Consider the following 111,907-nt stretch of genomic DNA (forward strand, 5'->3'; position numbering starts at 1 on the left):
CGCGCCAGTGACCGTAGTTGCGTCGCCAATGTCTCCGGTGTTTGACCTGCTCGACGGCGCTTTGTTGTACCTGTTCGGGTTTCGGCAGGGAAAGAGGCGCGGCGTTCAAAGGGAGGGCAAAAGCCATACCCAAAACCGCGGCCAGCAGGCTAGACAAGAGCTTGTTCATGGCTCTCTCCTTCGCTAGAGCCCTACGTTGCGCCACGGAAGCTGAACCGCCGATGAACGCGGCCGTGAACCAAAAAGCCCGCCAGGGCGAACCGTTGCGGGCGTGGGCGGCTGCCCGGAAATTATTCCTTGCGGCGGCCGAGCCGCCACAGATCGATGCGGAGCAGTACGTCGTGCCAGATGCGACGCGAGAGCGCCTTTATCAGCCTCTTATCCATTCCCCTCTTTAGTGCAGCGTCCGTCGGGCGGCTCGATCTTCCTCGCCGTCCAGATTTGGACTCTCACCTGAAGCGGATGCGACAGGCTACGGGCGGGAGCGGGTGGCGGAAGGAAAAGCGGCCCGACCGAAAAGGGGCTTATCGGTCGGGCCTCCGAGGTGAACCTTCGGGAGGAAGGTTGAGCCAATGTTAGGAGTTCTTCTGTGGGGAGTCTGTGGGGTATGTCACATACCGGCCAGATGCTATTGGCGACGCGTACCATTCAGGTGCCCGGCAAAGCTGTTGATGACCACGGCCGGGTCTGTTCCTGTTCCACCATGCAATACGATCAGAAGCGCGCTAGCACCGCGATCGGTTCGCGATGGGCAAGTTGGCGTGCATGAGCCGCGCTTAGTATCAACCTTGAGGTCGTGTTCTGGCATCTGGTGTCTGTGGTATAAGTTTTCTCGGGTATCTTGGGATTGCAAGGTCATCTCAAAGAATACTAGGCCGCGACCTTCATACCCGCCCGCCACACCAGAAATGTGTGCAGGCTCACACCGAGCAGAGTGAATCGCTGATCTACAAGAAGAACAGCGACGACCTAAAGATTGCGGCGTATTTGCATTGACAGCGCTTGAAAATGACACAGCTCGGGGCTGTGGCGTGGGCGGGTGTCTGCTGTTGCCAACATGAAGCCGGCCTCAATTTCCCATTGTCACGCAAAGGGGATTCACGATGAAAGATTCATACGACTGGCATGAGCACGTCCAGGAACATCCCGCCCAATCCGCAATGATCACACTCGCGATCTACGTCGTGCTGCTCGCAGTGGGGGGAGCACTCCCGGCCATTTTATCGCTTTCGTAAGGGCAAAGTTATTCGAGGCGCGGCTTGCCCGCCAGCCGGCCGCTTTGATCCCCGGATGCAGCTCAGCTCTTGGGGTCTGCATCCAAGGCCTTGTCGCCAGTGACTGCCTCAACAGCCGTGGCGATTGCCGCATTCAATTGTGTCAGCGCGCGGGACTGAAGGCCCGACCGATCACGCCCCTTTTCGGTCGGGCCTCTTTTTCTAGTTTTGGTTCCCTGCCGTGCATTATCAACGCCGCCTTTGCCCCGGCTAATCTTCGGCATCGCAAGTTGCCGATAAAGCCCGGTCGGTATCCCCACCCCCGCCCAACCCGGCCGGGCCTTTTCTTAGAAGCACCGCAAGAAGCCCGCCGCGAGTGGGACCAGCAGCGGGCTTCTGGTTCTAAGGGTGAGTGCGTATAGGAGAGAAGCACCCTTGGAAGCTGGAAAACGGCGAACCAAGTGCCCGGTTCCAAGTTTAAATGGACTGCGAGGACGTTGCCCCCGGAAGCCCTGCTGATCAATTGGTCCTACCGCCTGACTGCACCATGTCCAGGAACTGCTGCAGGCTTCCGTGCAACACAGCCTGCCGCCAGCCGGCGAGTAGATCGGAAGGCTCGGAATGCTTCGAATTCGCCGAAAGACGGCGGCGCTTATCGCCGGTACCGCAATTTGTGCGCTGCTGGGCTGCCAATCGACATCCAGGTCTTACAGGCAGAAGTTCCCTCACGCGCAACCCGGTATAGCTTACAGGCGCTCGCGACCGCAAATCGGCCCGGTTTGGGCTTGATGCTTGCGCCGTCCGGTGCCACATCAAGAGCGCTGGCGCAAACACCGATGCCTGCCTACCAATTCCGGACTGCAACTCATGGTCACCTATCTCGACGCCGCAACGGCGCCCACCCGAAACACCGGCCAGATCAGGCTCTACGGCGAGGAAGCCTTCGCCGGCATGCGCAAGGCCTGCGACCTGACCGCGCGCTGCCTCGACGAACTGGCAGGCATTGTGGCGCCCGGCGTAACCACCGAAGCGATCGACCGGTTTGTTTTCGAATTTGGCATGGATCAAGGAGCCTTGCCCGCGACCTTGAACTATCGCGGCTACACCAAATCCTCGTGCACCTCGATCAATCATGTCGTCTGCCACGGCATTCCGGACGCCAAGCCGCTCAAGGACGGCGACATCGTCAACATCGATGTGACCTACATTCTCGACGGCTGGCACGGCGATTCGAGCCGCATGTATCCGGTCGGCACCATCAAGCGCGCCGCCGAGCGGCTGCTGGAGGTCACGCATGAATGCCTGATGCGCGGTATAGCGGCGATCCGCCCCGGCGCGCGCACCGGCGCGATCGGCGCGGCCATCCAGAGTTACGCCGAAGGCGAGCGCTGTTCGGTCGTGCGCGATTTCTGCGGCCATGGCGTCGGCCAGCTTTTTCACGACGCGCCGAACATTCTGCACTACGGCAGTTCGAACGAAGGCGTCGAGATGCGCCCCGGCATGATCTTTACGGTCGAGCCGATGATCAATCTCGGCCGCCCGCACGTCAAAGTCCTGTCCGACGGCTGGACGGCGGTGACGCGCGACCGTTCGCTCTCGGCGCAGTACGAGCACACGATCGGCGTCACGGAGAGCGGCTGCGAGATCTTCACGTTGTCTCCAAAGGGGCTCGACCGCCCCGGACTGGCCTGAAGCCGCACTCATTCCGACGGAAATGGGCTCGAAAAGTCTGCAACTTTTCGGGATCATGCTCTAGTATCGCGTCAGGCGGCTTCGGCCGTCGGTGCGGGGGCGCGGCATATGGGGACAGATCACGAAGACGAACGCGGCTTCTTCCTGGCCGAACAGGCGTCTCCGCCTCTGCGCAAGGCAGCCGCGGCAGAGGAGAAGCCGCATCATCTCGGGCATCGCCAGCGCCTTCGCGAACGGTTTCGCACCGCCGGTGCTGCCGCGCTCTCCGACTATGAAATTCTCGAACTGCTCCTGTTCCGTTCCATTCCGCGCGCCGACACCAAGACCCGCGCCAAAATGCTCCTGAAGCGCTTCGGCTCGCTGGCGGAAGTGCTCGGCGCGCCGGAACGGCTGTTGCGCGAGGTCGACGACATTGGCGAGAGCGCGGCGCTCGATCTGAAGATCGTGGCGGCCGCTGCACTGCGCATGGCGCGCGGGGAAATCGCCGGACGCGAGGTGCTGTCGTCGTGGAACCAGGTGATCGACTATTGCCGCGCGGCGATGGCGTTCGAGGAGCGCGAGCAGTTCCGTATCCTGTTCCTCGACAAGAAGAACGCGCTGATCGCCGATGAATTGCAGCAGACCGGCACGGTCGATCATACGCCCGTCTACCCCCGCGAGGTGGTGCGGCGCGCGCTCGAACTGTCGGCCACCGCGATCATCCTGGTGCACAACCACCCGTCGGGAGATCCGACGCCCTCGCGCGCGGACATCGATATGACGAAAACCATCATCGAAACCGCACGACCGCTCGGCATCGCCGTGCACGACCACATCATCATCGGCAAGAAAGGCCATGCCAGCATGAAGGGCCTGCTGCTGATCTAGCCCTGCCCTGGCTCTCCCGGCGCGTTGCCCGACGAAACAGCGATGGTTATGGCGATCAGGCTGAGCATGGCGAGCGCGGCGCGCGCCACATGCGAATATTCCCAGACGTCGCGCAGGCTCTCCCAGTCGCCGGCTTCGGTCTTCGGGGCAAAGGCCGAAAAGAAGGACGAACCCAGTCCCGAAAGCTCCACGTCCCTTAGCCAGAAATTGTTCACGGGATGGGTGAAGACCCAGTAGATGGCATGAACCGCCACCAATAGCAGGAACGCCGAAAGCGTCCACAGGAAACGCGTGCCGCCGAACGGTGTGAGGTACAAGAGCAGGGCGAGCACAAGAATGCCGAGGATCTCGGCGATGCCACCAATCGTGAACCCCGGATAATAGATCGTCTGGACCGCGAAATACTGCTCCTTATCGAGCCGCAATTTGCCTGGGAGTTCGAGCGCGTGCGCAAGTGTCAGCGCCATCGCGATAGCGACCAGAACGACGGCAAGGACTTCCACGAACCGGACCATATGACCGCACCTCAAGCCTTTCAGCTAACGCGGCATCTTCTCAGGTCAACGTCGCAGCCTCGAAAACCGCAACCGTGAGCAAGCTGGCCGGGATTTGAAGTGATCGGCCACGCGATCGTCAGGACACAGGCAGTTCGACGCCGCAGGCGCCGGCAAGCCCGGCTACCGCCTCGTGGATGCCCGAAAGGTTGAAAATCGCCTCGCCCCGCCCTGCCAGGAAGCCGAAACGCCAGGAAAGCCGGAGCCGCTTCGACTGGAGCAGGCGCGCGACGCCACTGCTCCCGTCCTTGAAGAAGCCGCGATCCTGGAAACCCAACGTCCACTGCTCGGTTCTTTCGCCGCCATTGTCGAGGCGAACCGAGACGCTGATCGTGCCGCTGGCCGACACCGGATCCTTGAGCTGGAGCGATTGGCTCCAGTGCGGGTTCCCGCCGCGGCGGCAGGAGATGGTCAAGGCCGGGTGATAGTCGATGACGCGCGAGGAACCGACGCTCAGCGTATTGAGCGAGAAGATCGACGCCGTGACCTGCCCGTCCGGTCCGCTGCCCAGCCGCCACGTATAGCGCCCCTGCCCGCTGGATTGGGCCGCGCCAAGAAGCAAGATAGCTGCCGCAAGGACGGCGTGTGTGAGGATTACGAAGGCGCGTGTCGTCATGTGCTGTCCCGGGCCGCATGCGCCCGACGATATCGCATGGCGCGCCGCCTTTGTCACCGAGGCAGGCCGGCAAAGCAAAAGGCCGCTGTTTCCAGCGGCCTCTGCATCGTCCGGTCTTAGCGTCGAGTTATTCGGCGTCGGCGTCCTTGGCTGCAGCCTTCTTTTTCGGCGCAGCCTTTTTCTTTGGCTCTTCGGCCGAGGCGGCATCTGCCTTCTTCGCCGTCTTCTTTGCGGCCTTCGCGGGCTTTTCGGCGCCTTCGGCCTCCTCGTCTTCGGCCGTCAGCTCTTCCTTGCTCACCTTCTTGTCGGTGACGGAGACCTGCGTCAGCAGGTGGTCGACGACCTTCTCCTCGAACAGCGGCGCGCGCAGTGTGGTCAGCGCATTCTGGTTGTTGCGGTAGAAGTCGAAGACTTCCTGCTGCTGGTCGGCGGGGTAACGGCGCACGAACTCGAACAGCGCGCGCTGCAATTCCTCGTCCGAAACCTGCACGCCGGCCTTCTCGCCGATCTCGGCAAGCACGAGACCAAGGCGCACGCGGCGTTCGGCAAGGCGCTGATACTCGGCTCGCGCCTCCTCCTCGGTCGTCTCTTCGTCGGCGAATGTGCGGCCGGCAGCTTCGAGGTCGCGGTTCACCTGGTTCCAGATGTTGGTGAACTCGGCCTCGACCAGCTTGGACGGGGCCTCGAACGTGTAGGATGCGTCGAGCTGGTCGAGCAGCTGGCGCTTGACCTTCTGGCGCGTCATCTGGCCGAACTGGCTTTCGATCTGGCCGCGAACGATCTCGCGCAGGCGCTCAAGCGATTCCAGGCCGAGGTTCTTGGCAGTCTCGTCCGAGATCTCTAGCTTGCCCGGCTTCGACACTTCCTTGACGGTGACGTCGAAGGTCGCTTCCTTGCCGGCCAGATTGGCGGCGTTGTAGTTTTCGGGGAAAGTCACGGTGACGAGCTTCTCGTCGCCGGCCTTGGCGCCGATCAGCTGGTCTTCGAAGCCCGGGATGAACTCTTTCGAGCCGAGCACTAGCGGCTGGTCAGTGCCGGAACCGCCCGCAAAGGCCTCACCGCCGATCTTGCCGACATAGTCGATGGTGACGCGGTCGCCTTCTTCGGCCTTGCCCTTCTTCGGCTCATAGGAGCGCGAGGATTCCGCGATGCGGTTGACCTGCTCGTCCACTTCCGTTTCCGCCACATCCACCACCGGCCGTGTGACCGAAATCTTGGAAAAATCCTGGATCTCGATGGCCGGAATGACCTCATAGGCGAGCTGGAACTCGAAATCGGCGCCGCCTGCCAGGATTTTTTCGGCTTCCTTCTCGTCCTCGGTCATGGTGACCTCGGGCTGCATGGCGGCCTTCTCGCCGCGCTCGGCGATGATGGTGCGGGTGGAATTCGAGAGGATCTCGTTCACCACCTCGGCCATGAAGGACTTGCCGTAGACCTTGCGCAGATGCTGCAGCGGCACCTTGCCGGGGCGGAAGCCGTTGATGCGGACCTTGTTCTTGGCGTCGGAAAGCCGCGCAACCAGCTTGGCTTCCATGTCTCCGGCAGGCACGGTCACCTTGATTTCGCGCTTCAGACCGGAGTTCAGTGTTTCGGTAACCTGCATCATCAAACCTTTGTTTTCACGAATGCCGCAGCGCAAACGACGCCATGCCGTTCAGCCTGCCGGAAAGTCTCGTGCCGGGGTGGCTTTTGGTGCGGGGCAGAGAGGCCGGGCGCCGATGCTTTCCAACGGCGAACGAGACGCTCCGATTACGCTCCAAGAATGCGAGTAAGTCTTTGTTTTTCCTGCTTCTTACTACATTCGTCCGAAGCGGACAGTCATATCCCGTCACATTTGACACGCCTTTTGTCACAGGAGGCGTTGTTTTTCAACTCTCTTCGCAATTCCGGACATAGTTGTCATTTCAGCCTCGACATTGACAGAATAATGTCCACATGAGATTTGCCAGGTATGCGGGTGTGGCGGAATTGGTAGACGCACTTGGTTTAGGTCCAAGCGCCTAGGCGTGGGGGTTCGAGTCCCTCCACCCGCACCAGCTCCTCTCTTGCCCGGCCGAGCGGGCCACATCGGCCTGCCGCTCGCGCGAAACCCAAATGGCCGTATCCGTGCCTGGTCGGTCGCGGCTGGAGGCTCCGAAAGCGGATGAGACCAAGACTTTCGATTTTCGCCTGCGCGGCGCTGAGCCTTCTCTGCCTCACGCCGGCTCACGCCCAGGGTTTTGAGGATCTGAACCGTCCGCTGCCCGACGTCTTCCGCCCTGGCATCACCGGCTGCGGGCGCGATCGGCCTTGCGATTGGCAGGAGCCGGAGATGGGGTGGCAGGAGCCCAGATACGAGGTCAACAAATACCGCCAGCCCCGCATCGAGTACGACGTCACGGTTCCGACCATGCGTCCCGCCGAGCAATCTCTTGGACGAGGCCGGCTCGCCACCCGCCAGGGGATTATCCAGGCTCACCGCATCTGGTGCACGGATCGCTACCGCTCCTATAGCCGCCGCGATGATACGTTTCAGCCCCATTACGGAGCACGCAGGCAATGCATCTCGCCCTACGTCCGCCTGGATTGAAACCTGGAAAATTGCCGATCAGTAGAGCGGCTCGCGGAAAAGCATCGTGTCGCCGTCCATCAGCGCCTTGATCTGCATCGAGCCGTCCTCGGCGACTGCGGCCACGATGTTGAAACTGCGCACGCGCATGTCGCGCTCGATCGCCAGCCCCTCGCCTTCCGGGAGATAAAAACGTTCGATCCCGTATTCGACATTCAGCGTATCGATCTGGCCAAGGCTGCCGCCGTCGTCGACCATGCCGCGAATGTCGATCTCGCCATCTCCAGGCGGCGTGGGCGGAGGCTCGTAGAGCGAGGCCGAGACCATCTTCCAGATTCCGTCGCCCTCCTTCCTTACGCGTACGAAAACTGGACCCGCTTCGGTCCATTGCGCGCCGGAAGGCACATTGCCGATCATCGACACCGGAACGTTCGAAAACTCGTAGCCGAGCCGGACATAGTCGCCGCGCAGCAGATCGCGCGGGTCGACCGGCTCGACTTTCAAAAGCACCTCCCGTCCGTCGCGTAGGACGGCCGCGCGTCCGGCGATGATAAAGGACAGGAAGCCGATCTGGACGAGCGCCAGAACGATTGCGGAAATCAGCAGGCGGTTCTTATTCATCACGCGGCGCCCTCCTGCGGCCCTGCCGCATCGTTCATCCGCCTTTCCACCCTGATTATGACGAGGGCGACCAGGCCGAGCGCGAGGCCCGAAGCCAGGAACACTCCGGCCGTTCCAAGCATAGTGCCGACGGTCACGACATAGACGTAGGCCAGTTGGCAAGTGAAGCCGAGATAGGCGATCCATCGCAGGCCACGGCTTTCGCGGCCGCCAAGCACGACTGCGGCGGCGATACCGGCGAAGCCCACCAATGCGGCGGCGACAAGAGCCGCGCTCTCGTCGACCAGGTCGAACTGGAGGATGGTCATGCCCGTCAGAAAGCCGAGCAGCGCATGGACAGGCGTGTTTCCGTCGATCCTGGCGATCCTCTCGACGGCGTCGGGCACATGGACGGCCGCGGCAAACAGCCCTGCCGAAACGAGCGCCAGCACGGCCGGAATGACCAGCATGTCGTGATGCACGGCCGAAAGCGCCGCGTAGAAGATCAGCGAGAGCAGCAACAGGTTTCGCGATGCGCGGCTTTCCGTCCAATAGGATAAGAGCCAAAGCCCGATCGCGACCAGGACAAAGGAATGTGGGACATGGGTCTCGCTCCAGACCGCAACGCCCTCCAGGAACAGCCAGGAAGATGCGAGGCCGACGGCGGCGACAGTGAGCGGGCCTGAGCGCAGGGCGGCAGCAGCCAACGCCGTGCCGGCACACCAGGTCAGGACGGCGTCCGCCTCGTCGCCGGACAAATGATACATCTGCCCGATCAGCGCGATCGAACCGCCGAATGCCGCCGCCCCGACCAGCCAGGCGCCTTCGGCCACGGCGCTATTGCCGCGCGACTTCAACAGCGCACCGCCGACATAGGCCGCGAAGATGATGGCAAACAGCACGCCAACGCGCAGCAGGCGGGGAAAAGCGTCCCAATTGGCGGCTATCAGAAGCAGGATGGCTGCTCCGAACAGCAGCGCGGCCATCACGGCGAGAACCGAGCCGAAGCTCAGCGATTTGCGTTCGTTGGCTTCGGTATCGCGTCTCAGCGCGTCGCCGGTCGCCGTGTCGATGAGACCAAGTTCGGTCCAGCGAAGAATGTCCTGCCGCACACGCGACGCATAACTCGCCATCCGTTTCCCCTTACCCAAGCGTCAACTTTACAACTTTAGTCCAAGCCGCTGACGCTACGGCATTTTTGCGACTCAACCCGATTTGGGCCCAACCGCTAAAACCGATTAATGTTGCATTGCACAATTTGCATTGCTGCCATGCACCAACAGCACTTTTAATCCGAACCCGGCGCGCCTATTTAGGCTTCGTACCAAGAGACAGAAGAAAACGAACCAAAGACGAAAACGAGAAGTACCATGAACCTGATCCGCAACTATCGCAACTGGCGCCGCTACCGGGAAACCGTTTCCGAGCTGAGCCGCCTTTCGAACCGCGAACTCTCAGACCTCGGCATTGGCCGCGGCGACATTCCCTTCGTCGCCCGCAAGTCGGTCTGACATATCGGCCCCTTGAGGGCCGGCCCGTAAATGCGAAAAGAGAAACCAAAATGAACCTGATCCGCAACTACCGCAACTGGCGCCGCTACCGGGAAACCGTTTCCGAGCTGAGCCGCCTGTCGAACCGCGAACTCGTCGACCTGGGCATCAACCGCGGCGACATCCATCGCGTCGCCAGGAAGTCGATCTAAGGAATTTCGCCAGGGTCGACCTCCTCCCCGACCCTGACGGATACGGCCAGCTTTCACCTCCTCCCGATTGCTGGCCACCAAAACGACACCCGCCGCACCTCCTCCCGCGGCGGGTGTTGTCTCCCCGAAGGGCCTCGCTTCCCTCAAAGAGCGACAGAATTTCGTCAGAACCTACCTCCTCCCGGGAACTGACGAATACGGCCAGCTTTCACCTCCTCCCGATTGCTGGCCACCAAAACGACACCCGCCGCACCTCCTCCCGCGGCGGGTGTTGTCGTTTTGGCATCTCGATATGGCATTGTCGGATAATCAAGCGCTCAGCGCACGCCCATGACGCCGCGCTTCAGCCATTCCGACAACGGCCGGATATCCGGCGGATCACCCGCCGGCTCGTACCAACTGTCGATGGCCCATTTCTTCCCCGATTTGTCCCGCAATACCGCTGTCGCATGCGGGTAGCGCCCGTCGATCAGGAAGCCGCGTGTGACGTTCCGATCCACTGTGTGATGCCTCAGAAGCCTGCGTCTTTCAAGATAGAGCAGAAGCGAGCGGGTGTTGGTCGACTCGTCGACGCAGTCCATCTGGCCGCGCCTGTGATATTGGCCGGCGTTCGACTTCGGCTCGTCACGTACGCCGATCACTCCTGTGGCGCGATCCTCGTAGTACCGAACCGCTCTTGATACGGCGGCACGTTCCGCCTTCGCAGAGGTGGCCCCAGCCGCCATGATCGCTAAAAGGCGCCTGGCGTCGGCGGCCCCAAGATTCAGCTCCGATTTGAAATGGCAGCCGAAGCCGTGACAGACATTGATGCGCGCTACGGCGGCGGTGCTCCTGACCGCGTATTCGCTGGGTGTCGAAATACATCCGACAGCGAGAGAGACGAATGCAAGGATTGCGGCGCTTGCGCTGATGCGGACTGCCATGGCCCAATGATTAGCCGCGGCATGTCCGCTCAACAATGGCGAAAAGCTCGCCGATGCGGACCGTGATTGATCACGCCAAACACGTGCCGGACCAACAACCCTTCCCCCGTGGACAAACCCGCCGACCATGGCGGAAATAACGCTGTCATTTCAATGGCCGGCAAGAAAAATGCGCTAAATTTATGCCTCACAGTCATCACCTCCCGCATAATCATCGGCAGTTTCTCCCACGGGAACGCCGGTCGCGACGGTGATTTGTGGGGAGGAACCGGCGCCTCCGTCGCATGGCTAACGTGGCCATGTGCCCGGGCAGGTTCCGTCCAAGGGTTCCCGCCGGGACACTACGGTCCCGGAGTGCTGGACGAGCACGCAGGGCGGCCCGGGACCAGGTGGCCGCAGTCGGCTTCTGCCGCCGCCACCGTGAAGCCCAATGCCGATGAGGCGACGGGCTTCGGTCCCGGCAAACCGAACAGCGGAACGGGCGGAAACGACAAAGCGCCGGCGGGGCGTGGAGACCGCGCCACGTTACTTTTACTTTAGGAGGCACGGCCTCGCGCCCCGCTTCCCGACTCCTGAGCCTGTCGAAGGGCTCTCTCAATGGGCCAGGGCCGAAAGGCAGCGTGGCACCGGCGAAGCGCGCCTCTCAGCCCAATTGCATTCGGCAGCCTTCCAGCCTATCTCCCCAGCATGACGACAAAACCCATTCACATCATCGGCGGCGGGCTCGCCGGCTCGGAAGCTGCCTGGCAGGCGGCAAAGGCCGGCGTGCCGGTCATCCTGCACGAGATGCGCCCGGTGCGCGGAACCGAGGCGCACAAGACCGACAGCCTCGCCGAGCTGGTCTGCTCCAATTCCTTCCGTTCCGACGACGCCACGGCGAACGCCGTCGGCCTTCTGCATGCCGAGATGCGGCTTGCCGGTTCGCTGATCATGCGCGCGGCCGACGCCCATCAGGTGCCGGCCGGCGGCGCGCTTGCCGTCGACCGCGACGGTTTCTCGGCCGCCGTCACAGCCGAGCTTGAAGCCCATCCGCTGATCACGATCGCGCGCGAGGAAGTCACTGGCCTGCCCCCGCAGGATTGGGCGCAGGCGATCATCGCCACCGGCCCGCTGACAGCGCCTTCGCTGGCGCAGGCGATCGCCGAGACGACCGGCGCCGACGCGCTGGCCTTCTTCGACGCCATCGCGCCGATCGTCCATTTCGACACGATCGACATGGATGTCTGCTGGTTCCAGTCGCGCTACGACAAGGTCGGACCCGGCGGCACCGGCAAGGACTACATCAACTGCCCGATGGACAAGCCGCAGTACGAAGCGTTCATCCAGGCGCTTCTCGATGGCGGCAAGACTGATTTCAAGGAATGGGAAGGCACGCCCTATTTCGACGGCTGCCTGCCGATCGAAGTGATGGCCGAGCGCGGCGCGGAAACGGCACGGCACGGGCCGATGAAGCCGATGGGCCTGACCAATGCGCATAATCCCGCCGTCAAGGCCTACGCTGTCGTGCAGCTGCGCCAGGACAATTCGCTAGGCACGCTCTACAACATGGTCGGTTTCCAGACCAAGCTGAAGCATGCCGAGCAGGTCCGCATCTTTCGCATGATACCGGGACTGGAGAACGCCGAATTCGCACGCCTCGGCGGCCTGCACCGCAACACCTACATCAACTCGCCGGTGCTGCTCGACGCCACGCTCCAGCTCAAGGGGCGCGAGGGCCTGCGCTTCGCAGGACAGATCACCGGTTGCGAAGGCTATGTCGAGATCTGCGGCAGTCGGCCTGCTCGCCGGGCGCTTCGCCGCCGCCGAACTGGCCGGCCGGTCGCCTTCCATACCGCCGGTCACCACTGCATTCGGCGCGCTGCTCAACCACATCACCGGCGGGCACATCGTTTCCGACGACGAACCGGGAAAACGCTCCTTCCAGCCGATGAACGTCAATTTCGGCCTGTTCCCGCCGGTCGAGGCGCAAAAGTCCGAAGGCAAGCGCCTGCGCGGTAAGGAAAAGATCGTCGCCAAGCGCCACGCACTGACCTCGCGAGCGCTGGCCGACTGCCGCGAATGGCTTGGGCTGGAGCAGAGCGCACAGGCGGCAGAGTAATTACTCCGCCGGCTGCACTTTCGCGTTTGTCGCAACATCGCCCGGCAATCCCGGCTTGCCCGCTTCGCCCGGATTCCTGCGGACATAATCCGCCTTGAGGCTTTCGGAGGTCTCGCGCGAGCCGTCATGGCTCCAGCCGGGCGGCGCGAACAGATAGCCGAGCCGCTGCTGAAACGTCAGGCCGGGCGAGAACGCATCCCGGAACATGCCGATCCATTCGTGGAAAGCCACCTTCAGCGGATTGAAGGTACCGAGATTCTTGACGATGCCGTAGCGCGGTCTGTCCTCCTCCAGTTCCTCGACGAAGGTGCCGAACATGCGGTCCCAGATGATCAGCGTGCCGGCGTAGTTGGCGTCGAGATAGCGCGGATTGGTGGCGTGGTGGACGCGGTGGTGAGACGGCGTGTTGAAGATGAACTCGAACCAGCCCCACATCTTGCCGATCGTCTCGGTGTGGATCCAGAACTGCCAGACCAGATTGAAACCGAAGACGAAGGCGATGACTGCCGGATGGAAGCCGAGCAGGACCAGAGGCGCCTGCAGCACGAACATCCCGGTGAAGAGACCGGTCCAGCTCTGACGCAGCGCCGTCGACAGATTGTAGTGCTGGCTGGAATGATGGTTGACGTGCTCGGCCCAGACCCAGCGGACGCGATGCGCGATGCGGTGGTAGAAATAATAGCGCAGATCGTCGAGTAGGAAGGCGGCTACAAACACCCAGACCGACAGGCCGAGATCGAAAAAGCGGAGTTGCCAGACCCAGACCAGCGCGGTGTAGGACACCACGCCGAGCAGCAGCCCGGCCACGACATTGCCGGTTCCCATCATCAGGCTGGTCAGCGTGTCGCGGGTTTCGAACGCGCCCTTGGCGCGGCCGGTGCGCACCAGCCACAGTTCGATCAGGATGGCGGCGACGAAGAACGGGATCGCGAGTTCGGTGACTTTGGGAAAATCGTTGGCGTCCATGGCTCAAGCCTTGCCGGTTGCGAAATTCAGGGACGGATCGAGTGCTTCGGCGATCTCTTGCGCGGCTGATAGGTCCGCGAAGACAAATTCGCCGCCCGGCCAGGTTAAGTCTCGGAAGCGTATCGAGACTGTGTTGCCGGCCAGCGTCAGGCTTTTGATGTCCCGTGCGCAGGCGATCCGCGTCAGGAACTTGTCGCCGATCACACCAACTATGCCGGTGCCGGCTCCGTAAAGCGAGATGAACGCCGCCTTCCCGTCGGATGTCAGCCGCACCGCCTCGGCCTTCTCTGCCGGAAAGTCGAGCAGGAAGCGCTGCAGCGCCTCGCCTTCACTGGAAATGCCGGCTTGCCTGCTGCCGCCGGTAAAATGCACGGCCGCCACCGCCAAGGCGATCCCGACGGCGACGATCGCGACGAGTACTGGCAGGCTCATCGGCCGCATTCTCCTCCCGCCCGGAATACCTTTCGGTAACCGAGCAAGCAAGGCGTAGCACGATTGACGTTTACGTCAAGGAGGAGCGCGCCGGCCATCCCCGCGAAGCACGGCGAAGCAGCAGCCATTGCCTGCGCCATGCGGGTAGTTCGGCGATCTGGCGAAGCGGATCGAAGCCCGGCCGGCTGAGCCGCTTCAGATATGTGCCGGTCAGCGCCAGCGGAAGAAAGGCCGGCCGCAATACCTGCGGCAGTTTGGATGCTTCCTGCTTGAAGGCGTCGAGATGCTCGTTTGCAAGTGCGATCATTGCCGCCACTGCCCGCGGCGCGCCAGGACCGCCATCGCCGGCGACGAATTCCTCCGGTGACGAGCCCACGGCTGCAAGAATGTCGCGCGGTACGTAGCACTGGCCGCGTGCGCGGTGGACCGGCAGCATAAGGAGGAGCCCGGCAATCGCCTGCGCGCACCCTGCCCTGCCCGCCAGTTGTGCGCATTCCGGCGCGGCACTGGGGTCGAGGATCATGGCCGAAAACTGAATGATCGCGCCTGCCGTCTCGCCGCAATAGCCCTCCAGATCGGTGCGCGACGGCATTGGGTCGTCGTAGAGATCGAAAATCCGCGCATCGAGATAATTTTCGAAGGCGGCCAAGGGCAGCGCATGCTTCACGATTGTCTCAACCACCGCGTCAGCGAGCGGATGTCCCGTCGCCGGGTTGCCGGCGGTGATCACATCGCGCCACCATTGCAGCCTTATCTCGCCCGGCAGCGCTTCATGGATCCGGTCGCGTATTCCAGCGATCTCGGCGTTGAAGGCGTAAAGCGAAAACAACGCGTCGCGTTTGTCGGCCGGCGCGTAAAGCGCGGAAAGGTAGCGGTCGCGGTCAGCCGCACGTACCGCCTGCATAACGATCTCGGCATTGCCGGTCATTTCAGTCGACGGCGATCAGGGCGGCCGCGACGGCGCGATCTTCGGCCAGAAGCACGTTGTAGGTTCTGACCGCCGCCCCTGTGGACATCGCGTCCGCCGAGATATGCTTATCCTTGAGAACGTCCCTGAGCGGCGCCGGCAGGCGCCTGATATCCTTGCCGGTGCCGACCAGCAATATCTCAACCGCCTCTGCCTCGGCGAGCAGCCGGGCGAAGTCTGCGGGCTTCAAATCCAGCGGATCAGCCGGCTCCCACGCATAGACGCCCGACGGCAGGCACAGGATCGAGCCGCGATGCGACATGTCGGCAAAGCGGAAGCCGCCGTTTCCATATGCCTCCACCGGCGCGCGCCCTGGAAAATGCGCCTCGCGAACGACGATGCCCGCAGCCATGGCGGATCAGGGTTTGGACGGCTGCGCCGTCGTCGGGACCGGGGTCTTGCTTTCCGCTTCCGCCGCGCCGGGGCGCAGCTTGAACAGGATCAGCAGCGGACCGGCCACGAATACCGACGAATAGGTGCCGAACAGGATGCCGAAGATCATGGCGAAGGTAAACGATGCGATGACCTCGCCGCCGAACATGTAGAGTGCAAACAGCGCCAGCAGCGTCGTCAGACCGGTCAGCACGGTTCGCGAGAGCGTCTGGTTCATCGAAAGGTCGAGCAACTCCGGGATCGGCATCTTTTTGTATTTGCGTAAATTTTCGCGGACACGGTCATAGACGACGACAGTGTCGTTGATCGAGTAGCCGACGATCGTGAGGATTGCCGCGATACTTGTCAGGTTGAACTCTATCCCCGCCACGACATATAGCCCGACCATGGCAATGACGTCGTGCAGGGTCGATATCACGGCGCCGAGACCGAACTGCCACTCGAAGCGTATCCAGATATAAACCAGCATGGCGACAAGCGAGGCAATCACGCCCATCGTGCCGGCCCAGGCGAGTTCGCTCGAAACCGTCGGTCCGACCACTTCGACGCGACGGATATCGTAGTCGTCTTGAAGCGCCAGTCGCGCCTTCTCGACCGCGGACTGTTCGGCATTATCGCCGCCTCCCTGCGATTCGATCTTGATAAGCAATTCACGCTGCGAACCGAATTCCTGGACCTGGACGTCGCCAAGATTGAGTTCACCGAGTCGCGCACGCACGTCGCCCGCATCGGCGGCCGGCGCCTTTGCCTGCACCTCGATCAGCGAGCCGCCGAGGAAATCAACGCCGTAGTTCATGTCCTTGGTCATGAACAGAACCGCCGTGCCTATCGACAGGATGGCCGACAGCGTGAACGCGTATTTGCGCATCGACATGAACGGAATGCTGGTGTTGTCCGGCACCAGCTTGACGAAGCCTTCGGGAATCTGCGTCGGCCGCGCGCGGCGGAGCCAGATCGCGATCATCCAGCGCGTGAAAGTGAAGGCGGTGAACACGGTGGTGACGATGCCGATGGCGAGCGTCACGGCAAAACCGCGGACCGGACCGGAGCCGAGATAGAACAGTATGACGGCGGCGATGAACGTGGTGACGTTGGCGTCGACCACGGTGGCGAGAGCGCGCGAGAAGCCCGCGTCGAGCGACTGCACAAGCGACCTTCCCGATCGCCTCTCTTCTTTGACGCGTTCATAGATGATGACGTTCGAATCGACCGCCATGCCCATGGTCAGGATGATGCCGGCAATGCCCGGCATGGTCAGCGTCGCTCCGAGCACGGACAGGATGGCGATAATCATCGCAACGTTGGCGATGAGAGCCAGGTTGGCAATTATACCGAGGCTGCCATAAGCGACGACCATAAAAATCAGCACGAGAGCGCCGCCGATCATGGCGGCAATCTCGCCGGCGGCGATCGAATCGGCGCCGAGGCTCGGGCCGACTGTGCGTTCCTCGACAATGGTAAGATCGGCAGGAAGCGCGCCGGCGCGCAGCAGCACGGCAAGGTCGTTGGCGCTTTCGACAGTGAAGCTGCCGGAAATCTGGCCGGTTCCGCCGAGGATGGGTTCGCGGATCTGCGGCGCGGAGATGACCTGATTGTCGAGAATGATGGCGAAGAGCTTGCCGACATTCTGCTGCGTTGCCTGGCCGAAGCGCGAGGCGCCCTTGGCGTCGAAGCGGAAGGAAACCACGGCTTCGCTGGTCTGCTGGTCGAACGTCGCCTGCGCGTCGACCAGGTTCTCGCCCGAAACGATGACGCGGTTTTCGATAAGATACGGAACCGGCGGATCGTCCTGCGAGTAAAGCACCGATGAGCCGGCCGGCGGCCGCCCCTCGATCGCTTCCTGCACAGGCATGGTCTGGTCGACCATCTGGAAGGTCAGCTTGGCGGTCTGGCCGAGGATATCCTTGAGCCGTTGCGGATCCTGCAGGCCCGGAACCTGCACAAGTATGCGGTCCACGCCCTGGCGCTGGATGATGGGCTCGGTGGTGCCGAGTTCGTTGACGCGGCGGCCGACTACCTCGATCGACTGGGTGACCGCCGTTCCCACGCGGTAATCGATGCCTTCATCCGTCAGTGTGTAGCGCAGCAGGCCGGGTTCCGGCTCTTCGAGCGCCATCTCGGTGATCGAGCCGGTGCCGAACAGATTGGCGGTGACGGGCTGGACCAGTGCATTCAGCGCTTCCTTTGCTTTGTCGACCTCGTTGGCCTCGCGGATGCGAACCTGGATCGTCCTGCCGGAACCGGAAAGCCCTGTATAGCCGATCTTGGCGTCGCGCAGCATGGTGCGGATATCGTCGCGCGCCGACTGCAGGCGTTCGTCGATCAGATCCTGCCGGTCGATGGCGAGCAGGATGTGCGAGCCGCCCTGCAGGTCGAGGCCGAGCGTCATCGAGCGCTTGGGCATCCAGTCGGGAAGCGCATCGAGGGTCGATTGCGAGAACAGGTTCGGCGCAGCGAAGATCAGTCCAAGGAGGACGACCGCCCAGATCGATACCGTCTTCCAGCGCGAAAAATAGAGCATTGTGCCTCGTCAGTTCAGGCGTTCAGTCACGCATTGTTTCCGCTTTTAATGCGGTTATTTCTTGGCGTTCTGATTGGCCACAGGCTCGCCCTTGACACGCACATCGGAGATGGTCGCCCGCAGTGCGGTGACCTTCATGCCGCCGAGATCGACCTCGAGTTCGTTGTCGTCGATCACCTTGGTGACCTTGCCAACAAGGCCGCCGCCGGTGACGACGGTGTCGCCGCGCCGGATCGCCGCCAGCATCTCGCCACGCTTCTTCAACTGCTGCCGCTGCGGCCGGATGATCAGGAAGTACATGATCACAAAGATCAGCACGAACGGCAGGATGCTGATGAAAACATCGGGGGTTGCGCCGACGCCCTGGGCGTATGCCGGTGTCACGAACATGAAAACTCCTGAAATATGAAAGGCCGCAAACGGTCCCGCCAAGTTGGCCGGAATATAGTCGCTGGAGCCCGCTTTGCAACCGCGCATGCGGCCCCATACGCGGCTTTTCCGGCAGGATTCAGCGTGTTAGAGCGTTCCCTCCATGATTAGCCGGATCGCGGATCGCCAAATGGACCAGAAGTCGCTCGAAACATTGGCTGCCAAGCTCGACCTCCTGATCGAGGCGGTCGGACGTCTAGCGCCCGCCGACGTCACGCCGACCGACCTCGCTACGGCCGACTGCTTCGTCTGGGCCGCCGAGCCCGGCCTGCTTGAGCCCGTACATCGGGTGAATCGCGTTGACATCGGCCTGATCCGGGGCGTCGACCGCGTCCGCGACATACTTCTGGACAATACCGAGCGCTTCGCCGCCGGCTTTCCCGCCAACAACGTGCTTTTGTGGGGCGCGCGCGGCATGGGAAAATCCTCGCTGGTCAAATCTGTGCATGAGGCAATCAACGCGGGGCGCAAGGACGCTGATCCGCTGAAGCTGATCGAAATCCACCGCGAGGACATAGACACGCTGCCGAAGCTGATGGCGATCCTGAAGACCTCGCCGTTCCGCTTCATCCTGTTCTGCGACGACCTGTCGTTCGACCATGACGACACGTCGTACAAGTCGCTGAAAGCCGCGCTCGAGGGCGGCGTCGAAGGGCGTCCGGCCAATGTCATCTTCTATGCAACGTCGAACCGGCGTCATCTTCTTCCGCGCGACATGATCGACAATGAGCGCTCGACCGCAATCAACCCTTCCGAGGCGGTCGAGGAGAAGGTCTCGCTGTCCGATCGGTTCGGCCTGTGGCTCGGCTTCCACAAGTGCTCGCAGGACGACTATCTCGACATGATCGACGGCTATGTCCGCTATCATAGCCTGGAGATCGATCCCGCCCAGTTGCGCGCCGAGGCGCTGGAATGGGCGACAACCCGCGGCAGCCGCTCGGGCCGCGTCGCCTGGCAGTTCACGCAGGATCTGGCTGGCAGGCTCGGCAAGCCGCTGCGGGATTGATAGCCGCCGTTTGCTCCGCGACTTGGACGTTCAGCACCAAAAGCAAGACCCGCCCTTTCGGGCGGGTCGAATTTCGGACGTTGTGAACGGCGTCGATCTATTCCAGGAAAGTCGACGGATCGACGGGTGCGGAGTTCTTGCGCACTTCGAAGTGCAGCTTCGGCGCATCCGTCGTGCCGCTCATGCCTGAGCGGGCGATTTCTTCGCCGCGTTTGACCTTTTGGCCGCGCGCAACTTTCAGCTCGCTGGCATGGCCATAGACAGTCACCAGCCCATCCTCATGGCGGACCAGAACGGTGTTGCCGAACTCCTTGAGGCCGTCGCCGGCATAGATGACGACGCCGTTTTCGGCAGCCTTGACGGGTGTGCCTTCCGGCACCTGGATATCGATGCCGTCATTGGCCTTGCCCGCGCCCTTGCCATAGGCCGAGATGACGCGGCCGCGCACCGGCCAGCGCATGCGTCCGATGCCGGTCGCGTCGGGCGCTTCCTGGTCGGCCTGCTCGATCAGCTTCTCGGTCTTCTTGGGCGGCGTGTAGGCCGCCGGCTGGACTTGCGCCACTTCCTTGACCGGGCCAGTTGTTCCCGTCGTCGCCTTGTCGACCGCGGCAGGTGCAGCGCTCGCAACGGTTCCACCGGTCGGGACAGTCAGCGTCTGGCCGATGCGGATCATGCCATCCTGCAGCCCGTTGGCGGATTTGAGCGCTGCCACGCCGACGCCGGTCTTCTTAGCGATGCGCGAGAGCGTGTCGCCGGCAGCGACCGTATAGGTGCCGGGAGCGCTGGAAGCCTTTGCCTTGTCGCCGGTCGAGGCAGCAACCAGTGAGGGCGTTTCGCCTTCCTTGACCTTCGGGATGTTCGGCAGCACGGCGAGCTTGTCTTGCGGCGCGCCAGTCGGCGTAGGCACCTTGTTGGCGGGGATGTCGTATTTCGTGCCGGTCGAGGATTTGGCGTCGGCGACGTTCGGATTGTTGTCTGGAGCGGAGACAGGAGCCTTGCTCGAATAGACGTAGGTCGGGATGACCACCTTCTGGCCGGCCTGCAGCCCGCTCTGTTCGTTCAGGCCGTTGACCTTCATGATCACATTGGCCGGGACGCCGAAGCGGCGCGACAGGTTGAATACCGTCTCGCCTTCCTTGGCAGTCACCTGCGTGCCGCCGGCGCGCGACCAGCCCTCCGGCTCGCCTTCGAGGCTGGCCATGACCGAATTGTTTATCGCGGGTTTGGCGACAGTTCCGGTCGGCGTCTGGTCGAGCGGCGCCGGGGCGGGTGCGGCCGCAGTACGGACTGGCCTTGCCGACGGGGCCGGAGCGGGAGCGGGAGCGGCTGCCACGGCGGCGGGAAGCGGTTGCGATGAGACAGGCGTCAGGCTGCCGCGCGTAACCGAGCCGGGCTGGACTGGCGCTGCGGTCGGGGCCACCGCCACATCGGCATCCCCGGGGAACGGCTGGCTTTCTCGATTGATGATCTGGCGCTGGTTGGAGGTCGAGGCGGTGAAGATATCGTCGATGCCGCCACCGCCGAAGCGCGAGACCTGCTGGCTGCACCCCGCCGCCATGCCCGCCACCAGAAGGATGGCCGCACTGCGCGCCAGAGTGCGCTTGCTCGAACCGAAAACACTGAACCGCATCGCAATAAACCCGCACTCGAACACCGACATGCATGATTAAAGCGCGTTAATGTTACTGGTCGGTTAAGCTTGAATAAAATCCGTACGAATTGTCGGGAAACCGAAATCTGGCCCGGAGCGGCCCTCAAATGACCTTGGCGACGCCATGGCCTATCGGCTGCAGCCTGACCGTGCCGATGTCCTCGCGCTCGAAGCGGCTGCCGATCTTGGTGAGCCTGGCCAGCACCTGCTCGCCTTCTTCCGGGCCGATCGGCGCGATCATGATACCGCCGCTGGACAGTTGGTCGACGAAGGCGCGGGGCAGGCTGTCGAACGCCGCCCAGACGACGATGCGGTCGAAAGGCCCCTCGCCCGGCAGCCCGTTTGAGCCGTCGGCCTGGCGCGCGAGCGCGTTGGAAATGCCGAGCGCCTCGAAGCGCTGGCGCGCCTGTTCGGTCAGCGTCTTGTAGCGGTCGAGGGTGACGACCCGGCCGGCGAGTCTCGCCATGACCGCCGCCGTATAGCCTGAGCCGGTGCCGACTTCCAGGATACGGTTGCCCGGTTCGATCGCCAGAGCGGCGATCACCGCCGCCTGCAGATCGGTTCCCTCGATCGCCTCGCCGCACTCGATCGGCAGCATGCGGTCCGACCAGGCGACGTCGTGCCATTGGTTGGCGAGGAAGCCGCGCCGCGGCGTCGCCTCGAAGGCGGCGATCATGTCCTTGGGAACGATGCCGCGCCCGCGCAGCCGGAGGAGGAAGGCGGCAAAACCTTCGCGCTCGTCGACCACCTCGTTCATGCAAGCGCCTTCGCAAGCTGGTCGCGGACCTCGTGCGCCGTCAGGTCGAGCTTGAGCGGCGTGACCGAGACGCATCTGTTGAGGACCGCGTGAAGGTCCTCGCCCTCGTTCAGCTCGGGCGCTTCGCGACCGAAGCGCAGCCAGTAATAGGGCATGCCGCGGCCGTCGGCGCGCTGGTCGATCCACAGGGTGTGGACCAGCTTGCCCTGGCTGGTGACGCGCGTCGCCTCGACCTCGTCGGGCTGGCAGTTCGGGAAATTGACATTGAGGAAGGTGCCGGCAGGCAGGTCGACTGCGAGCAGTTTTTTGAAAAGCGCGGGCGCAAGGGTTTCCGCCGTCTCCCACGGCACTTCCCGCCCTTCGTCCAGAACCTTGTAGGCCTGGCTGACGGCGATCGAGCGGATGCCGAGCAGCGTGCCTTCCATGGCGCCGGCCACGGTGCCGGAATAGGTCACGTCGTCGGCGAGGTTCGAGCCCGAATTGACGCCGGACAGGATGAGATCCGGCGGCTCCGGCATGATCTTGCGCACCGCCATGATGACGCAGTCGGTCGGCGTGCCGCGCACCGCAAAATGCTTCTCGCCGACCTTGCGCATCCGGAGCGGCTCCGACAGCGACAGCGAATGCGCGAAGCCCGACTGGTCCGTCTCCGGCGCGACCACCCAGACATCGTCGGAAATCGTCCTGGCGATCCGCTCCAGGACCGCGAGGCCTTCGGCGTGGATGCCGTCATCGTTGGTCAGGAGAATGCGCATCGTTTCAGGGCCGTCCGATCTTTTCGAGCCCGCCCATGTAGGGCTTGAGCACTTCAGGAATCGTTACGCTGCCGTCCTCGTTCTGGTAATTTTCCATGACGGCGATCAGAGCGCGGCCGACGGCCACGCCCGAGCCGTTCAGCGTGTGGACGAAGCGGGTCTGCTTCTCGCCGGCCGCCTTGTAGCGGGCGTCCATGCGGCGGGCCTGGAAATCGCCGCAGACCGAGCAGGACGAGATCTCGCGATAGGCGTTCTGGCCCGGCAGCCACACTTCGATATCGTAGGTCTTGCGCGCGCCAAAACCCATGTCGCCGGTGCAGAGCGTCATGGTGCGGAACGGCAGTTCGAGGCGCCTCAGCACTTCTTCCGCGCACTGCGTCATGCGCTCGTGCTCGGCGATCGCGGATTCGGCGTCGGTGATCGAAACCAGCTCGACCTTGTAGAACTGATGCTGGCGCAGCATGCCGCGGGTGTCGCGGCCGGCAGAGCCGGCTTCCGAGCGGAAGCAGGGTGTGAGAGCCGTCATGCGCAGCGGCAGTTTTTCGCGCGGCGTGATTTCTTCGCGGATGAGGTTCGTCAAAGGAACCTCGGCGGTGGGGATGAGGTAAAGTCTTTCGACCCTAACCTTGTTGGCTTCCTCAACGAAGTACTCGTTGCGCCTGTCCTGAAACGCCTGCCCTACAAATCCTTCGTTGCGTGCTCGTTCTTCGGCTCGCTCAAGCCCAATTCGAACCTGTTCCTTCAACGGATTGCTCTTGTCCGTTGCAAACAGATCCTCCTCAAACTTCGGCAACTGGCCCGTTCCATACATCGTTGCCGAATTGACCATCAGCGGCGGTTGCACTTCCTGATAGCCGTGCTCGGTCGTGTGCAGGTCGAGCATGAACTGGCCGAGCGCGCGTTCGAGCCGCGCAAGCTGGCCCTTCAGCACCGTGAACCGGCTGCCGGAAAGTTTCGCCGCGCGCTCGAAATCCATCAGGCCGAGCGCCTCGCCGAGTTCGAAGTGCTCCTTCGGCTTGTTGCCCATTCGCGGTTGGCGGGCGGAGATCAGTTCCGCGCCCCATGTGCGCTTCTCGACATTGGCGTGCTCGTCGGCGCCGACCGGCACGTCATCCAGCGGCATGTTCGGGATCACCGCCAGCGCGTCGTTCAACGCCTTGTCGAGCTCGCGCTCGCGCGCCTCGCCGTTCTGGATGAAGCTCTTGATCTCGGCGACCTCGGCCTTGAGCTGCTCGGCAAGCGCGGAATCGCCGGCGCGCATGGCATTGCCGATCTCACGCGAGGCGGCGTTGCGGCGCTCCTGCTTGACCTGCAGCTCGCCGAGATGGGCGCGGCGCGCCTCGTCCCTGAGGATCAGGTCATCGACGGTCGCCTGCGCGTCTTCTGCGGACCACGAGCGCTTCATCAGCGCTTCGGTCAGGGTTTTCGGGTTCTCGCGAATCCATTTGATATCGAGCATGAGTCACCATTCGAAACGGCGGCGGATAGCCGGTGCAGGGGGTAAACCGCATCCTTCGCTGATGCAAGACGGGCGCGGCGGGCGGGGCGAATTTTGGGTGGCGCGGGGCGCATCCCTCCCTCTTATCGGTGCGTAGCGCCGGGGTGGGGGTCGGTGCGGCAGTGCGAGACGTTTTCTCCCCTTCTCCCCTTGTGGGAGAAGGTGGCCGAGCGGAGCGAGGTCGGATGAGGGGTGTTGGACGGAGCGCCACGTTGAGGATTGTCCACGCTTCGACATTTGTAAGAACCTTGTTCTCCGCCTCATTCCATCCAGCACCCCTCATCCGTCCTGGCGCTTCGCGCCAATCCACCTTCTCCCACAAGGGGAGAAGGAAGAGGCGCGCTTCATCATCGCCACGCCCGCTTTCGCGTCTGGCCATTGCGAGCCCTTTGACCCTTCGATGAACTCAGGGCTTCAGGAGTCGGGAAGCGGGGCGCATGGCCTTGCCTGCCGAAACTGAAATACGTGGCGCAGCTTCCGCGCCCCGCCGGTGTCTGTCGCCCCGGTCGACCGGTCACGCGCCCCGCTCCATGTTCTTTCCATGGACAATGACGCGCGGATGATCCGCCTTCCGTTCACGAAGCATTGACGCTTCGCTCGGAATGCCGGCCCGTTGGACGCCCTCAGGCCCGTGGGAACCGAATCCACGGGGAGAGGTCACCGCCGCCCTACCGATCCCCGGTCCGGAACCGGTTCCCGCAAGGGCGATGCCGAGGATTATGAGGGAGCGACGATGCTGTGGGACAAAAGATTCTTTTGCCAAACCGCCAAGCGCTTGAAATCAAACAGAAGAACTTTCGACGGCGGCAAAAATCGGCAAGGATGGGATCGGTTTGTCCACGGGGGAGGCGCTGGCTGGCGGTTCTGGACGGTGGCGAGCGTTTCGCGTGGAGGCCGTCGTCTAATCGCTCGGTAAAATGCAAGCCCTTTTTGGATGTCGAGGCCGTCGTTTGCCGGGAGCAGTGTCGTCTTCGCGGTCGACATGCAAGTCGCCGCATGATGGGGCTTCGCGGGTGAACCTTCCATTGTGTGAAGCGCACGCCACGGGCACAGTGGCTCGAAGGTGCAACGGCCTCGGCGGAATGGTTCGTCCACGTCCCGGCAGGGACGCCTCGGCGCGCCTTAGGGCAGGCGCATGTGAGCTTGCTGTGTCAGGCTATGACGCTGCTTGTCCGGTTGAACAGCTCACCCGATTTCAGCATCGCATGCATAATGACGGCCAGCTTGCGCGCCACGGCAACAGCGGAACGCTTGAAGCCGATCCTCTCCCTCAGCTTCAGTCCCCATGTACGTAGATCGCTATCAGCGTAGGTGCGCGTCAGGATCACGGTCGCTGCTTCATAGAGCAGCCCGCGTAGATGGGGGTCGCCACGTCGGGAGATGTGGCCGTCATAGTCGACTTCGCCGGATTGGTAGCGGCGGGTCGTCAGACCTAACCAAGCACCGACCGAGCGCGACTTCTTGAAGTTTGCGGGATCCTCGATGGCGGTTGTGAACGAGGTTGCGGTGACCGCGCCAACCCCTGGGATCGACATCAGCAACTGGCATCCCTCGCTCTGCCGTGCGCTGGCGACAAGCTGCCGCCCAAGCTCGGCGGCACGGATGCGCACGCTGCGCCAAGCCTCAAGAACCGGCAGTATGATACGCGCCAGCTCTTCCTGACCGGCAAGCAGGCGTTGGACATTGTCTTCGAACTTGCCGCCTTTGCTCGGGGGAACGATCAGCCCAAATGTCTTCATAAGCCCGCGGATCTGATTGGAGAGCTCGGTCGTGATCCTGACCAGTCTGGTCCGCGCGGCCACCAGCGTGCGGACCAGCATGCTGTCATAACCCTTCACCCGGACCTCGCGGTAGAAGCCGACCTCGGCCAGGTGCGCCAAGCCATCGGCGTCGTTGGCGTCCGTTTTGTTCGGCGCCATGTCGAGCGCGGCTTTGGCATGCCGAGCGTCGATGCAGATCGCCGGAAGCCCTTCTGCGCTCAAAGCGTGATAGAACCACACTGACAAAGGACCGGTTTCGAACACCACCCGTTTTGCCGTCGGCGCTCGTTTGCGGAGCATTTCCGCGAGCAGGGTCGGATCAGACGGGCATTTGCCGCGCCAGATCCTCTTGCCGTCACGCCGCACAGAAATCGCCGTCTCTTTCAACGACACGTCGAGACCGATATATTCGCTCATGGTTGTTCTCCGTTCGATGTTTGGGCCCGGCGTCCAGTCGTGAGCCCGTACTTCCATCCTATCGGGGAACAACCACCTGCTCTTCAAATAGCGTGACCACTTCTGGCCATCGGGCGACTCGCTCCCGCGATTACCCCATGTGTGAAGATAGGTCGCCTCCACCGCCTTCGGCGGTCCCCTCGGGGGATCGACGGCACCGCTGTGGGTGCCGAAGCGCGGAGGTGGCGAGTAGAAGCTTCAGACGGCGCTTCGATGCGCCGCTTGCCGGTTTGCGATCGCGGGTCCATTGTTGGAGAGCCTGGGGCTTTCGATATCATCGCCGCCGGGTGATCCTGCGGGGGTCGTCATCGATGAACTGCACCGGTTGCGGTTTTGAAGTCGAGAGCGGTTTCGCCTTCTGCCCCAAATGCGGCGTCAGGCAATCGAAACCCTGCCCCGGATGTGGTTATCTGTGTCCCGCCGATTTCGCCTTTTGCCCAAAATGCGGCGCCCGCGCCGACTTGGCATTGGCTTCAAACGCGAAGCCGGATCCCGGACCGCGCGGCTTGAACGGCCGCGCGCACACGCCGGCGCCGGCCACCGCTCGCGAGGTTGCGCGTGCTAGCCCCTCCTACGCGCTGCCCGCCGCGGATGCCGACCGCCGCACGGTCACGGTGCTGTTTGCCGATCTCAGCGGATTTACCGCGCTTTCCGAACAGATCGATCCGGAACTCCTGCGGACCCTGCAGAACGAATTGTTCGAGGAACTTACGGAGGCCGTGCAGAATTTCGGCGGCTTCGTCGACAAGTTCATCGGCGACGCCCTTCTCGCCCTCTTCGGCGCGCCGGTCGCGCATGAAGACGATCCGGAGCGTGCGCTTCGCGCGGCGCTCGACATGGCGCGGCGGGCGGCCGGCATGGAGGAACGGTGGCGGGCGCGGTCTGGCCTGCCGCCGATGCTGCATATCGGGATCAATACCGGGCCGGTGGTTACAGGCGGATTCGGCGCCGGCAACGCCAAATCCTATTCGGTGACGGGCGACACGGTGAACACCGCACAACGCCTGCAATCGATGGCCTCACCCGGCGAAGTGCTGGTTGGTCCGCTGACCCAGCGCCTCACGCGGCATGCATTCTCCTTCGAATCGCTTGGCGAGACCGCCCTGCGGGGGAAAACCGGCAGCACGGCGGTATACCGGCTGCAGGGGCTGAGCGAGAACCCTCGCCCGGCGCGCGGGCTGGAGGCCCTGGGCCTCAGCGCCTCCATGATCGGGCGCGATGCGGAGCTCGAACGGATGCTCGCCAACCTGGATCTGGCGTGCCGCGGTCTACCCCAGTTGGTGCGGCTGGTCGGAGAGGCCGGCATCGGCAAATCGCGCCTCGTGAACGAGTTCACGGCCCGCATCCGCGATGACGACCGCTTTGCCGGCGTTACCGTGCGGCAGACCACCTGCTCCCCGCTCGGAGAACAGTCCTACGGCACGCTTGCAGCCGTGGTGCGGAGTGCCGCCGGCATGGGACAAGGCGACCCGCTCGACGAAACGCGGACAAAGCTCGTCGCGCTCCTGGGCGAACTTGGCCTGAACGAGGAAGATACGGGCCGCCTGACGCCGCTGCTGTTCCATGTCATCGGCCTCGGCGACCCGGACGGCGCGCTGCGGCATGTGCAGCCGGAACAGCTGCGCAGGCAGATATTCTTCGCGATCCGCACGATTTTCGAAAGGCGGCTGGCGCTCGGCCCGCTCCTGATCATCGTCGAGGATCTGCATTGGGCGGATGCGGTGTCGCTGGAAGCGCTTCGGTTCCTGATGGACCGGCTGGAGCGGCGGCCGCTCATGCTTCTATTCACACACCGCCCCACGCTCGAGACGGAACAGATGGAATCGAGCCGGATCAGCCAGACCACGCTGCGCCTGGCTCCGCTCGACGACATGGATGGGCAGAAGCTTCTCGCTTCCCTGTTCGGCGAGGGCTGGAGCGGAATATCGGACAAGCTCGGCAGCCTCATTCTAGAGCGTGCGGGCGGAAACCCTCTGTTCGTCGAGGAAATCGTGCGCGGCTTCATAGAAAGCGGGGTTCTGGTGCGCGACGGACCTCGTTGGCAGGTCGCCGCGAACGAAGCGGCGGCCGAAATTCCGGCGAGCATCCAAGCGATGCTGCTTACCCGGATGGACAGGCTGCAGCCCGAGGTGCGCAGGCTGGCCCAGGAGGCGGCGGTGCTCGGGCCGCGCTTCGACGCGGCCCTGCTCGGCGCGGTTTCAGCCGGCGACCCGAACAAGATCGATGCCGGACTCGATCTCCTTTGCGACGCCGAGATCATCGAGGAGATCGCGGGCGCGAACTCGATCGCGTCGCAATCCTACCGCTTCACGCAAACGCTGCTCCACGATGTGATCTACCAGAATCTGCTCCTGCAGCGGCGCACCGAAATGCACGGGCGGGTCGGGGAAGCCCTGGAGAGATCAGACGGAACCGAACCCGAACGGCTCGAAGACCTGCTGCTGCTCGGCCACCATTTCAGCCTGAGCGCGAACAGGCCAAAGGGCGCGCGCTACCTGCGCGCGGCAGGCGACAGGGCGCGCGCGATCTATGCAAACGACGACGCGATGCGCCTCTACCAGCAGGCGCTGACCGCCCTTTCCGAAGAACGGGATCACAGCGAAACCAAGCTCTCGCTGTGCGAACGCATCGCCGATCTTTGCGGCTCGGCCGGCCGGCGCGACGAGGCCAACGGGCACTACCGCACAGTGCTGGCAGCGCACCAGACCGCTGTCGACCGCAGCGGCGCTGCGCGGATATTGCGCAAGCTCGGCCGACTGCTCTGGGACGCAGGCAAGCGGAGCCAGGCGGAGGCGCACTACGCCGAGGCGGGTCTACTGCTGGAGGGAACGGACGCGCGGATCGAGCAGGCGCTTCTTCTCCAGGAGCGCGGCCGCCTGGCGTTTCGCACCGGCGAGCACGCCGCGGCGGTGAAATGGGCGGAAGATGCGCTGGAAAGCGCGCGTATGCTGCCGTCGGGCGCCGATCCGGAGACGCGGCTGGAGGCGGCGCGCGCCACGGCCGAGGCGCTCAACACCAAGGGAGTAGCGTTGGCGCGGCTGGAACGCAGCCGCGAAGCGGTCCGGGAGGTCGAACGAAGCGTGGCTGTGGCGGAAGAGGCCGGCCTTCTCAGCGCCGCCTGCCGTGGCTACGCCAATCTGGGCGTGCTCTATACGGTGATCGATCCGGCGCGGGCCATTGAGGTTTGCCAGCGCGGTCTGGAGGTGGCTCGCCGCATCGGCGACCTCGGCTTCCAGGCCCGCCTTCTGGCCAACCTTGCGGTCGCCAGCTGCACCTTCACCGACCGCTGCGGCGACGAAGGCGTTCCGGCTGCCGAAAAGGCGATCGAACTCGACCGCGCGCTCGACCAGCGCGAGCACCTGCCCGTTCCCCTGATCGTGCTCGGGCAGATACATCAATGTCATGCACAACCCGAACTTGCCGCCCGCTGTTATAACGAGGCACTCGAGGTGGCGCGGGAAACAGGCGAGCCGCAGATGCTGTTTCCGTGCTATGATGGCCTTGCCACGCTGAGCCTCGACATTGGCGACATGGCCGAGGCCGAGCGGTATTTTTCCCTGGCGCAGGACGTATGCGCCCAGCACGGGCTCGATCCCGAAGGGCTGGTCGTGCTGCCGTTTCTTGACTAGCCGGGTGGAGGAGACTGGACATGTCCGAACATCATTCCGAAGGTCCGCTGCAGCCGGGCGACCGCGCACCAAACATCGTGCTCGAAGCGATCACGCGGGAGGGCCAAATAGCAATCGATGACTATCGCGGGCAAAAGCCGCTTTTGATCGGCCTGTTCCGCGGCCTGCATTGCCCGTTCTGCCGGCGGCACATCGCAGCCCAGGCGCAACTCGACAGGGAGTTGCGCGAAAAGGGCGTCGAATCGCTTGCCGTCGTCAACACGCCGATCGAGCGGGCTCGCCTCTATTTCCGCTATCGGCCGATGCCTGACCTGCTGGCGGCATCCGATCCCGAGCGGACTTCGCACCGCGCCTTCGGCCTGCCCAACCTCGAATTCACCGAGAATGAGACCGAATGGCCGTACAAGATGAGCGCAGCCGATGCGATGACGATGCGGATGAACATGCCAGGCGAACTGCCTGAGCCGATGGACCCCATGACCGCGTCGGATATCCTCAACAAGAAGGACGGCTACGAGATCACCGAGGACGACGAGCGGATGATCGCCACAGGACAGGGCCAGCTGTTCGGTCAGTTCCTGCTCGATCGCAACGGCGTCGTGCGCTGGAGTTTCACCGAGGTTCCGGAAGGCGGCCGCCGCATGTTCGGCGCGCCGAGCCGCGAGGAATTGATGTCGGCGGCATCGCAGGTCGTTTGATCCAATAGAGGCTGCGCCGGGCGGGCCTCAAACCAACCGCGACTGCTCTACGGCGGCGTTGATGAAGCTGGCGAAGAGCGGGTGCGGCTCCATCGGGCGGCTCTTCAGTTCGGGGTGATACTGGACGCCGATAAACCAGGGATGGTCGGGATATTCGACGGTTTCCGGCAGCACGCCGTCTGGCGACATGCCGGCAAAGACCAGCCCGCATCCCTCCAGCCGCTCCTTGTAGTCGATATTGACCTCGTAGCGGTGGCGGTGGCGTTCGGAGATCACCGTATCGCCATAGATCTCGGCGATTTTTGATCCCTTGCCGAGATGCGCCTCATAGGCGCCGAGCCGCATCGTGCCGCCGAGATCGCCGGTTTCGCGGCGCTTTTCCAGCATGTTGCCCTTCAGCCATTCGGTCATCAGGCCGACGACAGGTTCTTCCGTCGGACCGAATTCGGTCGAGGAAGCGTTTTCGACACCGGCAAGCGAGCGGGCAGCCTCTATGCAGGCCATCTGCATGCCGAAACAGATGCCGAAATACGGCACCTTGCGCTCACGGGCGAATTTGGCCGCCAGTATCTTGCCCTCGGAGCCGCGTTCGCCAAAGCCGCCGGGAACCAGGATGCCGTGGACCTTTTCGAGCCAGGGCGACGGATCCTCCTTCTCGAATATCTCCGATTCGATCCAGTCAAGCTTTACCCGCACGCGGTTGGCCATGCCGCCATGCGACAGCGCCTCGATCAGCGATTTGTAGGCATCCTTGAGGCCGGTATATTTGCCGACGACGGCGATCGTCACCTCGCCTTCCGGATTGTGAATGCGGCTCGAGACCTCCTGCCACCGCTCCATGCGCGGTTTTGGCGCCGGGTCGATGCCGAAGGCGGCAAGCACTTCCGAATCGAGCCCTTCCCTGTGATAGGCCATAGGCACATCGTAGATGTGGCCGACGTCGAGCGCCTGGATCACGGCAGATTCGCGGACATTGCAGAACAGCGAAAGCTTTCTGCGCTCCTCCTTGGGAATGGCGCGGTCTGCCCGCACCAGCAGGATATCGGGCGCGATGCCGATGGAGCGCAACTCCTTGACCGAATGCTGCGTCGGCTTCGTCTTCAGCTCGCCGGCGGTCGGGATGTAGGGCATCAGCGTCAGGTGGACGTAGACGGCGTTGTTGCGCGGCAGGTCGTTGCCGAGCTGGCGGATGGCTTCGAGGAACGGCATCGCCTCGATATCGCCGACGGTGCCGCCGATCTCGCAGAGAACGAAGTCGTAGTCGTCGTTTCCGTCGAGGATGAAATTCTTGATCTCGTCGGTGACGTGCGGAATGACCTGCACCGTCGCGCCGAGATAGTCGCCGCGCCGCTCGCGCTCGATGATGTTCTTGTAGATGCGGCCGGTGGTGATGTTGTCGCTCTGGTTGGCCGAGCGGTTGGTGAAGCGCTCGTAATGGCCGAGATCGAGGTCGGTCTCCGCGCCGTCGTCGGTCACGAAGACCTCGCCGTGCTGGTAAGGCGACATGGTTCCGGGGTCGACGTTCAGGTAGGGATCGAGCTTGCGGATCCGCACGCGGTAGCCGCGCGCCTGCAGCAGCGCGCCGAGGGCGGCTGCCGCAATGCCTTTGCCAAGGGAGGAGACCACGCCGCCGGTGATGAATACATATCGCGCCATGGGAGTTATCGCTTAACGCTCCGGGATTGATTCCGCCAGAGGAAAAACCGCCAGAAGCGGTTTTTCCTGCAGGCGCTGGATGGGATTTGTCCGCGCAAACAAAAAGGCCGGCGTGCGCGCCGGCCTTTTGCTGACGCGAAAGTCGCGGCTACATGACGACGACTTGGGTGCCTACCTTCACGCGGCCGTAGAGGTCCATGACGTGGTCGTTGACCATGCGGAAGCAGCCGTTGGACGAGTTGGTGCCGATCGTTTGCGGCTGGTTGGTGCCGTGGATGCGGATGTGCGTGTCCTTCTTGCCCTGGTAGAGGTAGATGGCGCGCGCGCCGAGCGGATTTTCGGGGCCGCCGGGCATGCCGTCCTTGTACTGGCCGTATTTCCTGGGCTCACGCTTCTGCATGTCGATGGTCGGGATCCAGCGCGGCCATTCCTGCTTGTCGCCGACCTTGGCCGTGCCCTTGAATTCGAGGCCTTCCCGGCCGACCGCGATGGCGTAGCGGCGGGCGCTGGAGGATGATTCGACGAGGTAGAGATAGCGGGAGGACGTGTCGATGACGATGGTGCCGCGGCTGTAACCCGAGAAGGCGACCGACTGCGGCTCGAAATCCGACTTGACCCTGAATTTCCTGTTGGCCTGCTTCTGTTCGAGCACGGCGTCGAGCGCACGGGTCTGCGGAAGCATGCGGCTCTGCGGCGCTCCGCCAAACAGCGCCTGGAAGAAGCCGGGCTGCGGCTGGGCGACCGCCTCGCTGCGCAATTCGCCATTGTTGCCTGTTCGCGCGACCTCATGCGAGGTCAACTGGGCGAGTTCGGCCTGCCTGACTTTTTCGGCGGCCTGCGCCTTCGCCAGCTTGCGCTGGGCGGCGGCATCGGCCTTGGCGCGGGCGGCGAGCTGTTTCGCCTCGACGGCCTTCAGCTTGGCGACCTTCTTCTCTTCGGCGGCCTTGGCTTTCGCGGCGGTCCTGGCCTTTTCCTCGGCCTTCGCGGCTGCCGCGAGCTTGGCCTCTTCATTGGCCTTCGCCTTGGCCAGCGCCTTCTGCCTGGCCTTTTCCTTGGCGGTCAGTTTTTTCTTGGGGGCCTGTTCCGCAGCCTTGGCCTCGGCTTCGGCCGCCTTGGCCGCCTTGGAGGAGAACAGATAGGTCTTGGCCGGCGCTTCCGAGAAGGCAGGCGCGGACATGCCGATAGCGGCGCAGAGGCCCAGGAAGATAAGGCTGCGAATATGCATGGATGCGATCCTGAAAGAGTAGACGCGGTCTATGCCGGCGCAAGACTATGCGCCCGGAGCGCCAACACTCCCGCTTCGCGATCTATAAACGATTAAAGCACGCCGGCTCAAGGTCTTGGACCGCGCCAAAGCCTTCGGAACGCGCTTTGCAGCGCCATTTGCCGCGACTGTGCCTATTCGATCACAGTGCGGCGCAGCATGGAGCGATTACTGGTTGGGAACTTGCGGCGCGGCGGGAGCAGCCGGCGGCGTGGCCGCATCATTGCCGGTCGGCGGCGTCGGCGCACCGTTGCCGGTCGAGGGAGCGGCAGGCGCGGTATCGGAGCCGCCGAGCTGGTCGAGCACGCCAGCACCGCCGTCCTGGCCGGTTGCAGGAACGCGGTCGAGAATGTCGATCGGCCGTTCGCCATAGCGGGCGATGATCGAAAGCGTCAGCGACGTGGCGAAGAAGGCGACCGCCAGAATCGCTGTAGCGCGGGTCAGCGCGTTGGCGGCGCCGCGTGCCGTCATGAAGCCGGAGCCGCCGCCGATGCCGAGACCGCCGCCCTCGGAGCGCTGCAAAAGCACGACTCCAACGAGGGCAAGCACGATCATCAGATGAACGACGATGACTACGGTTTCCATATACTTCACCTGGCAGGGGTTGATTGGCGAGGCCGAGCCCCGCGATAGGAGGCGGCTCATTACAATGGTTTCGTGGCATTTCCAAGCCCGCCCCGAATATGGGGAACGACAGCACCTTTGCAATGTGACGACATCAATGTGCGAACATCAGCAACATTCCCAGGTTGCCCCGCGTTGCCGGGCTTCCTGGATCGGAGGGCACGGGATGGAGCCATAAGAGCAATATACGCAGCAGTCGCCGTCTTTCGGGCGCAGCAGCGCGCCGCAGCCTTTGCAGTCATAGAAGAACTGGCAGGCGTCGGTTGGCATCGTTTCGGTTTCCCGATGCCCGCAGCCCGGGCAGGTGATGATGCTCAGCAGGTTTCGGTCATTCATTAGCCAGACCTTCGGTCGGGTGCGATGGAAAGCCCGCTGCGGCTGTCGCGGCGGTGATGAGGGTCAGGTCCGTTTCCGTGTCATCAAAGGTCACGGCGGCCGTCTTGCTCTCCAAGGATACCTCGGCACGGATCACACCCGGCACACCGGCGAGCGACTGCTTCACGATGTAAGGACAGGCCGCGCAGGTCATGTTCTCGACCGCGAGCGTAGCGGTCTTTTCGCCAGCAATGACCGGAAAGGTGGCCAGCAGCAGGGCTGCCAACGCGAGAGAAGATGTCTTCATTTTCATCTCCGGTTCAGATTTCGAGCAGGATCGGCGCGACGAACGGAAACGCTAGTGCGGCGGCGATGATGAACGTCGCGGCCCACAGCCCGAGCTTGACCGACCGCTTCGGCAGAGGACGGGCGCAGGCATCGCCTTTCGCGCAAGCCGCCGTTGGCCTGCGATAGACGAGCCAATAGCCATAGCCGATAAAGCCGAGGGCCAACGCGACGAAAATGGGCTGATAGGGCGCCAGCGCCGTCAGATTGCCGACCCATGCGCCGCCGGCACCGAGACTGAACAGCACGAGCGGCAGGATGCAGCATGAGGTGGCCGCAAGTGCTCCCAGCAGTCCTCCGGCCACCGCCAGCCTCTGCCGGGCCGCTTGGCTGCCTGTGTCCGCCTGCAGGATTTCGTTTCGGCTGTTCGTCACGTTGTGACCTTCCGCGCCTGTGCAATTGCCAGTGTGAGACCTGTAGCAGCTACAGGTTCAAGTCGGTTTCGATCACACTTGCGCGATCCGGCGCCGCTCCGATTTCTCCTCGCGTGGGGCAGTCGCTTCGGCGAGAACGGGCGCGAAAAGCGCCCTACCGACCTGAAGAGCCTCTTCAACGGACAGACGCCGCCCGCTCCGACCGCCTGATGCCCGAAGCCATCCGTTCAGATGCCCGTCCGAGCAGAAGAACGCAATTCTCGTGCAGCAGGAACTGGCGGCGCTGCCATCGTATGACGTGTCGTACCAGACGACCGTCTCAGGCGGAGAGATCGTGCTCACGGCTCGTCCCAAATCGGCCGTGGCGATCCGGATCGGGCCGGCGCAAACGCGGCAGCGGGATTCAACGACAGCATCCCGCTGGTGCATCGCTCCAGCCCCGAGTGCATCGATGGCGCAAAGCGCGTTCAGCCTGCGAGCGCCGAGGTTGACGATGTGGCCCGTCGTTCGGTCGGTGAACGGATAGGCAGTGACAATGCGGCCGTCGCCCTCGAAGAGGCCCACGAGGTCGTGATGCTGCAGGGTCTTGAGGATGTGCCCGACGCTCTCCTCCCCGAGGCGCGCGTCGGCCGCGATTTCGGCGGTTCGCGGAGCGCGCCCGAGGTCCGCGAAAAGCACGAGGGCGCGCCGCCAGACGAGGTCTTCCGCAGGGTTCAGAGCCACAAGCCAACAATCGATCAGGCCCGAGCGCGACGACGAGCGTGCGCGAAGAGCTTCGCCTGCGGCAGGCAATGTAACGACCGACCAGTCCGGCCTCCGGACGCCCGGCCTGATCTCCACGTCCGCGGGTTCTGCATTGGCAACTTCGTTCATCGGAAAAGCTCCCTTGACCAGCTGCAGGAGTTTCTAGAGTCTGTAGTCACTACAGGTGCAAGGAGATTTTTGTTGGCCGCTTATCACGAATTTGGCATCGGTGACTTGTCTCAGCGCACGGGAGTCAACATCGAGACGGTGCGCTATTACGAGAAGATCGGGCTTCTGCCGCAGCCACCCCGCACCGAGGGCGGGCACCGGATTTATTCACATCCCCACCTGAAGCGGCTTGTCTTCATCCGCCGCAGTCGGGAACTGGGCTTTACCCTTGATGAGATCCGCAACCTGCTAGGCATGGTCGAGGGCGGGTACACCTGCGGCCAGATCCAGGAAGCCGCCCTGGCCCATCTGAAGACCATCCGGCGCAAGATCGCCGATCTGCGGCGCATGGAGCGGACGCTGGCCGACACAGCGGCACATTGCGAAGGCGGAACAGCGCCTGATTGCCCGATTGTCGACGTTCTCAGTCAGGCGTGATTTCGCGAGTACTCGGCGCGATGTTCAGATCGACAGGTAAGCCTCGGCGATGCCGAGGAAATCGGCCGCCTTGAGACTGGCGCCGCCGACCAGCGCACCATCGACATTGGCGACGGAGAGGAGTTCGACAGCGTTAGAGGGCTTGACCGAGCCGCCGTAGAGGATGCGCATTTTCCTCGCGGATTCGGCTTCGAGCTTGCCGGCAAGCTCGGCGCGGATGTGAGCATGCGCCTTGGCGACATCGAGCGCGGTGGGCGTCAAGCCGGTGCCGATCGCCCAGACCGGCTCATAGGCGACGATCGTGTTGGCCGGCGTGGCCGCTGTGGGGATGGAGCCGGCAATCTGGCGCGACAGCACGGAGAGGGTCTCGCCGTCGTCGCGCTGGTCGCGGGTTTCGCCGATGCAGATGATGGCGACGAGCCCGGCGCGCCATGCGGCCTCGGCCTTGGCATGGACGGCGGCGTCGTCCTCATGATGGTCGGCGCGGCGCTCCGAATGGCCGACAATGACATGGGTGGCGCCGGCATCCTTCAGCATCTCACCCGAGATGTCGCCGGTGTGAGCGCCGTTGGCTTGGGCATGGCAATCCTGGCCACCGGGGCGGACCGGCGTCGTGGAAAGCACCTCGGCCGCACGCGCAAGCAGCGTGGCCGGAACACAGACCAGCGCCTCGGTCTCGGAATCGAGGCCGCCGAGGAAGCCGTGGCCGATCGCTCGCAACTCGTTCAACGAGGCGCTGGTGCCGTTCATTTTCCAGTTGCCGGCGACAAGCGGGCGGACTCCAGGCGTCGTCATGGCGATCGTTTCCTCCAGATATGCGGCACGGGCTGGCGTCCTCACTATCAAAATCAGACGACAAAGCAATCGACACTGGCCTTAAGGGACGCTATTGCCCTTTGTTCAGACAAGCGCATGCCAAAATGCGCGAAAATCGGAAGTGAACATGCTCAATACGCTGCGAAATGCCGCCGGCACCTGGGTCGCCAAGCTCCTGCTTGTCATACTTGTCCTGAGCTTTGCGGTCTGGGGAATCTCGGGATCGATGCTTGGCGTCATCGGCGGCGACGCCGTGGTGACCGCCGGCGGGACGTCGGTTTCGCCCGTCGAATACCGCCTCGCCTACGATCGCCAGGTGAACGTCATGTCGCAGCAGTTCGGGCAGCGGCTGTCGCGCGAGCAGGCTACGGCGCTCGGCATCGACAACCAGGTTCTCGGCCAGCTCGTCGCCGGCGCAGTGCTGGACGAGCAGGCGCGCAAGCTCGGCCTCGGCCTCTCCAAGGACCGCCTCGCCACCCTGACCGCGGACGATCCGGCATTCCGGGGACCCGACGGCAAGTTCAGCCGCCAGCAATTCGACTATGTGCTGCGCGAGATCGGCATGCGGCCGGAAGATTATTTCAACAACCGCGCCCAGGTGGCCGTGCGCCAGCAGATCGTGGAGGCGGTGTCCGACGGGCTCGATGCGCCCGACACGTTCCTGCGCGCGGTCGCGCTTTATCGGGGAGAAGACCGCACGGCGGAATACATCGTGCTGCCGAAGGCGCTGGTGGAGCCGGTAGCGGCTCCCTCGGACGAGGTGCTGTCGGCGTGGTTTGGGGAAAACAAGGCCAACTACGCCGCGCCCGAATACCGCAAGATTTCTTACGTCAAGCTCGAGCCTGAGGATATCGCCGACGAAAGCGCGATAACGGACGAACAGGTGGCCGCCGACTACGAACAGAACAAGGCGCGCTATACCACGCCGGAAACCAGGACGATCGAGCAGCTCATTTTCAAGACGCCGGAAGCCGCGCAGACGGCGTTCGATTCGCTGAAGGGCGGCGCGACATTCGAAAAGCTTGTGGCCGCGGAAGGAAAAACGCAGGCCGATACGCTGCTCGGCACATTCAGCAAGGACAAGGTGGCCGACAAGGCGGTGGCGGAGGCGGCATTCGCGCTTGCCGAAAACGAGGTCAGCCCCGTGGTAAAGGGCGCATTCGGCCCGGTGCTGCTGCGCGTGACCGAGATCAAGCCGGAAGTGGTGCGACCGCAGGCGGAGGTCGCTCCCGAGATCCGCAAGGATCTGGCGCTCGCCGAGGCAAACCGCGTCCTGCTCGACGTTCATGATTCTTACGAGGACTCGCGCGCGGCGGGCGAATCGCTGCGCGAAGCCGCGGCCAAGCTCAAGCTCGAGGTGGTGACAGTGGAGGCCATCGACCGCGCGGGGCAGCTGCCGGACGGCAGCGTCCACGCCGACTTGCCGCAATCGCGCGAACTGCTTCAGGCGGCGTTCGAGACCGAGGCCAATGTCGAGAACCCGCCCGTGAACACCGGCTCCAATGGTTTTGTATTCTACGAAGTCGAGGGCATCACGCCAGCGCGCGATCGCACGCTTGACGAGGTGCGCGAAAAGGTCGTCGCCGACTGGATCGCCGGGGAAACCACGAAACGGCTGGCGGCAAAGGCGGCGGAGCTCGAAAAACGGCTGAAGGACGGAACCGAACTCGACGCTGTGGCGACCGAACTCTCGCTCGAAAAGCAGACCAAGCGCGGCCTTAAGCGCGAGGCCGACGACGCCGATTTCGGCAAGGAAGGCGTGGCCTCCATGTTCGGCGTCGCGGAGGGCGGCAGCGGCGTGATCCAGTCGCCCACAGGCGACGGACAGATACTGTTCAAGGTGACCGAAGTGTTCGAACCGGCCGGCGCCAGCCCCGAATCCGTGCCGGAGGACGCGCAGGCTTCGTTCTCGTCCGGCCTTGCGAACGACCTGCTCGACCAGTTGGTGGCGCGGCTGCAGACGCAGTACGAGGTGGAGGTCAATCGCAATGCGATTGACCAGGCGCTGGCCTTCTAACCGCCATGAGCACGCTGAAGCCGCATATCGCCAAGGTCGCCGCGGGCGACGCCCTCACCTTCGAGGAGGCGAAGGACGCGTTCGACATCATCATGTCGGGCGAGGCGACGCCCGGCCAGATCGGCGCCTTCCTGATGGCGCTGAGGGTGCGCGGCGAAAGCGTCGCCGAGATTTCGGGCGCAGTCGCGACGATGCGCGAAAAGATGCTGCGAGTCGAGGCGCCTGCCGGCGCGATAGATATCGTCGGGACGGGCGGCGACGGCTCGCACAGCGTCAACATATCGACGGCCTCGGCCTTCGTGATCGCGGGCTGCGGCGTGCCAGTGGCCAAGCACGGCAATCGCGGGCTCTCCTCGCAGACCGGCGCGGCCGACGTCCTGACCGCGCTCGGCATCAAGATCGACTTGACCGCCGAGCAGATCGGCGACTGCATCCGGCAAGCAGGCGTCGGCTTCATGTTCGCGCCGGCGCATCACCCGGCGATGCGCCATGTCGGACCGATCCGGGCCGAGCTCGGCACCCGCACGATCTTCAACCTGCTCGGGCCGCTTTCGAACCCGGCCGGCGTCAAGCGCCAGATGGTCGGCGTGTTCTCCCCCGAATGGGTCGGACCGGTGGCCGAGACGCTGAAGACGCTGGGCGCGGAGCGGGCCTGGGTGGCGCATGGCGACGGCTTCGACGAGATCACCACGACCGGCGAGACGCAGATTTGCGAGCTGAACGGCGGCGAGGTGCGCAGTTTCGTGCTGACGCCCGAGGAGTTCGGCCTGAAGCGCTACGCCCGCGAAGATCTGCGCGGCGGGGACGCGGCCTTCAACGCCAAGGCGCTGCGCGATATGCTGCACGGCCAGCCCGGCGCCTATCGCGATACGGTGCTGATGAACGCGGGCGCGGGGCTGGTGGTGGCCGGCAAGGCGGAAACGCTGGCGGACGGCGTCAGGCAGGCTGCGACCGCGATCGACAATGGCCGTGCGGCGGGCGTGCTCGACGCGCTGGTCAAGGTATCTAACGGATAAAGACGTGGCCGACATTTTGCGAAAGATCGAGGCCTACAAACGCGACGAGATCGCCGCCGCCAAGGTGCGCATGCCGCTTTCCGAGCTGAAGAAGGCGGCGCGCGACACGGACGCGCCGCGCGGCTTTCTGGCGGCGCTCGAGGCGAAGCGGAAGGCCGGGCAACTCGCGCTGATCGCCGAGATCAAGAAAGCGAGCCCGTCGAAGGGACTTATCCGCGCCGACTTCGATCCCCCGGCGCTGGCGCGCGCCTATGAACAGGGCGGCGCGGCCTGTCTTTCCGTGCTGACGGACGCGCCTTCCTTCCAGGGCGCGCCGGAATTTTTGACGGCGGCGCGGCATGCGACCAAACTGCCGGCGCTGCGCAAGGACTTTTTGTTCGATCCCTATCAGGTCCATGAGGCGCGCGCCTGGGGGGCCGATGCGATCCTGATCATCATGGCGAGCGTCAACGACGACGATGCCCGCGCGATCGAGGAAACCGCGTTCGAACTCGGCATGGACGTGCTGGTCGAGGTGCATGACGAGGCCGAGACGGAGCGCGCGCTGAAACTCTCGTCGCGGCTGATTGGCATCAACAACCGCAACCTGCGGACGTTCGACGTGTCGTTGGAAACCTCGGAGCGGCTGGCGAAACTCGTGCCGGGCGACCGGCATCTGGTCGGCGAAAGCGGCATCTTCGCTCATGAGGATTGCCAGCGGCTGGCGCGGAGCGGCATCGGCACCTTCCTGGTCGGCGAAAGCCTGATGCGGCAGGCGGACGTGGCGGCGGCGACACGCGCGTTGCTTACCGGCGAAATCGTCGCCGCCGAGGGATAGTCATGGCCGGCGGAAAGAAGCTCACCCATCTCGGCGCGCAGGGCGAGGCGCATATGGTCGATGTCGGGGCCAAGGCCGAAACCGAGCGGACGGCGATCGCCGAGGGGCTCGTCATCATGCTGCCCGAGACGCTGCGCATGATCATGGCCGGCGACGCAAAAAAGGGCGACGTGCTGGGCGCGGCCCGCATCGCCGGCATCATGGCGGCCAAGAAGACGCATGAGTTGATCCCGCTCTGCCATCCGCTGCTGCTCACCAAGGTGTCCATCGACATCCAGCCGGAACCCGCCCTGCCCGGCCTGCGCGTCGTCGCACTCGCCCGCGTCACCGGCAAGACAGGCGTGGAAATGGAGGCGCTGACCGCTGCGTCGGTCGCCTGCCTGACCATCTACGACATGGCCAAGGCGGTCGACCGGGGCATGGAGATTTCCGGGATAAGGCTGGTGGAAAAGACCGGCGGCAAGTCCGGCGACTACCGGGCGGGCGCGTAATGGCGCTGCTGCCCGTCTCAGAAGCCCTTCAGCGGCTGCTCGATGGGGCGGCGCCCGGCGAAGCGGAAACCGTGCCGCTGGCCGAAGCGGCGGGGCGCGTGCTCGCCGAACCGGTCATGGCGCTGCGGACGCAGCCGCCCTTCGACGCCTCGGCCATGGACGGTTACGCCGTGCGCGCCGCGGACGTCGCAAAGGTGCCGGTGCAACTCGAGATCATCGGCGCGGCCCCGGCCGGGCGGCGATTCGACGGCAAGGTCGAGCCTGGACAGGCGGTGCGGATTTTCACCGGCGCGCCGATGCCGGAAGGCGCAGATACGATCGTCATCCAGGAGAATACGAGCAGCGTCGGCGAGAACGGCGTTGAGGTGACGGAAACGGTCGCGGCCGGCCGGCACATAAGGCGCAAGGGCCTGGATTTCGCCGAGGGCGACCGGCTGCTCGAACCGGGACGCGTGCTCGATGCGGCGGCGCTGTCGCTGGCGGCCTCCGCCAATCACGCCGCGCTTCGCTTGGTCAGGCGTCCGCTGGTGGCGATCATCGCGACGGGCGACGAATTGCTGCCGCCGGGCAGCGAGCCGGGGCCGGACCAGATCATCGCCTCCAACGCCTTCGGCGTCGCCGCGATCGCGCAGTCGGTGGGCGCGCGGGTGCTCGACCTCGGCATCGCGCCGGACCGCAGGGAAGCGATTTCGGCGCTCGTCCAGGAGGCCATGGAGGCGCACGCCGACGTGATCGTGACGCTCGGCGGGGCGTCCGTCGGCGACCACGATTTCATCCATGACGTGCTGACCGGCGAAGGCATGGCGCTCGACTTCTGGAAGATCGCAATGCGGCCGGGCAAGCCGCTGATGTTCGGGCGGCTCGGCGGCACGCGCTGCCTCGGCTTGCCCGGCAATCCTGTGGCGAGCCTGGTCTGCTCGCATCTGTTCCTGAAGCCGCTGGTGGCGCGGCTGGGCGGCCGCCCCTATCAGCCGGACATGCGCCAGGCCGTGCTGGGGACCGCCCTGCCCGCCAACGATATGCGCCAGGACTATATACGCGCCGTGGTGGACGCTGGCCCCGACGCTCCGGTGGCGACGCCCTTCCGCGTGCAGGATTCTTCGATGCTCAGGATTTTCGCCGACGCCAACGCGCTGATCGTGCGCCAACCGCTCGCAGCGGCCGCCGATGCCGGTGCTCCGTGCGACGTGCTGATGCTACGCTGAACAAATCGTCAACGGATTCATTAAAATTTAAAAGGTTGCGGAACACAACTGGAACATATAGTGTTTGTTCTGGATTTGTTTTCCGTTTGATTCTCGGGGGCTGGTGATGCTGACGCGCAAACAACATGAACTGCTGCTCTTCATCCATGAACGGCTGAAAGAGGCCGGGATCCCTCCTTCCTTCGACGAAATGAAGGATGCGCTGGACCTTGCGTCGAAGTCCGGAATCCACCGCCTGATCACGGCGCTTGAGGAGCGCGGCTTCATCCGCCGCCTGCCCAACCGGGCGCGGGCGCTTGAGGTTCTGCGGCTTCCCGATTCGATCGCGCCGGGCCTGAACGCGGCGCGGAAATTCTCGCCCAGCGTCATCGAGGGCAGCCTCGGCCGCCGCATGCCGGAGCCGTCGCGGATGCCTGCGGCCGGCAATGACGACGACGTCCGCGCCTCGATATCCATCCCGGTGATGGGGCGCATCGCCGCCGGCGTGCCCATCGAGGCCATCCAGCACAAGACGCATTCGATCTCCGTGCCGCCGGATATGATTTCGGGCGGCGAGCATTATGCGCTCGAGGTGAAGGGCGATTCGATGATCGAGGCCGGCATTTTCGACGGCGATACTGTGATCATCCGCAACGCCAGCACCGCCAATCCCGGCGAGATCATCGTTGCGCTGGTGGACGAGGAGGAAGCGACGCTGAAGCGCTTCCGCCGCAAGGGCGCGTCCATTGCGCTCGAAGCCGCAAACCCGGCCTATGAAACGCGGATTTTCGGACCCGACCGGGTCAAGGTGCAGGGCAAGCTCGTTGGACTGATCCGGCGCTATTGAAAATTGGTGCTGGCGTGGTCGGCGCTGGCGAAGTTGTAAAGGTTTCGGAACCTGAGTGGGTGTCATCCCGGAAGCCGGGGTGAACAGTAGGCTATTCCGGACTCATTGGCCGGCGTCAGCGTGGCCCGAACCCTTGCTCTTTGTGCCGGTTTCGCACGAGCGGCATTCTTGCGCCCACCCGGCCACGCTTCTCAGGTCCGGCTCTTCTCCCTTCGCTTGGTCCGCCGGGATGACAATGCTCTTTGCCGCCGATTGCCATCGGCGGTGTCTGCCAAGGCGGGATCGTCGGATCGGTCAAAAACTTCAAGGCCGCGTCCTGCTATTTGGCCGGCTCCATCGCTGGAGGTTTCGTCTTTCGCTGGTAGGGCGGCATGCCGCGCGCGGCGCGCGAGAAGCGGCGTTGCGCGTGCCACGGGCGGTAAGGCTCGGCCACCGCATGGCGGATTTCAGGGTTTGAACCCAGCGCGGCGAAATAGATTGCAGCGCTGCCGTGCCTAGCCAACTCTCGTTTGGTCACGATCGCTACAGCCGGATTTCCGCAGGACAGTTCGGCAGTCGCATCATCGATGACGATCAGGGCCGCATAGTTGCAGGCGCTTCGCGCAGCAGAGCTATCAGCCGTATGAACGACGATGTAGCCGGACGGGTGGCGAATCGCGCATAGCGCCGGGCTGCAGTCGAACCGGACGCCGGGAACGCGTCCGACGGGCGATTGCGGGGCGATTTCCGCAGCATTCTCGGCAGGTGGGCCGGATGAAGCGGGCTCGTCGGAATGCCGCTTGATAGGATTAGTGGGATTTCCACTCGCCGTCGCTGCGGGCATCGGCGTTTCCGTCGCCGCAGCATTCGTGCCGGAGCCGCCGGATGATGCGAGCCCGTCGGCGTTCTGCATGCTGGAATCAGTGGGATCGCGATCGGCCGTGGCGGCGAGCGTTACGGTTTCGACCGCCGCAGTATTTGTGTCGGCGCGCCCGGACACTGCAGGCTCATCGGAATGACGCTTTAGCGAATTGGCGGGCTGCGCGGGCGGGACAACGGTTTCTGCGCGGAGCGCCCGCTTCCAACTGTCGATCGTGAACTGGTTCGGCCGGGCTCGATTGACGGCCAACTCTCCCTCACCATTGCGTAGTGCGACCAGACGTCCGTCCTCCGAAACAAACACGTTCGGCGTTTTCGCGAATACTAGCGCCGCCACGGCCAGTACGGCGAACGGTAGGGCCGCCAGCCGGAGCCGGGTTGTTGTTGTCATCGTGGCGAAGATCAATGCGACGGTGGTGAGCAGGACGGCCTGGACGGGCACGAGTCCGACGGCGTCGAGTGGCGAGCGGGCGGAAAACCAGTCGGCGACCGCAATCATGGCCGAGAGGCCCTTGCCCATGACAAAGAAGAACGGCGCGTCGAGGCCGAACGGCATGGCGACGGCGCCCATCACCGCGAACGGCATGACCAGCACCGAGACGATCGGCATGGCCACCAGGTTCGCGGCAAGGCTGAGCGGCGAGACGCGCTGGAAGTGATAGGCGCCGAAGACGGCCGTCGCCAGCCCCGCCACCACGGATGTGACCATCAGACCGGCGGCGATGGCCAGTATTTTCCTGAATGCGAGGTGGGACGTCGAACGACCGGCCGCATGCGGCGCGCCGGTTCGCGCCTGCTGGCGATCCGACCACCAGGCATAGGCGCCGACAAGCGCTGCGGTCGCGGCGAACGACATCTGGAAGCTTGGGCCCATCACCTCATGCGGGGAGACGGCAATGACGAGGATCGCGGAGATCGCCAAGTTGCGCATGGTCAGTGCGGCGCGGTCAAACAGCAGCGCCGTCAGCATCACCGCAAGCATGATGAAGCTGCGCTGAGCCGCAACTTCGCCGCCGGAGATGAAGAGATAGGCGGCGATTGCCGCAAGTGCCGCGACAGCAGCGTATTTCTTGACCGGCCGCCGCGAAGCAAAGCCTGGAAACAGCGCGAAGCCGGCGCGCAGGCCGCCCATGATCGTGCCGGCGACCAGCGCCATGTGCAGGCCCGATATCGAGATGATGTGATAGAGGCCGGTGCGGCGCAGCGATTCATTGACCGCCTCGGGAATGCCGGCGCGGACGCCTACAGCCAGGGCCGCGGCGATTTCGCCTTCCGGCCCGCCGATGCTTTTGCGTATGCGATCGGCGATGGCGTTGCGGCCGTTCTGGATCCAGGCCGAGACTCGCGCCGGCAACGACAGATCCGGTTGCGGCATGTGAGGGTCGCCGGCCAGCTCATTGTTCTCGCTCATTTTCTCTTCCGCAAGTGTCGGCTGCGGTGCGACCACGGTCGTCAATTGCGGGGCGCGCAGGAAAAAGCCGCTCGCGCCGATACCGTCAAAATAGCTCTCGAAGGAAAAGTCATAGCTTTGCGGCCGCACCGGCCCGGACGGCGGCATCAGCCGCACGAGGCCGGTGATCTCAGCGCCGACCGTCAGGCCGGCCGGAATCTTTGCGGCCGAGGCGCAGATCCTGTCCGGCGCATAGCGCAGTTTCGGGCGGGCGGTCGCAGTAAGGTCCAGTGTCAATCGCGTGCGGCCGTTGGCCAGATGGTCGATCGCCGCGACCTTGCCGGTGACGATGGTCGATATTTCGCCGCCCAGCATTTTCGTGCCGGCGCGCCAAGTTTCGGCCTTTGCAGCCAGAAACCCCAGCAGGCAAACCAAGGCAGCAGCCAAAATCAAGTGCAATGCGCCGCGCGACGGCAGCAGGGCGAGGATCAGGCCGACGACCACCCCGCCGGCAAGCGCAGGCGCTGCACCTGGTTCGAAAGGAAGCGCGAAATAGACAATGGCGCCGAATGCCAAGAAGACCGGCAGGAGCAGAAATGCCGCGCCGCGATCGATTTCGAGCGTGATGTCCCGGCGCAGCGCGGGAACCAGAGCGCGGGCGGTGGCAAGCGGCTCCTGCCAACGCAGTTCTGGAGATGCGTCGGCAGGTAACGCCGGGAGCGGATACCGGCGGCTTGTGAGAGGCTGGGCTACTGGAGACTGAAACGGGACGAGCGTCGCGGCATCCTGCGCAGGCGCAAGGAGCGCACGCTCGCTGACATCGCTCGCCGCCGTCCGGCCGGCCATCCGCGCCCCCTCCAGGAGCGGCTATGCCGACGCCGCAGCGTCGGGCGTGCCGGCCCCTGCCCCTTGCACCACCGACCTTCTATGCTACATGAACGGCACCGAATTGCCATGCGCGCCCTGGGCACATTCCTGCCTGCATCCGGCGCGCCGTTTCCTGGAAATCCCGATGCCCGACACCGTTGTCACCCGCTTTGCACCCTCGCCCACAGGCTACCTCCATATCGGGGGGCGCGCACGGCCTTGTTCAACTGGCTCTACGCCCGCCACACCAAGGGCACGATGCTGCTGCGCATCGAGGATACCGACCGGCAGCGCTCGACCGAGGCGGCGACGGCCGCGATCCTCGACGGGCTGACCTGGCTTGGCCTGCTTTGGGAAGGTGAGCCGGTCTCGCAGTTCGAGCGGGCGGCGCGTCACCGCGAGGTGGCGGAGGAACTTGTTCGGCTGGGCAAGGCCTATTACTGCTACGCCTCGCCTGAAGAGCTCAACCAGATGCGCGAACTGGCACGCGCCGAGAGCCGCCCGCCGCGCTATGACGGCCGGTGGCGGGACCGCGATCCGGCCGATGCGCCGGCGGGCGTCAAGGGCGCAATCCGCATCAAGGCGCCGACCGAGGGCGAGACGATCGTGCGCGATCGCGTGCAGGGCGACGTGCGCTTTCCCAACAAGGATCTCGACGACTTCATCATCCTGCGCTCGGACGGCAACCCGACCTACATGCATGCCGTAGTGGTCGACGACCACGATATGGGCGTGACGCACATCATCCGCGGCGACGACCACCTGACCAACGCGGCCCGCCAGCAGGTCATCTACGACGCGATGGATTGGGACATTCCTGTGATGGCCCACATACCGCTGATCCATGGAGCGGACGGCGCCAAGCTGTCGAAGCGGCACGGCGCGCTCGGCGTCGAGGCCTATCGCGCCTTGGGCTACCTGCCGGCGGCCCTGCGAAACTATCTCGTGCGCCTAGGCTGGAGCCACGGCGACGACGAGGTGATGAGCCTTGATGACATGATCCGCTGGTTCGACATCGACGACGTCAACAAGGGTGCCGCGCGCTTCGATTTCCAGAAGCTGGAGGCGCTTAACGGCGTGCATATGCGCCAGATGGAAGACGCAGAGCTGACGGACGCGCTGATCTCGACGCTGCCCTACCTGCCGAACGGATCGCTTTTGATCGAGGGGATGAACGACACGCGCAAGAAACAGCTTCTGGCGGCGATGCCCGGCCTGAAGGAGCGCGCCAAAACGCTTGTGGAACTGGCGGAGGGCGCGGCTTTCCTGTTTGCCGAGCGGCCGCTCGCGATCGACGAGAAGGCGGCAGCGCTTTTGGGGGAGAAGCCTCGTACGGCCCTCTCCGGCGCGCACGCGGCGCTCCAGGCGGTGACGGGGGAATGGAACGCCGCTTCGACCGAGGCGGCTATCCGAGAATTCGCGACCGCAAACGGCCTGAAGCTCGGGGCGGCCGCGCAGCCTCTTCGCGCGGCGTTGACCGGCAAAAGCACCTCGCCCGGCGTGTTCGACGTGCTTGCCGTGCTCGGCCGGGAGGAAAGCCTGGCGCGAATTGCGGATCAAATCGATTGAGGCCTTCCTGGCCCATTCGAACTGCATTGAAAGCAGCGTGTTGCGGTGCAACATTGCTGCTATGGGATAACTAGGCAGGGCGGGGCAAATGCGTTAGCACAAGCGCGCTTTCCGGCCCTGCTGCATTGCCGAAGAGGCGCTTTGCGCCGCATAAACGAAGGGAGTTTTTGATGACCGAATCAACAGCGAAACTGGAATTTGGCGGCAAGACTCTCGAACTGAAAACGCGCGGCGGATCCGTCGGTCCCGACGTGATCGACATCAGCGCGCTCTACCGCGACACCGGGGCATTCACCTACGATCCGGGCTTCACCTCCACGGCGAGCTGCGAGTCCCAGATCACCTTCATCGACGGCGACGAAGGCGTGTTGCTGCATCGCGGCTACCCGATCGACCAGCTCGCCGAACACAGCGATTTCCTCGAAGTCTGCTACCTGCTGCTTTACGGCGAACTGCCGACCAAGGCGCAGAAGGACGATTTCGACTACCGCGTGACCCGCCACACAATGGTACACGAGCAGATGTCACGCTTCTTCACCGGCTTTCGTCGGGACGCGCATCCAATGGCAGTGATGTGCGGTGTGGTCGGTGCGCTGTCGGCCTTCTACCACGACTCGACCGACATTTCCGATCCGCACCAGCGCATGGTGGCGTCGATCCGGTTGATCGCCAAGATGCCGACGATCGCGGCGATGGCCTACAAGTACCATATCGGCCAGCCCTTCATCTATCCGAAGAACGAGCTGAACTTCGCCGCCAACTTCCTGCACATGTGTTTTGCCGTGCCGTGCGAGGAATACAAGGTCAACCCGGTGCTGGCGCGCGCGATGGAGCGCATCTTCATCCTGCACGCCGACCACGAGCAGAACGCCTCGACCTCGACGGTGCGGCTGGCCGGCTCGTCGGGCGCCAATCCCTTCGCCTGCATCGCAGCGGGCATCGCCTGCCTGTGGGGCCCGGCGCATGGCGGCGCCAACGAGGCGGCGCTGAACATGCTGTCGGAGATCGGCCATGTCGACCGTATCCCGGAATTCATTGCGCGGGCCAAGGACAAGAACGACCCCTTCCGGCTGATGGGCTTTGGCCATCGCGTCTACAAGAATTACGATCCACGAGCCAAGATCATGCACAAGACCGCGCATGAGGTGCTCGGCGAACTCGGCATCAAGGACGATCCGATGCTCGACGTCGCCATGGAGCTTGAAAGAATCGCCCTAACCGACGAGTATTTCATCGAAAAGAAGCTCTACCCGAACGTTGATTTCTATTCCGGCATCACGTTGAAGGCGCTCGGCTTTCCGACCACCATGTTCACCGTGCTGTTCGCCGTCGCGCGCACAGTCGGCTGGATTTCGCAGTGGAAGGAGATGATCGAGGATCCGCACCAGAAGATCGGCCGGCCTCGCCAGCTCTATACCGGCCATCCGCAGCGGGACTTCGTCGCGATCGCCAAGCGGTGAAGTGAGGGAGTAGTGAATAGAGAATAGTGAGTAGTGCGGGTACCGGTTCCGTGCTCTGTTCACTACTCACTACTCACTGTTTCCTACTCGCTCTTTCTACATACCGCATCACCACCTCCGCGGCGATCTCGCCCGACGGCCGGTCGGTTTCCATGCGGCGGCGGACTTCGGCGAAGCCGTCCTTCTGCCAGGCCCTGAGCTCGGTGTCGGCCCACAATGCTTCGATGTGCCGGGCAAGGTTCTCGGGCCGGACATACTGGTTGTAGAATTCGGGGACGACCGGCCGGTCGGCGATCAGGTTCGGCAACAGGGCGGACCAGACGGTGACGAGCCTCTGGATGAGCCGCGCCACCGGGTCCAGCCTGTAGCCGGAGACCGAGGGAACGCCGGCCAGGGCCAGTTCCAGCGAGACGGTTCCGGATGCGATCAGCGCCGCGTCGGCCTCGCCGAAGGCCTGCCATTTGCGAGGCTTGTCGAGGATGATCTCGGGTTTTTCGACCCAGCCGGAAACGGCAGCTTCGATTATGCCCGCGACATGCGGCACCGTCGGCAGGAGCAGGCGCATGCGGTGGCCGCGCGAACGCAGCACCGAAACAGTCTCGCCGAACACGCCGATTAGAACTCCTGACTTCGCCTTTTCGCGAGCCGGGCAGCAGGAGCAGCGTCTGCTCGCGATCTCCGGACAAGTCACGCGGTGTATCCTGCATCGATCTCGCCAGCGTCACGCCCTCGTCCTGGGTCAGCCGGTGGCCGACATAGGTTCCAGGCGGGCCGCCGAGGCGCTGCAATTCGGCCGCCTCGAAAGGCAGAAGGCAGAGAATATGGTCGACATGCGGCCGCATGGCAGGCGCCCTGCCCGGCCGCCAGGCCCAGACGCTCGGGCAGACATAGTGGACGATCGGGATGGAGGGGTCCTGCGCGCGCACTTTTTTGCGACGCGCAGCGTGAAATCGGGGCTGTCGATGGTGATCAGGCAGTCGGGTCTTTCGGCAACTATGGCGCGGGCGCTCTGACCTATGCGGCGGACCAGCCGAGGCAGATCGCGCAGGATGGCGCTGACGCCCATCAGCGCGATTTCGCTCGCATCGAAAAGCGGCGAAAGGCCGAGTTCCTGAAGATGCCGGCCGCCGGTCCCTACCAGCATGATCTCGCGGCCGTTAAGGCGCTGCAGCGCGCGCACAATGTCGGCGCCGAGAAGGTCCCCGGATTCCTCGCCGGCGATGATCGCGATCTTGAGCGGGCGGGTTTCGCTCATGACGCGCCTTTGGCCGGCAGGCCAACGACGAAGAGGCCATGGGCGTCGGCGCGTTTGACGAGTTCGCCGAAATCCAGCACCAGCGAGCGGCCGGCTTCGACGCCAATGCCGGCGAGGCCGGCAGCGTGGGCGGCATCGACTGTAGCGGGACCGATGGCAGGCAGGTCCGCGCGCAACTCCTGGCCGGGCTTGGCACATTTGACGAGAACGCCGCGCTTCCTGCCGCCGACACGTCCGTGGTGACGCAGTTCCTTCACGCGTTCGAGCAGCCCGTCCGTGCCCTCGACGCCTTCTAGCGCAACCACGCGGCCGCCAATCGCGACCGCGGCCTGGCCGATGTCGAGCGCGCCGATGGCGTGGGCGGCGGCGAGCGCCGCGTCGAGATCGGCGGCATCGCCTTTCCGCGGCTTGGCGCGGGTCATCGGCCCTTCGGACGCAAGCAGGTCCGGAACGATCTCGTGCGCGCCGACGACGGTGATGCCCCCGGCCTCCAACTCACGGACGATCACCCTGAGCAACCCGTCATCTCCACGCGCCAGCGCCATCAGCGCCTTGGGCAGGACGGCAAGCAGGGCGAAGCTCGGGCGGATGCGCCGCCAGTGCGGCCGCCGGCCAACGCCGCCGGCAAGCACGACATGGGTGATCTTGCGGCGCTTCAAGAGCGGCAGCAGGTCGCCAAACTCCTCCAGCGCCAGCATCTCATGGTCGAAGGATGCCAGAACGGGATCGCCGCCAGCTTCGCCGGCAAGCATCACTATGAAAGGCGGATGGCCGGCCTCGGCCAGGCTCTCGGCTACGTTGACGGGCAACCGGCCGCTGCCGGCAACGACGGCGACCCGGTCGCCGGCGGCAAGCTTGATGCGGCGTTCCGCGTCAGCTCTCGTCATCGTCGGCGTCATCGGCGCCGGCCTTCAGCGGCGGCACGGCGTAGTGGCGCTTGCCGCGTGCGCTGATGAAATCGACGATCTTCATCGCGGCGGGGAAATCGGCGAATTCGGCGCGGGCGATCTCGACATTTTCGGCGACCGGACGCGCCGGGTCGAAGATGGTCCGGTAGGCGCGCCGCAGCGCCTGGATTTCAGCCCGCTGCATGCCGGAGCGCTTGAGGCCGACAACGTTCAGCCCGCGCAACTTGGCCCGGTTGCCCATGGCGATGGCGTAGGGGATCAGGTCGCCGACCAGCATCGAGCCGCCGGCGAGGAAGGCGTTGTGGCCGATGCGGACGAACTGGTGGACCGCGCTCAGGCCGCCAATGGCGACGTTGTCGCCGATTTCGCAGTGGCCGCCGAGCGTCGCGCCATTGGTCAAGGTGACATTGTCACCGACGATGCAATCATGCGCGACATGCGAATAGGCGAGGAAATTGCCGTTGTTCCCGACGACCGTCGCCCCGCGTGCATTGTCGGTGCCGGTGTGCATGGTGACGAATTCGCGGATGGTGCAATTATTGCCGATGGTCAGCGTCGTGCGGCCGCCCTTGTGGCTGGTATTCTGCGGCGGACCGCCAAGCACGGCCTGTGGATAGACGACGCAGTTTTCGCCGATCGTCGTCGCGCCAATTACCGTGACATGGCTGACGAGGCGCGTGCCCGCGCCGACCGCGGCATCCGCGCCGACATGGCAAAGCGGCCCGACATAGGCGCCGGCTGCAATCCTGGCGCCCGGCTCGACAACGGCCGAGGGATGAATGAATGTATCAGTCTGCATCAGTCTTTCCGGGTCAAGCCGCCGGCGGCGACATCATCGCCGAGATCTCGGCTTCCGCGACTTTCGCCCCGTCGACCATGGCCTCGCAGGCGAAGCGCCAGATATTGCCGCGTTTCTTGAGCTTTTTCACGTGGATTTCAAGGCGGTCGCCGGGCACGACCGGACGGCGGAATTTCGCGTTGTCGATGGTCATGAAATAGACCAGCGAGGGCTTGTCGGTGTTCTGGCTGCGGATGCAGATGGCGCCGGCCGTCTGCGCCATGGCCTCGACGATCAGCACGCCGGGCATGACCGGCTGCTCGGGAAAGTGGCCCTGGAAATGCGGCTCGTTGATGGTGACGTTCTTGATGCCGATCGCGGAGTTGTCCTCGTCGATCTCGATGATCTTGTCGACCAGCAGGAACGGATAGCGATGCGGCAAGAGCTTCATCAGCCCGATAATGTCGACGGCAGCGAGACTTGCCAGGGCAGCTTCAGCCATTGCTTTCACCTTTTTTCGGCCGAACCTGGGCCAGTCTGCGGATCATGGCGAACTCGCGCATGGCTTCCTTCATCGGCTTGGCCGGATAACCCGCCCACACTTCGCCGGCGGGCACGTCGTGCATGAAGCCGCTGCGGGCCGCGAGCTGGGCGCCGTCGCCGATCATCACATGATCGGCAAGGCCGACGCCGCCGCCCATCATGACGTTGTCGCCGACAGTGACGGAACCGGAGATGCCAGTGAGGCCGGCAATGACGCAGTTGCGGCCGATACGGACGTTGTGCGCGATCTGCACCAGATTGTCGATCTTGGTGTTTTCGCCGATGACGGTATCGGCCATGGCGCCGCGGTCGATCGCTGAATTGGCGCCGACTTCGACATTGTCCTGGATAACGACGCGGCCGATCTGCGGCAGCCGTTCGGGTCCGCCCCGCGCGGCGACAAAGCCGAAGCCGTCCTGGCCGATCTTGGCGCCGGCGTGGACGATGACGTTGTTGCCGATCAGCGCGTACTGGATGCTGGCGTTGGGGCCGATATAGCCGTCGCGGCCGATCTGGCAATTGCGGCCGATCACGACATTGGGCGCGATGATGGTGCCGGCGCCGATCGCCACTCCTGCCCCGATCACGGCGCCCGCTTCAACGACGACGCCGTCCTCGATATGGGCGGTAGGGTCGACATGGGCGGCGAGCGAAACGCCGGTCTCGCCCGTGATCGCACCAGGCTTGGCCGCTTCGGGATAAAGCAGGCGGCCGACCATCGCGAAAGCGCGCTGCGGCGCCGGCGTTATAAGCACGGCGATGCCGGAAGGCGCCCGGCCGGCAATATCGGGCGTGACGAGAACCGCGGCCGCATCCAAACTGTCAAGAAGTGCCGCGTTGCGCTTGCCTTCAACGAATACAAGCGCACCCTCCCCGCCCGACGCCGCCGACGCGATGGTCGAAACGATCGTATCGGAGAGGGCGCTGTCGGCAAGCTGCGCGCCGGTAAGGCTTGCGATCTCGCCCGCCGAATAGCGTCGTGACGGCAGGAAGAAGACCGGGTCTGACATGCAAGCCTTTTCTTCCGGGCCATTCAGGCCCGGAAGCACCGTTTCGACCGATCAGAAGCGGGTCGAAATGCCGAAATTGAAGTTCTGCTCTTCGTCGTTGTCTTCCTTGACGACCGGAACCGCGTAGTCGATGCGGAGCGGACCGAAAGGCGACGCCCAGATCAGGCCTGCGCCGACCGACGCCCGCCATTCCATGCCGGTGCCGGCGAGATCGATCGTAGTGCCGGCCGTATCGATGTCGTTGCCATAAAGCGTCGCTGCGTCCGCGAAGACCGCACCACGCAGACCGAAGCTTTCCGGCACTACCGGCACGGGGAATTGCGCCTCGGCTGAAGCATTGAAATAAGTCGTTCCACCGAGATGATCGTTGTCATCGGAGGCAGCATCGTACGGGCCGATCCCGTCAAACTCGAAGCCGCGGATCATGCGGTCGTTGCTCTTGAAGTGATCGAAGATGCGCAGGTTGCTTTCCGAGCCGAAGCCGGTGATGTGGCCGCCGCCGACGCTGACAAGACCGACAACGTCCATCTCTTCCGACAGCGTATGGTAATAGCTGCCTCGGCCCGTCAGTTTCACATACTCCGCGTCGCCGCCGAGGCCGGCGATTTCGGTGGTGAAGTTGGCATAGATGCCAGCATGCGGATTCTTCATGTCATCGATGGTGTTGTAGACCAACGCGCCTGAAACGGATGACTTGTTCCAGGGGCTGTCCTCGACGCCCTCGACAATGGCGTCGGAAACGCCGCAATCAGGATCGAAGTTGTCATCGTCGTCAAGGCAGTCACCGCGGAAATTGTACTCTTCCTGCGTGAAGTGATACGCAAGCTGGGTGCTGATGTTCTCGGTGATCGGAAGGCCGAACCGGACGGTGGCGCCAGTCATCTCGCTTTCGTAATCGTCATAGCGGCGGGTCTGGCGGAAGACATCGAAGCCCGCGGCGATGCGCCGGCCGAGGAAATACGGCTCGGTGAAGGACAGCATGAAGTCGCGAGAATCCTTGCCGCCGCCCGCCGAGAGGCGGATGAACTGGCCACGGCCGAGGAAGTTGCGCTCGGTGATCGAACCTTCGATCGAAGGTCCGGGCGTCGAACCGCCCGTCGTGTAGCCGGCGCCGATCGAGAATTCGCCGGTCGACTTTTCGACCACGTCGACCACCAGGACGACCTGGTCCGGTTCAGAGCCCGGGGCGGTCGCGATCTCGACGCGTTCAAAGTAATTAAGGGCTTCGAGCCGTTTCTTCGCGCGCTGGATCAGCACCTGGTTGAAGGCGTCGCCTTCACTGACGTCGAACTCGCGGCGAGATCACATAGTCGCGGGTACGTGCGTTGCCGCGGATCTCGATGCGCTCGACATAGGTCCGCGGGCCCTGGTCTATCGTATAGACCACGGAAATGGTGCGGTTTTCAAAATTGCGGTCGCCGCGCGGGGTTACCTGCGCGAAAGCATAGCCGAGGCCGGCGACCTGCTCGGTTAGCGCGATGATGGTGTCTTCGACATTCTTGGCGCTGTAGACGGCGCCCGGATCGGTCTCGATCAACGAACGCAGCGATTCGCCGTCGACGCCAGGAATCGAGCTTTCGATGTTGACATCGCCGAACGTATAGCGCTCGCCCTCCTCGACGGTGATCGAGACAGTGTATTCGTTGCTGGCCTCGTCGAGCTCGCCGAAGGCTGAGACGACGCGGAAATCCGCATAGCCGCGGTTATAGTAGAAGCGGCGCAGCGCCTCCTCGTCGGCGCGCAGGCGCTCCTCGTCATAGATGTCGTCGCGCAGCAGGAACGACAGAATGGTCGAGCGCTTGGTGGCGATGACGTCGGAAAGCCGGCGGTCGCTGAAGGCGTTGTTGCCGGTGAAGTTGATCGAGGCGATCTTGGTACGGTCGCCTTCGTTGATCTCGAACACCACATTGACGCGGTTGTCGCCAAGGTCGATCGTTTTCGGAGTGACGGTGGCGTCGTTGCGGCCGATGCGCTGATAGGCGGCGCGGATGGCCTCCGCGTCGGTGTCCAGCGACGCCGGCGAGAACGTACCGCGCGGCTTGAGCTGGACCGTGCCGGCGAGCTGCGCGTCCTTGATCTTCTTGTTGCCCTGGAACAGGACCTGATTGACCGTCTGATATTCCGAAACCTGGACTACCAGCGTGGAGCCGACCTGGTTGATCCGGACATCCGAGAACAGCCCCGTGCCGAACAGGCGCTTCACCGCCTCGTCGATGTCGGCGCCCGAAAACGAGCGGCCGGGAGTGATCGAGAGATAATTGCGGATTGTTTCGGCGTCGACCCGCTGGTTGCCCCGCACGTCAATGCTGCTGACGACCGCCGCCTCGGCCATCGAAACTGCTGCAAACTGCAATATGGCAGCACCCGGAACGGCAAGCGCCGCAGACATAGCCACCGCGGAGGCGGCGCTCAACAAATTCGATACTGCCTTCATCGGGCTTAAAAACCTTTTCTCGAAGTCCCCACGGCGAGAAAACCGGACGTGCGGTAAATTTCCCATACCGGTATTAACCGGATTTTCCCTACACGCAAGGCTTCTGGTTAATTTGCGTTTACTTAACTATCCCGCGTGGCTTTCGCGTCACGCATATTCTCCGCGATGGTAAACGCCGTCGTAACGGCGGCCGCCGCGAAGCCAAATTCCTTCATGTTTTCAGCACCCAAACAGGTCGTTCCAGAAAACGAAACCCATGAAGGCAAGAACCAGAATCATCCCCGTGCGATAAACCGCCTCCATCATGCGCTCCGATACCGGACGCCTGATGACAGCCTCGATGCCATAGAAAGCCAGATGGCCGCCGTCCAGCGGGGGAATCGGTAGAAGGTTAAGGAACCCTATCCCGACGGAGAGCAGCGCGATCAGTTCGACCAGCCGTTCGAAGCCGAGTTTGGCAGCCCTGCCGGCCATGTCGGCGATCTTGATCGGGCCGCCGAGCTGGCATTTGTCCTCGCGCCCCACGGCGAAGCGCTTCAGGAACTGGCCCGTGCGCACGACGATGCGGCCGGTCTCGCTGACGGCTTCGACCACGGCGCCGGGCGCGCTGTATTCGATGACGCGCGGCTGGCCGAGTTCCTTGTCGTTGACGACTCCGATGACGCCGATGCGGAACGTGTTGCCGGCCGCGTCCTTCTGTTCGGTGACTTCGGGCGTCGCCGTCAGTTCGACCTCCTTGCCGCCGCGCAGCAGCACGAAGTCGAGCGGGTCGCCGGCGCGGCCGGAGACGTGGTACTGCACATCGGCAAAGGTACGGACCGGATTGCCGTCGACGCTGACGAATCGGTCGCCGGGCTGGAAGCCCGCGATCTCGGCGGGGCTGCCGGGCTGGACCTGGGCGACCGTCGGCTCCGACACGACGCGGCCGTAGACCGCAAAGAAGGTCGCCAGCACGGCGATGGTCAGCAGGAAGTTGAAGAGCGGCCCGGCGACCACGGTGGCGGCGCGTTTCCAGACCGGCTGGGTATGGAACGCGACCTCCCGCTCGGCCGGCGTCAGCCTTTCGGTCACCTCGGCGTCCGGCGTGCTGGTCACGTTCATGTCGCCGACGAACTTGACGTAGCCGCCAAGCGGAATCGCGGAGAGCTTCCAGCGCGTGCCGTTGCGGTCGTTGAAGCCGAAGATTTCGGGCCCGAAGCCGATGGAAAAGGCCTTGACGCCGATGCCGCACCAGCGCCCGACGAGATAGTGGCCCATCTCGTGGACGAACACGACGACGGTCAGCACGAAAAGGAACGGCACGATGGTGCCGACAAGCAGGCTGTCTAAGCCGAACAGCGCTGAAAACAACTCGCTCAAATCGTGCCCTCGATCAAAACCGCCATTGCGACGATTGCGCCGCGGACTGTGACCTCAATCCCGGCGAATCCGTGGCGTCCACAGAGCTGAAACCCGGGTGGCGTTCCGCTCAGAGTGGGAACAGGCCGTGCGCCGGATGTTCGGCGCCGCCCGCCATCCAGCCGATGACGTATAGGGCAAACGCCGCCGCGACAAGTCCGTCGACGCGATCCATGACGCCGCCATGGCCGGGAATGATCGAGCCCAGATCCTTCACGCCGCAGCGCCGCTTGACCCAGGACTCGAACAGGTCGCCGATCTGGGAGACGATCGAGAGCAAAAGCGCGACAAAGCCAAGCACCGGAAGATTGGAGACGCCCGCCAGCGCCGCCACGGCAAGGCCGCCCGCGAGCCCGCCGACCGCGCCGCCGATCGCGCCGCTCCAGGTCTTGCCGGGTGAGATCGCCGGCGCAAGTTTCGGCCCGCCGACGGCGCGCCCGACGAAATAGGCCAGGATGTCGGTCGCCCAAACGATCGCGAACAGGAACAGTATGGCGAGCAGCCCGGCATGGTCGTCATCGCGCAGGAAAGCCAGCGAAACGGCCGAGAACCCGGCATAGGCGAGCCCGATCGTCGGCCATGACCCCTGCCCGCGGATGAGCCCCACCGCGATCGAAGCGGCCAAGGCGCCGGCCAGAACGAGCAGCACCGTCGCAGCCGGCAAGCCCGCCACGACCGCCAGCAGCACCGCCGCCAGGAACAGCGCCGTGAGCGCCTGGTAGAAAGCATTGGCGACCGTGCGCGACATCGCGCACCATTCATAAAAAATCGCGGCGCCGATGAGCGCCGCGAAAAGCCGGAACGGCAGCCCGCCAAGCCAGGTCAGCCCGAGAACCGCAATCGCCAGCACGACTGCCGAGAGGACGCGAAGCTGCAGATTGCTCATCTAATCGTGCTCACGAGGCAACATCCCGGGCCGAAAGGCCGCCAAAGCGCCGTTCGCGCGCCGCGAACTGGCTGAGCGACTCGGCGAAATGCTCGCGGGTGAAGTCGGGCCAATAGCAGGGGAGGAACACGAGTTCGCTGTAGGCCGCCTGCCAAAGCAGGAAATTCGACAGCCGCATCTCGCCGCTCGTGCGGATGACCAGATCCGGATCGGGGATGTCGCGCGTGTCGAGCGCCTCGGCGACGGCTTCCGCAGTGATGTCGCCGGGAAGGATTTTTCCCGAAACCGCGTCGGCGGCGAGCTTTTGCACCGCCCGGGCGATCTCGTCGCGGCCGCCATAGTTGAAGGCGATGACGAGGTTCAGCGCGTCGTTGCCGGCGGTCAGCGCCTCGGCCTCCTCGAGCAGCGCCTTGATGTCGCCCTGGAGCCCGGCGCGCTCGCCGATGATCCTGACGCGGACGCCGTTCTGGTGCAACTCGGCCAGATCGCGCCGGATGAACAGCTTCAGCAGCCCCATCAGATCGCTGACCTCGGACTTCGGCCGCGACCAGTTTTCCGAAGAGAATGCATAGACGGTAAGCCACGATACGCCGAACTCGCCGGCGGCCCTCACCGCCTGGCGCAGCGCCTCGACGCCGGCGCGGTGACCGGCAAGGCGCGGAAGCCCGCGGGCCTTCGCCCAGCGGCCGTTTCCATCCATGATGATCGCGACATGCGCGGGCGTCGTCATTTTTTCACTTTCCGCCGCAGCAGCGCCGCCACGCATCAGACGTGCATGATCTCGGCTTCTTTCGCCTCCAGCAGGCTGTCGATCGAGCTGATCGTCTCGTCCGTCAGCTTCTGGATGCGATCGGCCTGCTTGCGGTGATCGTCCTCGCTGATATCGCCGTCCTTTTCAGCCTTTTTAAGGTGATCCATGCCGTCGCGCCGGACGTGCCGCGCCGCGATGCGGGCGTTTTCGGCGTAGGTGTGGGCGATCTTGACGAGTTCCTTGCGGCGCTGCTCGTTGAGCTCCGGCAGCGGAATGCGCAGCGTCGTGCCATCCATGATCGGATTGAAGCCGAGATTGGATTCGCGAATGGCGCGGTCGACCGCGCCGACCATCGATTTGTCCCAGACCGAAACCGAGATCATGCGTGGCTCGGGCACGGACACGGTCGCGACCTGGGTAATCGGCATAGCCGAACCATAAGCCTGGACCATGACCGGATCGAGCAGGTTGCTGGAAGCGCGGCCGGTTCTCAGAGAAGCCAGGTCGTGCTTGAATGCGTTGATCGCCCCATCCATGCGCCGATGAATGTCGTTGAAGTCTGCCCCGCTGGTCATTGTCACTCTCCTTGGCCTCCCTATTCAGGCCAATTTCGTCTTCAGGTGTCGGCGACGATCGTGCAGTGACCGCCACCGGTTAGAATTTCGCCGAAACCACCCTTCTCGTGGATCGAATAGACGATTATCGGGATGTTGTTTTCGCGCGCAAGCGCTATTGCAGCCGTGTCCATGATCAGCAAGCCCTGCTTGATGACGTCGGCATGGCTGATGCGACCATAACGCACCGCGTTCGGGTCTTTTTTCGGGTCGGCGGAATAGACGCCATCGACCTGCGTTCCCTTGAACAGGGCGTCAGCGCCGATCTCGGCGGCGCGAAGCGCCGCGGCCGAATCCGTGGTGAAGAAGGGATTGCCGGTGCCACCGGCGAAAATGACCACCTTGCCCTGGTTCATGTAGGCGGTCGCCTGGCGCTGCGAAAAGCTTTCGCAGAGTTCGGGCATGGCGATTGCCGACAATACGACCGCGTCGACGCCAAGCTTGACGAGCGAGGTGCGCAGCGCCAGCGAATTGATGACGGTGGCGAGCATGCCCATGTGGTCGCCGGTGACGCGGTCGCCTCCTTTGGAGGCCACGGCGACACCGCGAAAGATGTTGCCGCCGCCGATGACGACGCCCACTTCGACCCCGAGCGCCCTCGCCTCGGCAATGTCGGAGGCGATGCGGTCGACGACCGAAACGTCGATGCCGAAATGCTGTTCGCCCATCAGCGCCTCGCCCGACGCCTTCAAAACCACGCGCCGGTACAGGGGTTTTATGGTCATCGCTTCCTCATCGTTTCCTGTTCATGCGCGCGATACACGAAGGGCACCGCGTTGTCACGCGATGCCCTTCTAATAACCGACCATGAAAGGCTTGATGCGGCGTTACTTTTTCGCCGCGGCCGCGACTTCGGCAGCGAAGTCGGTTTCTTCCCGTTCGATGCCTTCGCCGAGCGCGAAACGAATGAAGCCGGTGATCTTGGCCGGCGCGCCGATTTCCTTTTCGGCTTCCTTCAGCGCTGCCTCGACGGTGATGTCGGGGTTAAGCACGAAGGCCTGCTTCAGGAGCACGACTTCCTCGTAGAACTTGCGCAAGCGGCCTTCGACCATCTTCTCGATGATGTTGTCCGGCTTGCCCGATTCGCGGGCCTGCTCCGTGAAGATCGCCCGCTCGCGCGCGACGGCGGCCGGATCGATCTGCTCGGCAGTCAGCGCCAGCGGGTTGGTCGCCGCGACATGCATCGCCACCTGGCGGGCAAAGGCGCGCGCCGCGTCGGCATTGCCGGCGGTCTCGATCGCGACCAGAACGCCGAGCTTGCCGAGGTTTTCGGCGACAGCATTGTGGACATAGGTCGCGACAGCGCCTGCGCCGACCGACAGCTTCGCCGAGCGGCGGAACGACAGGTTCTCGCCGATCGTGCCGACGGCATCCTTGATGGCCTGCGCGACGGTCTTGTCAGTGCCCGGGTATTTCGCATTGGCGACGGCTTCGGTCTCGCCGCCGACGGCAAGCGCGACCTGCGCGACGTTGCGTACGATCTCCTGGAAGGACTCGGCGCGGGCAACGAAGTCAGTCTCCGAGTTGACCTCGACGACAACGGCCGAAGTCGCGTCGCCGGCGACGCCGACCAGGCCTTCAGCCGCAGTGCGGCCGGCCTTCTTGTCGGCCTTGGCGATGCCCTTGGCGCGCAGCCAGTCGACCGCCGCCTCCATGTCGCCGTTAGTCTCGGCAAGCGCCGCCTTGCAATCCATCATGCCCGCGCCGGTCATGTCGCGGAGTTGTTTGACCTGTGCTGCCGTAATGCTCATTTTTTGCCTCTTGGATCGAAATGCGCGAGCGCACCACCGAAACCTGTCGATGATGCGCCAGCCGGCGACGCGGCGATCCGCGTCGCAAGAAATGGAAGGCCGGGTGCCCGGCCCCGTCGATTTACGCTTCGGGAGCGCTGGCTGCCGGCGTCTCGTCGAGCGTCGGCTCGACGGGCGCTTCGGCAGCAGCGCCGATATCGACGCCGAGAGCGCCCTGCTGGCGCGCGATGCCGTCGATCGCTGCCTTGGCGATCAGATCGCAATAAAGCTGGATCGCACGGGCGGCGTCGTCATTGCCAGGGATCGGATAGTCGATCTTGTCCGGATCGCAGTTGGAATCGATGACGGCCACGACCGGAATGCCGAGGCGCTTGGCCTCGAGGATGGCGATCGCTTCCTTGTTGGTGTCGATCACGAACATCAGGTCGGGCGTCGAGCCCATGTCCTTGATGCCGCCAAGCGCCTTGTCGAGCTTCTCGCGCTCACGCTGAAGGTTCAGAAGTTCCTTCTTGGTGAGGCCGCGGCTGCCTTCGCCGGCGAGGATCTCGTCGAGCTTGCGCAGGCGCGAGATCGAATTGGAAATCGTCTTCCAGTTGGTCAGCATGCCGCCGAGCCAACGCGAATTGACGTAATACTGGGCCGAACGCTGGGCCGCATCGGCGATGATGTCCGAAGCCTGGCGCTTGGTGCCGACGAACAGCACGCGGCCGCCCTTGGCGACGGTGTCGGAAACCTGCTTCAGAGCCTGGTGCAGCAAGGGCACGGTCTGCGAGAGGTCGATGACGTGGATGTTGTTGCGGGCGCCGTAGATGTACGGAGCCATCTTCGGGTTCCAGCGGTGGGTCTGGTGGCCGAAGTGAATGCCAGCTTCCAATAGCTGGCGCATGCTGAAATCAGGCAGAGCCATTCTTTGTCCTTTCCGGTTAGCCTCCACGGACACTTGACGTTTCTGGGAAAGTTCCCTCGACGCCACCGGAGGTTTCAGCCGGATTTCTCCCAGGCAGACACCAAAGTCCGTGTGTGGAATGAGCGCGCATATAGAGGGAACGGGGTGACAATGCAAGCCAGCTCGAATCCGGCCCGGCCCGTACCGTGCGTGGAAAGCCGACTCAGCCGGTATGGAACGGATTGCGGTAGGTCTTCAGGCGCAATCCTTCATTGATCTCATCCAGCGCTGCCTGCATGCGGCGGCGGATCTCGGCCATGGCGTCGGTCGGCGTGCCCTGAAAATCGTGCATTGCCAGCGGTTCCGGCACCCGGATATAGGCGCGGCGCGGTCCGGCCGGCTGCGGCAGGAAGCGGTTGAGGGTGTCGCGCATCGTTCCCTTGCAGTAATCGTTGCGGATACGCTTGACGTGCTCGGCGAGCCCTTCCTGCGTCACCGTCTCGCTCGAGAAAGCAAAATCGCCGACGCGCTGGACGCGCGCGATCGCCTCCGACAGCGATTTCACCTGCTTGCGCAGTTCCGGATCGGCAGGGCCGGTTTCGCGCAGAAAGCGCCGTGCGCTCCGCATGATGCCGTCGCCGCTTGCCGAGGCCTCGGCCTCGGGCAGGAGGTCGCGGAGGAGGCGGTACATGGTTGAAAGCAGGACGTCCTGGCGCCCTGCGTATAAAGCCGCGCGGTTCGGTTCGATGCCGCTTTTTTCCTCGTCCCGAGACAGCAAGGTCTCGTAGATGCGGTAGACCCGATCGGGAAGAGCGACGGTTCGAGCCGCCGGCTCGATCTTCAGGCTGCGCTCGACATAGGCGCATTCCTTGATCAGATCCGCTTCGACATCGCGGATGAAAGCCAGCTTCCAGACGACCGGCGCTATCCAGACCTCGAGATCGCGTACTGCTTCTCGGCTTTGCTTCAGCGCCTCCAGCGCCATCTCGGCGGCGCCCGGCATCAGCGGGGCGACAAAATCGCCGTGCCAGCCGACGCTGCCTTCCGGATGCAGCAGAACACCGTGGCCTTTAAGCGCCCAGCCGACCGAATGCTCGCGCGCGGCCTGGCTGTTGCCGGGAATTTGCGCGATCAGATTGTTGGCGAGCCAGAATTTCTGCGCCATCCTGCCGAGGCCATTGACGACGCCGTTGGTCGCCCAGAATGCGGCCAGCGGACAGACGTGCGAGGCGATCTCCTTGTCGATCATCCAGTCAGTGAAGAATTCGGGATGGTTTGGCGTGATGAAGGTCGCCTTCCCGTCCCCGCACACGACGGCGAGACGGGCGCGGTCGGCTTCGGGAAAATCGATGTGGCGGACATTGGCGATGCCGCGCAGGCCTGCGATCCGGTTGAGCGGAGGGAGGTCGCGAAAGCCGGGGACGCCTCGCAGCATGAGGACGCGGTTCACCACCGTCATCGCCTTGATGAGCGGCACGCTGGGTTCGGGCGCCACAAAGGTGTCGAGTCTGCTCAAATCCGCCTCCCGTGCGTCATGTAACACAGGCTGGCTGGAAATCGAGGCGGGCTCAAGTCAAATTTGAACGCCGTTCAACAATTTTTCCGGACGGTTTACGACCGCTGCAAACGGGCTTGCCACCTGCGACAGGGACTTGCCTTCCCTGACGCGAACGCGACGGCAGACGGCGACGATCTCATGCCTGCTGCACGCGACGGCGCCGAGCCTCACCGCGCGGTCGCGTTCAAAGGCGGTGATGTCGTAGTGGGGTGCGGCGGTCTTGGGCGGGCCTTGGTAGGATGATCGATGCAGGCCGAGCTTGGCGGCAAAGCCGTGGAGTTCCGCAAGATCGTCGGCCATCAGATGGCACCAGCGCCTGCCGGCCCAATGCCAGATCGCGTCGTCAACGTAAACGGCCATGCAGCGGCCGCTACTGGTTGCAGTTCTGTGGAGCCTGATCGAACAGGGCCAAGTTGACCAGCTTGCCGGTCATGGAGAAATCGCCGTAGTCCATGACGAGATCGCGCGTCAGCCCGTTTTCGTGCAGCTTGAAGCTGATGCGGTATTCCGGCACTTCCTCACCGCCGTCGGTCGCCTCGTCGAAATAGGCGATGTCGACCGGCCAGAATTTTTCCTTGGCGAGACCGGCAAGCACAGGCGCTTCCGGATCGCTTTTCTCCACCGGTTCCTTCTTGCCGACCACGACAGTGGTGGTCATGACTTCGTCGCCGTCTTCGGAGCCGTCGAAGACGCTTGTCTCATAGAAATTCTCGCCGGTGTTGGCCTTGCCGATCAGTTCGACAAGATGCTGCGTGGGGAACTGGGTGCGTTCCAGTTCGACGCTGTTCGGTTCGGGCTTGTCGATGTCGACCTTCAACCCGTCCGCCTCGCGTCTCGCAGTGCCCTTGAGCTCGCGCTCCAGCGTCTGGTCGGTGAAGGATTTCGTCACGAAGGAGAACGTCTTGCCCTCCGCATCTTCGAAAGTGGTCGTCTGCTGGTCGGTCACGCGCGAGTTCTCGCTGGTGTCGATCTGCGTGACGAAACGGAACTTGACCGTGTAGCCCTCGCAGGCCGAGCCGTTGAATTCGTAGACCATGCGCCCGGATAGACCGGTTATGCCAGATTTATCGGAGGCTTCGTCGAGCACGAGATCGTAAACGGCGCGATGCGGCGCGAGCGGCGCTGCGGCAAGGGCCGGCGCGGCGATGAGCGCCGAGGGCGAAACGAGGGCTAGCAAGGCGAGGCGCGTTGCGCGCATGAAGTCACTCCAGTCGACACGGCGGCCTGGGCCGCTTCAAGTTGCGCAGTCTAAAAAAAGTCGTGGCGGAAGCGAGGCAAAAATAGCAGTTTCGGCCCGACGACTGCATCATACCAAGACATAGGGAAAGACAATGGGCGAAACAATCGAAAAGCGGCTGAACGATCTCGGGGTCACACTGCCTGCGGCCGCGGCGCCCGCCGCAAACTATGTGCCCTTCATGCGGACGGGCAATCTCGTCTTCACCGCGGGGCAGCTTCCGCTCAAGGACGGCAAGCTGCAAGTCACTGGCCTGCTCGGCCGGGATGTGGACACGGAAGCCGGCAAGGAAGCGGCAAAACTCTGCGCGATCAATATATTGGCGCAGGCCAAGGCCGCCATCGGCGATCTGGAAAACATCAGGCGGCTGGTGAAGATCACGGTATTCGTCGCCTCGACGCCCGATTTCACCGAGCAGCATCTTGTCGCCAACGGCGCGTCGGACTTCCTGGTCGCGGTGCTGGGCGAGCCGGGAAAGCATGCGCGCGCCGCGGTCGGAACGGCCTCGCTGCCGCTCAATGCGGCGGTCGAGATCGAAGCCGTGATCGAAGTTGCGTGAGGCGGACATGAAAGATCTGTCCTGGCTGACCGCGCGGCCGATCGCTCACCGCGGCCTGCACGATTGCAACAACCTGGTATGGGAAAACACGCTTCCCGCCTTCGAGGCGGCGGCGGCGAAAGGCTATGCCATAGAGTGCGACGTGCGTCTGACCAGCGACGGCGTGCCGGTGATTTTCCACGATGAGGGCCTTTCCCGGCTGACGGGAACGGACGGCCATGTCTGGCAAAGAACAGCGCGCGAGATGACGGCGCTACGGGTCGGCGGAACCGGCGACCATCCGCCTTCGCTGAAGGAGATGCTCGATCTCGTGCATGGGCGCGTTCCGCTTGTGGTCGAACTCAAGGGCGTTCCCGGCAGGGACGCCGGCCTGGTCGAGCGCGTCTGCGCGCTGCTGCACGACTATGGCGGCAAGGCCGCGATCATGTCGTTCGACCACTGGCTGATCCGGCAGTTTGCCGCACACGCCAGGGATCTTCCGACGGGGCTGACCGCCTGGGGCGAGAAGGATCACGAATTGGAGGCGCATTTCTCCATGCTGGGGCACGGCATTTCATTCGTCTCCTACGCCGTCGACTGCCTGCCCAACCGCTTCTCCGGCTTCGTCCGGGCGAGGCTGGGCATGCCGGTCATCACCTGGACGGTTCGCGACGGGGAAGCCGTGGAGCGGACTTTCGCGCATGCCGAGCAGATGACCTTCGAAGGCTTTCTGCCGGATGCGGTCGCGTAGCCTTGCGCGGCCACATTTCGATCGTAGATAAGGGCGGATGACCATCGGCAGAGATCAGGCAGGGACCAAGGCGGCGGATGGCGAATACGCGATCCGCATCGCCGCCAGCATCGATGCGTTCACGCGCGAGGAATGGGATGACTTTGCCGGCGCCTCGCGCGATTGTGCCGGAACCGCATACAACCCGTTCGTTTCGTACGATTTTCTGAGCATCCTGGAAGAATCAGGCTGCGCCGCTCGGCGTTCAGGCTGGCAGGGGCATCATCTTCGCCTGGAGGCTCCGGACGGCACGGTTCTTGGCGCCCTGCCCTGCTATGTGAAGTCGCACAGCCAGGGCGAATATGTGTTCGACCATGGCTGGGCCGACGCCTTCGAGCGCGCCGGCGGGCGCTATTATCCCAAATTGCAGGCGTCGGTGCCGTTCACGCCGGCGACCGGTCCTCGCCTGCTGGTCAGCCGCGGCGCGAACGAAGCCGCGGTCAAGGCGGCGCTGGCCGCCGGGTTGAAGCTGGTGACCGACCGCCTCGGCGTGTCCTCCGCGCATGTCACCTTCGCTGAGGCGACCGATATGACCGCGCTGGAAAATGCTGGATTCCTGGCGCGGACGGACCAGCAGTTCCACTTCTTTAACGAAGGTTTTTCGACCTACGACGATTTTCTGGCTACGCTGGCCTCGCGAAAGCGCAAGGCACTGAAGAAGGAACGCCGCGAGGCGCTCGCCAGCGGCATCTCGATAGACTGGCTGACCGGCAGCGACCTGACGGAAGCGGTCTGGGACGACTTCTTCGCCTTCTACATGGATACGGGGAGCCGCAAATGGGGCCGGCCCTATCTCAACCGCACATTCTTCTCGCTGGTCGGGGAACGAATGCGCGACGACGTCCTGCTGGTGATGGCCAAGCGCGGCGGACGCTATATCGCAGGCGCGATCAATTTCATCGGATCCGATACGCTGTTCGGCCGCAACTGGGGCTGCATCGAGGACCACCCTTTCCTGCATTTCGAAGTCTGCTACCACCAGGCCATCGACTTCGCGATCCAGAAGGGCCTGCGGGTGGTCGAAGCCGGGGCGCAGGGTGAGCACAAGCTGGCGCGCGGCTACAGGCCGGTTATGACACATTCGGCGCATTACATCGCGCATCCCGGCCTCAGGAGCGCGATCGACGACTATCTCGAGCGCGAACGGGCCGAAGTAGCGCGCATGAGCGAATATCTCGAGGAGCACGGGCCCTTTCGCAAGTCGCCGGATCTCAATGTTTGAGCCCCGCCATTGAATGAATTCCGGCCAGCGGCAAATATGGCTGGAACCGACAAACGGCGAGGTGGAAATGACAAGCTATGACGAGATCCAACGTGTTCGCGAAAATACTGCGCGGCGAACTGCCTTCGCACAAGCTCTACGAGGATGCGGACACCTTTGCGCTGATGGACATCATGCCGCGCGGCGACGGCCATTGCCTGGTGCTCCCCAAGAAGCTTTCGCGCAACATCTTCGACGCCGATCCGGACAGTCTCGCCGCCGTGATGCGCACGACCCAGAAACTGGCGCGGGCCTTGATGAAAGCGTTTTCGGCCGACGGCGTCACGGTGCAGCAATTCAACGAGCCTGCCGGCGGACAGGTGGTGTTCCATCTCCATGTCCATGTCATACCCCGCTTCGAAGGCGTGCCGCTTCGGCCGCATACGGGCGCCATGGAGAAGCCGGAGGTGCTTGCGGCAAACGCCGAGAAGATCAGAGCCGCGCTGGCCGCGGAATAGCGGCGGTTATCCGCGCCCTTTTTCGGCGCTTTCCTTCTGCAGCGCCTTGAGCACCGCGAGGGCTTTTTCGGCATCGGCCGCGGGTACGAAAATGTGGTCGTGATGGAACGCGGCGACGACATTGGCGCTGATGCCCTCGCGCGCCAGCCGGGTGGAAAAAGCGGCGGTCAGGCCGACAGCTTCCAGACTCGAATGCACGGTCAGCGTGATCATGCGCATTGGCGCGCCTGCCAGACCTTCACGCTCCGCGGTCTCGCGGGGAAGGATCAGCGTCAGGCCTTCGGCCTCGCGAAACATGCCGAGCGGGTTGAGACGGACCTGGTCGGCGATCCGTCCATCGGGGACCGTGCAGAAGATAAACTCGCCGTCGTGCAGCTCCGGCTCCATGCCGGCTAGAAGCTGCTGCAGGTCGTCAATGCCGGCCACGGTTTTACCTCATCCAAACCAGGAAAATGCCGGCGGCCAGAACCGCCTCGGCGACGATGATGCCGACCAGAACGCGCTTGCCGAGCAGGAAATAGGCGGCGAAGCCGACCGCTGCCGCGCCCATGCGCAGGCCGAGCGGCGTGGCGGCCAACGCGCCGCTGGGAAAAACTATGAGGTTGCCGATGACGGCAGCAACCAGGGCGGTGGCCACGGCCCGGACCAGCACCAGCAGATCGGAATCCTCCGCAATGCGGCCGCCGAAATAGACGCCGAGAAAGCGCCATGCGTCCGTGGCAAGCCAACCCGCGACGAGGATGAACAGGAACGGCCACCACCACAGGTCGAGCGACGTGAAGGTCATTGCGAGCGCCCCCGCCGCGACAGCCGATGGAAAGCGTAGGCCGCGAAGCCGCCGATGAGTCCAGCCGCCAGCAGGTCGAAGTCCGGCAGGAACACGTGGAAGAACGGCCCGAGCCCAAGGCCCAGAACCATGGCGACATGCCCTGCCCGCTCGCGCGCCGAGCCCCAGAGCGAGGTCAGGAAATACATCGGCGTTAACAGGAAAAGCGCCGCGGACACCGCAGGCGGCAGCCGGTCGGCAATGAGAAAGACGACGGCGACAACGGCCATGTTGGCCAGCACCAGCGTCGAGCCGATGCCGGCATACCAGGTCGTGCGCATGGCTCGCGGGATGCCGCCGAGGCGCTCCATGGCGATGACCCATGATGTAACCGCGACGAAATGGGAAAGCACGTAGAGCACCCATTTGGGCGTGCGCCGCCCTTTGAGTTCGGGCACCAGCGCCACGACCATCGGCATCAGCCGGACCGAAGATAGTGCGACCGCGAAGGCGGCCGCCGGCAGCGAAGCCCCTGACAGGATCGCGCCGATCAGCACCACCTTTCCCGGCAAGGCCCAGACGACGCCGGTCATGAACACGGTCTCGGCGAGCGTCAGCCCGGCCTCCTTGGCGAGACCGGCGAAGCCGACAAAGGCGCTGGCGAGGATCAGTCCGGGAATTGACACCGCCGCCCGGACGCCGCGCAGGTACCAGTGGCGGCGGTCGGCGATGGTCGGCGCGTGGGGAGTGGCGTCATCTGGCATCGGCTTGCCCGATAACACAGGCTCCTCGAAGAGGCGACGCGAAAATCAGGGCAATTCGATCTGTTCCCGTGGGCCAGAATGGACGGCCGGCGTCGATGTGGACCCTGCCGCGGACGGCGCTGGCTTGTGCGCGGCGACGCCGAGCATGACTAGAGCGATGCCGAGAATATCGCGGCCGGTAGGGATCTGCGCAAGCACGAGAGCGGCGATGATCGCGGCGGTAGCCGGCAGAAGCGCCAGCATCAGGGCGAAGCTGGCGCGCGGAAGTCGCGACATTGCGAGCTGGTCGGAAATGTAGGGGATGACCGAAGAACACAGGCCGACACCTATGCCGGCAAGAACCAGATTTATCGAACCGAACGCCTTAATCGCTTCCACCAGGCCGATTGGCATGACGAAGACGAATGCTATCGCCATTGCCGCGCCAAGGCGCTCGACGCCGCCGCTGGCGCCACCTTCGGCCGCCCTGTGGCCAAGCACGATATAGGCGACGAACAGCGCGCCGTTGAGCGCCGCCCAGCCGAGCCCGATCAGGTCGGCGGACCATCTCACGTCGATCAGGACGAAGACGCCCGCAACGGCGAGCGCTAGCGCTGCGAGATTGCGCCCGGTCCGCAGCCCGTAGAGCGCGACGCCTATCGTGCCCACGAACTCCATGGCGGCGACCAGGCTCATCGGCAGGCGCTCCAGCGCGAGATAGAATGCGACGTTCATGATCGCCAGGCAGGTGCCCAAGCCGACCAGCAGGAGGCGGGTCCTGGCATCCGCCTCGGCGATAGTCCGCCAAGGTTTTGTGAACGGCGCGAAGATCAGGGCGGCCGATGCAATCCGCATCCACGCGACGCCGAGCACGCCGATGGCGGGGAAGAGAAGCACGGCGAAGGACGGGCCGAGATAGTGGAATATGGCGCTGACGTAGAACCAGGCGTGTGGCGGGACGATTTGCGCTGCCCTGTCGAGGGCTGGACTGGACGTGGGCATAATGGCGACTTCCTCGACCGCCATTATGCAAGGCATTATCGGCATTCCATATGCTGAGGATTAGGTTATTGTGGGAAAGATGCAGCTACATCATCGGTGAAATTCAATGAAACGCCTTCGATATGAAAATGGCAGCATCGACCCGGTCGATGCGAAGATACTGAGGGCGCTGGCCAAGGACGCGCGGACGAGTACGGCGGAGCTTTCCCGCGCGATCGGCCTTTCGGCGCCCAGCGTTTCGGAACGGGTGAAGCGTCTCGAGGAGAGCGGCGTGATCGAGGGCTATTCGGTCAAGATCAATGCGGCGGCGCTCGGGCTGCCGCTTGCCGCATGGCTTCGTATCCGGCCTATCCCCGGCCAGCTTCAAAAAGTCGCCGAGATATTGAGAGGATTACCGGAGATCGTCGAATGCGACCGGGTCACGGGGGAGGACTGCTTCATCGCCCGCGCCCATCTCCGGTCGGTGGCCGATCTGGAGAGGCTGATAGACGAGATCATCCCCTACGCGATGACCAACACGTCGATCATCCAGTCTTCGCCGGTGGAGCGGCGGCTGCCGCCGATCGGGATCGGCGAGGCATAGCTTCTTCAAAGAAAATCTCCTCCCCGGGTCCGGGGAGGAGATGATTTTGTCGGCTCAGCCCTTTCTGGGCAGTTGCGGGACCAGGCTGCGCTTGCCGCCGTCCTTGCCGTTGGCGGCCGGCCTGGATTTCTGGGCCGCCGGCTTGGCAGCCTTCCTGGCCGGCTTCTTTGCCGGAACCTTCTTCGGCTCTTCCTTCTTCGGCTTCACCGGAAGCTCGTCGGCGAGCGATTCGAGCTTCAGGCCGGTTTCGCCGGATTCCTTCGTCTCGACAGTCACGCGGACCGTGCCGCCCTTCTTCAGCTTGCCGAACAGAACCTCCTCGGCGAGCGGCTTCTTGATGTGCTCCTGGATGACGCGGCCGAGCGGCCGTGCGCCCATGCGCTCGTCATAGCCCTTGTCGGCAAGCCAGGAGATGGCTTCCGGCGACAGGTCGAAGGTGACCCCGCGCTCCGAAAGCTGCGCCTCAAGCTGCATGACGAACTTCTGCACCACCTGATGCACGACCGGGATCGGCAGCGAGCCGAACGGGATGATCGCGTCGAGACGGTTGCGGAACTCCGGCGAGAACAGCCGGTTGATCGCCTCCATGTCATCGCCTTCACGCTTCGACGAGCCGAAGCCGATCGCGGCCCTGGCCATGTCGGAGGCGCCGGCGTTGGTTGTCATGATCAGGATGACATTGCGGAAATCGATCGACTTGCCGTTGTGGTCGGTCAGCTTGCCGTGATCCATGACCTGCAACAGGATGTTGAACAGGTCCGGATGCGCCTTCTCGACCTCGTCGAGCAGCAGCACGCAATGCGGATGCTGGTCGACGCCGTCGGTGAGCAGACCGCCCTGGTCGAAGCCGACATAGCCGGGAGGCGCGCCGATCAGCCGCGAGACGGTGTGGCGCTCCATGTATTCCGACATATCGAAACGCAGGAGTTCGACGCCGAGCGAGGCGGCGAGCTGCTTTGCCACTTCGGTCTTGCCGACGCCGGTCGGGCCGGAGAACAGGTAGGAGCCGATCGGCTTTTCGGGTTCGCGCAGCCCTGCCCGGGCCAGCTTGATCGCCGAGGAGAGCGCCGAGATAGCGGTATCCTGGCCGTAGACGACACGGCGCAGCTCCGTATCGAGGCCCGCCAGCACCTGCTCGTCGTCGGCCGAGACCGTCTTCGGTGGAATGCGCGCCATTGTGGCGATCGTCGCCTCGATTTCCTTGACGCTGATCGTCTTCTTGCGCTTGGCCTCGGGAACCAGCATCTGGCTGGCGCCGGTCTCGTCGATGACGTCGATCGCCTTGTCGGGCAGCTTCCGGTCGTTGATGTAGCGCGCGGAAAGCTCCACCGCCGCCTTGATGGCGTCGTTGGTGAACTTCACCTTGTGGAAGTCCTCATAATAGGGCTTCAGGCCCTTCATGATGGCGATCGTATCCGCCACCGACGGCTCGTTCACATCGATCTTCTGGAAACGCCGCACCAGGGCGCGGTCCTTCTCGAAGAACTGGCGGAACTCCTTGTAGGTCGTCGAGCCGATGCAGCGAATCGCGCCGGATGACAGCGCCGGCTTCAACAAGTTTGACGCATCCATCGCGCCGCCGGAGGTGGCGCCGGCGCCGATGACCGTATGGATCTCGTCGATGAACAGCACCGCGCCGGGATAATCCTCGAGTTCCTTGACGACCTGCTTCAGGCGCTCCTCGAAATCGCCGCGGTAGCGGGTACCGGCGAGCAGCGTGCCCATGTCGAGCGCGAAGATCGTCGCGTCGGCGAGCACAGTCGGCACATCGCCCTCAACGATGCGCTTGGCCAAGCCCTCGGCGATCGCCGTCTTGCCGACGCCGGGATCGCCGACATAGAGCGGATTATTCTTGGAGCGGCGGCAGAGGATCTGGATCGTGCGGTTGATCTCGCTTTCGCGACCGATCAGCGGGTCGATCTTGCCCGACTTCGCCTTTTTGTTCAGATCGACGCAGTAGGCGGTCAGCGCGTCCTGCTGCTGCTTCTTCTTGGTGCCGCTCTCCTCCGGCTCGCCGCCGGACGAATTCTGCTGGTCCTCCTCGGCGCCGCGCGGAGTGCGGGTTTCATTGGCTCCGGGCCGCTTGGCAATGCCGTGCGAGATGTAGTTGACCGCGTCGTAACGCGTCATCTGCTGTTCCTGGAGGAAATAGGCAGCGTGGCTTTCGCGCTCTGCGAAGATGGCCACAAGCACGTTCGCGCCCGAGACTTCATCGCGCCCGGACGACTGGACGTGGATCACCGCGCGCTGGATGACGCGCTGGAAGCCGGCGGTCGGCTTGGAATCCTCGTCGTAGCCGGTGACCAGATTGTCGAGTTCGGTGTCGATATAGGTGAGAACGGTCTGCTTGAGTTCGTCGAGATCGACATTGCAGGCGCGCATTACGGCGCCGGCCTCGCTGTCCTCGATCAGGGCGAGCAGCAGATGTTCGAGCGTGGCATATTCGTGATGCCGCTCATTGGCGAAAGTAAGCGCCTGGTGCAGCGCCTTTTCGAGGCCTTGGGAGAAAGCCGGCATTCAAAACCTCACTTCTTCTCCATCACGCATTGCAGCGGATGCTGATTCTGACGGGCGAAGTCCATGACCTGTGACACTTTGGTCTCGGCCACTTCAAATGTATAGACCCCACATTCGCCCACTCCGTGATTGTGAACATGGAGCATTATGCGGGTGGCGGATTCGCGGTCCTTCTGGAAAAAGCGCTCCAGAATGTGGATGACGAACTCCATCGGCGTGTAGTCGTCGTTGAGGATCAGAACGCGGTACAGGCTCGGCTTCTTGGTCTTGGTCTTGGTTCGCGTGATTACGGCCGTGCCGCGGCCGGGGCCGTTGCCCCCGCCTTCGCCGTTTTGCATGCGCGCCACGAATTCCATCGTGGCATCCCCGCCGTTCGTCACCAGTGCCTTGCCTTTCGCGGGTTCCTCACCCGACCGTCATGTAGGTAGCCTACGCGCAATTTTAAGCCCTTCTTTTTTGCTGACAATATGGTCGAAGGTCTGTCCGGGCGGGTTTTTCAGCAAACCCCGGTGGTTAATCGCAAAGGGCACGAAAAAACCCGGCCGCGAAGCGACCGGGTCTTGCGGCGGGGCCGTCGGCCCGGAAAGCTTCTGGAGATTTCTTAGCCGGCCTTGGCGACGATCGATTCGAACGGCTTGTAGCTGTCCTTTGCCATGTCGGCATAGAGGCCGCTGAGCTTGGATGCCTCGGCGACGAACCCTTCATAGGCTTGCTTGGCGTAGTCCGCCTGAATTTCGATCGCGTTTTCGAGCGATTTCGCCGACAGGAGCTTTTCCATCGCAGCGCTGCCGGTCTCCAACGACTTCTTGGCGTAGTCGGTGGTTTCGGCTGCGATCGCCTGAGCGCTTTTGGAGAGGGCGGCGAAGCTCTTCAGTCCGCTGTCGATGAATTCCTTGCCGTAATTGCCGGCATCTTCAAACGTCTGTGTCATGCGATGATCCCTTCGGTTCGCGGCGTGAAAGCTCCCCGCAGTGCATTGCACTTCAACGTATTGTGCGCCGCACAAAGAGTCAATTTGCCCGGCGCTAACGGCATTTGTTTCAAAATCGGCTCAATCCCGACAAAAAAGGTGAACGTCCTGGTTACCATAAACGGATTGGTAACGCTGACGCCCTTACGGTCCTTGCTTGCGAGGCAGGACCTTTGCCGCCTCTGGTGCAACGAAATTCAAAGGGTATAGCAGTGCGTCAGGCGTTTGCGGCCATTCTTCTATCCATCGCGTCTCCATTGAAATCCGTCGTCGCCGCCTTGCTGGCCGTCGCGATCGGACTTGCCGCGACGGGACCGTCGGCGGCAAATTCCAAATACGCAGCGATCGTCATCGACGCCAACACCGGCAAGACGCTGTTTTCCTCCAGCGCCGATCTGCGGCGCTATCCGGCGTCGCTGACCAAGATGATGACGCTCTACATGGTGTTCGAGGCGATGGCCGCCGGCAAGATCACCAAGAAGACCTCCATCCCGGTTTCCCGCAATGCCGCCGCCGAGCCGCCGACGAAGCTCGGCGTCAAAGCGGGCAACTCCATCACCGTCGAAACGGCGATCTATTCCCTGGTGACGAAGTCGGCGAACGACGCGGCGACGGCGCTTGCCGAGTATCTGGGCGGCTCCGAGAAAGAGTTCGCGCGGATGATGACGGCCAAGGCGCGGAAGCTCGGCATGACCGGCACCGTATTCCGCAATGCCCACGGCCTGCCCGATACGGCGCAGTTCTCGACGGCGCGCGACCTGGCGACCCTCGGCATCGCGCTGAAGGAGCACTATCCGCAGTATTACAACTATTTCTCGACGCGGTCCTTCACCTATGGCCGCAAGCGCATGGCCAATCACAACCGCCTGCTCGGCCGCGTCAAGGGCGTCGACGGCATCAAGACCGGCTACACCCGCGCGTCGGGCTTCAACCTGGTTTCGTCCGTCTCGCAGGGCGACCGCCGCATCGTCGCGGTGGTGATGGGCGGGACCAGCGGCGGCTCGCGCGACAAGCACATGGCCGAATTGATCCGGCAGTACATGCCCAAGGCATCGACCAAGGGCAAAGGCGCGCCTCTCGTCGCCAGCGCCGGCGGTTCGCCGATCAGCGCTCTCGCGAAGGTTTTCCTGCCCAAGAACGATGCGCCGACGCCGGAAGCCCGTCCCGAGGAAGAGGTCGTGGCCGCAGCGGAAGACGAGGTCGCGGCCGTCGAGGAAGAGGTTGCGGCCGTCGAAGAAGACGTTGCGCCCACTCCCAAGCCAAAGTCCGTGTTTGTGGAAACCCTCGAATCCGCCCCGGTGGAGCAGGCCTATGCGCAACCTTCGCCCGACCGTTTTGGCGACGATGTGGATCCGGTCGAGACGGCTTCGGTCGCGCAGTCAGGCTGGGCGATCCAGGTCGCATCGTCGCCGAGCAAGTCCGAGGCTGAGGTCGTGCTGGCCAAGACGACCAAGCAGGCGCCAGCGGTTCTTGCCCATGCGTCCGGCTACACGGTGACGTTCGACAAGGGCGGCGTGACCTATCACCGCGCGCGCTTCGGCGGCTTCAATTCCAAGGCCGCGGCATGGAAGGCCTGCACCGCGCTCAAGAGAAAGAAAATCGACTGTTACGCCGTCGAGAACTGACGAACGGCGGAACAGCGTCTCCCGGAAAGTATCGTGTCGAAGGAGAACTAGTTGTGATTCGTGAGCAAGACGTCCTTGGCTTCGTTGATCCGCGCCGCCAGGAAAGACGTACCGCCGAGGTCGGGGTGCAGGCGCTGCATCAGGCGGCGATGCGCCTTGCGGATATCCGCCGCGGTGGCGCCCGCTTCAAGACCAAGGATCTTGTAGGCCTCCTGCTTAGTCATGGCGCCCGTACCTGGCGGAACGCCCAGCCCCTCGCCACCACCCGCATTCGGGTCTTCGCGCCAGACGGGAAACCGGCCATCAAGATACGTCTCTAGCAATTGCCGACTTTCGGGGTCTCCCGGAAGCTCCGCATAAAGCTCGCGCAGCTCGTTCAGCGCCAGGTCGCCCAGCGTCCGGCCTTCGTGCCGGCCGGCCAGAACCAAGCCCTCCAATCGCCCGCTGTCGTGGTCGAGCTCCATTTCAAGCGCAGCGGTTCGCACTGTGGAGCGCTTGCCGGGGGTCTTTCTGCGCCCGCTACGCACCCGGCTTGAGGTGAACCAGGCCAGCGCCGCCGACAATATCATGCCGCCCAGTCCGGCCCTGCCGGTGAACAACACCCCGACACCGATGACGGCGAGTATGGCCGGACCGGCATAGCGCACGGTGTTGGCCAAGGCGGCCGGTTCCAGCCGGAGGAACGTGGCCACCACGAGAACCAGGACCAGCAGGCCGGTGACTATGCCGAGAAAGATGCTCATTACGAACCGCTTCCCCGCAAATGTTCTATCATCAGGCGGTCTTCCGGTCGGCCGCGCGCCTCAAGCGCCTTCAAGCCGCCGGTGGCGAACACGGCCACGGCAGAAAGCAGTTTCGCAAGCGTGGCAGCGGCATTGCGGTCGAAGCGGAACCAGGCGCCCTTCGACAGGCGCGCTATCTCCTTGAACGCGGCTTCGGCGGCCGGATCGCGGCCTTCCTGGAAGAGGAAGACCGGCACGCCGTGCAGGCCGAGATTGCCCGCCTTCACAGACAGGTCGTCGATCTTCTCCTCCATCGCATCGCCAATATAGACAAGCGCATTGACCTTTTCGCGCGCGGTCTCCTTCAGCGCGAACGACAGGACCTTGCCGATCTGGGTATGGCCGCCGCGGCAGTCGATGCTGCTCATCAGGCGCTTCAGACCCGCCGTGTCCGATACGAAAGCGGAAGCGCGGCATTCGTCGAGACCGCGAAAATAGACCAACTGCACCTTGAGGCCGCCTGTCTTTCCGACCGCATCGAACATCTCGCCCTGCAAGGAGCAGGCGAGATCCCAGGTCGGCTGGCGGCTCATCGTTGCGTCAAGCGCCAGTATGAGGCGCCCCTGCCCCTTTCCCGCGACGGCCCCGAGGGCGCGCGCCTGCCTGACAAAGGCCTCGATTTCGGAAGATTCCGAGCGGGCCGCTGGACCGGGAACCTTTGCGGGCATCTTCTTGTCGCTCATGCTGAAGAAGATGTGGCGAAGCCGGCCCGCTTGCAAGTCCGGCGGCAGATCGCCGGCCGGCGAGACACGCGGCTAAAGAAGGCCGAGTTCGGCCAGTTCGCGGCGCAGCTTAGGCGGCATAGCCATCAATTCCGCGTGGGAGGTTCCAATATCGGCCGGAGCGTCGGGTTGTTTCAGGTAGCGCCAGCCCTGAAACGCGCGGCGCGGCTGCCATTCGGTGCGCACGACGGCGGGGGCGAGGATCAAATGGCAGCGCGATATGCCTTCCGAATCAATGAAAGGCCGGATGTCGAGCAGCCTCTGGCGGCACTGGACCTGCGCCTTGATCACCCAGTAGAGCGAGCCGCCATCCAGCAGCTCGTTACCACGGGTGGGCATCATGCGTGTCGTGTGGAATTGCTCGGCCGGTTCGCCTGCGCGCCGGCGTTCGTCGAGCCGGAAGGCGATCCACTCTTCCAAATCCTCGACGCTGTCGCAGCCGACGCAGAGCTTTATCAGGTTCAAAGCCATAGCGCGTTTACTACGCCGCAAATTGGAAACGAAAAAGGCCTGGCAGCGTTGGGTCCACATGTTTGCGCACGGTGCTGGGCGCAGGCAAACAGGAGAACCCCATGTCAGTAGCGAAAAATACCGAGATCACCGCATCCGGCTCGACCATCGAGGGGGCGATCGCCCACGGTGTCGACCGCGCGTCCGCGACGCTGAAAAACGTCAAGCAGGTCTGGGTCAAGGAGATTGTCGCCAAGGTCGACAACGGCAAGGTCTCCGAGTACCGCATCGATATGAAAGTTACGTTCGTGCTCGACGACGCATAGCGCGTTGGCCGGAAATCGGAATCGATTTTCGGTGAGCACTATGCGCATATTCAAAGACTTACAGCGTCCTTTGCACGTCTAATAAGACGCGCGGCTCTGTAGGATCAGCACTCGACCACGTTCACCGCCAGGCCGCCGAGGCTGGTTTCCTTATAGCGCTCATTCATGTCCATGCCGGTCTGGCGCATGGTTTCGATCGCGGCGTCGAGAGGCACGAAATGCGTGCCGTCGCCCTTGATGGCGAGCGAGGCGGCGGTGACGGCCTTGACCGCGCCGAGCGCGTTGCGTTCGATGCAGGGAACCTGCACCAGCCCGCCGACGGGATCGCAGGTCATGCCGAGATGATGCTCAAGCGCGATCTCGGCGGCGTTCTCGACCTGTTCGGGCGATCCGCCCATGACCGCGCAGAGTCCTGCCGCGGCCATAGCGGACGCCGAGCCGACCTCGCCCTGGCAGCCGACTTCGGCTCCCGAGATCGAGGCGTTCGTTTTGATTATGCCGCCCACCGCCGCGGCCGTCAGCAGGAAATCGCGTATGCTCGGCTGGTCGGCTTCGGGATGGAAATGCAGCCAATAGCGCAGCACTGCTGGCAGCGTGCCCGCCGCGCCGTTGGTCGGCGCCGTCACGACACGGCCGCCGGCGGCATTCTCCTCGTTGACCGCCATGGCGTAGATCGACAGCCAGTCATTGGCGAGCAGCGGGTTGGGCCGGTTCTGGCTCCACTGCTCCTGCAACTTGTCGTGCAGCATGCGCGCGCGGCGGCGAACCTTGAGGCCGCCGGGCATGATGCCGTCCTGCGAAAGGCCGCGCTCGATGCAGCTGCGCATCGCATCCCAGATGCGGTCCAGCCCGGCGTCGAGTTCCTCGCGCGGCATGTGGATTTCTTCGTTTACACGCTTCATCTCGGCGATCGACAGGCCGCTGCGCCTGGCCATGTCCAGCATTTCGACAGCGTTCCTGAACGGGTACGGCACCTTTGGGCCGGCGGGCGCGGCCGCGCGCGTCTTCATGCGCTGCAATTCTTCCTCGGAGACTACGAAACCGCCGCCGATCGAATAATAGATTCGCTTCAAGAGTAGGCGATCGTCCGAATCGTAGGCGTAGAACGCCATGCCGTTGGCGTGGCCGGGCAGCGGCGTCTTCTTGTCGAGCACAAGGTCAGCAGAGGGATCGAAGCGGTAGGACGGATGCCCCGGCGGGAAGATCCGGCCCTCAGCCTTGATCTTCCCAATGACGCCGTCGGCCAGATCGGGATCGACGGTTACCGGCGTTTCGCCGGCGAGCCCGAGAATCACTGCGCGGTCGGTGCCGTGGCCGATGCCGGTATAGGCGAGCGAGCCATGCAGGCTTACGGCGATGCGCTCGACCTTCGCGCCGGCCGGGCGCGGCCAGTCGTCCCCTGCTATCTCGTCGAGGAATCGACGCGCAGCCGTCATCGGCCCCATCGTGTGCGAACTGGATGGGCCGATCCCTATCTTGAACAGGTCGAATACCGAAAGGAACAAGCCTGGCGCTCCTGCAGCGAATTACTCAGCGTATCGCATATAGTGCGATGTTTCCGCTGTTTTGAGCGACTGGGCTTACCGGGGTCCGACCCCGCCTGCTCCACCAACGACGCGGCCGCTGTCCGGCCAAAGAAAAAGACGCGGGGAGAACCCCGCGTCTTCCTGCAAATTCCGTCGATGTGGCCTGGTTCAGCTTGCCGCCAGGACCGCCGCGGTTTCCGATCCGCCAACAAGCCAGGCCAAGAGAAGAATGCTCGCAAACCCGACTACTGCCTTGGCGGTCACGCCCCAGCAGGACTTCTGAATGCCGTCGTCCATAGTTTTCCTGTTTACCTGTCGCCCCCGGAGCGGCTGTCTCGCCGTCTTGTTTCCGGCCCCATTTCTGGAGCGTGTAGTTAGGCCGTTGCCGGCCGCTTCGCAATGGGAAAAATGGCGAAAGCGAGGCGGATTCTGCATGGCTGCCATGCAATCACGCTGCGCATTTTAATCAAATCAGAGACTTAGGCGCAATTTACCGTAAACGCATTATCAAGGCCTGTGACCGGATTGCGGCTCGCCCGGACAGCGGGGCGGAGCGGATATTCGGGATCGTTTCGTGATAAGAATTTTCGCCATGGGCGATTCTCTGTTCCTGACCGGTGCCGACATTGCGGCGTTGGCGTTTTTCCTGGCGATATGGGTGGTGCACGGCCTCGCTGCCGACGGCAGGCTGGTCGGCCGGATGTCGCTCACTACGGCCATGAACGCGCAGCGCGAAGCCTGGATGCGCACGATGGCGCGGCGCGAACTGCGCATGATCGACACCAGCATCATGGTCGGGCTGCAGCAGGGCACGGCTTTCTTCGCATCGAGTTCGCTGCTGGCCCTTGGAGGCTGCTTCGCCCTGCTTGGCGCATCCAACGACGTGCTGTCGGTGCTTTCGGACCTGCCGCTGGCGGATGCGCCTTCGCGCCAGGTTTTCGAGATCAAGGTGCTGGGCCTGATGGCGCTGCTGGCCTATGCCTTCTTCAAGTTCGGCTGGTCGTACCGGCTGTTCAATTATTGCTCCATCCTGGTGGGCGCGGTACCGATGCACAAGGAAGGCGCGGCCGATCCCGCGGCCATGGAGGCGGCGATCGGCCGGGCGACGCGCATGAACGTGCTGGCCGGCCGGCATTTCAACGCCGGCTTGCGCGGAGTCTTCTTTTCGCTCGGCTATCTCGGCTGGTTCGTCGGCCCGGAGGCATTCGCGCTGACCACGACGCTTTTGTTTGCGGTGCTGTTGCGTCGGCAGTTCTTTTCGGCCGCAAGGCTCGCAGTCATCGAGGAAACGCCTCAGGCCGGTCCGGGGAACGGATCGTCGATCCGGCCCGACAGCCAGTAGGCGAACAGACCGATCCATTCGCGGATCGCTACCGTCGTGTTCTGGAGGGCGTCGGCGGCATTGTCGCGGAACAAGCCGAACCCCTCCTCGCCCGATGTGCGGTAGTCGACCGGCCAGGGCAGCACATCGAAGCCGGCTTTCCGGAACAGCGCCATCGAGCGCGGCATATGGAAGGCGGAGGTTACCAGCAGCCAGGTTTCGCCAGGCTGCGGCGTCACCAGCTCCTTCGTGAATACGGCATTCTCGAACGTATTGCGCGAGCGGTTTTCGAGGATCAGCCGCACGGGCGCTACGCCGAGCGCGGTCAGCAGCCGCGGCGCCGTGTCGGCGTCGCCTTCGCCCTTGAGGATGAGCGCTCCGGTTCCCCCGGTGACGACAATCTTCGCGGTGGGATAGCGGCGGGCGAGAATGGCGGCCTCGACGAAGCGGTCGCCGCCGCTGTTCATCTCATAGCCGCCGCGCGCCAGGTTGACCGCGCCTTCGAAACCTCCGCCTAGGACAACGATGCCGTCGACGGATTGGGAAAGGCAGGCCGGCCGGGCGAACCGCTCCTCCAGCGGGTTGAGCAGAACGGCTCCGAGGGACGTCCAGGCCGACAATATGAGAATTGCGGCCGCGGCGATGTCCAGCGTCAAACCGGTGCGCCGCCAGCCAAAGAAAGCGGCGAGCAGGCCGGCCGCAAGAAGCAGAATCGAAAAATTCAGCGGCTGGGCGAAGAAGCCGAAGACCTTCGAGAGATAAAAGAACATCCCGTCACCTCATTGATGGCGGGGGAATCTCTACCACCATTTCTCCGGCTCAAACCGCCCTGCCGCCTGCTCGATAACATGGGCGGTCTGGAACAGCGTCTCTTCGTCGAATGGCCTGCCGATCAACTGCAGGCCGAGCGGCAGGCCGCACGCGTCGAGGCCGGCAGGCACCGCGATGCCCGGCAGACCGGCCATGTTCACCGTCACGGTGAAGATGTCGTTCAGGTACATCTTCACCGGGTCCGCATTCATGTCCTGGTCGGCAATGCCGAAGGCGGCGGAAGGCGTGGCCGGCGTCAGGATCACGTCGATACCGGCGGCAAAGACGTTTTCGAAATCGCGCTTGATCAGAGTGCGGACCTTCTGCGCCTGCAAATAGTAGGCGTCATAATAGCCGGCCGACAGCACGTAGGTGCCGATCATGATGCGGCGCTTGACCTCGCGGCCGAAACCGGCGGCCCGGGTCTGCTCGTACATGTCAGTGATGTCCTTGCCCGGCACGCGTAGCCCGTAGCGGACGCCGTCATAGCGGGCGAGGTTGGACGAGGCTTCGGCTGGCGCGACGATATAGTAGGCCGGCAGCGCGTATTTGGTGTGCGGCAGCGAAATGTCGACGATCTCCGCGCCGGCATCCTTCAGCCAGGCGATGCCCTTCTGCCAAAGCGCCTCGATCTCTTCCGGCATGCCGTCTACACGGTATTCCTTCGGAATGCCGACCTTCATGCCCCTGATTGGACGGCCGATGGCGGCTTCATAGTCGGGTACCGGGAGATCGGCCGAAGTGGTGTCCTTCGGGTCGGCGGAAGCCATGGATTTGAGCATGATGGCGGCGTCGCGCACATCGCGCGCGATCGGCCCCGCCTGGTCGAGCGAGGAGGCGAAGGCTACCACGCCCCAGCGCGAGACGCGGCCGTAGGTCGGCTTGATGCCGACCGTGCCGGTGAACGCCGCGGGCTGGCGGATTGACCCGCCCGTGTCGGTCGCGGTGGCGCCTGCGCAGAGCCATGCCGAGACGGCCGTCGCCGAACCGCCCGACGAGCCGCCTGGCACGAGCTGAGCATTGTCGAGCGTGCGGGTCTTGGTCGCGCCTCCCGAGGAAACAAATCCGCCGTCGCCCTGGTGCGTCGTGGGCATCACCACAGTGTCGATGCGCGAGCGCCGCCAAGGATTCACGACAGGACCGTAGTAGGAAGTCTCATTGGACGAGCCCATGGCGAATTCGTCCATGTTGAGCTTGCCCAGCATGACCGCGCCGTCGGCCCAAAGATTGGCGGTGACGGTCGACTCGTAACGCGGCTTGAAACCGTCCAGCACATGGCTGCAGGCCTGCGTGTGCACGCCTTCGGTGCCGAACAGATCCTTGATGCCGAGCGGGATGCCTTCGAGCGCGCCGCCCTCGCCCCGGCCGAGCTTTTCGTCGGAAGCCTTCGCCATCTCCCGGGCTTTGTCGTGGGTGACGGCGACGTAAGCGTTGAAGGCGGGATTGGCAGCGTCGATAGCGGCAAGATAGGCATTGGTCAGTTCGGCCGCCGAAATTTCCCTGGCGCGGAGCTTTTCGCGCCCCTCGGCGATGGTCAGTTTCGTCAAGTCGGTCATTAGGCAATCTTCTTTTCGTAAAAGCGGGAAAAGCCGGAGTCTGGATAGTCCAAAACTGCGCCGCAAACTGTAAATCCGCCGCGCTCATAGACACGGTAGGCCGGCTCAAAACCTTCGGCTTCGCCGGTTTCGAGAACGAGCCGGATCATTCCCTCTTCACGCGCAAGCTGCTCGATGCGCTGCAAGAGATCCGACCCGACACGCTGACCGCGCACCGAAGGCAACGTGAACATGCGCTTGACCTCGCCCAGCCCGTCGCCGTGCTCCTTGAGAGCGCCCATGCCGACCGGGCGACCGTTCTCGTCGCGCGCGACGAATAGCGTCACCGTCGGATCGGCCATCTGTTCGACGGTCAGCTGGAACTGAAACTCGCGCGGCGTCAGCGGGATCAGATAGGCGTTGAGTTCGGCGACGAGCATGCGCACGTCGTCCTGCAGCGGGGTCTCGACCGCGATGGACAGTGCCACGGTGCTACTCCACGACCTTCGGCACGAGAAAGAAATTCTCGTCGGTCGCCGGCGCATTGGCGACAATATCACCGGCCTTGCTGCCGTCGGTGACGATATCGGCGCGCTTCTTCATCGCCATCGGCGTCACCGAAGTCATCGGCTCGACGCCGGTCACGTCGACCTCGTTCAGTTGCTCGACGAAACCCAGTATGGCGTTGAGTTCGCCGGTCATGCGCTCGGCGTCTTCCTCGGTCACGGCGATACGGGCGAGATGCGCAACGCGCTTCACTGTCTGGAGATCAACGGACATTCGTGCCTCGGCAAGAAACGGGATGGGTCGCCCGCGCTATACCGGCGCGGCGCGGCGCGCGCAACAATGATGTCTGGTTCAGTCCGTTCGCGGCTAAACGTCCCGCGCTTCGCCCACCTTCGGCAGAACGACCTCCACGCCTGAGCCTTCCATGCCGGCCGTGAATTTTTCGGCGGTCTGGTCGATCATGCCGAAGGAGGCGTAGTGGCAGGGGATCACCGTCTCGAACTTGAAGAAGCGGCGGCAGGCGAGTGCGGCCACAGCGCCGCCCATGGTGAAGCGGTCGCCGATCGGCACGATGCCGATCTTCGGCTCGTGCAGTTCGTTGACCAGGGCCATGTCCGAGAAGATGTCGGTGTCACCCATGTGGTAGAGCGTTCGCTCGTCCGGAAAATGCAGGACAAGGCCGCCGGGATTGCCGAGATAGGTGTTTTGTCCGCCCTCCCCGGGAAATGACGAGGAGTGCAGCGCTTGGACAAATGTGGTGGTGAAGCCGCCGCAATCGACCGTGCCGCCGAGATTACCGGGGTTTATCCTGTCGCCGCTGACGCCCTTGCCGACCAGATACATGCAGACCTCGAAATTGGCGACCAGCATCGCGCCGGTCGCCTTCAGGATGTCGGCCGCGTCGCCGATATGGTCGCTGTGGCCGTGCGTGAGCAGGACGTGGGTGACGCCTTCGGCCGGGCCCTGCCACGGCTTCTTCCACGACGGATTGTCGGTGAGGAAAGGATCGATAAGGATCCTGGCGCCGCCTGCTTCCACACGAAAAGCGGAATGTCCGAACCAGGTCAGTTTCATGCTAGCGTCTCCTCGATTTTTCCTCGCCGGAAGGATAGAACGCAGGCGGTCCAAGTCAAAAGGAAAGCCATGACGTCTTGAGCATCTCGACCATCGAGGAGTTGCCCGCCCACCTCGCCGGCGGCAAGACGCTCGCGGGGCTCGACCTCGGCGACAAGACGATCGGCGTGGCGGTATCGGACCGCGGGCTTTCCTTCGCGCATCCGCGCCCCGTCATCATCCGGAAGAAGTTTTCAGTCGACGCGACGGCCCTGCTCGACCTGCTTGGGCGGGAGAATGCCGGCGCGGTGGTGATAGGCCTGCCCGTCAACATGGACGGCAGCGAGGGCCCCCGCGCGCAGGCGTCGCGCGCCTTCGTCCGCAACATCGCCCGGATGACCGAGCTGCCCTTCGCCTTCTGGGACGAGCGCCTGTCGACAGTCGCGGCTGAGCGCACGCTGATCGAGATGGACATGTCGCGCGCCAAGCGGAAGACGAAGATCGATTCGGCGGCGGCCGCCTTTATCCTGCAGGGCGTACTGGACCGGCTTCACGCATTGGGCGAGGAAATCACGCCAAGATAGCGTTCGCGGCGGATTCTTGCCCAGGCCACCACCTGCCGGCGGCGGCGAAATGCGTAGATGGCGAGCAGGATCAGCGTGTCGAGGACACAAGCCTTCGCCACCATGCCGGGGATGATCCCGGGGTCGATGCCGAGCGTCTCGCCGTAAAGCTGGAACACGAGGTCGTGGGCCTGCCGGGTCAGCATGACATAGCCGAAATGGATGTCGTGATACGAGAGGCCGTACCAGCCCCAGAATATGACCAGCGGCAGAGCCCAGAGCGCGAGCACGTAGCGCATCAGTTGCCTCCACCAAAATTTGCGTCGGTTCGCCCGGACAGGCGCGACAGCATTGAAACATGCGCAGCGCCGAGCGCCATGATGCGCGCGGCTGCACGGATGTCGTTTTCACCCGGCGATGCAGAGATGACGGCGGCGAGGCGCTCGGCCTGGATCGCCAGATAAGATGCCAACAGCGCCGCCAGATGAACGGCTACGGCCGGATAGAGCCCGGCCACGACATTCACCGATCCGCAAATCATCAGCAGCGAGATCAAAAGGGCCGCCGAAGCAAACGCCATGCTCGTGACATCGCCGCCTTCAGCCGCGGGATCGCCCAACACGGATGCGGCGAAGGCCCAGAAGAAGAGCATCGCGCAGACCGCCGAAGCGAGCGACAGGAGCGGCGTCGCGGCGGCATGGGCGAGCAGGTCGCCCTCCGCGAGGCCGAGCATGCCCAGCGCCTGCGCGGCGCCGCCATTTCCGCCCATGACGCACGCCATCGACAGCAGCGCGAACGCGGCCGCCCAATGGAAGGTGAGAAAGGATATCAAAACACGCGGCATGGGAATCCTGCTTGGTTCAGATCACAGTGGGGCTTGCCGGTGATGCCCGCAATGGAAACCATTCGTTAAGGTTAACGCGGCAGCGCCCGCTGTTGATAAGGCGGGCGCACCCGTGACGGACAAGGAATGTTGTACCTGGCGCTCTCCGCGGCTGTGCCGACGGCGATGAACGGCTATCTCCTGGCGCGCCATCTCGGCGGCGACGCGGAACTCTATCCCGCGGCCACTCAGACGGCGGGATAGAGCGTGTCGACGATCATTCGGGCATCGTGGCGCGCGTCGATCATGCCGTAGGTGCCTCGCCACTGGCCGGCGAGCCGGGTTTCGATGAACGCGTCGGCAATGCGCCCTGCCCCCAGCCGCTTCAGCTCGGCCGCCGCAGCCGAAAGCGCCAGTTGTTCCGTCAGGATCCTGGCGGAGCCCTCGTCCGAGGAGGCAACCTGCATGGCAGCGCGCAGCACGCCGGTCGTGCCGCGCCCGCCGGCGCCCAGGTCGCGCTCTATCCCCGAAAGCACGTCGTCGAAAAGGCCAGGCGCACGGCCGAGCACGCGCAGCACGTCCAGCGCCATGACATTGCCCGAGCCCTCCCATATCGCGTTGACGGGCGCTTCCCGGTAATAGCGGGCGAGCGGCGCTTCCTCGATGTAGCCATTGCCGCCGAGGCACTCCATGGCCTCGTAAAGCAGCGCCGGCGCGATCTTGCAGACCCAGTACTTGACCACCGGGGTCATGGCGCGGGCGAAGGCCGCCTCGCCGCGATCGTTGGCCGCCTCGTCGAAGGAGCGGGCGAGCCGGAACGATAGCGCGGTAGCTCCCGCCACATCGAGCGCCATATCGGCCAGCACGCGCTGCATCAGCGGCTGATCGATAAGGACGGTACCGAAAACCTGGCGGTGGCGCGTGTGGTGGACCGCTTCGGCAAGGCCGGCGCGCATGATCGCCGACGAGGCGACCGCGCAGTCGAGCCGGGTCAGCGTGACCATGTCCATGATGGTCTTTACCCCTGCCCCCGGCTCGCCGACCATTTCGCCGATGGCGTTGACGAACTCGACTTCGGACGAGGCGTTGGAGCGGTTGCCGAGCTTGTCCTTCAGGCGCTGAAAGCGAAAACCGTTGCCTGTGCCATCGCCAAGAAGGCGGGGCACCAAAAAGCACGACAGGCCTTCGCCAGCCTGGGCCAGCACCAGGAACGCATCCGACATCGGCGCCGACATGAACCATTTGTGGCCGGTCAGGCGATAGAAGCCGCTGCCGGCACGCTCGGCGCGCGTGGTGTTGGCGCGCACGTCGGTTCCGCCCTGTTTTTCAGTCATGCCCATGCCGAGCGTCAGCCCGGTCTTTTCGACCGGTGGCTTCTGGCTCTGGTCGTATTTGCGCGTGGTGACGCGCGGCGCCCATTCCCGAAATAGTTTTGGGGCGGCCATCAGCGCGGCCAGCGAGGCGCTGGTCATGGTGATGGGACAGAGATGGCCCGATTCCAACTCGGCCGTCAGATAGAAGCGGGCCGCGCGCACCTGGTGGCGCTTGCCTGTCTCGGTGCTGCCGTTCTCCCATATCGACGAATGCAGGCCGTTGGCGACCGAGCGGCGCATCAGCGCGTGGTAGGCGGGATGGCATTCCACCACATCGGCGCGCCTGCCCTGGCGGTCGTGGGTCCTGAGCTTCGGCGTCTCGGTATTGGCGAGCCGAGCCAATTCCTGCGCCTCGTGCGTCATCACGAAACGGCCTACCTGGTCGAGTTCCTTGCGAACCGGCTCCGAAAAATCCTCGGCAAGCTGCACCAGCAGCGGATCGCCCCGCCAGGCATTGCTTCCCGTCAGTGGCGGGGGCTGGTTCGTCACCTCGTGCGTCACGCAACGTCCTTCAACATTCTCCGGGCGCTCGCGCCGAATCCGGAAACGCCGTGCTGGCCTTATAGCCGAAGCGGCGCGGAACGCGCGACGAAAATCCCCGGGACAACCTTCACAATCGGGGCGCGCCGCTTGCAGCCGACCAAGCCGCGGCCTATAGCACCCCTTTAATGACCGACGCTCCGTCCCTGCCGCTTTATCCGCACCGCCATCTGCTTGGCATAAGGGACCTGTCTCCCGCCGACATCGAGCTTCTGCTCGACCGGGCCGACGCCGCGGTGTCGATCTCCCGGCAGCCCGAGAAAAAAACCTCGACGCTGCGCGGGCGCACCCAGATCAACCTTTTCTACGAAGCCTCGACGCGCACGCAGTCGTCCTTCGAGCTGGCGGGCAAGAGGCTCGGGGCGGATGTTATGAACATGTCGGTGGCAAGCTCTTCGGTGAAGAAGGGCGAAACGCTGATCGATACGGCGATGACGCTGAACGCGATGCGGCCGGATATCTTGATCATCCGTCATCAATCGGCGGGCGCGGCAGCGCTTCTCGCACAGAAGGTCGGCTGCTCGGTGGTCAATGCGGGCGACGGCGCGCACGAGCACCCGACGCAGGCGCTGCTCGACGCGCTGACGATACGCCGCGCCAAGGGGCCGCTGTCAAAGCTGATCGTCGCGATCTGCGGCGACATACTGCATTCGCGCGTCGCCCGCTCGAACATCATCCTGCTCAACGCGCTCGGCGCACAAGTGCGCGTGGTGGCGCCTTCGACTTTGCTTCCATCGGGCATCGAGAAGATGGGCGTTATCGTCGCGCATACCATGGCGGAGGGGCTGAAGGACGCCGACGTGGTGATGATGCTCAGGCTGCAGCGCGAGCGCATGGCGGGCTCTTTCGTGCCGTCGGTGCGCGAATATTTCCACTATTTCGGCCTCGACGCCGAGAAGCTGAAGGCGGCGAAGGATGGCGCGCTGGTGATGCATCCCGGCCCGATGAACCGCGGCGTCGAAATTGCCTCCGAGATCGCCGACGGGCCGCAAAGCGTGATCCAGGAGCAGGTAGAGATGGGGGTCGCGGTTCGCATGGCGGTAATGGAGGCGCTGCTCGACCCGCGCCGCAACCGCGACAGGCATTCGGCATGAGCGTCACGGTCTTTCAGCACGCCCGCATCGTCGACCCGTCGCGAGGCATCGACGAGACCGGCACCGTCATCGTCGACGGCAAGAAGATCGTGGCGGCCGGCGCTTCCGCCTCGAACCAGGGCGCGCCCGAGGGCGCGACCATTGTCGACTGCCGCGGCAAGGCGATCATTCCGGGCCTGATCGACGGGCGGGTGTTCATTGGCGAGCCTGGCGGCGAGCATCGTGAGACGATCGCTTCGGCGAGCCTTGCCGCCGCGGCCGGCGGAGTCACCTCGATCGTCATGATGCCCGACACCGATCCGGTGATCGATAATGTCGCGCTGGTCGAATTCGTGCTGCGGGCAGCGCGCGACACCGCGCTGGTCAATGTTTTTCCGGCGGCGGCAATCACCAAAGGGCTCGAAGGCCGCGAAATGACCGAGTTCGGCCTGATGCGCGAGGCCGGCGCGGTCGCCTTCACCGACGGGCGGCACACAATTTCCAATGCGCTGACCATGCGCCGTGCGCTGACCTATGCCCGCGATTTCGGCGCAGTGGTGGCGCATGAGGCGCAGGACCGCGACCTCGCCTCGTCGGGCGTGATGAACGAGGGGCTTTACGCGAGCTGGCTCGGGCTGCCGGGCATACCCCGCGAGGCTGAGGCGATCCCGCTCGAGCGCGACCTGATGCTGGCGCGGCTGACGCGCGGCGCTTACCACGCGGCGAAAATCTCGACAGCGATGTCGGCGGAAGCCGTGGCGCGGGCCAAGGGCGACGGCACAAATGTTACGGCCGGCGTTTCGATCAACCATCTGTCGCTCAACGAAAACGATGTCGGCGAATACCGCACGTTCTTCCGGCTTTCGCCGCCACTGCGCGCCGAGGATGACCGCCTCGCCATGATCGAGGCGCTGCGGAACGGCACGATCGATATCATCGTTTCCTCGCACGATCCGCAGGATGTCGACACCAAGCGCCTGCCCTTCGCCGATGCCGCCGATGGTGCAATCGGGCTTGAAACGCTGCTCGGCGCGGCACTGCGGCTCTATCATAATGACGAGATCCCGCTGATCAGGCTGATCGAAGCGCTCTCGACCGCGCCGGCAAGACTGTTCGGGCTGCCCGGCGGCCGGCTTTCGCCCGGTGCGCCGGCCGACCTCGCGCTGGTCGATCTCGACGAGCCGTGGATCGTCAGCGAGGCCGGCATCCGCTCGCGCTCGAAAAACACCTGTTTCGAAGGCGCCCGGCTGCAGGGCAAGGTCTTGCAAACGCTGGTTGCGGGCCGCACAGTGTTTTCCGTACAGGCCGGCAACTGAGATCGGTCAAAACCCGGGGACGCCATGTTATACACGCAGTTGCTCGCCGCCCTCGCCTTCGGCTACCTGCTCGGCTCGGTGCCGTTCGGCCTGCTGATCACCCGCGCCGCCGGCCTGGGCGACGTGCGCAACATCGGCTCGGGCAATATCGGCGCGACCAATGTGCTGCGCACCGGCAACAAGGGCCTCGCGGCTTTGACGCTCATCCTCGACGCGCTGAAGGGGACCGCGGCGGTGCTGATCGCCGGGATTTACGGACCGGAGCTTGCGCTCGCCGCCGGGCTCGGCGCGTTCCTGGGACATCTTTTCCCGGTCTGGCTGGGCTTCAAGGGAGGCAAGGGCGTGGCAACCTATCTCGGCGTGCTGGCCGGCCTCGCCTGGAATGTGGCGCTGGTCTTCGCCGCGGCATGGCTCGCGGTGGCGTTAGTCATGCGCTATTCGTCGCTCGCGGCGCTGGTTGCGTCACTCGCGGTTCCGCTCACGCTGTTTTATCTCGGGCTCGTCGACTATGCCGCGCTGTTCGCCGTGATGACGGTGATCGTCTTCATCAAGCACCGAGCCAATATCTCGCGGCTGCTGGCCGGCACCGAGTCGCGCATCGGGGCCAAAGGATGAGCGAGCCCGCCGCCGGTCCCCGCCTTAGCGACCGGCAGCGGCTGAGCTGGCTGAGGCTGATCCGGACTCCCAATGTCGGGCCGGCGACCTTTCGCGACCTGATCAATCGCTTCGGCTCGGCCGAGACCGCGCTGGAGATGCTGCCCGAGCTGATGCTGAACGGCGGCGCGCTGCGCAGCCTGCGCATCCCCTCTGTTACCGAAGCCGAGGCCGAGATGGAAACGGCACGGCGCATGGGCGCGCGCTTCGTCTGCATCGGCGAGGCGGACTATCCGGCGATGCTGCGGCGCATGGACAATCCGCCGCCGCTACTGGCGGTGAAGGGGATTGGCGCGGTATTTTTTCTCCCCGCTGTCGCCATCGTCGGCGCGCGCAACGCTTCGCTGGCCGGCATCAAGATGGCGCGGATGCTCGCCGCCGAGTTGGGCCGCGAGGGCAACGCGATCGTATCCGGCCTGGCGCGCGGTATCGATACGGCGGCGCATCACGGCAGCCTTTCGACCGGCACGATCGGCGTTCTGGCCGGCGGCCTGGATCGACCCTACCCGCCTGAAAACGCCGATCTCTGCGACGAGATCGCCGCGAATGGCGGCGCGGTTGTTTCTGAAATGCCGTTCGGCTGGGAGCCGCGCGCGCAGGATTTTCCACGCCGCAACCGCATCGTCGCCGGCATGGCGCTGGGTCTCGTGGTGGTGGAGGCAGCCAAGCGCTCCGGGTCGCTGATCAGCGCAAGGCTCGCGGGCGAAATGGGACGGCTGGTTTTTGCCGTGCCCGGCTCGCCGCTCGATCCGCGCGCAGCCGGCGCAAACGGGCTTTTGAAGGACGGGGCGATCCTCGTCACCGAAACCGCGGACATCATCGAGGCGCTTGCGCCGCTTACCGGCAGGCCAGTTCAGCCGGCCGTTCAACTGGAGGAGCCGCCGGATTTCTCCGCCACGCCGCCGCCCGGCGACGACGACCGCGCCCGCGTCGTCGAAGCGCTCGGGCCGACGCCGACCATAATCGATGAACTGATCCGCCATACCGGACTGCATCCGGCGCAGATGTTCATGATCCTTTTGGAACTCGATCTTGCCGGACGCCTGGAGCGCCACGCGGGCGGGACGGTTTCGCTGGTCGGGTAAGTTTCAGTTAAGCCGCCTCGTCTTCACGGCTGGGGCGTATCAGGACATCGGCTGAAATGCCGAGTTTCTCGTTCAGACGCCGGATCATTTCGATCGAGAGGCCGCGTTTGCGGTTCAGAACCTCGGCGACGCGAGCGCGCGTGCCGATCAGAGGTTCAAGATCCTTGCGAGTCAGCCCCTGCTGCTCCATGCGGAACAGGATTGCCTCGATCGGATCGGGCGGATCGATGGGGTGCATTCTGGTCTCGTAAGCTTCGATGAGCGTCGCCAGCACGTCAAGCCGATCGCCATCAGGCGCGCCGCTTTTTGCTCCCCAAAGACGGCCGACCTCCGCCAGCGCCTCATCATAATCTGCTTCCGTGCGGATCGGCTTCAACTCAATCGTCATGCTGCACCTCCGTCACATCGATCCGGTCGTAGGCTTTGTGTGTTCCAATCCATTTGATCCACACGATCGACTTTTCAAAGTCGACAGCCACGACGAGACGATAATCATTGCCCTTAATGTTGAAGACGATCCTTTCGCCGCTGACGATACTTGCAGTTGCATAAAGCCGTCTTACATCCGCTGAACTCGTCCAATTCGCCTTGCTGACCTCATCAAACCAGGCGTCCAGCGCGCCCTTTACCGCCGGCTGATCCTTACGCCCTTCGAGGCTATCAACGAAAGCGCGCAGGGTCCGCCGGGCAATGATCCTCATTCAGCGAACTTACCACGATCCCATTATGGGAGCAATGTTCACGCGGCGCTGTTTCGTTTGTCGCGGCCGATCCGTGGCGGCCGCTCGCCGCGGATGATTTCTCCCGCTTCCAGGAATGCCATCTCGATCAGATAGGCAAGCATGTCGCAGCGCTCGTTCTCGGCCATCACGCGCAACTGGCCGAGCATGGACTGCATGTACTCAAGCGTTTCAGTGCGTTTCCTGTTGTCGTTGTGGCGCATGCCCAGTGCTCCTCGTCAGCCGGCAGGTCAAACAGCCGCCAACTTCCCTCCCCGCCCCGGCCGGCGAAATCCGCCAGACCTAGGTCGCATGAAGCTTAGCTAATTTACTTAAAGTTGCAAGAAATTAACGTGTATCGCGCAGGTTGCAACAGGTAGCGGACGGCACGAATTTCGGTCCATCCCCTTGACCGGACCGAAAACCGCGGCCATGTGACGGAGCCAATCGACAAGCTACCCGTCGCGCGCAGCGGTTTTTCTTCTCGCGCCACTCAGGAAAATACGAGCGCACATGGACGTCGTCGTCGTCGAATCGCCGGCAAAAGCGAAAACGATCAACAAATATCTTGGACGGAACTACAAGGTTCTGGCCTCCTACGGGCACGTCCGCGACCTGCCCGCCAAGGACGGCTCGGTGAGGCCCGACGACGATTTCGCGATGTCCTGGGCGGTCGACGGGCCGTCAGCCAAACGCCTTACCGAAATCGCCAACGCAGTGAGGGCGGCGGACGGGTTGATCCTTGCTACCGACCCGGACAGGGAGGGCGAGGCGATTTCCTGGCACGTGCTGGAGGTGCTGAAGCAGAAGCGGGCGCTGAAGGACAAGCCGGTCAGCCGCGTGGTATTCAACGCCATCACCAAGCAATCCGTGCTGGACGCCATGGCCAATCCGCGCCAGATCGATGCACCGTTGGTCGACGCCTACCTGGCGCGCCGCGCGCTCGACTATCTGGTCGGCTTCACGCTGTCTCCCGTGCTGTGGCGCAAGCTGCCCGGCGCGCGGTCTGCGGGCCGCGTGCAGTCGGTGGCGCTCAGGCTGGTCTGTGATCGCGAATCCGAGATCGAACGGTTTGTCCGCGAGGAATTCTGGCAGGTCGCGGCCATTCTCGATACGCCGCGCCGGGAAAGATTCGAGGCGCGGCTGACCGCCTTCGACGGCAAGAAGCTGCAGAAGCTCGACATTTCCTCCAAGGCGCAGGCCGACGACATCAAGACGATGCTGGAGGGCGCGAGCTTCAAGGCGCTGTCGGTCGAGGCAAAGCCCACCAAGCGCAATCCCGGACCGCCCTTCACCACCTCGACGCTGCAGCAGGCGGCCTCGTCGCAACTCGGCTTTTCCGCGGTGCGCACCATGCAGGTGGCGCAGCGGCTCTATGAGGGCATGGATATCGGCGGCGAGGCCGCCGGTCTCATCACCTACATGCGAACCGACGGCGTACAGATGGCGCCCGAAGCGCTGGCGGAAGCGCGCAAGGCGATCGTCAAGGAATTCGGCGACAAATACCTGCCGGAAAAGCCGCGCTACTATTCGGCCAAGGCCAAGAACGCGCAGGAGGCGCACGAGGCGATCCGCCCGACGGATTTTTCGCGCAATCCCGCCGCGATGCGCAAATATCTGGATGCCGACCAGGCGCGGCTCTATGAGATGATCTGGAAGCGCGCCATCGCCAGCCAGATGCAGCCGGCCGAGATCGAGCGCACCACGGTCGAGGTCGAGGCGACGAATGGCGGCCGGGTCGCCGGCCTGCGCGCGGTGGGCTCGGTGGTCCGCTTCGACGGCTTCATCGCCGCCTATACCGAACAGAAGGACGAGGATTCGGAGGACGAGGAAAACAAGCGCCTGCCTGAGATCCGGGCGGGCGAGCAGCTTCAGCGCGACGCGATCCTCGCCACTCAGCACACGACCGAGCCGCCGCCGCGCTATTCGGAAGCGACGCTAATCAAGAAGATGGAAGAACTCGGCATCGGCCGGCCCTCGACCTATACGGCGATCCTGAAGACGCTTGAGGACCGCGAATACGTCACCATCGACAAGCGCCGGCTGGTGCCGCACTCGAAGGGCCGGCTTCTGACCGGATTCCTCGAAAACTTCTTCGAGAAATATGTCGAGTATGATTTCACGGCCTCGCTGGAGGAGAAGCTCGACGAGATTTCCGACGGCAAGCTCGCCTGGAAAGACGTGCTGCGCGACTTCTGGAAGGATTTTTCGGCGTCCGTCGAGGACATCAAGGAACTGCGCGTCACCGACGTGCTTGACGCGCTGAACGAAGAACTGGCGCCGCTGGTGTTTCCCGCGCGCGAAGACGGCTCCAATCCGCGCATCTGCCCGAAATGCGGCACCGGCAATTTGTCGCTGAAGCTCGGCAAATACGGCGCCTTCGTCGGCTGCTCCAACTATCCCGAATGCGGCTACACGCGGCAGCTCGGCGAGGCGGCCAATGGCGATGGCGAGAGCATCGAAGGCGAAAACGGCACGAAGGCGCTCGGCAAGGACCCTTACACGTCCGAAGAGATCACGCTGCGCAGCGGCCGCTTCGGCCCATATATTCAGCGCGGCGAAGGCAAGGAGGCCAAGCGCTCGAGCTTGCCGAAGGGGTGGACGCCGGATTCGATCGACCACGAAAAGGCGCTGGCACTGCTTTCCCTGCCGCGCGACGTCGGCAAGCACCCCGAAAGCGGCAAGATGATCTCCGCCGGGCTCGGCCGCTACGGGCCGTTCGTGCTGCATGACGGCACCTACGCGAACCTCGAAAGCATCGAGGACGTGTTCTCGATCGGCCTCAACCGGGCAGTTTCGGTGATCGCCGAAAAGCAGTCCAAGGGCAGAGGCGGCCGGAACGGCGGCACGCCGGCGGCGTTGAAGGATCTCGGAGAGCATCCGAACGGCGGCGGATCGATCACCGTGCGCGACGGCAAATACGGCCCCTATGTCAATTTCGGCAAGGTCAATGCGACGCTGCCGAAAGGTAAGGATCCGATGTCCGTCACGGTCGAGGATGCGGTGGCGCTGATCGCCGAGAAGGAAGCCAAGGGCGGCGGCAGGAAGCCCGCGCGTGGCGCCAAGGCCGCCACGAAAAAACCGGCGGCGAAGAAATCCGCGGCCAAGAAGCCGGCGTCGAAGAAAAAGGACTAGGTCAACTTGGCGAGAAGCATTCCCGGAAGCAAGGGCGGCGGCGGGAAAACCCGCTCCTCCGACACGCCTGCCTCCGGAAGCGCTGCCCGCGATTTCCGCCCGTCGCGCGACGATATCCTTCGCTACATCGCCTCCAATCCTGAAAAGAGCGGCAAGCGCGACATCGCCAAGGCATACTCGCTGAAGGGCGAGGACCGCTTGTGGCTGAAGGATCTGCTGCGCGACCTGCAGGATGAGGGGCTTTTGACCAAGGACCGCAAGCGGCTGATCCGCCGTGGCGCCCTGCCCCATGTCGTGGTGCTCGACATCTTTTCGCGAGATGCCGAAGGCGGGCTCCTGGCGCGGCCGGCAGAGCGCGCGACCGAGGACGACGAGTTCAATCCGATCGTGTCGATCAAGCAGCGCCGCGACGCAAGCGGACCGGCGCCAGGCGTCGGCGATCGTGTGCTCGCCAAGACATTCCCGACCAACGATCCGACAGGCCCGGCCTATACGGCGCGGGTGATGAAAGTATTCGACCGGCAGCGCGAGGCGGTGCTGGGCGTGCTGCGGGTCGGGCACGACGGCACGTTCCGCATCGAGCCCGTCGAGCGGCGGCAGACCGAACTGGTCGTCGAGGCGGAATTCCTGAACGACGCCAAGCCGGGCGACCTGGTCGAGGTAGAGCCGGTGCGCGCCGGCCGCTACGGCCTGCCGCGCGCCAAGGTGCTGACGGTGGTCGGCTCGCTGAACAGCGAGAAGGCGGTCTCGATGATCGCAATCCACGCCCACGAGATCCCGCATATTTTCCCAAAGGACGTGATTGCGGAATCCGAGGCGGTGAAGCCAGCCAGCCTCGCTGGCCGCGAGGATTGGCGCGACCTGCCGCTGATCACCATCGACCCGGCCGACGCAAAGGATCACGATGACGCGGTGTTCGCCGAGCCGGACAGCGACGAGAAAAACCCCGGCGGCGTGGTGGCGACCGTGGCGATCGCCGATGTCGCCGCCTATGTGCGCTCGGGCACCGCGCTCGACCGCGAGGCGCTGAAGCGCGGCAATTCGGTGTATTTTCCGGACCGCGTCGTACCGATGCTGCCGGAGCGTATCTCCAACGACCTCTGCTCGCTCAAGGAAAAGGTCGACCGGCCGGCGCTCGCCGTTCGCATGGTTTTCGCTGCTGACGGCCGCAAGATCCGCCACTCCTTCCATCGCATCATGATGCGCTCGGTGGCGCGCCTCGCCTACCGGCAGGCGCAGGCCGCGATCGACGGCGCGCCTGACGAGACTACCGAACCGATCCTTGAAACCATCCTGAAGCCGCTCTGGGCGGCCTATGAAGTTCTGAAGCGCGGCCGCAACGCCCGCCAGCCACTGGAACTCGACCTGCCCGAGCGAAAGATCCTGCTCAAGCCCGACGGCACGGTCGACCGCGTCATCGTCCCCGATCGTCTCGACGCCCATAAGCTGATCGAAGAATTCATGATCCAGGCCAATGTCGCGGCGGCCGAGACGCTGGAGGCCAAGAAGCAGTTGCTGGTCTATCGCGTCCACGACGCCCCGTCGCTGGCCAAGCAGGAATCGCTGCGCGAGTTTCTGCAGACGATCGGATTGTCGCTGGCGCGCGGCGCACAGCTGAAGCCCGCCCAGTTCAACGGCATTCTCGCGCGCGTGCGCGGCGAGGACAATGAAGCCCTGGTCAACGAGGTGGTGCTGCGCTCGCAGAGCCAGGCGATCTACTCGCCGGAAAACCTCGGCCATTTCGGCCTCAACCTGCGGCGCTACGCGCATTTCACCTCGCCGATCCGCCGCTATTCGGATCTGATCGTGCACCGCGCGCTGATCGGAGCGCTCGGGCTCGGCAAGGACGGGCTGACGCGAAGCGAGGAAGAGCGGCTGGAGGACACTTCGGCGCTGATTTCCGCCACCGAGCGCCGCGCCATGGCCGCCGAGCGCGACACGGTCGACCGGCTGATCGCCGCCTATCTCGCCGAGCGGCTCAACGACACGTTCGACGCCCGCGTTTCCGGCGTCACCAGGGCCGGGTTGTTTGTCCAATTGCCGCAGTACGGCGCCGACGGCTTTATTCCTGTGTCATCTCTCGAAGGCGACTACTATATATTCGACGAAGCCGCCCGTTCGCTCTTCGGCGAACGCACGGGCAAGGGCTTTCAGCTTGCAGATCGAGTCGAGGTCCGCCTGGTCGAGGTCGCGCCGCTGGCAGGAGCCATGCGCTTTGAGATGCTGACCGATCCAAAACCCCTGCCAGGATCGAAGCGGTCGTTTCACAAGGCGAAGGGCCAGAGATCGCGGACCCGCGCATCGCAACCGCGCGGAGGCTCCAACAGGAGACGATGATGGAACAACAGGTATTCGGCGGCGTACATCACACCGGCCGGCCGGCAAGGCCCCTGTGGGAGGCGATGAAGCGCGGCTTTCTCGGGCGCTGCCCGCATTGCGGCGAAGGAAAGCTGTTCTCGTCGTTCCTGACGACCGTGGAGCGCTGCGAGCATTGCGGCGAGGAGATGCACCACCACCGCGCCGACGATCTGCCCGCCTATCTGGTCATCGTCATCGTCGGCCACATCGTCATCGGCGCGTTCATGAGCATCGAAGCGACAAGCACGCTTTCAACCTGGCAGCATCTCGCCATATGGGTGCCGCTGACTATCATTTCCGCGCTCGCGCTGCTGCGACCGATCAAGGGCGCTGTCATCGGCCTGCAATGGGCATACTACATGCATGGCTTTGGCGGCGAAGAGGACCGCATCGAAACGCATCCCGAGGCATAAGCCGCGGGCTGGAACAACCCTCGATCGGCTGGAGCAATTCCGTCCGGCCAGACGCCGCGGTAAGGTTTCGAATGGACGGAATGACCAGATCGCAAGTCGACAAGGCGGAATCGAAGGATTTCGCGCTCGGCAAGGGACCGTTGCGGCCGCGCGATGCGGCAACTCTCATTCTGCTCGACAGAGAGGACGGCGGGTTTCGTGTATTGATGGGCCGCCGCCATTCGCGCCACGCCTTCATGCCCGGCAAGTTCGTGTTCCCGGGCGGCCGCACCGATCCGGCCGACAGCCGCGTTCCCGTCGCGGAAAGCCTTCATCCCGACGAGGAAGCCAAGCTGGCCGGCGCGCCGGGGCGCACCAGCCCTGCCCGCGCCCGCGCCATCGCCATGTCGGCGATACGCGAAACCTACGAGGAGGCCGGCCTGCTGATCGGCCGCAAAGGTCCGTTCGACACGACCAAGCCGGACTGGCAGGGCTTTGTCGAGCACGGCGTTCAGCCCTCGCTTGATGTCCTGCGCTTCGTCGCCCGTGCGATAACCCCGCCCGGACGAGTGCGCCGCTTCGATACGCGCTTCCTGGCGGCGTGGCGAAGCGACGTTGCGGTCGAACTTGCCGATGGCGGGCCGACCAACGAACTCGAGGAGCTTGTCTGGCTGCCGCTTGGCGAGGCCAAGGAGGCGGATGTGCCGGTCATAACCAGGACTGTTCTCGACGAACTCGAAAAGCGGCTGGCGCATGATCCGCTGCTGCACCCGGGCGGGCAGGTTCCTTTCTACCGCATGATCCGCAACCGCTTCATCCGCGACGTCCTCTAACTTTCCCAAACAAAAATGTCCGAGACCATTCCAAAGCAGGCCGAAGACGTGCGCATGCGCTGGCTGTCGATCTCGGCCGCCATTGCCTCGATCAGTGTCGTCGGCATCGCCATCGGGCTCGGCATGCCGCTGCTCAGCATCATTCTTGAAACGCGCGGCCACTCGGCGAGCATGATCGGCCTCAACACCGCGGTCGCCGGCCTCGCATCTATCGCGGCGGCGCCGCTTGCAACCCCGCTGGCGGTGCGCTTTGGCGTCGTCTGGACAATGCTGGCGATGATCGTCGCCGGCGCGCTCGCCTTTGTCGGCTTCTATTTCGCCACCGCCTTCTGGATGTGGTTTCCGCTGCGAGTGGTCCTTCACATGGCGCTGACCGTGCTTTTCATCCTGTCCGAATTCTGGATCAGCACCTCGGCGCCGCCTGAAAAGCGCGGCTTCGTGCTCGGCATCTATGCGACCGTGCTGTCGCTCGGCTTCGCGGCCGGTCCCTGGCTGTTCTCGCAGATGGGCAGCAGCGGCTTTCTTCCTTTCGGCGCGGTCTTCGTGCTGGTTATGCTGGCCACGATTCCGGTGCTGGCTGCGTGGCGCGAAAGCCCGAAAATCATCGTCGACGGCGACGGGTCGCGCGACTTCTTCCGCTATATCTGGCTGGTGCCGACCGCGACCGCCGCGGTGCTGGTTTTCGGCGCAGTGGAGACCGGCGGCTTCGCGCTGTTTCCGGTCTATGGCAACCGCATCGGCTATTCGGAGGCCGACGCGGCGCTGCTCCTCACCATGATCGGGCTCGGCAACGTCTTCATGCAAATCCCGCTCGGCATGATCAGCGACCGCATTCGCGACCGCCGGCATCTGCTGCTCGCCTGCGCGACGGTTGGGCTTGCCGGCATGATCGTGCTGCCGCTCGTCTCGGGCAATTGGCATCTGATGGCGGCGCTGCTGTTCGTCTGGGGCGGCGTGGTGGCGGCGCTCTACACGATCGGGCTGGCGCATCTTGGCTCACGGCTTTCCGGCCACGACCTGGCCAATGCCAATGCCGCCTTCGTGCTCTGCTACGGGCTCGGAATGGTGCTGGGGCCGCAGGCGATCGGGATAGGCATGGATCTCGTCGGAACCGACGGCTTCGGCTGGTCGCTGGCGCTGTTCTTCGCGGCCTACATCGTTCTGGCCGCCAGCCGCATCGCCGCGAGCCGACGTCGGGCTTGACATTCCGGCAACGTTCTTTATGTGTCGCGCCAAGTTTTCCGCGTCCGGGTGATCGCCCGTGTTTCGCCGGCTCGAACTCCAGACACATTAACGGACGAAAATCATGGCCAAAGCCGCAAACATCAAGATCAAGCTTCTGTCGACCGCCGATACCGGATTCTTCTACGTGACCAGCAAGAACAGCCGCACCAAGACGGACAAGCTGTCCTTCCGCAAGTACGATCCGGTCGCCAAGAAGCACGTCGAATTCAAGGAAACGAAGATCAAGTAATCTTCGTCCTGAACTTGAGCATGCAAAGCCGCCTTCGGGCGGCTTTTTTGTTGGCCGGGACCGGGCAGTTTTGCGAATGCGGAGGCTTTGCGGGAAAAGGGGGCCGGCCAGCGATCTGACAGCGGTACGAGGAGGCCACTATGTGTCAGTGCCGGCCGGCCAACCCCATGGACCCAGGAGATGCGGCGGACCTGAGCATCATGGGGTATCTACTTGCGCCGTGGCACGTCCCTCGCACCGGCGCCATTTCCAGCAGACATTTGCGCAAGAGCTTTTAAAAATCAATAGTTTCTTAACCAAGCCTGCCGAATCGCTTGGATTAAGGTAAATTATCATCGGCTGCGGCTTGCCTTTACCCGCTTGGGCGACCGGCTCAGGCGGCTTTGGCAACCACACGGTTGCGGCCTGCGGTCTTGGCCTCGTAAAGCGCTACGTCGGCCCGTTTCATCAGCGCTTCGACCGTGTCCATCCCGCGCTTCAGCGACGAGACGCCAACGCTTACCGTGACGTCCATCGACTGGCCCGACTTGCCGATCGGAAACGGCGTCTGCGCGATCTCGGCGCGAATGCGTTCGGCCACCTTTTCGGCAACCTCGCCATCGGTATCCGGCATGACGACGACGAACTCCTCGCCGCCGAAGCGGCAGGCCAGATCGATGCCGCGCACATTCTTGCGCAGCCGCCTGGCGAATTCGCGCAGCACATCGTCGCCGCCGTCATGGCCGTGCGTATCGTTGATCAGCTTGAAGCGGTCGAGATCGGTGATCATCACCGAAAGCGGCCGCCGTCGCGCCACCGCGCGGTCGAAGAGCGTCTGCAGATGGCTGTCGAGGTAGCGGCGGTTGTGCAAACCGGTCAACCCGTCGGTTACCGCCATCTCGATGGTCTGGGTGACGCTGGCACGCAAATGGTCGTTGTAACGCTTGCGCAGGACCTGCGTGCGCAGCCGCGCCGTCAGTTCCTGCTGGTCGATCGGCCGGATCAGATAGTCATTGATGCCGAGTTCGAGGCCGCGGATGAGGCGCTCATCCTCACCCTCCTCGGCAAGCAGGATGATCGGCAGGAAGCGCGTGCGGTCGAGTGAGCGCAATTGCGAACAGAGCCTCAGCGGATCGAAATCCGCAAACGAAGTGGAGACGATGGCGCATTCATAGGGTTCTTCCGCCGCCTGGAAGAAGCCGGCATGCGGGTCGGTGGCGATATCGAGGTCGGCCGTGTTGCGCAGCATCTTCCTGATGCGATCGCAGGACGATTGGCGTTCGTCGATCAGGAGCACCTTCGGCCGCGTCTCCTCGGCGGCGGGCTTGCGGCTCAAAAGTTCTTCTATGCCGATATTGCGCGTCGTCGAGGCGCGCAGGCGCAATTCGTCCGTGAGCATCTTCAGCCGGACCAGACTTTTCACGCGGGTCATCAGCTGGAGGTCGTTGACCGGCTTGGTCAGAAAATCGTCGGCGCCGGCCTCGAGGCCGCGGACGCGGTCGGAAACCTGGTCGAGCGCCGTGATCATCACCACGGGGATGTGCGAAGTGGCGGGGTCGTTCTTCAGCCGCCTGCAGACCTCGAAGCCGTCCATGCCGGGCATCATGACGTCGAGCAGCACGACGTCGACCTTGCCGTTCTCGCAGGTTTCGATGGCGTCCGGACCGCTGGTCGCGGTCAGCACGTCGAAATACTCGGCCAGCAGCCGCACCTCGAGCAGCTTCACATTGGCCGGAATGTCGTCGACGACGAGGATGCGCGCGGTCATTCTGCGTGAGCTCCGGGGCGGGATCTTTTGGGCATCAGGCGTCGCCCAGGTAGGATTTTATCGTTTCGACGAAGCGCGGCACCGAGATCGGCTTCGAGATATAGGCCTCGCAGCCGCCCTGGCGGATGCGCTCCTCGTCGCCTTTCATGGCGAAGGCGGTGACGGCGATGACTGGAATGGTGTGAAGATCGTCGTCCTCCTTCAGCCACTTGGTCACTTCGAGGCCGGAGACTTCAGGCAGCTGGATATCCATCAGGATCAGGTCCGGCTTGTGCAGACGCGCCAGATCCAGCGCCTCGAGGCCGTTGCGGGTGCGCACGGTCTCGTAGCCGCTGGCCTCTATCAGGTCGCGAAAGAGCTTCATGTTCAGCTCGTTGTCCTCGACGATCATCACTTTCTTGGTCATAGAATTCCCGTCCCGATCGCTGCTTTCGCATCCGCGACCAACATGCACCCGCCAAGGTGCACCAAACCCCGTCGCAAGGCTAACCCAAGATGATTGACGAAACGGAAACCGGCATGCCGAAACACATCGGGTTTTTTCTTCGTCGGTGACGGCTGGGCGCTTGGCCGGCGGCCTTGCCGGGCGCCACGGTTGCGGATACTGCGGAGTAGAATTTTCATTGTAACCTCAAGAAAGCCAAGATGGCTAACAGCGACTTAACACGCCAGAACGCCGAAACGATCGCCATAGAGGCGCTGGGCTTCGTGGCCGCCGACCCGGAGCTCCTGCCGCGCTTCCTGGCGATCACCGGCATCGAGGCGCAGTCGATACGCGAGGCGGCGCGCGAGCCGGGATTTTTGGCCGGCGTGCTGCAGTTCATCCTGGCGCACGAGCCGACTCTGATGAAATTTTCCGAAGCATCCGGCCTCGCCCCGGCAACCGTCGCCGGCGCGCTGCGCCGGCTGCCGCTTGGCGACGACAGCCACGACATCTCGACCTGAGCCGGCCTTAATCATAGGACGAGGCGCATCAGCGGCCGTCCGGCCTTGCGCTCGGCGAGCCGTTCGAAGCCGGCCTTTTCGAAGACGCGCGTCGAGCCTACGAACAGGCCGAGGGAGCGCGAATCCTTCGATTGGTCCATCGGGCAGGCTTCGAGGAAGCGCGCGTTGTTTTGCCTGGCGAAACCGACGCCCGCCGCGACCAGATGGTGGGTCAAACCTTTGCTCCGCGCGCTGTTGCGGATGAAGAAGCAGGAAATCGCCCAGACGGCCGGATCGGTGGCGTCGGCCGGATCGACCGGCGCGGAGCCCCTGCCCTTGTTGTTCCACTGCGGCACGTCGGCGCGCGGGCCGATCTGCATCCAGCCGCAGCCAATTCCGTCCTCGAAGGCGAGCAGGCCGGGCGGCGGGCCGGCTTCAATGCGGGTGCGGATGAAATCCTTGTTGCTGGCGTGGCTTGAGTCGCGCCGGGCGGCCGGCGGGAGGCGGAAATAGGTGCACCAGCAGCCGTAGCAGGCACCCTGCTTGCCGAACAGATCCTCGAAAGCTGGCCAGAGGTCGGGGGTGAGCGGGCGAATGTCGGGGACCATGAAGCACCTCCGCGGCCGCCGCCTTGCCGGCGGGCGTCAGCTATCCTACCATTTGCGATGTTCCGCATATGTTCGTAGCGATGACCCTTCCTGTCAACGATCCCATGCATGGTTTTTGCCGCGACTGCCTCGCCCCGCAGCCGCGAGCAACGACGCGCTGCGCAAGCTGCGGCAGCCCGCGGCTCGCCCGCCATCCGGAGCTCTATTCGCTGCAGATCGCTCATATCGACTGCGACGCCTTTTACGCGGCGGTGGAAAAGCGCGACAACCCGGCGCTGAAGGACAGGCCGGTGATCATAGGCGGGGGCAAGCGCGGCGTCGTCTCGACCTGCTGCTACATCGCCCGCATCCACGGCGTGCGCTCGGCCATGCCGATGTTCAAGGCGCTGGAGGCCTGCCCCGAGGCGGTGGTGGTGAAGCCGGACATGGAAAAATATGTCCGCGTCGGGCGGGAGGTGCGCGAAATGATGCTGGCGCTAACCCCGCTGGTCGAGCCGATCTCGATCGACGAGGCGTTCCTCGACCTCGCCGGCACCGCGCGGCTGCACGGCAGGCCGCCGGCGCTGGTGCTGGCCGGCTTTGCGGCGGCCGTCGAGAAAGAGATCGGCATCACCGTCTCGGCCGGGCTGTCCTACTGCAAGTTCCTGGCCAAGGTGGCGTCGGATTTTCGCAAGCCGCGCGGTTTTTCGATCATCGGCGAGGCCGAGGCCGTGGGTTTCCTGGCGGAGCAGCCGGTGACGCTGATCTGGGGCGTCGGCAAGGCGTTTGCGGCGACGCTGGAGCGCGACGGCATCCGTATGATCGGACAGTTGCAGCGGCTGGAGCGCGGCGAACTGATGCGGCGCTACGGCGCGATGGGCGACCGGCTTTTTCACCTGTCGCGCGGCATGGACGAGCGCCGCGTGCATCCCGAGCACGACGCCAAGAGCGTGTCGGCCGAGACGACGTTCGACACCGACCTTGCCTCGCCCGCCGACCTCGTGCCGATCCTCAGGGCGCTGTCCGAAAAAGTCTCGGCGCGGCTGAAGAAGGCGGGCATTGCCGGCCGCACCGTGGTGCTGAAGCTGAAGACGCAGGATTTCAAGCTGCGCACGCGCAACCGCCAGCTCGGCGATCCGACTAGGCTCGCCGACCGCATTTTCCAGACCGGGCTGCAACTGCTGGAGAAGGAGACCGACGGGACGAAATACCGGCTGCTCGGCATAGGCGTCAGCGACCTTTCCGGCTCGGAAAAGGCCGACCCGCCGGATCTGGTCGATGTGCAGTCGCGAAAACGCGCAATGGCCGAGGGCGCTATCGACGCGCTGCGCGAAAAATTCGGCGGGCGGGCGGTGGAGACGGGATACACATTCGGCCGGGGCCACCGCGGCCGCCTCGCGGGTCCGGAGGACGACGACGAGCCGGAGGTGCGGCATCCGTGGGAGAGGATTTGAGGTTTACAACAACATGGGAGGGGCGGCTCCAAATTGGATAAATGAAATCTCGGAATTATTTATCCTTTGATCCGCCCGCCCGACAGAGGCCTGTCGCTGGCCCACGTTTGCAATTTGGGTCAAGAAAAAGGAACGTTTTGAGCTCGCCAGCGTAACTTGTTGATTCCGGCGGTGAACGGCGCGCCGGCTACTCGATATGGGCAGAGGCAGACTTGGTGCTGGATGAGGTTGCGCGAGCGAACACGGGCCGCTCCACAGCGCTGGCGATCGCAGTGGTCCCGCTTTTCTTTGTCACCAGCGGAATTGTTATCCGCTATGCCGCGTTCACAGCGGTCTGGCCGGATCATAGCCTGCAGCCTTATGTTCAATCGCTGTGCAGGTGGGATTGCTCCTGGTATGTGGGCATTTCCGAGAAAGGCTACGAAGGCTTTCCGATCCCCGGCGCGAGCAATGTCGGGCGTTGGGGCTTTTTTCCGCTCTATCCGATGCTGGTTGCGGGGCTCAGGGCTGTTTTCCCGTTTCCCACCGCTATCGTCGCAATCGCCACGTCCATCGCATTGAGCTACGCCTCCTGCCTGGTATCGTGGCAGTTGCTCGACAGGAACATGCGCGCTTATGTGCTTTATTGCGCCTTCCTGCTCAGCGGCCCGTTCTCCTTCTATTTCACCACCTTCCTCTCGGAGCCTCTATTTGTGCTCCTGACATCGTGCGTCTTTCTGGCGCTAAAACGCTCCAGCTACCTAGCGGCAGGCTTTTTCTCCGCGCTGTTGTCGGCCACGCGTCTGGTCGGGGTCTTCGTCGTGTTCGCAACAGTGATCCAGATGTTCCAAGAGCATCGGATGCGGGGCGGATCGGTCCTGTCCTTCCCTCGCCGGGTGCTGTCGCGGCCGGACCTCCTCGTCGCCATCCTCGTCTCGCCCGCCGGCCTCTTTGCCTATATGCTGTATCTCTATCTCACCGTCGGGGACGGCTTCGCCTTCGTTCACGTGCAGCGCGCCTTCGGGCGGGTGACGGGCAATCCGCTCCAGTTCCTGTGGGACGCATTCTCGGCCACGCCGACGACGGGATGGCTGCCGACCTCGCCTCAGTGGAGCGCGTTCGCCTGCGTCGCCGGGCTGGCGCTCTCTGCCGTCCTGGCGTTTCGCAGACAGTATAGCGCGGCGTTTTTCTGCACGCTCGGCATTGTGCTGCCGCTACTGACGAACCTGGCGTCGATGGTGAGATATGTCGTGGGGCTGGCTCCGCTGATCGTGTTGTCCATGACCCTGCTGGCGGCATCCAGGCCCGTTTTTTATGCAGCCTTGGTCCTGCTGCCCGCCACCTGCTATTTCACCACGATCGCGTGGATGAGAGGCTATCTTGCCCTGGTCTAGTTTTCCGACGCCGCAGCGGCGCGCGATTTTCCTCGGCTTCTATGCGCTGGCGGCGTTGCTGGCCGGGGCCGAGATCGTCATCCTCGGCCTGGCTCTCAATCCGCGGGTCCATCCGGACTACCGCGCCTTCTATATCGACGAGACGACCACGTGCCTCAACCGCGATCGCATCGGCAGCTACAGCCTTGGCGAAACGATTTCATTCCTGCACCTGGGAAAACAGCGGGAGGGGATGAAACGCGCCGACAGCATGAAGGTGTGCGGCTGGACCGGGCCGACTGGCGACGGCACGTATTCCCTGGGCGAAACCTCGCGGCTTCGCGCGAAAATTCCGGAAATCCCCGGCGACCTGGCCGCCACGCTGGAGATGGCCCCGATGGTTCGCCCGCCGCAAATCACCCAGAGGGTGGTCATCTCGGTGAACGGCGCTCGCATGCATGAGACCATGCTTTCCGGCGAAACACCTCGCAAGGTCTCCTTCGTGATCCCGCAGGCGGTTCTCGCCGGTGCGGAAGCGCTCGACATGGCCTTCGACTATCCCGACTCGATCCGGCAGACGCCGGTTGCAAGCAACATCTACGACCGCGCGATCAAGCTGGTATCGTTCAGGCTGGACGTTGCCGATGGTGGTGCTACGGATCCGACTTCCGCTCCGCGAACACCCACCGGTGGAGTACCAGGAGATTGAGCACCGGGATCAAGATGCACGTGACCAGCAAAGGGACGATGCCCGGCAGGCCTAGCATGCCGGTCAGCAGCGCCGGCGTTATATAGGCCACCGCGAGCCCCGTCGCCGTCAGCAGCAGAAAGCGCGGAGCCTCCGTCCGATGCCGCCCGCTTGACACGAAGGTCACGAATTTGTGGGCGAGATAGGAAAACAGCGCAGCCGCCGCATATGCGGCGAGAGAGGCCTGGACGACGGTCAAGCCGACCCATTCCCGGTTCATGAACACGATGGCGAGTGCAGCATAAAGGGCCGTGGCTGCGATGCCGATCAGCCCGAAGCGCATCAGGAGCTTCGGTTCAAAGCCGGCGATCAAATGTTTCTCAGGCGCGGGCGCTACACGCATATTGCGCACCCAAGGGAAGAGCGGCGAGCGAGCGCTCCAGTTTTCTGGCCAGCCGGCCGCTCCGCGGCAAAAGCAGGAAATGCTCCGACTGGATTTCCCCGAATCCGGTTTCTCGAAAGAGCGCCTCGGTCATGGCGGCACGGAGCAGCACGGCGTCCTTGTCGAAAGGGCACCGCAGAACGGCGAGGCGCGTCAGCGGATTCCAGGGGTTATGCTCGATGATGCAGGCCACACCACCCGGCCGCAGAACGCGGCGTATTTCCCGTGCGAAGTCATGCCAAGCGTTCGGCGAGACGTGGTGGAGGACACAACTGGCGAAAACCAGGTCGAAGGTGCCTTCATCGTAGGGCAGTGCAGCGGACGTACAGACGCTGTAGTCGACGCCCGGATTGCTCCGGCGCGCGCGGAGAATCGATTCTTTCGAGACGTCGCAACCGTCCAGGCTCGCGAAAGCGCCCTCGAGATGGCGATGAAGCGAACCGACGCCGCAGCCAATGTCCAGCGCCCGCACGCCCGAGCCGCCCTCATCGAGACCGCGGTCGATGACCAAACGTCGCAACAGGTCGGCCTTTGCTTTCAGAAAGAAATCATGCCCCAGCCCGGAAAATCGGATCGATCCCTCAACCGCTTGCCCGTAACTGTCTCGGTACTCGTCGAACAGGCTGGCCATCAGCCGAGCTTCCGATCCTTGCTCAGCGAAAGAACTCTGCGGCTGTCATCGGCGACTGCAGTGGGGGTAGGCTCCTCGAACCCCGTGATACGCTCGACCACGTAGAGAGGCCGGCGTTTCACTTCGGCATGGATGCTGCCGACATAGAGCCCGACCACGCCAATCATGAAGAGATTGATGCCGGAGAGAAGCGAGACGGTCACTACGACAGATGTCCAGCCGGCAACAACCCCTGTCTCGAATATCCACGCGAACATCGCGTAAGCGCCAAACAGCATAGCAAGCGCTGAAATGCCCAATCCAGCCCAGAGCGCCATGTGCAGCGGCTTTTCCGAGAAGCTGACGATGCCGTGAACCGCAAGATGCATCATTTTCCAGAATGGGTATTTGGTCTGACCCACTGTTCGCGCAGGACGTTCAAACGGTACGGCGGCCTGCTTGAATCCCATCCAGCCGAACATACCCCTGACAAAACGATCATGTTCGGGCATCTGCTTGAAAGTTTCCACCGCCTTACGGCCCACCAGACGGAAGTCGCCGACATCGCGCGGAATGTGAACCGGCGTCATGCGCTCCAGCAACCGGTAGAAGAGACGCGCGGTGATGCGCTTGAACCAGGTTTCCCCTTGCCGGCTGACACGCCGCGCATACACGATCTCGAATCCTTCCTTCCACTTCGCCACCAGCTCCAGCACGACCTCCGGCGGGTCCTGAAGGTCGGCGTCCATCACGATGACGGCGTCACCCCTGGCGAGTTCCATGCCTGCGGTAATCGCGACTTGATGTCCAAAATTGCGGGAAAGCTCGACCAGCCGGAAACCCGGCTCAGCGACAATGACCTCCCGAAGGTAGTTGACGCTTCCGTCCCGGCTCCCGTCATCGATGAAGATCACCTCCGTCTCTCCATCCAGCCGGCGAAGCAGTAACTTTATCCGCCCGATCAGTCGAGGCAGCACCTCTTCCTCGTTGCAGATAGGAATCACGAGCGAGTATCGTGGGGGCGACGACACGTTCATCCGTTTGTTTGGTGCAGCCTGACAGTTGGCGCAACAGCAATGGAATATTCGCTAAAAAGTTCCAGGTATGTGTTCGGTCGATTGTTTCACTCGCCGTGGGGCTGGCGGATCATGATCGACAGGAACCGGTCACCTGCGGCCAAGCCCACGACCGCATGGGCAAAATATCGGCTATTACACGAACGGGGTCCGTCCTCGATCAGAAGTTGGCGGCGAACACAAGCCGACCATGATGTAGCAATTCTCGGCTATTCCGGACCATCAACGATATGCCTTGGTGAGTTCGGCACTGGGCTAAACCGCCCCCTCACACCAACTCCACCTCCACAACCCCCGGCACGGCGCGCATGGCTGACGCAATCTGGGGCGAGATGCGGTAGCGGTCGGGCAGGCCGATCTCGATCTCGCCCTGCCCTTCCGGCTTGATCACCACGACGCTGAC

Annotated in this window: 107 protein-coding genes, 1 tRNA gene and 8 pseudogenes (2 of these 116 only partly in view); 43 read left to right on the top strand and 73 right to left on the bottom strand. The window is 63.8% G+C overall.

Going from position 1 to position 111,907, the window contains the following annotated elements; all coding sequences use genetic code 11:
- Window positions 1–169, bottom strand: the 5' portion of a protein-coding gene (locus ACG873_RS10945; RefSeq protein ID WP_394891731.1) for a hypothetical protein. Its footprint begins 167 nt before the window's first position; 169 of the gene's 336 nt are visible here — the first part of the coding sequence; it begins with the start codon at window positions 167–169; its stop codon lies off the left edge, out of view.
- A gap of 1,912 nt (window positions 170–2,081) precedes the next feature.
- Here ACG873_RS10945 and map point away from each other — a divergent pair.
- Both map and radC read left to right on the top strand, forming a co-directional pair.
- Window positions 2,082–2,906 (top strand): type I methionyl aminopeptidase, encoded by an 825-nt coding sequence (gene map, locus ACG873_RS10950; RefSeq protein WP_394891732.1) that lies wholly within the window; start codon window positions 2,082–2,084, stop codon window positions 2,904–2,906.
- 108 nt (window positions 2,907–3,014) lie between these two features.
- On the top strand, window positions 3,015–3,773 hold the full coding sequence (gene radC, locus ACG873_RS10955; protein WP_394891733.1) for a RadC family protein: 759 nt from the start codon (window positions 3,015–3,017) through the stop codon (window positions 3,771–3,773).
- Here the strand turns inward: radC and ACG873_RS10960 are convergent.
- From ACG873_RS10960 to tig, 3 genes are all read right to left on the bottom strand, one after another.
- Window positions 3,770–4,288, bottom strand: coding sequence for a DUF1772 domain-containing protein (locus ACG873_RS10960; RefSeq protein WP_394891734.1), 519 nt, complete (start codon window positions 4,286–4,288; stop codon window positions 3,770–3,772). The two genes, radC and ACG873_RS10960, sit on opposite strands and share 4 nt — an antisense overlap.
- 118 nt (window positions 4,289–4,406) lie before the next feature.
- Window positions 4,407–4,943, bottom strand: a complete 537-nt coding sequence (locus ACG873_RS10965; RefSeq protein ID WP_394891735.1) for a hypothetical protein — start codon at window positions 4,941–4,943, stop codon at window positions 4,407–4,409.
- A 127-nt stretch (window positions 4,944–5,070) separates the two neighbouring features.
- Window positions 5,071–6,546: a trigger factor gene (gene tig / locus ACG873_RS10970; RefSeq protein WP_394893448.1), complete on the bottom strand. Its 1,476-nt coding sequence runs from the start codon at window positions 6,544–6,546 to the stop codon at window positions 5,071–5,073.
- A 350-nt stretch (window positions 6,547–6,896) separates the two neighbouring features.
- On the opposite strand from tig, the gene ACG873_RS10975 reads away from it, so the two are divergent.
- Window positions 6,897–6,979: transfer RNA gene (locus ACG873_RS10975), tRNA-Leu, on the top strand.
- 107 nt (window positions 6,980–7,086) lie between these two features.
- Window positions 7,087–7,512, top strand: coding sequence for a BA14K family protein (locus tag ACG873_RS10980; protein WP_394891736.1), 426 nt, complete (start codon window positions 7,087–7,089; stop codon window positions 7,510–7,512).
- Window positions 7,513–7,530: 18 nt separating this feature from the next.
- Here the strand turns inward: ACG873_RS10980 and ACG873_RS10985 are convergent, their stop codons facing one another.
- Window positions 7,531–8,112, bottom strand: a complete 582-nt coding sequence (locus ACG873_RS10985; RefSeq protein ID WP_394891737.1) for a GDYXXLXY domain-containing protein — start codon at window positions 8,110–8,112, stop codon at window positions 7,531–7,533.
- Entirely contained in the window at window positions 8,112–9,224 is a 1,113-nt protein-coding gene (locus ACG873_RS10990) for a DUF2157 domain-containing protein (RefSeq protein WP_394891738.1), read from the bottom strand. Before ACG873_RS10990 ends, ACG873_RS10985 begins: the two co-directional genes overlap by 1 nt.
- A gap of 237 nt (window positions 9,225–9,461) precedes the next feature.
- On the opposite strand from ACG873_RS10990, the gene ACG873_RS10995 reads away from it, so the two are divergent.
- Both ACG873_RS10995 and ACG873_RS11000 read left to right on the top strand, forming a co-directional pair.
- Window positions 9,462–9,602, top strand: coding sequence for a DUF1127 domain-containing protein (locus ACG873_RS10995; protein ID WP_394891739.1), 141 nt, complete (start codon window positions 9,462–9,464; stop codon window positions 9,600–9,602).
- Window positions 9,603–9,652: 50 nt separating this feature from the next.
- Window positions 9,653–9,793 (top strand): DUF1127 domain-containing protein, encoded by a 141-nt coding sequence (locus tag ACG873_RS11000; protein WP_394891740.1) that lies wholly within the window; start codon window positions 9,653–9,655, stop codon window positions 9,791–9,793.
- A 317-nt stretch (window positions 9,794–10,110) separates the two neighbouring features.
- Here the strand turns inward: ACG873_RS11000 and ACG873_RS11005 are convergent, their stop codons facing one another.
- Window positions 10,111–10,716: a hypothetical protein gene (locus ACG873_RS11005; protein ID WP_394891741.1), complete on the bottom strand. Its 606-nt coding sequence runs from the start codon at window positions 10,714–10,716 to the stop codon at window positions 10,111–10,113.
- Window positions 10,717–11,403: 687 nt separating this feature from the next.
- Here ACG873_RS11005 and trmFO point away from each other — a divergent pair.
- Window positions 11,404–12,814 (top strand): annotated as a pseudogene (trmFO, locus tag ACG873_RS11010) (methylenetetrahydrofolate--tRNA-(uracil(54)-C(5))-methyltransferase (FADH(2)-oxidizing) TrmFO).
- On the opposite strand, the gene ACG873_RS11015 reads toward trmFO, so the two are convergent.
- The 6 genes from ACG873_RS11015 to yajC form a co-directional block, all read right to left on the bottom strand.
- Complete coding sequence (locus tag ACG873_RS11015) at window positions 12,815–13,780, bottom strand: sterol desaturase family protein (protein ID WP_394891742.1); 966 nt, start codon at window positions 13,778–13,780, stop codon at window positions 12,815–12,817. It abuts the pseudogene before it with no gap.
- Between the two features lie 3 nt (window positions 13,781–13,783).
- On the bottom strand, window positions 13,784–14,212 hold the full coding sequence (locus ACG873_RS11020; protein WP_394891743.1) for a hypothetical protein: 429 nt from the start codon (window positions 14,210–14,212) through the stop codon (window positions 13,784–13,786).
- A gap of 70 nt (window positions 14,213–14,282) precedes the next feature.
- Window positions 14,283–15,140, bottom strand: coding sequence for a phytoene/squalene synthase family protein (locus tag ACG873_RS11025; RefSeq protein WP_394891744.1), 858 nt, complete (start codon window positions 15,138–15,140; stop codon window positions 14,283–14,285).
- Between the two features lies 1 nt (window position 15,141).
- Entirely contained in the window at window positions 15,142–15,531 is a 390-nt protein-coding gene (locus tag ACG873_RS11030; protein ID WP_394891745.1) for an Mth938-like domain-containing protein, read from the bottom strand.
- A 6-nt stretch (window positions 15,532–15,537) separates the two neighbouring features.
- Window positions 15,538–18,093, bottom strand: coding sequence for a protein translocase subunit SecDF (secDF, locus tag ACG873_RS11035; RefSeq protein WP_394891746.1), 2,556 nt, complete (start codon window positions 18,091–18,093; stop codon window positions 15,538–15,540).
- Between the two features lie 54 nt (window positions 18,094–18,147).
- The gene (gene yajC, locus ACG873_RS11040) at window positions 18,148–18,483 is read right to left on the bottom strand and encodes a preprotein translocase subunit YajC (protein WP_394891747.1); all 336 of its coding nucleotides are present in this window, start codon (window positions 18,481–18,483) and stop codon (window positions 18,148–18,150) included.
- Window positions 18,484–18,652: 169 nt separating this feature from the next.
- On the opposite strand from yajC, the gene ACG873_RS11045 reads away from it, so the two are divergent.
- Window positions 18,653–19,528, top strand: a complete 876-nt coding sequence (locus ACG873_RS11045) for an ATP-binding protein (protein ID WP_394891748.1) — start codon at window positions 18,653–18,655, stop codon at window positions 19,526–19,528.
- A gap of 97 nt (window positions 19,529–19,625) precedes the next feature.
- Here ACG873_RS11045 and ACG873_RS11050 read toward each other — a convergent pair whose 3' ends face one another.
- The 6 genes and pseudogenes from ACG873_RS11050 to ACG873_RS11075 all read right to left on the bottom strand — a co-directional run bounded on the left by ACG873_RS11050 (window position 19,626) and on the right by ACG873_RS11075 (window position 26,366).
- The gene (locus tag ACG873_RS11050; RefSeq protein ID WP_394891749.1) at window positions 19,626–21,158 is read right to left on the bottom strand and encodes a peptidoglycan DD-metalloendopeptidase family protein; all 1,533 of its coding nucleotides are present in this window, start codon (window positions 21,156–21,158) and stop codon (window positions 19,626–19,628) included.
- Between the two features lie 124 nt (window positions 21,159–21,282).
- Entirely contained in the window at window positions 21,283–21,936 is a 654-nt protein-coding gene (locus ACG873_RS11055) for a protein-L-isoaspartate(D-aspartate) O-methyltransferase (protein ID WP_394891750.1), read from the bottom strand.
- On the bottom strand, window positions 21,933–22,691 hold the full coding sequence (gene surE, locus ACG873_RS11060) for a 5'/3'-nucleotidase SurE (RefSeq protein ID WP_394891751.1): 759 nt from the start codon (window positions 22,689–22,691) through the stop codon (window positions 21,933–21,935). The genes ACG873_RS11055 and surE overlap by 4 nt, the downstream gene beginning before the upstream one ends.
- A gap of 4 nt (window positions 22,692–22,695) precedes the next feature.
- A complete protein-coding gene (gene serS, locus ACG873_RS11065) occupies window positions 22,696–23,436 on the bottom strand; it encodes a serine--tRNA ligase (RefSeq protein WP_394893450.1) in 741 nt (246 codons plus the stop codon).
- Between the two features lie 15 nt (window positions 23,437–23,451).
- Window positions 23,452–24,150 (bottom strand): annotated as a pseudogene (locus ACG873_RS11070) (serine--tRNA ligase); the annotation flags it as partial.
- Between the two features lie 1,190 nt (window positions 24,151–25,340).
- A complete protein-coding gene (locus ACG873_RS11075) occupies window positions 25,341–26,366 on the bottom strand; it encodes an IS110 family transposase (protein WP_394893452.1) in 1,026 nt (341 codons plus the stop codon).
- Window positions 26,367–26,716: 350 nt separating this feature from the next.
- Here ACG873_RS11075 and ACG873_RS11080 point away from each other — a divergent pair, with 350 nt between their 5' ends.
- Both ACG873_RS11080 and ACG873_RS11085 read left to right on the top strand, forming a co-directional pair.
- Window positions 26,717–30,034 (top strand): adenylate/guanylate cyclase domain-containing protein, encoded by a 3,318-nt coding sequence (locus ACG873_RS11080; protein WP_394893454.1) that lies wholly within the window; start codon window positions 26,717–26,719, stop codon window positions 30,032–30,034.
- A 20-nt stretch (window positions 30,035–30,054) separates the two neighbouring features.
- The gene (locus ACG873_RS11085; RefSeq protein WP_394891752.1) at window positions 30,055–30,732 is read left to right on the top strand and encodes a peroxiredoxin-like family protein; all 678 of its coding nucleotides are present in this window, start codon (window positions 30,055–30,057) and stop codon (window positions 30,730–30,732) included.
- Window positions 30,733–30,759: 27 nt separating this feature from the next.
- Here the strand turns inward: ACG873_RS11085 and ACG873_RS11090 are convergent, their stop codons facing one another.
- The 7 genes from ACG873_RS11090 to ACG873_RS11120 all read right to left on the bottom strand — a co-directional run bounded on the left by ACG873_RS11090 (window position 30,760) and on the right by ACG873_RS11120 (window position 36,183).
- Window positions 30,760–32,388 (bottom strand): CTP synthase, encoded by a 1,629-nt coding sequence (locus ACG873_RS11090; RefSeq protein ID WP_394891753.1) that lies wholly within the window; start codon window positions 32,386–32,388, stop codon window positions 30,760–30,762.
- Window positions 32,389–32,536: 148 nt separating this feature from the next.
- The gene (locus ACG873_RS11095) at window positions 32,537–33,613 is read right to left on the bottom strand and encodes a L,D-transpeptidase (protein WP_394891754.1); all 1,077 of its coding nucleotides are present in this window, start codon (window positions 33,611–33,613) and stop codon (window positions 32,537–32,539) included.
- 207 nt (window positions 33,614–33,820) lie between these two features.
- A complete protein-coding gene (gene secG / locus ACG873_RS11100; RefSeq protein ID WP_394891755.1) occupies window positions 33,821–34,237 on the bottom strand; it encodes a preprotein translocase subunit SecG in 417 nt (138 codons plus the stop codon).
- Between the two features lie 147 nt (window positions 34,238–34,384).
- A complete protein-coding gene (locus ACG873_RS11105) occupies window positions 34,385–34,612 on the bottom strand; it encodes a GDCCVxC domain-containing (seleno)protein (RefSeq protein WP_394891756.1) in 228 nt (75 codons plus the stop codon).
- The gene (locus ACG873_RS11110; RefSeq protein ID WP_394891757.1) at window positions 34,605–34,898 is read right to left on the bottom strand and encodes a cation transporter; all 294 of its coding nucleotides are present in this window, start codon (window positions 34,896–34,898) and stop codon (window positions 34,605–34,607) included. The genes ACG873_RS11105 and ACG873_RS11110 overlap by 8 nt, the downstream gene beginning before the upstream one ends.
- Before the next feature lie 13 nt (window positions 34,899–34,911).
- Complete coding sequence (locus ACG873_RS11115; RefSeq protein WP_394891758.1) at window positions 34,912–35,310, bottom strand: mercuric transporter MerT family protein; 399 nt, start codon at window positions 35,308–35,310, stop codon at window positions 34,912–34,914.
- A 72-nt stretch (window positions 35,311–35,382) separates the two neighbouring features.
- Window positions 35,383–36,183 carry an alkylmercury lyase family protein gene (locus tag ACG873_RS11120; RefSeq protein ID WP_394891759.1) on the bottom strand — a complete coding sequence of 267 codons (801 nt, stop codon included), beginning with the start codon at window positions 36,181–36,183 and terminating at the stop codon, window positions 35,383–35,385.
- Window positions 36,184–36,255: 72 nt separating this feature from the next.
- Between ACG873_RS11120 and ACG873_RS11125 the strand changes: the two genes are divergently transcribed.
- Complete coding sequence (locus ACG873_RS11125) at window positions 36,256–36,660, top strand: MerR family transcriptional regulator (RefSeq protein WP_394891760.1); 405 nt, start codon at window positions 36,256–36,258, stop codon at window positions 36,658–36,660.
- Window positions 36,661–36,684: 24 nt separating this feature from the next.
- On the opposite strand, the gene tpiA is transcribed toward ACG873_RS11125, so the two are convergent.
- Window positions 36,685–37,455, bottom strand: coding sequence for a triose-phosphate isomerase (tpiA, locus tag ACG873_RS11130; protein ID WP_394891761.1), 771 nt, complete (start codon window positions 37,453–37,455; stop codon window positions 36,685–36,687).
- Between the two features lie 148 nt (window positions 37,456–37,603).
- On the opposite strand from tpiA, the gene ACG873_RS11135 reads away from it, so the two are divergent.
- The 6 genes from ACG873_RS11135 to lexA all read left to right on the top strand — a co-directional run bounded on the left by ACG873_RS11135 (window position 37,604) and on the right by lexA (window position 43,848).
- Window positions 37,604–39,493, top strand: coding sequence for a peptidylprolyl isomerase (locus tag ACG873_RS11135; protein ID WP_394891762.1), 1,890 nt, complete (start codon window positions 37,604–37,606; stop codon window positions 39,491–39,493).
- 5 nt (window positions 39,494–39,498) lie between these two features.
- Window positions 39,499–40,509, top strand: coding sequence for an anthranilate phosphoribosyltransferase (trpD, locus tag ACG873_RS11140; protein WP_394891763.1), 1,011 nt, complete (start codon window positions 39,499–39,501; stop codon window positions 40,507–40,509).
- 4 nt (window positions 40,510–40,513) lie between these two features.
- Window positions 40,514–41,326 carry an indole-3-glycerol phosphate synthase TrpC gene (gene trpC / locus ACG873_RS11145; protein ID WP_394891764.1) on the top strand — a complete coding sequence of 271 codons (813 nt, stop codon included), beginning with the start codon at window positions 40,514–40,516 and terminating at the stop codon, window positions 41,324–41,326.
- 2 nt (window positions 41,327–41,328) lie between these two features.
- Complete coding sequence (gene moaC / locus ACG873_RS11150) at window positions 41,329–41,817, top strand: cyclic pyranopterin monophosphate synthase MoaC (RefSeq protein ID WP_394891765.1); 489 nt, start codon at window positions 41,329–41,331, stop codon at window positions 41,815–41,817.
- Window positions 41,817–43,022: a gephyrin-like molybdotransferase Glp gene (glp, locus tag ACG873_RS11155; RefSeq protein WP_394891766.1), complete on the top strand. Its 1,206-nt coding sequence runs from the start codon at window positions 41,817–41,819 to the stop codon at window positions 43,020–43,022. Before moaC ends, glp begins: the two co-directional genes overlap by 1 nt.
- Window positions 43,023–43,128: 106 nt before the next feature.
- Window positions 43,129–43,848: a transcriptional repressor LexA gene (gene lexA / locus ACG873_RS11160; protein ID WP_394891767.1), complete on the top strand. Its 720-nt coding sequence runs from the start codon at window positions 43,129–43,131 to the stop codon at window positions 43,846–43,848.
- A gap of 319 nt (window positions 43,849–44,167) precedes the next feature.
- Here lexA and ACG873_RS11165 read toward each other — a convergent pair whose 3' ends face one another.
- Window positions 44,168–46,942: a ComEC/Rec2 family competence protein gene (locus tag ACG873_RS11165; RefSeq protein WP_394891768.1), complete on the bottom strand. Its 2,775-nt coding sequence runs from the start codon at window positions 46,940–46,942 to the stop codon at window positions 44,168–44,170.
- Between the two features lie 166 nt (window positions 46,943–47,108).
- Here ACG873_RS11165 and gltX point away from each other — a divergent pair.
- Window positions 47,109–48,532, top strand: a pseudogene (gltX, locus tag ACG873_RS11170) (glutamate--tRNA ligase).
- Between the two features lie 170 nt (window positions 48,533–48,702).
- A complete protein-coding gene (gltA, locus tag ACG873_RS11175) occupies window positions 48,703–49,992 on the top strand; it encodes a citrate synthase (protein WP_394891769.1) in 1,290 nt (429 codons plus the stop codon).
- A gap of 73 nt (window positions 49,993–50,065) precedes the next feature.
- On the opposite strand, the pseudogene lpxB reads toward gltA, so the two are convergent.
- The 16 genes and pseudogenes from lpxB to ACG873_RS11255 all read right to left on the bottom strand — a co-directional run bounded on the left by lpxB (window position 50,066) and on the right by ACG873_RS11255 (window position 65,962).
- Window positions 50,066–51,247, bottom strand: a pseudogene (lpxB, locus tag ACG873_RS11180) (lipid-A-disaccharide synthase).
- Window positions 51,244–52,134, bottom strand: coding sequence for an LpxI family protein (locus tag ACG873_RS11185; protein WP_394891770.1), 891 nt, complete (start codon window positions 52,132–52,134; stop codon window positions 51,244–51,246). The pseudogene lpxB and the gene ACG873_RS11185 overlap by 4 nt, the downstream one beginning before the upstream one ends.
- The gene (gene lpxA, locus ACG873_RS11190; RefSeq protein WP_394891771.1) at window positions 52,121–52,954 is read right to left on the bottom strand and encodes an acyl-ACP--UDP-N-acetylglucosamine O-acyltransferase; all 834 of its coding nucleotides are present in this window, start codon (window positions 52,952–52,954) and stop codon (window positions 52,121–52,123) included. The genes ACG873_RS11185 and lpxA overlap by 14 nt, the downstream gene beginning before the upstream one ends.
- A 13-nt stretch (window positions 52,955–52,967) precedes the next feature.
- Window positions 52,968–53,435 (bottom strand): 3-hydroxyacyl-ACP dehydratase FabZ, encoded by a 468-nt coding sequence (gene fabZ, locus ACG873_RS11195; RefSeq protein WP_394891772.1) that lies wholly within the window; start codon window positions 53,433–53,435, stop codon window positions 52,968–52,970.
- Complete coding sequence (gene lpxD, locus ACG873_RS11200) at window positions 53,428–54,486, bottom strand: UDP-3-O-(3-hydroxymyristoyl)glucosamine N-acyltransferase (protein WP_394891773.1); 1,059 nt, start codon at window positions 54,484–54,486, stop codon at window positions 53,428–53,430. Before lpxD ends, fabZ begins: the two co-directional genes overlap by 8 nt.
- A 51-nt stretch (window positions 54,487–54,537) precedes the next feature.
- Window positions 54,538–56,920, bottom strand: a pseudogene (gene bamA, locus ACG873_RS11205) (outer membrane protein assembly factor BamA).
- Window positions 56,921–57,139: 219 nt separating this feature from the next.
- Entirely contained in the window at window positions 57,140–58,279 is a 1,140-nt protein-coding gene (gene rseP / locus ACG873_RS11210; protein ID WP_394891774.1) for an RIP metalloprotease RseP, read from the bottom strand.
- Window positions 58,280–58,388: 109 nt separating this feature from the next.
- On the bottom strand, window positions 58,389–59,204 hold the full coding sequence (locus ACG873_RS11215; protein WP_394891775.1) for a phosphatidate cytidylyltransferase: 816 nt from the start codon (window positions 59,202–59,204) through the stop codon (window positions 58,389–58,391).
- A 10-nt stretch (window positions 59,205–59,214) separates the two neighbouring features.
- Entirely contained in the window at window positions 59,215–59,934 is a 720-nt protein-coding gene (locus ACG873_RS11220; RefSeq protein WP_394891776.1) for an isoprenyl transferase, read from the bottom strand.
- Between the two features lie 35 nt (window positions 59,935–59,969).
- On the bottom strand, window positions 59,970–60,530 hold the full coding sequence (frr, locus tag ACG873_RS11225; RefSeq protein ID WP_394891777.1) for a ribosome recycling factor: 561 nt from the start codon (window positions 60,528–60,530) through the stop codon (window positions 59,970–59,972).
- 41 nt (window positions 60,531–60,571) lie between these two features.
- The gene (gene pyrH / locus ACG873_RS11230; protein WP_394891778.1) at window positions 60,572–61,294 is read right to left on the bottom strand and encodes a UMP kinase; all 723 of its coding nucleotides are present in this window, start codon (window positions 61,292–61,294) and stop codon (window positions 60,572–60,574) included.
- A gap of 102 nt (window positions 61,295–61,396) precedes the next feature.
- Window positions 61,397–62,320 carry a translation elongation factor Ts gene (gene tsf / locus ACG873_RS11235; protein ID WP_394891779.1) on the bottom strand — a complete coding sequence of 308 codons (924 nt, stop codon included), beginning with the start codon at window positions 62,318–62,320 and terminating at the stop codon, window positions 61,397–61,399.
- A 121-nt stretch (window positions 62,321–62,441) separates the two neighbouring features.
- Complete coding sequence (gene rpsB / locus ACG873_RS11240) at window positions 62,442–63,227, bottom strand: 30S ribosomal protein S2 (RefSeq protein WP_394891780.1); 786 nt, start codon at window positions 63,225–63,227, stop codon at window positions 62,442–62,444.
- Window positions 63,228–63,429: 202 nt separating this feature from the next.
- Window positions 63,430–64,722, bottom strand: coding sequence for a hypothetical protein (locus ACG873_RS11245; protein ID WP_394891781.1), 1,293 nt, complete (start codon window positions 64,720–64,722; stop codon window positions 63,430–63,432).
- 135 nt (window positions 64,723–64,857) lie between these two features.
- Window positions 64,858–65,124, bottom strand: a pseudogene (locus ACG873_RS11250) (DUF4031 domain-containing protein); the annotation flags it as partial.
- Between the two features lie 10 nt (window positions 65,125–65,134).
- Window positions 65,135–65,962, bottom strand: coding sequence for a cell envelope integrity EipB family protein (locus ACG873_RS11255; RefSeq protein WP_394891782.1), 828 nt, complete (start codon window positions 65,960–65,962; stop codon window positions 65,135–65,137).
- A 133-nt stretch (window positions 65,963–66,095) separates the two neighbouring features.
- Here ACG873_RS11255 and ACG873_RS11260 point away from each other — a divergent pair, with 133 nt between their 5' ends.
- The 4 genes from ACG873_RS11260 (at window position 66,096) to ACG873_RS11275 (ending at window position 69,048) form a co-directional block, all read left to right on the top strand.
- Complete coding sequence (locus tag ACG873_RS11260; RefSeq protein WP_394891783.1) at window positions 66,096–66,560, top strand: RidA family protein; 465 nt, start codon at window positions 66,096–66,098, stop codon at window positions 66,558–66,560.
- 7 nt (window positions 66,561–66,567) lie between these two features.
- Window positions 66,568–67,290, top strand: coding sequence for a glycerophosphodiester phosphodiesterase (locus ACG873_RS11265; protein ID WP_394891784.1), 723 nt, complete (start codon window positions 66,568–66,570; stop codon window positions 67,288–67,290).
- Window positions 67,291–67,327: 37 nt separating this feature from the next.
- Complete coding sequence (locus ACG873_RS11270) at window positions 67,328–68,551, top strand: GNAT family N-acetyltransferase (RefSeq protein ID WP_394891785.1); 1,224 nt, start codon at window positions 67,328–67,330, stop codon at window positions 68,549–68,551.
- 77 nt (window positions 68,552–68,628) lie between these two features.
- Window positions 68,629–69,048: an HIT family protein gene (locus ACG873_RS11275; protein ID WP_394891786.1), complete on the top strand. Its 420-nt coding sequence runs from the start codon at window positions 68,629–68,631 to the stop codon at window positions 69,046–69,048.
- A 6-nt stretch (window positions 69,049–69,054) separates the two neighbouring features.
- On the opposite strand, the gene ACG873_RS11280 is transcribed toward ACG873_RS11275, so the two are convergent.
- Genes ACG873_RS11280 through ACG873_RS11295 form a run of 4 tightly spaced genes read right to left on the bottom strand, consistent with a single transcriptional unit; the run spans window position 69,055 to window position 71,559 of the window.
- Entirely contained in the window at window positions 69,055–69,474 is a 420-nt protein-coding gene (locus ACG873_RS11280; protein WP_394891787.1) for an ACT domain-containing protein, read from the bottom strand.
- 4 nt (window positions 69,475–69,478) lie between these two features.
- Window positions 69,479–69,835, bottom strand: a complete 357-nt coding sequence (locus ACG873_RS11285; protein WP_394891788.1) for an AzlD domain-containing protein — start codon at window positions 69,833–69,835, stop codon at window positions 69,479–69,481.
- On the bottom strand, window positions 69,832–70,578 hold the full coding sequence (locus tag ACG873_RS11290; RefSeq protein WP_394891789.1) for an AzlC family ABC transporter permease: 747 nt from the start codon (window positions 70,576–70,578) through the stop codon (window positions 69,832–69,834). The genes ACG873_RS11285 and ACG873_RS11290 overlap by 4 nt, the downstream gene beginning before the upstream one ends.
- A 45-nt stretch (window positions 70,579–70,623) precedes the next feature.
- Entirely contained in the window at window positions 70,624–71,559 is a 936-nt protein-coding gene (locus ACG873_RS11295; RefSeq protein ID WP_394893456.1) for an EamA family transporter, read from the bottom strand.
- Between the two features lie 106 nt (window positions 71,560–71,665).
- Between ACG873_RS11295 and ACG873_RS11300 the strand changes: the two genes are divergently transcribed.
- Window positions 71,666–72,142, top strand: a complete 477-nt coding sequence (locus tag ACG873_RS11300; RefSeq protein WP_394891790.1) for an Lrp/AsnC family transcriptional regulator — start codon at window positions 71,666–71,668, stop codon at window positions 72,140–72,142.
- A 54-nt stretch (window positions 72,143–72,196) separates the two neighbouring features.
- On the opposite strand, the gene clpA is transcribed toward ACG873_RS11300, so the two are convergent.
- From clpA to ACG873_RS11315, 3 genes are all read right to left on the bottom strand, one after another.
- Window positions 72,197–74,659, bottom strand: coding sequence for an ATP-dependent Clp protease ATP-binding subunit ClpA (clpA, locus tag ACG873_RS11305; protein ID WP_394891791.1), 2,463 nt, complete (start codon window positions 74,657–74,659; stop codon window positions 72,197–72,199).
- Window positions 74,660–74,667: 8 nt separating this feature from the next.
- Window positions 74,668–74,997, bottom strand: coding sequence for an ATP-dependent Clp protease adapter ClpS (clpS, locus tag ACG873_RS11310; protein ID WP_394893457.1), 330 nt, complete (start codon window positions 74,995–74,997; stop codon window positions 74,668–74,670).
- Between the two features lie 263 nt (window positions 74,998–75,260).
- A complete protein-coding gene (locus ACG873_RS11315; RefSeq protein ID WP_394891792.1) occupies window positions 75,261–75,590 on the bottom strand; it encodes a phasin family protein in 330 nt (109 codons plus the stop codon).
- 251 nt (window positions 75,591–75,841) lie between these two features.
- Here ACG873_RS11315 and ACG873_RS11320 point away from each other — a divergent pair, with 251 nt between their 5' ends.
- Window positions 75,842–77,254 (top strand): D-alanyl-D-alanine carboxypeptidase, encoded by a 1,413-nt coding sequence (locus ACG873_RS11320; RefSeq protein ID WP_394891793.1) that lies wholly within the window; start codon window positions 75,842–75,844, stop codon window positions 77,252–77,254.
- A 47-nt stretch (window positions 77,255–77,301) separates the two neighbouring features.
- On the opposite strand, the gene ACG873_RS11325 is transcribed toward ACG873_RS11320, so the two are convergent.
- From ACG873_RS11325 to ACG873_RS11335, 3 genes are all read right to left on the bottom strand, one after another.
- Window positions 77,302–77,997, bottom strand: a complete 696-nt coding sequence (locus ACG873_RS11325; RefSeq protein ID WP_394891794.1) for a DnaJ domain-containing protein — start codon at window positions 77,995–77,997, stop codon at window positions 77,302–77,304.
- Window positions 77,997–78,719, bottom strand: coding sequence for a VWA domain-containing protein (locus ACG873_RS11330; protein ID WP_394891795.1), 723 nt, complete (start codon window positions 78,717–78,719; stop codon window positions 77,997–77,999). Before ACG873_RS11330 ends, ACG873_RS11325 begins: the two co-directional genes overlap by 1 nt.
- Window positions 78,720–78,791: 72 nt before the next feature.
- Window positions 78,792–79,229, bottom strand: a complete 438-nt coding sequence (locus tag ACG873_RS11335; RefSeq protein WP_394891796.1) for a DUF1489 family protein — start codon at window positions 79,227–79,229, stop codon at window positions 78,792–78,794.
- A gap of 101 nt (window positions 79,230–79,330) precedes the next feature.
- On the opposite strand from ACG873_RS11335, the gene ACG873_RS11340 reads away from it, so the two are divergent.
- Window positions 79,331–79,534: a dodecin family protein gene (locus tag ACG873_RS11340; protein WP_394891797.1), complete on the top strand. Its 204-nt coding sequence runs from the start codon at window positions 79,331–79,333 to the stop codon at window positions 79,532–79,534.
- A 104-nt stretch (window positions 79,535–79,638) separates the two neighbouring features.
- Here the strand turns inward: ACG873_RS11340 and ACG873_RS11345 are convergent, their stop codons facing one another.
- Window positions 79,639–81,039, bottom strand: coding sequence for an L-serine ammonia-lyase (locus tag ACG873_RS11345; RefSeq protein ID WP_394891798.1), 1,401 nt, complete (start codon window positions 81,037–81,039; stop codon window positions 79,639–79,641).
- 613 nt (window positions 81,040–81,652) lie between these two features.
- On the opposite strand from ACG873_RS11345, the gene ACG873_RS11350 reads away from it, so the two are divergent.
- Complete coding sequence (locus tag ACG873_RS11350; RefSeq protein ID WP_394893459.1) at window positions 81,653–82,402, top strand: DUF599 domain-containing protein; 750 nt, start codon at window positions 81,653–81,655, stop codon at window positions 82,400–82,402.
- Here the strand turns inward: ACG873_RS11350 and ACG873_RS11355 are convergent.
- The 5 genes from ACG873_RS11355 to ACG873_RS11375 all read right to left on the bottom strand — a co-directional run bounded on the left by ACG873_RS11355 (window position 82,354) and on the right by ACG873_RS11375 (window position 86,307).
- On the bottom strand, window positions 82,354–83,151 hold the full coding sequence (locus tag ACG873_RS11355; protein ID WP_394891799.1) for a YdcF family protein: 798 nt from the start codon (window positions 83,149–83,151) through the stop codon (window positions 82,354–82,356). The two genes, ACG873_RS11350 and ACG873_RS11355, sit on opposite strands and share 49 nt — an antisense overlap.
- Before the next feature lie 30 nt (window positions 83,152–83,181).
- Window positions 83,182–84,747, bottom strand: a complete 1,566-nt coding sequence (locus tag ACG873_RS11360) for an amidase (protein ID WP_394891800.1) — start codon at window positions 84,745–84,747, stop codon at window positions 83,182–83,184.
- Window positions 84,747–85,214 carry a GNAT family N-acetyltransferase gene (locus ACG873_RS11365; protein WP_394891801.1) on the bottom strand — a complete coding sequence of 156 codons (468 nt, stop codon included), beginning with the start codon at window positions 85,212–85,214 and terminating at the stop codon, window positions 84,747–84,749. Before ACG873_RS11365 ends, ACG873_RS11360 begins: the two co-directional genes overlap by 1 nt.
- 4 nt (window positions 85,215–85,218) lie before the next feature.
- Entirely contained in the window at window positions 85,219–85,506 is a 288-nt protein-coding gene (gene gatC / locus ACG873_RS11370; protein WP_394891802.1) for an Asp-tRNA(Asn)/Glu-tRNA(Gln) amidotransferase subunit GatC, read from the bottom strand.
- Window positions 85,507–85,599: 93 nt separating this feature from the next.
- Window positions 85,600–86,307: a metal-dependent hydrolase gene (locus tag ACG873_RS11375; RefSeq protein ID WP_394891803.1), complete on the bottom strand. Its 708-nt coding sequence runs from the start codon at window positions 86,305–86,307 to the stop codon at window positions 85,600–85,602.
- A 77-nt stretch (window positions 86,308–86,384) separates the two neighbouring features.
- On the opposite strand from ACG873_RS11375, the gene ruvX reads away from it, so the two are divergent.
- A complete protein-coding gene (gene ruvX / locus ACG873_RS11380; protein WP_394891804.1) occupies window positions 86,385–86,870 on the top strand; it encodes a Holliday junction resolvase RuvX in 486 nt (161 codons plus the stop codon).
- On the opposite strand, the gene ACG873_RS11385 is transcribed toward ruvX, so the two are convergent.
- Together ACG873_RS11385 and ACG873_RS11390 are read right to left on the bottom strand one after the other, a co-directional pair.
- The gene (locus tag ACG873_RS11385; RefSeq protein ID WP_394891805.1) at window positions 86,837–87,148 is read right to left on the bottom strand and encodes a DUF6105 family protein; all 312 of its coding nucleotides are present in this window, start codon (window positions 87,146–87,148) and stop codon (window positions 86,837–86,839) included. The genes ruvX and ACG873_RS11385 overlap by 34 nt on opposite strands.
- Window positions 87,148–87,693: a hypothetical protein gene (locus ACG873_RS11390; protein WP_394891806.1), complete on the bottom strand. Its 546-nt coding sequence runs from the start codon at window positions 87,691–87,693 to the stop codon at window positions 87,148–87,150. Before ACG873_RS11390 ends, ACG873_RS11385 begins: the two co-directional genes overlap by 1 nt.
- Window positions 87,694–87,810: 117 nt before the next feature.
- Between ACG873_RS11390 and ACG873_RS11395 the strand changes: the two are divergent.
- Window positions 87,811–87,936: pseudogene (locus ACG873_RS11395) on the top strand (AEC family transporter); the annotation flags it as partial.
- Here the strand turns inward: ACG873_RS11395 and ACG873_RS11400 are convergent.
- On the bottom strand, window positions 87,921–89,546 hold the full coding sequence (locus ACG873_RS11400) for an acyl-CoA dehydrogenase family protein (protein WP_394891807.1): 1,626 nt from the start codon (window positions 89,544–89,546) through the stop codon (window positions 87,921–87,923). The pseudogene ACG873_RS11395 and the gene ACG873_RS11400 overlap by 16 nt on opposite strands.
- A 167-nt stretch (window positions 89,547–89,713) precedes the next feature.
- Between ACG873_RS11400 and ACG873_RS11405 the strand changes: the two genes are divergently transcribed.
- The 4 genes from ACG873_RS11405 to dprA are packed head-to-tail and all read left to right on the top strand — an operon-like array spanning window position 89,714 to window position 93,713.
- Complete coding sequence (locus tag ACG873_RS11405; RefSeq protein ID WP_394891809.1) at window positions 89,714–90,679, top strand: aspartate carbamoyltransferase catalytic subunit; 966 nt, start codon at window positions 89,714–89,716, stop codon at window positions 90,677–90,679.
- On the top strand, window positions 90,676–91,974 hold the full coding sequence (locus ACG873_RS11410) for a dihydroorotase (RefSeq protein WP_394891810.1): 1,299 nt from the start codon (window positions 90,676–90,678) through the stop codon (window positions 91,972–91,974). The genes ACG873_RS11405 and ACG873_RS11410 overlap by 4 nt, the downstream gene beginning before the upstream one ends.
- 24 nt (window positions 91,975–91,998) lie before the next feature.
- A complete protein-coding gene (gene plsY, locus ACG873_RS11415) occupies window positions 91,999–92,589 on the top strand; it encodes a glycerol-3-phosphate 1-O-acyltransferase PlsY (protein ID WP_394891811.1) in 591 nt (196 codons plus the stop codon).
- Window positions 92,586–93,713, top strand: coding sequence for a DNA-processing protein DprA (gene dprA, locus ACG873_RS11420; protein ID WP_394891813.1), 1,128 nt, complete (start codon window positions 92,586–92,588; stop codon window positions 93,711–93,713). The genes plsY and dprA overlap by 4 nt, the downstream gene beginning before the upstream one ends.
- A gap of 7 nt (window positions 93,714–93,720) precedes the next feature.
- On the opposite strand, the gene ACG873_RS11425 is transcribed toward dprA, so the two are convergent.
- The 3 genes from ACG873_RS11425 to ACG873_RS11435 are packed head-to-tail and all read right to left on the bottom strand — an operon-like array spanning window position 93,721 to window position 94,656.
- Window positions 93,721–94,101 (bottom strand): helix-turn-helix domain-containing protein, encoded by a 381-nt coding sequence (locus ACG873_RS11425; protein WP_394891815.1) that lies wholly within the window; start codon window positions 94,099–94,101, stop codon window positions 93,721–93,723.
- Complete coding sequence (locus tag ACG873_RS11430) at window positions 94,091–94,414, bottom strand: type II toxin-antitoxin system HigB family toxin (protein ID WP_394891816.1); 324 nt, start codon at window positions 94,412–94,414, stop codon at window positions 94,091–94,093. The genes ACG873_RS11425 and ACG873_RS11430 overlap by 11 nt, the downstream gene beginning before the upstream one ends.
- 38 nt (window positions 94,415–94,452) lie before the next feature.
- Window positions 94,453–94,656, bottom strand: coding sequence for a hypothetical protein (locus tag ACG873_RS11435; RefSeq protein WP_394891818.1), 204 nt, complete (start codon window positions 94,654–94,656; stop codon window positions 94,453–94,455).
- Window positions 94,657–94,945: 289 nt separating this feature from the next.
- Here ACG873_RS11435 and topA point away from each other — a divergent pair, with 289 nt between their 5' ends.
- From topA to rpmG, 6 genes are all read left to right on the top strand, one after another.
- A complete protein-coding gene (gene topA, locus ACG873_RS11440) occupies window positions 94,946–97,567 on the top strand; it encodes a type I DNA topoisomerase (protein ID WP_394891820.1) in 2,622 nt (873 codons plus the stop codon).
- Window positions 97,568–97,573: 6 nt separating this feature from the next.
- Complete coding sequence (rnr, locus tag ACG873_RS11445; protein WP_394891821.1) at window positions 97,574–99,904, top strand: ribonuclease R; 2,331 nt, start codon at window positions 97,574–97,576, stop codon at window positions 99,902–99,904.
- Window positions 99,904–100,338 carry a DUF983 domain-containing protein gene (locus ACG873_RS11450; RefSeq protein ID WP_394893461.1) on the top strand — a complete coding sequence of 145 codons (435 nt, stop codon included), beginning with the start codon at window positions 99,904–99,906 and terminating at the stop codon, window positions 100,336–100,338. Before rnr ends, ACG873_RS11450 begins: the two co-directional genes overlap by 1 nt.
- A 71-nt stretch (window positions 100,339–100,409) precedes the next feature.
- The gene (locus ACG873_RS11455) at window positions 100,410–101,150 is read left to right on the top strand and encodes an NUDIX hydrolase (protein ID WP_394891823.1); all 741 of its coding nucleotides are present in this window, start codon (window positions 100,410–100,412) and stop codon (window positions 101,148–101,150) included.
- A gap of 15 nt (window positions 101,151–101,165) precedes the next feature.
- A complete protein-coding gene (locus ACG873_RS11460; protein WP_394891825.1) occupies window positions 101,166–102,353 on the top strand; it encodes an MFS transporter in 1,188 nt (395 codons plus the stop codon).
- Window positions 102,354–102,456: 103 nt separating this feature from the next.
- Entirely contained in the window at window positions 102,457–102,624 is a 168-nt protein-coding gene (gene rpmG / locus ACG873_RS11465; RefSeq protein WP_006201775.1) for a 50S ribosomal protein L33, read from the top strand.
- Window positions 102,625–102,997: 373 nt separating this feature from the next.
- Here rpmG and ACG873_RS11470 read toward each other — a convergent pair whose 3' ends face one another.
- A complete protein-coding gene (locus ACG873_RS11470) occupies window positions 102,998–104,371 on the bottom strand; it encodes a PleD family two-component system response regulator (RefSeq protein WP_394891840.1) in 1,374 nt (457 codons plus the stop codon).
- A 34-nt stretch (window positions 104,372–104,405) separates the two neighbouring features.
- A complete protein-coding gene (locus ACG873_RS11475; RefSeq protein WP_165030380.1) occupies window positions 104,406–104,777 on the bottom strand; it encodes a response regulator in 372 nt (123 codons plus the stop codon).
- A gap of 239 nt (window positions 104,778–105,016) precedes the next feature.
- Here ACG873_RS11475 and ACG873_RS11480 point away from each other — a divergent pair, with 239 nt between their 5' ends.
- Window positions 105,017–105,316, top strand: a complete 300-nt coding sequence (locus ACG873_RS11480; protein WP_394891842.1) for a DUF3572 domain-containing protein — start codon at window positions 105,017–105,019, stop codon at window positions 105,314–105,316.
- Between the two features lie 11 nt (window positions 105,317–105,327).
- Here ACG873_RS11480 and ACG873_RS11485 read toward each other — a convergent pair whose 3' ends face one another.
- Complete coding sequence (locus ACG873_RS11485) at window positions 105,328–105,903, bottom strand: GNAT family N-acetyltransferase (RefSeq protein WP_394891843.1); 576 nt, start codon at window positions 105,901–105,903, stop codon at window positions 105,328–105,330.
- A 68-nt stretch (window positions 105,904–105,971) separates the two neighbouring features.
- Here ACG873_RS11485 and ACG873_RS11490 point away from each other — a divergent pair, with 68 nt between their 5' ends.
- The 3 genes from ACG873_RS11490 to ACG873_RS11500 all read left to right on the top strand — a co-directional run bounded on the left by ACG873_RS11490 (window position 105,972) and on the right by ACG873_RS11500 (window position 109,397).
- A complete protein-coding gene (locus ACG873_RS11490) occupies window positions 105,972–107,336 on the top strand; it encodes a DNA polymerase IV (protein ID WP_394891845.1) in 1,365 nt (454 codons plus the stop codon).
- 215 nt (window positions 107,337–107,551) lie between these two features.
- A complete protein-coding gene (locus tag ACG873_RS11495; RefSeq protein ID WP_394891847.1) occupies window positions 107,552–108,709 on the top strand; it encodes a hypothetical protein in 1,158 nt (385 codons plus the stop codon).
- Complete coding sequence (locus ACG873_RS11500; protein ID WP_394891848.1) at window positions 108,696–109,397, top strand: hypothetical protein; 702 nt, start codon at window positions 108,696–108,698, stop codon at window positions 109,395–109,397. The genes ACG873_RS11495 and ACG873_RS11500 overlap by 14 nt, the downstream gene beginning before the upstream one ends.
- On the opposite strand, the gene ACG873_RS11505 is transcribed toward ACG873_RS11500, so the two are convergent.
- The 4 genes and pseudogenes from ACG873_RS11505 to dnaE all read right to left on the bottom strand — a co-directional run.
- On the bottom strand, window positions 109,342–109,749 hold the full coding sequence (locus ACG873_RS11505) for a GtrA family protein (protein ID WP_394891849.1): 408 nt from the start codon (window positions 109,747–109,749) through the stop codon (window positions 109,342–109,344). The two genes, ACG873_RS11500 and ACG873_RS11505, sit on opposite strands and share 56 nt — an antisense overlap.
- Before the next feature lie 7 nt (window positions 109,750–109,756).
- Entirely contained in the window at window positions 109,757–110,449 is a 693-nt protein-coding gene (locus tag ACG873_RS11510) for a class I SAM-dependent methyltransferase (protein WP_394891850.1), read from the bottom strand.
- The gene (locus ACG873_RS11515; protein ID WP_394891851.1) at window positions 110,449–111,465 is read right to left on the bottom strand and encodes a glycosyltransferase family 2 protein; all 1,017 of its coding nucleotides are present in this window, start codon (window positions 111,463–111,465) and stop codon (window positions 110,449–110,451) included. Before ACG873_RS11515 ends, ACG873_RS11510 begins: the two co-directional genes overlap by 1 nt.
- Before the next feature lie 307 nt (window positions 111,466–111,772).
- Window positions 111,773–111,907: pseudogene (gene dnaE / locus ACG873_RS11520) on the bottom strand (DNA polymerase III subunit alpha); it runs 3,365 nt beyond the window's last position.

Source organism: Allomesorhizobium aridi (genome assembly GCF_043769475.1).
GTDB lineage: Bacteria > Pseudomonadota > Alphaproteobacteria > Rhizobiales > Rhizobiaceae > Allomesorhizobium.

What these genes read in the sequence shown, in the direction of transcription:
- map (WP_394891732.1), top strand. Translation starts at nt 2,082, where the DNA reads ATGGTCACCTATCTCGACGCCGCAACGGCGCCCACCCGAAACACCGGC.
- radC (WP_394891733.1), top strand. Translation starts at nt 3,015, where the DNA reads ATGGGGACAGATCACGAAGACGAACGCGGCTTCTTCCTGGCCGAACAG.
- ACG873_RS10960 (WP_394891734.1), bottom strand. Translation starts at nt 4,288, where the DNA reads ATGGTCCGGTTCGTGGAAGTCCTTGCCGTCGTTCTGGTCGCTATCGCG.
- ACG873_RS10965 (WP_394891735.1), bottom strand. Translation starts at nt 4,943, where the DNA reads ATGACGACACGCGCCTTCGTAATCCTCACACACGCCGTCCTTGCGGCA.
- tig (WP_394893448.1), bottom strand. Translation starts at nt 6,546, where the DNA reads ATGCAGGTTACCGAAACACTGAACTCCGGTCTGAAGCGCGAAATCAAG.
- ACG873_RS10980 (WP_394891736.1), top strand. Translation starts at nt 7,087, where the DNA reads ATGAGACCAAGACTTTCGATTTTCGCCTGCGCGGCGCTGAGCCTTCTC.
- ACG873_RS10985 (WP_394891737.1), bottom strand. Translation starts at nt 8,112, where the DNA reads ATGAATAAGAACCGCCTGCTGATTTCCGCAATCGTTCTGGCGCTCGTC.
- ACG873_RS10990 (WP_394891738.1), bottom strand. Translation starts at nt 9,224, where the DNA reads ATGGCGAGTTATGCGTCGCGTGTGCGGCAGGACATTCTTCGCTGGACC.
- ACG873_RS10995 (WP_394891739.1), top strand. Translation starts at nt 9,462, where the DNA reads ATGAACCTGATCCGCAACTATCGCAACTGGCGCCGCTACCGGGAAACC.
- ACG873_RS11000 (WP_394891740.1), top strand. Translation starts at nt 9,653, where the DNA reads ATGAACCTGATCCGCAACTACCGCAACTGGCGCCGCTACCGGGAAACC.
- ACG873_RS11005 (WP_394891741.1), bottom strand. Translation starts at nt 10,716, where the DNA reads ATGGCAGTCCGCATCAGCGCAAGCGCCGCAATCCTTGCATTCGTCTCT.
- ACG873_RS11015 (WP_394891742.1), bottom strand. Translation starts at nt 13,780, where the DNA reads ATGGACGCCAACGATTTTCCCAAAGTCACCGAACTCGCGATCCCGTTC.
- ACG873_RS11020 (WP_394891743.1), bottom strand. Translation starts at nt 14,212, where the DNA reads ATGAGCCTGCCAGTACTCGTCGCGATCGTCGCCGTCGGGATCGCCTTG.
- ACG873_RS11025 (WP_394891744.1), bottom strand. Translation starts at nt 15,140, where the DNA reads ATGACCGGCAATGCCGAGATCGTTATGCAGGCGGTACGTGCGGCTGAC.
- ACG873_RS11030 (WP_394891745.1), bottom strand. Translation starts at nt 15,531, where the DNA reads ATGGCTGCGGGCATCGTCGTTCGCGAGGCGCATTTTCCAGGGCGCGCG.
- secDF (WP_394891746.1), bottom strand. Translation starts at nt 18,093, where the DNA reads ATGCTCTATTTTTCGCGCTGGAAGACGGTATCGATCTGGGCGGTCGTC.
- yajC (WP_394891747.1), bottom strand. Translation starts at nt 18,483, where the DNA reads ATGTTCGTGACACCGGCATACGCCCAGGGCGTCGGCGCAACCCCCGAT.
- ACG873_RS11045 (WP_394891748.1), top strand. Translation starts at nt 18,653, where the DNA reads ATGGACCAGAAGTCGCTCGAAACATTGGCTGCCAAGCTCGACCTCCTG.
- ACG873_RS11050 (WP_394891749.1), bottom strand. Translation starts at nt 21,158, where the DNA reads ATGCGGTTCAGTGTTTTCGGTTCGAGCAAGCGCACTCTGGCGCGCAGT.
- ACG873_RS11055 (WP_394891750.1), bottom strand. Translation starts at nt 21,936, where the DNA reads ATGAACGAGGTGGTCGACGAGCGCGAAGGTTTTGCCGCCTTCCTCCTC.
- surE (WP_394891751.1), bottom strand. Translation starts at nt 22,691, where the DNA reads ATGCGCATTCTCCTGACCAACGATGACGGCATCCACGCCGAAGGCCTC.
- ACG873_RS11075 (WP_394893452.1), bottom strand. Translation starts at nt 26,366, where the DNA reads ATGAGCGAATATATCGGTCTCGACGTGTCGTTGAAAGAGACGGCGATT.
- ACG873_RS11080 (WP_394893454.1), top strand. Translation starts at nt 26,717, where the DNA reads ATGAACTGCACCGGTTGCGGTTTTGAAGTCGAGAGCGGTTTCGCCTTC.
- ACG873_RS11085 (WP_394891752.1), top strand. Translation starts at nt 30,055, where the DNA reads ATGTCCGAACATCATTCCGAAGGTCCGCTGCAGCCGGGCGACCGCGCA.
- ACG873_RS11090 (WP_394891753.1), bottom strand. Translation starts at nt 32,388, where the DNA reads ATGGCGCGATATGTATTCATCACCGGCGGCGTGGTCTCCTCCCTTGGC.
- ACG873_RS11095 (WP_394891754.1), bottom strand. Translation starts at nt 33,613, where the DNA reads ATGCATATTCGCAGCCTTATCTTCCTGGGCCTCTGCGCCGCTATCGGC.
- secG (WP_394891755.1), bottom strand. Translation starts at nt 34,237, where the DNA reads ATGGAAACCGTAGTCATCGTCGTTCATCTGATGATCGTGCTTGCCCTC.
- ACG873_RS11105 (WP_394891756.1), bottom strand. Translation starts at nt 34,612, where the DNA reads ATGAATGACCGAAACCTGCTGAGCATCATCACCTGCCCGGGCTGCGGG.
- ACG873_RS11110 (WP_394891757.1), bottom strand. Translation starts at nt 34,898, where the DNA reads ATGAAGACATCTTCTCTCGCGTTGGCAGCCCTGCTGCTGGCCACCTTT.
- ACG873_RS11120 (WP_394891759.1), bottom strand. Translation starts at nt 36,183, where the DNA reads ATGAACGAAGTTGCCAATGCAGAACCCGCGGACGTGGAGATCAGGCCG.
- tpiA (WP_394891761.1), bottom strand. Translation starts at nt 37,455, where the DNA reads ATGACGACGCCTGGAGTCCGCCCGCTTGTCGCCGGCAACTGGAAAATG.
- ACG873_RS11135 (WP_394891762.1), top strand. Translation starts at nt 37,604, where the DNA reads ATGCTCAATACGCTGCGAAATGCCGCCGGCACCTGGGTCGCCAAGCTC.
- trpD (WP_394891763.1), top strand. Translation starts at nt 39,499, where the DNA reads ATGAGCACGCTGAAGCCGCATATCGCCAAGGTCGCCGCGGGCGACGCC.
- moaC (WP_394891765.1), top strand. Translation starts at nt 41,329, where the DNA reads ATGGCCGGCGGAAAGAAGCTCACCCATCTCGGCGCGCAGGGCGAGGCG.
- glp (WP_394891766.1), top strand. Translation starts at nt 41,817, where the DNA reads ATGGCGCTGCTGCCCGTCTCAGAAGCCCTTCAGCGGCTGCTCGATGGG.
- lexA (WP_394891767.1), top strand. Translation starts at nt 43,129, where the DNA reads ATGCTGACGCGCAAACAACATGAACTGCTGCTCTTCATCCATGAACGG.
- ACG873_RS11165 (WP_394891768.1), bottom strand. Translation starts at nt 46,942, where the DNA reads ATGGCCGGCCGGACGGCGGCGAGCGATGTCAGCGAGCGTGCGCTCCTT.
- gltA (WP_394891769.1), top strand. Translation starts at nt 48,703, where the DNA reads ATGACCGAATCAACAGCGAAACTGGAATTTGGCGGCAAGACTCTCGAA.
- ACG873_RS11185 (WP_394891770.1), bottom strand. Translation starts at nt 52,134, where the DNA reads ATGACGAGAGCTGACGCGGAACGCCGCATCAAGCTTGCCGCCGGCGAC.
- lpxA (WP_394891771.1), bottom strand. Translation starts at nt 52,954, where the DNA reads ATGCAGACTGATACATTCATTCATCCCTCGGCCGTTGTCGAGCCGGGC.
- fabZ (WP_394891772.1), bottom strand. Translation starts at nt 53,435, where the DNA reads ATGGCTGAAGCTGCCCTGGCAAGTCTCGCTGCCGTCGACATTATCGGG.
- lpxD (WP_394891773.1), bottom strand. Translation starts at nt 54,486, where the DNA reads ATGTCAGACCCGGTCTTCTTCCTGCCGTCACGACGCTATTCGGCGGGC.
- ACG873_RS11215 (WP_394891775.1), bottom strand. Translation starts at nt 59,204, where the DNA reads ATGAGCAATCTGCAGCTTCGCGTCCTCTCGGCAGTCGTGCTGGCGATT.
- ACG873_RS11220 (WP_394891776.1), bottom strand. Translation starts at nt 59,934, where the DNA reads ATGACGACGCCCGCGCATGTCGCGATCATCATGGATGGAAACGGCCGC.
- frr (WP_394891777.1), bottom strand. Translation starts at nt 60,530, where the DNA reads ATGACCAGCGGGGCAGACTTCAACGACATTCATCGGCGCATGGATGGG.
- pyrH (WP_394891778.1), bottom strand. Translation starts at nt 61,294, where the DNA reads ATGACCATAAAACCCCTGTACCGGCGCGTGGTTTTGAAGGCGTCGGGC.
- tsf (WP_394891779.1), bottom strand. Translation starts at nt 62,320, where the DNA reads ATGAGCATTACGGCAGCACAGGTCAAACAACTCCGCGACATGACCGGC.
- rpsB (WP_394891780.1), bottom strand. Translation starts at nt 63,227, where the DNA reads ATGGCTCTGCCTGATTTCAGCATGCGCCAGCTATTGGAAGCTGGCATT.
- ACG873_RS11255 (WP_394891782.1), bottom strand. Translation starts at nt 65,962, where the DNA reads ATGCGCGCAACGCGCCTCGCCTTGCTAGCCCTCGTTTCGCCCTCGGCG.
- ACG873_RS11260 (WP_394891783.1), top strand. Translation starts at nt 66,096, where the DNA reads ATGGGCGAAACAATCGAAAAGCGGCTGAACGATCTCGGGGTCACACTG.
- ACG873_RS11265 (WP_394891784.1), top strand. Translation starts at nt 66,568, where the DNA reads ATGAAAGATCTGTCCTGGCTGACCGCGCGGCCGATCGCTCACCGCGGC.
- ACG873_RS11270 (WP_394891785.1), top strand. Translation starts at nt 67,328, where the DNA reads ATGACCATCGGCAGAGATCAGGCAGGGACCAAGGCGGCGGATGGCGAA.
- ACG873_RS11275 (WP_394891786.1), top strand. Translation starts at nt 68,629, where the DNA reads ATGACGAGATCCAACGTGTTCGCGAAAATACTGCGCGGCGAACTGCCT.
- ACG873_RS11285 (WP_394891788.1), bottom strand. Translation starts at nt 69,835, where the DNA reads ATGACCTTCACGTCGCTCGACCTGTGGTGGTGGCCGTTCCTGTTCATC.
- ACG873_RS11290 (WP_394891789.1), bottom strand. Translation starts at nt 70,578, where the DNA reads ATGCCAGATGACGCCACTCCCCACGCGCCGACCATCGCCGACCGCCGC.
- ACG873_RS11295 (WP_394893456.1), bottom strand. Translation starts at nt 71,559, where the DNA reads ATGCCCACGTCCAGTCCAGCCCTCGACAGGGCAGCGCAAATCGTCCCG.
- ACG873_RS11300 (WP_394891790.1), top strand. Translation starts at nt 71,666, where the DNA reads ATGAAACGCCTTCGATATGAAAATGGCAGCATCGACCCGGTCGATGCG.
- clpA (WP_394891791.1), bottom strand. Translation starts at nt 74,659, where the DNA reads ATGCCGGCTTTCTCCCAAGGCCTCGAAAAGGCGCTGCACCAGGCGCTT.
- clpS (WP_394893457.1), bottom strand. Translation starts at nt 74,997, where the DNA reads ATGCAAAACGGCGAAGGCGGGGGCAACGGCCCCGGCCGCGGCACGGCC.
- ACG873_RS11315 (WP_394891792.1), bottom strand. Translation starts at nt 75,590, where the DNA reads ATGACACAGACGTTTGAAGATGCCGGCAATTACGGCAAGGAATTCATC.
- ACG873_RS11325 (WP_394891794.1), bottom strand. Translation starts at nt 77,997, where the DNA reads ATGAGCATCTTTCTCGGCATAGTCACCGGCCTGCTGGTCCTGGTTCTC.
- ACG873_RS11330 (WP_394891795.1), bottom strand. Translation starts at nt 78,719, where the DNA reads ATGAGCGACAAGAAGATGCCCGCAAAGGTTCCCGGTCCAGCGGCCCGC.
- ACG873_RS11335 (WP_394891796.1), bottom strand. Translation starts at nt 79,229, where the DNA reads ATGGCTTTGAACCTGATAAAGCTCTGCGTCGGCTGCGACAGCGTCGAG.
- ACG873_RS11340 (WP_394891797.1), top strand. Translation starts at nt 79,331, where the DNA reads ATGTCAGTAGCGAAAAATACCGAGATCACCGCATCCGGCTCGACCATC.
- ACG873_RS11350 (WP_394893459.1), top strand. Translation starts at nt 81,653, where the DNA reads ATGGGCGATTCTCTGTTCCTGACCGGTGCCGACATTGCGGCGTTGGCG.
- ACG873_RS11355 (WP_394891799.1), bottom strand. Translation starts at nt 83,151, where the DNA reads ATGTTCTTTTATCTCTCGAAGGTCTTCGGCTTCTTCGCCCAGCCGCTG.
- ACG873_RS11360 (WP_394891800.1), bottom strand. Translation starts at nt 84,747, where the DNA reads ATGACCGACTTGACGAAACTGACCATCGCCGAGGGGCGCGAAAAGCTC.
- gatC (WP_394891802.1), bottom strand. Translation starts at nt 85,506, where the DNA reads ATGTCCGTTGATCTCCAGACAGTGAAGCGCGTTGCGCATCTCGCCCGT.
- ACG873_RS11375 (WP_394891803.1), bottom strand. Translation starts at nt 86,307, where the DNA reads ATGAAACTGACCTGGTTCGGACATTCCGCTTTTCGTGTGGAAGCAGGC.
- ACG873_RS11385 (WP_394891805.1), bottom strand. Translation starts at nt 87,148, where the DNA reads ATGCGCTACGTGCTCGCGCTCTGGGCTCTGCCGCTGGTCATATTCTGG.
- ACG873_RS11390 (WP_394891806.1), bottom strand. Translation starts at nt 87,693, where the DNA reads ATGCCGCGTGTTTTGATATCCTTTCTCACCTTCCATTGGGCGGCCGCG.
- ACG873_RS11405 (WP_394891809.1), top strand. Translation starts at nt 89,714, where the DNA reads ATGACCGACGCTCCGTCCCTGCCGCTTTATCCGCACCGCCATCTGCTT.
- ACG873_RS11410 (WP_394891810.1), top strand. Translation starts at nt 90,676, where the DNA reads ATGAGCGTCACGGTCTTTCAGCACGCCCGCATCGTCGACCCGTCGCGA.
- plsY (WP_394891811.1), top strand. Translation starts at nt 91,999, where the DNA reads ATGTTATACACGCAGTTGCTCGCCGCCCTCGCCTTCGGCTACCTGCTC.
- dprA (WP_394891813.1), top strand. Translation starts at nt 92,586, where the DNA reads ATGAGCGAGCCCGCCGCCGGTCCCCGCCTTAGCGACCGGCAGCGGCTG.
- ACG873_RS11425 (WP_394891815.1), bottom strand. Translation starts at nt 94,101, where the DNA reads ATGACGATTGAGTTGAAGCCGATCCGCACGGAAGCAGATTATGATGAG.
- ACG873_RS11430 (WP_394891816.1), bottom strand. Translation starts at nt 94,414, where the DNA reads ATGAGGATCATTGCCCGGCGGACCCTGCGCGCTTTCGTTGATAGCCTC.
- ACG873_RS11435 (WP_394891818.1), bottom strand. Translation starts at nt 94,656, where the DNA reads ATGCGCCACAACGACAACAGGAAACGCACTGAAACGCTTGAGTACATG.
- topA (WP_394891820.1), top strand. Translation starts at nt 94,946, where the DNA reads ATGGACGTCGTCGTCGTCGAATCGCCGGCAAAAGCGAAAACGATCAAC.
- ACG873_RS11450 (WP_394893461.1), top strand. Translation starts at nt 99,904, where the DNA reads ATGGAACAACAGGTATTCGGCGGCGTACATCACACCGGCCGGCCGGCA.
- ACG873_RS11455 (WP_394891823.1), top strand. Translation starts at nt 100,410, where the DNA reads ATGGACGGAATGACCAGATCGCAAGTCGACAAGGCGGAATCGAAGGAT.
- ACG873_RS11460 (WP_394891825.1), top strand. Translation starts at nt 101,166, where the DNA reads ATGTCCGAGACCATTCCAAAGCAGGCCGAAGACGTGCGCATGCGCTGG.
- rpmG (WP_006201775.1), top strand. Translation starts at nt 102,457, where the DNA reads ATGGCCAAAGCCGCAAACATCAAGATCAAGCTTCTGTCGACCGCCGAT.
- ACG873_RS11470 (WP_394891840.1), bottom strand. Translation starts at nt 104,371, where the DNA reads ATGACCGCGCGCATCCTCGTCGTCGACGACATTCCGGCCAATGTGAAG.
- ACG873_RS11475 (WP_165030380.1), bottom strand. Translation starts at nt 104,777, where the DNA reads ATGACCAAGAAAGTGATGATCGTCGAGGACAACGAGCTGAACATGAAG.
- ACG873_RS11480 (WP_394891842.1), top strand. Translation starts at nt 105,017, where the DNA reads ATGGCTAACAGCGACTTAACACGCCAGAACGCCGAAACGATCGCCATA.
- ACG873_RS11485 (WP_394891843.1), bottom strand. Translation starts at nt 105,903, where the DNA reads ATGGTCCCCGACATTCGCCCGCTCACCCCCGACCTCTGGCCAGCTTTC.
- ACG873_RS11490 (WP_394891845.1), top strand. Translation starts at nt 105,972, where the DNA reads ATGTTCGTAGCGATGACCCTTCCTGTCAACGATCCCATGCATGGTTTT.
- ACG873_RS11510 (WP_394891850.1), bottom strand. Translation starts at nt 110,449, where the DNA reads ATGGCCAGCCTGTTCGACGAGTACCGAGACAGTTACGGGCAAGCGGTT.
- ACG873_RS11515 (WP_394891851.1), bottom strand. Translation starts at nt 111,465, where the DNA reads ATGAACGTGTCGTCGCCCCCACGATACTCGCTCGTGATTCCTATCTGC.